The organism is Aeromonas sp. R5-3 (assembly GCF_040908225.1).
Lineage (GTDB): Bacteria > Pseudomonadota > Gammaproteobacteria > Enterobacterales > Aeromonadaceae > Aeromonas > Aeromonas dhakensis.
Map to the genome: position 1 here is coordinate 327,146 of NZ_JBFODH010000023.1, position 110,213 is coordinate 437,358.

At 61.6% G+C, this 110,213-nt stretch carries 112 protein-coding genes (1 of these 112 cut by a window edge); 77 read left to right on the forward strand and 35 right to left on the reverse strand.

What is annotated here, in order from left to right; genetic code table 11:
- Positions 1–30: 30 nt before the first annotated feature.
- The 3 genes from AB5Y95_RS16135 to AB5Y95_RS16145 all read right to left on the reverse strand — a co-directional run bounded on the left by AB5Y95_RS16135 (position 31) and on the right by AB5Y95_RS16145 (position 1,753).
- A complete protein-coding gene (locus tag AB5Y95_RS16135; RefSeq protein ID WP_042051435.1) occupies positions 31–861 on the reverse strand; it encodes a CPBP family intramembrane glutamic endopeptidase in 831 nt (276 codons plus the stop codon).
- Between the two features lie 161 nt (positions 862–1,022).
- Positions 1,023–1,316, reverse strand: a complete 294-nt coding sequence (locus AB5Y95_RS16140) for a hypothetical protein (RefSeq protein ID WP_005308637.1) — start codon at positions 1,314–1,316, stop codon at positions 1,023–1,025.
- A 62-nt stretch (positions 1,317–1,378) separates the two neighbouring features.
- Complete coding sequence (locus AB5Y95_RS16145; RefSeq protein ID WP_005308639.1) at positions 1,379–1,753, reverse strand: YacL family protein; 375 nt, start codon at positions 1,751–1,753, stop codon at positions 1,379–1,381.
- A gap of 322 nt (positions 1,754–2,075) precedes the next feature.
- On the opposite strand from AB5Y95_RS16145, the gene AB5Y95_RS16150 reads away from it, so the two are divergent.
- The 7 genes from AB5Y95_RS16150 to AB5Y95_RS16180 all read left to right on the forward strand — a co-directional run bounded on the left by AB5Y95_RS16150 (position 2,076) and on the right by AB5Y95_RS16180 (position 9,486).
- The gene (locus AB5Y95_RS16150) at positions 2,076–3,191 is read left to right on the forward strand and encodes a sugar diacid recognition domain-containing protein (protein WP_010635163.1); all 1,116 of its coding nucleotides are present in this window, start codon (positions 2,076–2,078) and stop codon (positions 3,189–3,191) included.
- Positions 3,192–3,310: 119 nt separating this feature from the next.
- Positions 3,311–4,573, forward strand: a complete 1,263-nt coding sequence (locus AB5Y95_RS16155; protein ID WP_017765278.1) for a GntP family permease — start codon at positions 3,311–3,313, stop codon at positions 4,571–4,573.
- A gap of 9 nt (positions 4,574–4,582) precedes the next feature.
- Entirely contained in the window at positions 4,583–5,716 is a 1,134-nt protein-coding gene (locus tag AB5Y95_RS16160; protein WP_208200140.1) for a glycerate kinase, read from the forward strand.
- Positions 5,717–5,926: 210 nt separating this feature from the next.
- Positions 5,927–6,490 (forward strand): NnrU family protein, encoded by a 564-nt coding sequence (locus AB5Y95_RS16165; RefSeq protein WP_208200138.1) that lies wholly within the window; start codon positions 5,927–5,929, stop codon positions 6,488–6,490.
- 62 nt (positions 6,491–6,552) lie between these two features.
- Positions 6,553–7,089: a glutathione peroxidase gene (locus AB5Y95_RS16170; protein ID WP_017782231.1), complete on the forward strand. Its 537-nt coding sequence runs from the start codon at positions 6,553–6,555 to the stop codon at positions 7,087–7,089.
- An 82-nt stretch (positions 7,090–7,171) separates the two neighbouring features.
- Positions 7,172–8,107: a LysR family transcriptional regulator gene (locus tag AB5Y95_RS16175; protein ID WP_026141420.1), complete on the forward strand. Its 936-nt coding sequence runs from the start codon at positions 7,172–7,174 to the stop codon at positions 8,105–8,107.
- 182 nt (positions 8,108–8,289) lie between these two features.
- Positions 8,290–9,486, forward strand: coding sequence for a NupC/NupG family nucleoside CNT transporter (locus tag AB5Y95_RS16180; RefSeq protein ID WP_005308649.1), 1,197 nt, complete (start codon positions 8,290–8,292; stop codon positions 9,484–9,486).
- Between the two features lie 347 nt (positions 9,487–9,833).
- Here AB5Y95_RS16180 and AB5Y95_RS16185 read toward each other — a convergent pair whose 3' ends face one another.
- Both AB5Y95_RS16185 and arfB read right to left on the reverse strand, forming a co-directional pair.
- Positions 9,834–10,328 (reverse strand): methylated-DNA--[protein]-cysteine S-methyltransferase, encoded by a 495-nt coding sequence (locus AB5Y95_RS16185; RefSeq protein ID WP_368161584.1) that lies wholly within the window; start codon positions 10,326–10,328, stop codon positions 9,834–9,836.
- A gap of 23 nt (positions 10,329–10,351) precedes the next feature.
- Positions 10,352–10,768: an alternative ribosome rescue aminoacyl-tRNA hydrolase ArfB gene (arfB, locus tag AB5Y95_RS16190; protein WP_368161585.1), complete on the reverse strand. Its 417-nt coding sequence runs from the start codon at positions 10,766–10,768 to the stop codon at positions 10,352–10,354.
- 201 nt (positions 10,769–10,969) lie between these two features.
- Here arfB and glnK point away from each other — a divergent pair, with 201 nt between their 5' ends.
- From glnK to AB5Y95_RS16215, 5 genes are all read left to right on the forward strand, one after another.
- Positions 10,970–11,308 carry a P-II family nitrogen regulator gene (glnK, locus tag AB5Y95_RS16195; RefSeq protein WP_005308655.1) on the forward strand — a complete coding sequence of 113 codons (339 nt, stop codon included), beginning with the start codon at positions 10,970–10,972 and terminating at the stop codon, positions 11,306–11,308.
- Between the two features lie 197 nt (positions 11,309–11,505).
- Positions 11,506–12,513 carry a Fe(3+) ABC transporter substrate-binding protein gene (locus AB5Y95_RS16200; protein WP_065018312.1) on the forward strand — a complete coding sequence of 336 codons (1,008 nt, stop codon included), beginning with the start codon at positions 11,506–11,508 and terminating at the stop codon, positions 12,511–12,513.
- 39 nt (positions 12,514–12,552) lie between these two features.
- Entirely contained in the window at positions 12,553–14,178 is a 1,626-nt protein-coding gene (locus AB5Y95_RS16205; RefSeq protein WP_368161586.1) for an ABC transporter permease, read from the forward strand.
- 83 nt (positions 14,179–14,261) lie between these two features.
- Positions 14,262–15,296 (forward strand): ABC transporter ATP-binding protein, encoded by a 1,035-nt coding sequence (locus AB5Y95_RS16210; RefSeq protein ID WP_368161587.1) that lies wholly within the window; start codon positions 14,262–14,264, stop codon positions 15,294–15,296.
- Positions 15,297–15,399: 103 nt separating this feature from the next.
- Complete coding sequence (locus tag AB5Y95_RS16215) at positions 15,400–16,305, forward strand: Dyp-type peroxidase (protein ID WP_368161588.1); 906 nt, start codon at positions 15,400–15,402, stop codon at positions 16,303–16,305.
- Positions 16,306–16,387: 82 nt separating this feature from the next.
- Here the strand turns inward: AB5Y95_RS16215 and argR are convergent, their stop codons facing one another.
- The gene (gene argR, locus AB5Y95_RS16220) at positions 16,388–16,858 is read right to left on the reverse strand and encodes a transcriptional regulator ArgR (protein ID WP_005308670.1); all 471 of its coding nucleotides are present in this window, start codon (positions 16,856–16,858) and stop codon (positions 16,388–16,390) included.
- A 201-nt stretch (positions 16,859–17,059) separates the two neighbouring features.
- Between argR and AB5Y95_RS16225 the strand changes: the two genes are divergently transcribed.
- The 6 genes from AB5Y95_RS16225 (at position 17,060) to AB5Y95_RS16250 (ending at position 22,100) form a co-directional block, all read left to right on the forward strand.
- Positions 17,060–17,800, forward strand: a complete 741-nt coding sequence (locus AB5Y95_RS16225; RefSeq protein WP_005308671.1) for an ATP-binding cassette domain-containing protein — start codon at positions 17,060–17,062, stop codon at positions 17,798–17,800.
- Positions 17,801–17,825: 25 nt separating this feature from the next.
- Positions 17,826–18,563 carry a transporter substrate-binding domain-containing protein gene (locus AB5Y95_RS16230; RefSeq protein ID WP_005308673.1) on the forward strand — a complete coding sequence of 246 codons (738 nt, stop codon included), beginning with the start codon at positions 17,826–17,828 and terminating at the stop codon, positions 18,561–18,563.
- A 3-nt stretch (positions 18,564–18,566) separates the two neighbouring features.
- Entirely contained in the window at positions 18,567–19,217 is a 651-nt protein-coding gene (artQ, locus tag AB5Y95_RS16235; protein WP_017787497.1) for an arginine ABC transporter permease ArtQ, read from the forward strand.
- A 2-nt stretch (positions 19,218–19,219) separates the two neighbouring features.
- Positions 19,220–19,882, forward strand: a complete 663-nt coding sequence (artM, locus tag AB5Y95_RS16240; RefSeq protein WP_017782222.1) for an arginine ABC transporter permease ArtM — start codon at positions 19,220–19,222, stop codon at positions 19,880–19,882.
- Positions 19,883–20,103: 221 nt separating this feature from the next.
- Positions 20,104–21,039, forward strand: coding sequence for a malate dehydrogenase (gene mdh, locus AB5Y95_RS16245; protein ID WP_017780273.1), 936 nt, complete (start codon positions 20,104–20,106; stop codon positions 21,037–21,039).
- 467 nt (positions 21,040–21,506) lie between these two features.
- On the forward strand, positions 21,507–22,100 hold the full coding sequence (locus AB5Y95_RS16250) for a tetratricopeptide repeat protein (protein WP_005308682.1): 594 nt from the start codon (positions 21,507–21,509) through the stop codon (positions 22,098–22,100).
- 102 nt (positions 22,101–22,202) lie between these two features.
- Here AB5Y95_RS16250 and hmpA read toward each other — a convergent pair whose 3' ends face one another.
- Positions 22,203–23,396 carry an NO-inducible flavohemoprotein gene (gene hmpA, locus AB5Y95_RS16255; RefSeq protein WP_206866380.1) on the reverse strand — a complete coding sequence of 398 codons (1,194 nt, stop codon included), beginning with the start codon at positions 23,394–23,396 and terminating at the stop codon, positions 22,203–22,205.
- A gap of 110 nt (positions 23,397–23,506) precedes the next feature.
- Between hmpA and AB5Y95_RS16260 the strand changes: the two genes are divergently transcribed.
- Positions 23,507–23,974 (forward strand): Rrf2 family transcriptional regulator, encoded by a 468-nt coding sequence (locus tag AB5Y95_RS16260; protein ID WP_005308686.1) that lies wholly within the window; start codon positions 23,507–23,509, stop codon positions 23,972–23,974.
- Between the two features lie 54 nt (positions 23,975–24,028).
- Here the strand turns inward: AB5Y95_RS16260 and AB5Y95_RS16265 are convergent, their stop codons facing one another.
- Positions 24,029–25,309, reverse strand: coding sequence for an HlyC/CorC family transporter (locus AB5Y95_RS16265; protein ID WP_005308688.1), 1,281 nt, complete (start codon positions 25,307–25,309; stop codon positions 24,029–24,031).
- A gap of 43 nt (positions 25,310–25,352) precedes the next feature.
- Positions 25,353–26,144 carry an inner membrane protein YpjD gene (gene ccsA / locus AB5Y95_RS16270; protein WP_290037525.1) on the reverse strand — a complete coding sequence of 264 codons (792 nt, stop codon included), beginning with the start codon at positions 26,142–26,144 and terminating at the stop codon, positions 25,353–25,355.
- A 221-nt stretch (positions 26,145–26,365) separates the two neighbouring features.
- Here ccsA and ffh point away from each other — a divergent pair, with 221 nt between their 5' ends.
- From ffh to rplS, 5 genes are all read left to right on the forward strand, one after another.
- Positions 26,366–27,742: a signal recognition particle protein gene (gene ffh, locus AB5Y95_RS16275; RefSeq protein ID WP_329267948.1), complete on the forward strand. Its 1,377-nt coding sequence runs from the start codon at positions 26,366–26,368 to the stop codon at positions 27,740–27,742.
- Between the two features lie 182 nt (positions 27,743–27,924).
- Positions 27,925–28,173 (forward strand): 30S ribosomal protein S16, encoded by a 249-nt coding sequence (gene rpsP, locus AB5Y95_RS16280; RefSeq protein ID WP_005308695.1) that lies wholly within the window; start codon positions 27,925–27,927, stop codon positions 28,171–28,173.
- Positions 28,174–28,197: 24 nt separating this feature from the next.
- The gene (rimM, locus tag AB5Y95_RS16285; RefSeq protein WP_005308697.1) at positions 28,198–28,719 is read left to right on the forward strand and encodes a ribosome maturation factor RimM; all 522 of its coding nucleotides are present in this window, start codon (positions 28,198–28,200) and stop codon (positions 28,717–28,719) included.
- A 34-nt stretch (positions 28,720–28,753) separates the two neighbouring features.
- Positions 28,754–29,503, forward strand: coding sequence for a tRNA (guanosine(37)-N1)-methyltransferase TrmD (gene trmD / locus AB5Y95_RS16290; protein WP_005308699.1), 750 nt, complete (start codon positions 28,754–28,756; stop codon positions 29,501–29,503).
- A 32-nt stretch (positions 29,504–29,535) separates the two neighbouring features.
- Positions 29,536–29,883 (forward strand): 50S ribosomal protein L19, encoded by a 348-nt coding sequence (gene rplS, locus AB5Y95_RS16295; protein ID WP_005308701.1) that lies wholly within the window; start codon positions 29,536–29,538, stop codon positions 29,881–29,883.
- Positions 29,884–29,986: 103 nt separating this feature from the next.
- On the opposite strand, the gene AB5Y95_RS16300 is transcribed toward rplS, so the two are convergent.
- Together AB5Y95_RS16300 and mutH are read right to left on the reverse strand one after the other, a co-directional pair.
- Positions 29,987–30,316: an isoamylase early set domain-containing protein gene (locus AB5Y95_RS16300; protein WP_005308703.1), complete on the reverse strand. Its 330-nt coding sequence runs from the start codon at positions 30,314–30,316 to the stop codon at positions 29,987–29,989.
- An 81-nt stretch (positions 30,317–30,397) separates the two neighbouring features.
- A complete protein-coding gene (gene mutH / locus AB5Y95_RS16305; protein ID WP_017787501.1) occupies positions 30,398–31,072 on the reverse strand; it encodes a DNA mismatch repair endonuclease MutH in 675 nt (224 codons plus the stop codon).
- Positions 31,073–31,805: 733 nt separating this feature from the next.
- Between mutH and rppH the strand changes: the two genes are divergently transcribed.
- The 8 genes from rppH to AB5Y95_RS16345 all read left to right on the forward strand — a co-directional run bounded on the left by rppH (position 31,806) and on the right by AB5Y95_RS16345 (position 39,405).
- Positions 31,806–32,333: an RNA pyrophosphohydrolase gene (rppH, locus tag AB5Y95_RS16310; RefSeq protein WP_244365469.1), complete on the forward strand. Its 528-nt coding sequence runs from the start codon at positions 31,806–31,808 to the stop codon at positions 32,331–32,333.
- 14 nt (positions 32,334–32,347) lie between these two features.
- Complete coding sequence (gene ptsP / locus AB5Y95_RS16315; protein ID WP_017780269.1) at positions 32,348–34,627, forward strand: phosphoenolpyruvate--protein phosphotransferase; 2,280 nt, start codon at positions 32,348–32,350, stop codon at positions 34,625–34,627.
- A 67-nt stretch (positions 34,628–34,694) separates the two neighbouring features.
- Entirely contained in the window at positions 34,695–35,522 is an 828-nt protein-coding gene (gene lgt, locus AB5Y95_RS16320) for a prolipoprotein diacylglyceryl transferase (RefSeq protein ID WP_017765294.1), read from the forward strand.
- A complete protein-coding gene (thyA, locus tag AB5Y95_RS16325; RefSeq protein ID WP_042008720.1) occupies positions 35,519–36,313 on the forward strand; it encodes a thymidylate synthase in 795 nt (264 codons plus the stop codon). The genes lgt and thyA overlap by 4 nt, the downstream gene beginning before the upstream one ends.
- Positions 36,314–36,539: 226 nt before the next feature.
- On the forward strand, positions 36,540–37,730 hold the full coding sequence (gene nhaA, locus AB5Y95_RS16330; protein WP_005308714.1) for a Na+/H+ antiporter NhaA: 1,191 nt from the start codon (positions 36,540–36,542) through the stop codon (positions 37,728–37,730).
- Between the two features lie 20 nt (positions 37,731–37,750).
- Positions 37,751–38,134 (forward strand): hypothetical protein, encoded by a 384-nt coding sequence (locus AB5Y95_RS16335; protein ID WP_005308716.1) that lies wholly within the window; start codon positions 37,751–37,753, stop codon positions 38,132–38,134.
- Positions 38,121–39,053, forward strand: a complete 933-nt coding sequence (nhaR, locus tag AB5Y95_RS16340; protein WP_024942022.1) for a transcriptional activator NhaR — start codon at positions 38,121–38,123, stop codon at positions 39,051–39,053. Before AB5Y95_RS16335 ends, nhaR begins: the two co-directional genes overlap by 14 nt.
- A 49-nt stretch (positions 39,054–39,102) precedes the next feature.
- The gene (locus AB5Y95_RS16345) at positions 39,103–39,405 is read left to right on the forward strand and encodes a metalloregulator ArsR/SmtB family transcription factor (RefSeq protein ID WP_005308804.1); all 303 of its coding nucleotides are present in this window, start codon (positions 39,103–39,105) and stop codon (positions 39,403–39,405) included.
- Between the two features lie 48 nt (positions 39,406–39,453).
- On the opposite strand, the gene rpsT is transcribed toward AB5Y95_RS16345, so the two are convergent.
- Entirely contained in the window at positions 39,454–39,717 is a 264-nt protein-coding gene (gene rpsT, locus AB5Y95_RS16350) for a 30S ribosomal protein S20 (RefSeq protein WP_005308808.1), read from the reverse strand.
- Between the two features lie 191 nt (positions 39,718–39,908).
- Here rpsT and murJ point away from each other — a divergent pair, with 191 nt between their 5' ends.
- From murJ to tppA, 12 genes are all read left to right on the forward strand, one after another.
- Complete coding sequence (murJ, locus tag AB5Y95_RS16355; protein ID WP_017780266.1) at positions 39,909–41,474, forward strand: murein biosynthesis integral membrane protein MurJ; 1,566 nt, start codon at positions 39,909–39,911, stop codon at positions 41,472–41,474.
- A gap of 142 nt (positions 41,475–41,616) precedes the next feature.
- Positions 41,617–42,591: a bifunctional riboflavin kinase/FAD synthetase gene (gene ribF / locus AB5Y95_RS16360; RefSeq protein ID WP_368161589.1), complete on the forward strand. Its 975-nt coding sequence runs from the start codon at positions 41,617–41,619 to the stop codon at positions 42,589–42,591.
- Positions 42,591–45,452, forward strand: coding sequence for an isoleucine--tRNA ligase (ileS, locus tag AB5Y95_RS16365; RefSeq protein ID WP_368161590.1), 2,862 nt, complete (start codon positions 42,591–42,593; stop codon positions 45,450–45,452). Before ribF ends, ileS begins: the two co-directional genes overlap by 1 nt.
- Positions 45,452–45,955 carry a signal peptidase II gene (lspA, locus tag AB5Y95_RS16370; protein WP_017763995.1) on the forward strand — a complete coding sequence of 168 codons (504 nt, stop codon included), beginning with the start codon at positions 45,452–45,454 and terminating at the stop codon, positions 45,953–45,955. The genes ileS and lspA overlap by 1 nt, the downstream gene beginning before the upstream one ends.
- Positions 45,952–46,404, forward strand: a complete 453-nt coding sequence (gene fkpB, locus AB5Y95_RS16375) for an FKBP-type peptidyl-prolyl cis-trans isomerase (RefSeq protein ID WP_279484874.1) — start codon at positions 45,952–45,954, stop codon at positions 46,402–46,404. Before lspA ends, fkpB begins: the two co-directional genes overlap by 4 nt.
- Positions 46,404–47,339: a 4-hydroxy-3-methylbut-2-enyl diphosphate reductase gene (gene ispH, locus AB5Y95_RS16380; RefSeq protein ID WP_005308820.1), complete on the forward strand. Its 936-nt coding sequence runs from the start codon at positions 46,404–46,406 to the stop codon at positions 47,337–47,339. The genes fkpB and ispH overlap by 1 nt, the downstream gene beginning before the upstream one ends.
- A gap of 258 nt (positions 47,340–47,597) precedes the next feature.
- Entirely contained in the window at positions 47,598–48,101 is a 504-nt protein-coding gene (gene tppE, locus AB5Y95_RS16385) for a type IVa pilus pseudopilin TppE (RefSeq protein ID WP_005308824.1), read from the forward strand.
- Positions 48,098–48,511, forward strand: a complete 414-nt coding sequence (gene tppB / locus AB5Y95_RS16390; protein ID WP_005308826.1) for a type IVa pilus pseudopilin TppB — start codon at positions 48,098–48,100, stop codon at positions 48,509–48,511. Before tppE ends, tppB begins: the two co-directional genes overlap by 4 nt.
- A complete protein-coding gene (locus AB5Y95_RS16395; RefSeq protein ID WP_368161591.1) occupies positions 48,508–49,602 on the forward strand; it encodes a PilW family protein in 1,095 nt (364 codons plus the stop codon). Before tppB ends, AB5Y95_RS16395 begins: the two co-directional genes overlap by 4 nt.
- Before the next feature lie 10 nt (positions 49,603–49,612).
- Entirely contained in the window at positions 49,613–50,089 is a 477-nt protein-coding gene (locus AB5Y95_RS16400; RefSeq protein ID WP_005308830.1) for a PilX N-terminal domain-containing pilus assembly protein, read from the forward strand.
- Between the two features lie 9 nt (positions 50,090–50,098).
- Positions 50,099–53,452, forward strand: coding sequence for a pilus assembly protein (locus tag AB5Y95_RS16405; RefSeq protein ID WP_368161592.1), 3,354 nt, complete (start codon positions 50,099–50,101; stop codon positions 53,450–53,452).
- A gap of 8 nt (positions 53,453–53,460) precedes the next feature.
- A complete protein-coding gene (tppA, locus tag AB5Y95_RS16410; protein ID WP_017763999.1) occupies positions 53,461–53,862 on the forward strand; it encodes a type IVa pilus pseudopilin TppA in 402 nt (133 codons plus the stop codon).
- 4 nt (positions 53,863–53,866) lie between these two features.
- On the opposite strand, the gene AB5Y95_RS16415 is transcribed toward tppA, so the two are convergent.
- Complete coding sequence (locus AB5Y95_RS16415; RefSeq protein ID WP_005308836.1) at positions 53,867–54,253, reverse strand: type IV pilin protein; 387 nt, start codon at positions 54,251–54,253, stop codon at positions 53,867–53,869.
- 93 nt (positions 54,254–54,346) lie between these two features.
- On the opposite strand from AB5Y95_RS16415, the gene AB5Y95_RS16420 reads away from it, so the two are divergent.
- From AB5Y95_RS16420 to luxS, 8 genes are all read left to right on the forward strand, one after another.
- Positions 54,347–54,880 carry a GspH/FimT family pseudopilin gene (locus AB5Y95_RS16420; RefSeq protein WP_005308838.1) on the forward strand — a complete coding sequence of 178 codons (534 nt, stop codon included), beginning with the start codon at positions 54,347–54,349 and terminating at the stop codon, positions 54,878–54,880.
- Between the two features lie 20 nt (positions 54,881–54,900).
- Positions 54,901–55,488: a PilW family protein gene (locus tag AB5Y95_RS16425; protein ID WP_017764000.1), complete on the forward strand. Its 588-nt coding sequence runs from the start codon at positions 54,901–54,903 to the stop codon at positions 55,486–55,488.
- Between the two features lie 4 nt (positions 55,489–55,492).
- Positions 55,493–56,599 carry a hypothetical protein gene (locus AB5Y95_RS16430; RefSeq protein ID WP_017764001.1) on the forward strand — a complete coding sequence of 369 codons (1,107 nt, stop codon included), beginning with the start codon at positions 55,493–55,495 and terminating at the stop codon, positions 56,597–56,599.
- Between the two features lie 8 nt (positions 56,600–56,607).
- On the forward strand, positions 56,608–58,716 hold the full coding sequence (locus AB5Y95_RS16435; protein WP_368161593.1) for a prepilin-type N-terminal cleavage/methylation domain-containing protein: 2,109 nt from the start codon (positions 56,608–56,610) through the stop codon (positions 58,714–58,716).
- A gap of 73 nt (positions 58,717–58,789) precedes the next feature.
- Positions 58,790–60,412, forward strand: coding sequence for an NAD+ synthase (locus AB5Y95_RS16440; RefSeq protein ID WP_010635128.1), 1,623 nt, complete (start codon positions 58,790–58,792; stop codon positions 60,410–60,412).
- 9 nt (positions 60,413–60,421) lie between these two features.
- Positions 60,422–60,760, forward strand: coding sequence for a nitrogen regulatory protein P-II (gene glnB / locus AB5Y95_RS16445; protein ID WP_005308848.1), 339 nt, complete (start codon positions 60,422–60,424; stop codon positions 60,758–60,760).
- Positions 60,761–60,820: 60 nt separating this feature from the next.
- Entirely contained in the window at positions 60,821–61,414 is a 594-nt protein-coding gene (locus tag AB5Y95_RS16450; protein ID WP_272943021.1) for a transglycosylase SLT domain-containing protein, read from the forward strand.
- Positions 61,415–61,432: 18 nt separating this feature from the next.
- Entirely contained in the window at positions 61,433–61,942 is a 510-nt protein-coding gene (gene luxS / locus AB5Y95_RS16455) for an S-ribosylhomocysteine lyase (protein ID WP_011704660.1), read from the forward strand.
- Positions 61,943–62,003: 61 nt separating this feature from the next.
- Here the strand turns inward: luxS and AB5Y95_RS16460 are convergent, their stop codons facing one another.
- The gene (locus AB5Y95_RS16460; protein ID WP_026139011.1) at positions 62,004–63,026 is read right to left on the reverse strand and encodes a GGDEF domain-containing protein; all 1,023 of its coding nucleotides are present in this window, start codon (positions 63,024–63,026) and stop codon (positions 62,004–62,006) included.
- A gap of 134 nt (positions 63,027–63,160) precedes the next feature.
- On the opposite strand from AB5Y95_RS16460, the gene rnr reads away from it, so the two are divergent.
- Positions 63,161–65,554: a ribonuclease R gene (gene rnr, locus AB5Y95_RS16465; RefSeq protein ID WP_201881988.1), complete on the forward strand. Its 2,394-nt coding sequence runs from the start codon at positions 63,161–63,163 to the stop codon at positions 65,552–65,554.
- A gap of 373 nt (positions 65,555–65,927) precedes the next feature.
- Here rnr and AB5Y95_RS16470 read toward each other — a convergent pair whose 3' ends face one another.
- The 4 genes from AB5Y95_RS16470 to AB5Y95_RS16485 all read right to left on the reverse strand — a co-directional run bounded on the left by AB5Y95_RS16470 (position 65,928) and on the right by AB5Y95_RS16485 (position 68,747).
- Entirely contained in the window at positions 65,928–66,749 is an 822-nt protein-coding gene (locus AB5Y95_RS16470; protein ID WP_368161594.1) for a hypothetical protein, read from the reverse strand.
- A 109-nt stretch (positions 66,750–66,858) separates the two neighbouring features.
- Positions 66,859–67,533 (reverse strand): hypothetical protein, encoded by a 675-nt coding sequence (locus tag AB5Y95_RS16475; protein WP_368161595.1) that lies wholly within the window; start codon positions 67,531–67,533, stop codon positions 66,859–66,861.
- A gap of 105 nt (positions 67,534–67,638) precedes the next feature.
- A complete protein-coding gene (locus AB5Y95_RS16480) occupies positions 67,639–68,358 on the reverse strand; it encodes a hypothetical protein (protein WP_268031672.1) in 720 nt (239 codons plus the stop codon).
- Positions 68,359–68,486: 128 nt separating this feature from the next.
- Positions 68,487–68,747: a hypothetical protein gene (locus tag AB5Y95_RS16485; protein ID WP_368161596.1), complete on the reverse strand. Its 261-nt coding sequence runs from the start codon at positions 68,745–68,747 to the stop codon at positions 68,487–68,489.
- A 610-nt stretch (positions 68,748–69,357) separates the two neighbouring features.
- Between AB5Y95_RS16485 and rlmB the strand changes: the two genes are divergently transcribed.
- From rlmB to AB5Y95_RS16510, 5 genes are all read left to right on the forward strand, one after another.
- Positions 69,358–70,107, forward strand: a complete 750-nt coding sequence (gene rlmB / locus AB5Y95_RS16490; RefSeq protein WP_017780253.1) for a 23S rRNA (guanosine(2251)-2'-O)-methyltransferase RlmB — start codon at positions 69,358–69,360, stop codon at positions 70,105–70,107.
- A 10-nt stretch (positions 70,108–70,117) separates the two neighbouring features.
- Entirely contained in the window at positions 70,118–70,684 is a 567-nt protein-coding gene (locus AB5Y95_RS16495; RefSeq protein WP_368161597.1) for a Crp/Fnr family transcriptional regulator, read from the forward strand.
- Positions 70,685–70,741: 57 nt separating this feature from the next.
- The gene (locus tag AB5Y95_RS16500; protein ID WP_005308863.1) at positions 70,742–71,191 is read left to right on the forward strand and encodes a GNAT family N-acetyltransferase; all 450 of its coding nucleotides are present in this window, start codon (positions 70,742–70,744) and stop codon (positions 71,189–71,191) included.
- A gap of 218 nt (positions 71,192–71,409) precedes the next feature.
- Positions 71,410–72,270: a DMT family transporter gene (locus tag AB5Y95_RS16505; RefSeq protein ID WP_010635120.1), complete on the forward strand. Its 861-nt coding sequence runs from the start codon at positions 71,410–71,412 to the stop codon at positions 72,268–72,270.
- 116 nt (positions 72,271–72,386) lie between these two features.
- Positions 72,387–73,223, forward strand: a complete 837-nt coding sequence (locus AB5Y95_RS16510) for an EamA family transporter (protein ID WP_368161598.1) — start codon at positions 72,387–72,389, stop codon at positions 73,221–73,223.
- 58 nt (positions 73,224–73,281) lie between these two features.
- Here AB5Y95_RS16510 and AB5Y95_RS16515 read toward each other — a convergent pair whose 3' ends face one another.
- From AB5Y95_RS16515 to AB5Y95_RS16530, 4 genes are read right to left on the reverse strand one after another with little or no spacing between them, the layout of a single operon-like run.
- Complete coding sequence (locus tag AB5Y95_RS16515; protein ID WP_368161626.1) at positions 73,282–74,133, reverse strand: glycine betaine ABC transporter substrate-binding protein; 852 nt, start codon at positions 74,131–74,133, stop codon at positions 73,282–73,284.
- A gap of 31 nt (positions 74,134–74,164) precedes the next feature.
- Positions 74,165–74,614 carry a VOC family protein gene (locus tag AB5Y95_RS16520; protein ID WP_042008750.1) on the reverse strand — a complete coding sequence of 150 codons (450 nt, stop codon included), beginning with the start codon at positions 74,612–74,614 and terminating at the stop codon, positions 74,165–74,167.
- Positions 74,615–74,657: 43 nt separating this feature from the next.
- Complete coding sequence (locus tag AB5Y95_RS16525) at positions 74,658–75,833, reverse strand: MFS transporter (protein WP_368161599.1); 1,176 nt, start codon at positions 75,831–75,833, stop codon at positions 74,658–74,660.
- Between the two features lie 10 nt (positions 75,834–75,843).
- Positions 75,844–76,515, reverse strand: coding sequence for an SDR family oxidoreductase (locus AB5Y95_RS16530; RefSeq protein ID WP_368161600.1), 672 nt, complete (start codon positions 76,513–76,515; stop codon positions 75,844–75,846).
- Between the two features lie 124 nt (positions 76,516–76,639).
- On the opposite strand from AB5Y95_RS16530, the gene AB5Y95_RS16535 reads away from it, so the two are divergent.
- Entirely contained in the window at positions 76,640–77,530 is an 891-nt protein-coding gene (locus AB5Y95_RS16535) for a LysR family transcriptional regulator (RefSeq protein ID WP_019839919.1), read from the forward strand.
- Here the strand turns inward: AB5Y95_RS16535 and AB5Y95_RS16540 are convergent.
- Positions 77,521–78,411 (reverse strand): hypothetical protein, encoded by an 891-nt coding sequence (locus tag AB5Y95_RS16540; RefSeq protein ID WP_368161601.1) that lies wholly within the window; start codon positions 78,409–78,411, stop codon positions 77,521–77,523. The two genes, AB5Y95_RS16535 and AB5Y95_RS16540, sit on opposite strands and share 10 nt — an antisense overlap.
- A 67-nt stretch (positions 78,412–78,478) precedes the next feature.
- Positions 78,479–79,702, reverse strand: a complete 1,224-nt coding sequence (locus AB5Y95_RS16545; protein ID WP_368161602.1) for an Nramp family divalent metal transporter — start codon at positions 79,700–79,702, stop codon at positions 78,479–78,481.
- A gap of 237 nt (positions 79,703–79,939) precedes the next feature.
- Between AB5Y95_RS16545 and rpsF the strand changes: the two genes are divergently transcribed.
- From rpsF to AB5Y95_RS16565, 4 genes are all read left to right on the forward strand, one after another.
- Positions 79,940–80,326, forward strand: coding sequence for a 30S ribosomal protein S6 (gene rpsF, locus AB5Y95_RS16550; protein ID WP_005308887.1), 387 nt, complete (start codon positions 79,940–79,942; stop codon positions 80,324–80,326).
- 30 nt (positions 80,327–80,356) lie between these two features.
- Positions 80,357–80,587 carry a 30S ribosomal protein S18 gene (rpsR, locus tag AB5Y95_RS16555; protein ID WP_005308890.1) on the forward strand — a complete coding sequence of 77 codons (231 nt, stop codon included), beginning with the start codon at positions 80,357–80,359 and terminating at the stop codon, positions 80,585–80,587.
- Positions 80,588–80,639: 52 nt separating this feature from the next.
- Positions 80,640–81,086 carry a 50S ribosomal protein L9 gene (rplI, locus tag AB5Y95_RS16560; protein WP_005308892.1) on the forward strand — a complete coding sequence of 149 codons (447 nt, stop codon included), beginning with the start codon at positions 80,640–80,642 and terminating at the stop codon, positions 81,084–81,086.
- A 101-nt stretch (positions 81,087–81,187) separates the two neighbouring features.
- Entirely contained in the window at positions 81,188–81,928 is a 741-nt protein-coding gene (locus AB5Y95_RS16565; protein WP_368161603.1) for a ferredoxin--NADP reductase, read from the forward strand.
- 53 nt (positions 81,929–81,981) lie between these two features.
- Here AB5Y95_RS16565 and AB5Y95_RS16570 read toward each other — a convergent pair whose 3' ends face one another.
- Together AB5Y95_RS16570 and AB5Y95_RS16575 are read right to left on the reverse strand one after the other, a co-directional pair.
- A complete protein-coding gene (locus tag AB5Y95_RS16570; RefSeq protein ID WP_005308897.1) occupies positions 81,982–82,329 on the reverse strand; it encodes a hypothetical protein in 348 nt (115 codons plus the stop codon).
- A gap of 18 nt (positions 82,330–82,347) precedes the next feature.
- Positions 82,348–82,626 carry a hypothetical protein gene (locus AB5Y95_RS16575; RefSeq protein WP_017780241.1) on the reverse strand — a complete coding sequence of 93 codons (279 nt, stop codon included), beginning with the start codon at positions 82,624–82,626 and terminating at the stop codon, positions 82,348–82,350.
- A gap of 274 nt (positions 82,627–82,900) precedes the next feature.
- Between AB5Y95_RS16575 and AB5Y95_RS16580 the strand changes: the two genes are divergently transcribed.
- Complete coding sequence (locus AB5Y95_RS16580; protein WP_162518947.1) at positions 82,901–83,905, forward strand: Preprotein translocase subunit SecY; 1,005 nt, start codon at positions 82,901–82,903, stop codon at positions 83,903–83,905.
- 48 nt (positions 83,906–83,953) lie between these two features.
- Here AB5Y95_RS16580 and AB5Y95_RS16585 read toward each other — a convergent pair whose 3' ends face one another.
- A complete protein-coding gene (locus tag AB5Y95_RS16585) occupies positions 83,954–84,121 on the reverse strand; it encodes a hypothetical protein (RefSeq protein ID WP_005308905.1) in 168 nt (55 codons plus the stop codon).
- Between the two features lie 56 nt (positions 84,122–84,177).
- On the opposite strand from AB5Y95_RS16585, the gene AB5Y95_RS16590 reads away from it, so the two are divergent.
- From AB5Y95_RS16590 to gshA, 4 genes are read left to right on the forward strand one after another with little or no spacing between them, the layout of a single operon-like run.
- On the forward strand, positions 84,178–85,152 hold the full coding sequence (locus AB5Y95_RS16590) for an NADP-dependent oxidoreductase (RefSeq protein ID WP_368161604.1): 975 nt from the start codon (positions 84,178–84,180) through the stop codon (positions 85,150–85,152).
- The gene (locus AB5Y95_RS16595) at positions 85,149–85,586 is read left to right on the forward strand and encodes a YqaA family protein (RefSeq protein ID WP_017785611.1); all 438 of its coding nucleotides are present in this window, start codon (positions 85,149–85,151) and stop codon (positions 85,584–85,586) included. The genes AB5Y95_RS16590 and AB5Y95_RS16595 overlap by 4 nt, the downstream gene beginning before the upstream one ends.
- 19 nt (positions 85,587–85,605) lie before the next feature.
- Positions 85,606–88,419, forward strand: a complete 2,814-nt coding sequence (locus AB5Y95_RS16600; RefSeq protein WP_368161605.1) for a M16 family metallopeptidase — start codon at positions 85,606–85,608, stop codon at positions 88,417–88,419.
- A 59-nt stretch (positions 88,420–88,478) separates the two neighbouring features.
- Complete coding sequence (gene gshA, locus AB5Y95_RS16605; RefSeq protein WP_368161606.1) at positions 88,479–90,077, forward strand: glutamate--cysteine ligase; 1,599 nt, start codon at positions 88,479–88,481, stop codon at positions 90,075–90,077.
- Between the two features lie 79 nt (positions 90,078–90,156).
- Here gshA and AB5Y95_RS16610 read toward each other — a convergent pair whose 3' ends face one another.
- Positions 90,157–91,947 (reverse strand): long-chain fatty acid--CoA ligase, encoded by a 1,791-nt coding sequence (locus AB5Y95_RS16610; RefSeq protein ID WP_368161607.1) that lies wholly within the window; start codon positions 91,945–91,947, stop codon positions 90,157–90,159.
- A gap of 186 nt (positions 91,948–92,133) precedes the next feature.
- Between AB5Y95_RS16610 and AB5Y95_RS16615 the strand changes: the two genes are divergently transcribed.
- On the forward strand, positions 92,134–92,679 hold the full coding sequence (locus tag AB5Y95_RS16615; RefSeq protein ID WP_010635100.1) for a hypothetical protein: 546 nt from the start codon (positions 92,134–92,136) through the stop codon (positions 92,677–92,679).
- A 37-nt stretch (positions 92,680–92,716) separates the two neighbouring features.
- On the opposite strand, the gene rimI is transcribed toward AB5Y95_RS16615, so the two are convergent.
- Together rimI and AB5Y95_RS16625 are read right to left on the reverse strand one after the other, a co-directional pair.
- On the reverse strand, positions 92,717–93,166 hold the full coding sequence (rimI, locus tag AB5Y95_RS16620) for a ribosomal protein S18-alanine N-acetyltransferase (protein WP_252602108.1): 450 nt from the start codon (positions 93,164–93,166) through the stop codon (positions 92,717–92,719).
- Between the two features lie 50 nt (positions 93,167–93,216).
- Positions 93,217–93,696, reverse strand: coding sequence for a DNA polymerase III subunit psi (locus AB5Y95_RS16625; protein ID WP_216988696.1), 480 nt, complete (start codon positions 93,694–93,696; stop codon positions 93,217–93,219).
- A 238-nt stretch (positions 93,697–93,934) separates the two neighbouring features.
- On the opposite strand from AB5Y95_RS16625, the gene AB5Y95_RS16630 reads away from it, so the two are divergent.
- Positions 93,935–95,542 carry an ATPase RavA domain-containing protein gene (locus AB5Y95_RS16630; protein WP_026140972.1) on the forward strand — a complete coding sequence of 536 codons (1,608 nt, stop codon included), beginning with the start codon at positions 93,935–93,937 and terminating at the stop codon, positions 95,540–95,542.
- A 52-nt stretch (positions 95,543–95,594) separates the two neighbouring features.
- Entirely contained in the window at positions 95,595–97,049 is a 1,455-nt protein-coding gene (gene viaA / locus AB5Y95_RS16635) for an ATPase RavA stimulator ViaA (protein ID WP_099360193.1), read from the forward strand.
- 319 nt (positions 97,050–97,368) lie between these two features.
- On the opposite strand, the gene AB5Y95_RS16640 is transcribed toward viaA, so the two are convergent.
- Positions 97,369–97,569, reverse strand: a complete 201-nt coding sequence (locus AB5Y95_RS16640; RefSeq protein ID WP_139396672.1) for a hypothetical protein — start codon at positions 97,567–97,569, stop codon at positions 97,369–97,371.
- Between the two features lie 1,178 nt (positions 97,570–98,747).
- Between AB5Y95_RS16640 and AB5Y95_RS16645 the strand changes: the two genes are divergently transcribed.
- The 3 genes from AB5Y95_RS16645 to AB5Y95_RS16655 all read left to right on the forward strand — a co-directional run bounded on the left by AB5Y95_RS16645 (position 98,748) and on the right by AB5Y95_RS16655 (position 102,947).
- The gene (locus tag AB5Y95_RS16645) at positions 98,748–100,610 is read left to right on the forward strand and encodes a diguanylate cyclase (protein WP_368161627.1); all 1,863 of its coding nucleotides are present in this window, start codon (positions 98,748–98,750) and stop codon (positions 100,608–100,610) included.
- Positions 100,611–100,851: 241 nt separating this feature from the next.
- Positions 100,852–102,441 (forward strand): peptide chain release factor 3, encoded by a 1,590-nt coding sequence (gene prfC, locus AB5Y95_RS16650; RefSeq protein ID WP_025202215.1) that lies wholly within the window; start codon positions 100,852–100,854, stop codon positions 102,439–102,441.
- A gap of 167 nt (positions 102,442–102,608) precedes the next feature.
- Positions 102,609–102,947 carry a nuclear transport factor 2 family protein gene (locus AB5Y95_RS16655; RefSeq protein WP_010635091.1) on the forward strand — a complete coding sequence of 113 codons (339 nt, stop codon included), beginning with the start codon at positions 102,609–102,611 and terminating at the stop codon, positions 102,945–102,947.
- A 168-nt stretch (positions 102,948–103,115) separates the two neighbouring features.
- Here the strand turns inward: AB5Y95_RS16655 and AB5Y95_RS16660 are convergent, their stop codons facing one another.
- Positions 103,116–104,054, reverse strand: a complete 939-nt coding sequence (locus AB5Y95_RS16660; protein ID WP_368161608.1) for a GNAT family N-acetyltransferase — start codon at positions 104,052–104,054, stop codon at positions 103,116–103,118.
- A gap of 204 nt (positions 104,055–104,258) precedes the next feature.
- The gene (locus tag AB5Y95_RS16665; protein WP_337079640.1) at positions 104,259–105,296 is read right to left on the reverse strand and encodes an alkene reductase; all 1,038 of its coding nucleotides are present in this window, start codon (positions 105,294–105,296) and stop codon (positions 104,259–104,261) included.
- Positions 105,297–105,484: 188 nt separating this feature from the next.
- On the opposite strand from AB5Y95_RS16665, the gene AB5Y95_RS16670 reads away from it, so the two are divergent.
- Entirely contained in the window at positions 105,485–106,051 is a 567-nt protein-coding gene (locus tag AB5Y95_RS16670; RefSeq protein WP_368161609.1) for a TetR/AcrR family transcriptional regulator, read from the forward strand.
- Between the two features lie 391 nt (positions 106,052–106,442).
- Here the strand turns inward: AB5Y95_RS16670 and AB5Y95_RS16675 are convergent, their stop codons facing one another.
- Both AB5Y95_RS16675 and AB5Y95_RS16680 read right to left on the reverse strand, forming a co-directional pair.
- On the reverse strand, positions 106,443–106,778 hold the full coding sequence (locus tag AB5Y95_RS16675) for an endonuclease domain-containing protein (protein ID WP_368161610.1): 336 nt from the start codon (positions 106,776–106,778) through the stop codon (positions 106,443–106,445).
- Positions 106,779–107,139: 361 nt separating this feature from the next.
- Complete coding sequence (locus AB5Y95_RS16680; RefSeq protein WP_215269923.1) at positions 107,140–108,093, reverse strand: LysR family transcriptional regulator; 954 nt, start codon at positions 108,091–108,093, stop codon at positions 107,140–107,142.
- 153 nt (positions 108,094–108,246) lie between these two features.
- Between AB5Y95_RS16680 and aguA the strand changes: the two genes are divergently transcribed.
- Positions 108,247–109,344: an agmatine deiminase gene (aguA, locus tag AB5Y95_RS16685; RefSeq protein WP_215269904.1), complete on the forward strand. Its 1,098-nt coding sequence runs from the start codon at positions 108,247–108,249 to the stop codon at positions 109,342–109,344.
- A gap of 256 nt (positions 109,345–109,600) precedes the next feature.
- A protein-coding gene (locus AB5Y95_RS16690; RefSeq protein WP_368161611.1) for an amidase crosses the window boundary here: on the forward strand, positions 109,601–110,213 show its 5' portion. Its footprint extends 1,091 nt past the window's final position; only the first 613 of its 1,704 coding nucleotides appear in the window; it begins with the start codon at positions 109,601–109,603; the stop codon falls past the right edge of the window.

Below are 110,213 nucleotides of genomic sequence, written 5' to 3' on the forward strand. Positions count from 1 at the left end.
GGGCGTGCCGGTTGGCACGCCCCGAGGGGATCAGCGGCTGGCCAGCGGGTAGGTGAAGAGGGCCAGGTGGGCGAAGTTGAACAGGAAGTGGATCGCGATGGCGACGCTGAGGCGCCCGCTCAGCAGGAAGGCCAGACCATAGCAGGCCCCCGCCAGCGCGGCGAACAGCACCAGCAGCGGGCCACCGGCCAGGTGGGCGGCGCCGAACAGCAGGCTGGCTACCAGCACCCCAAGCCAGCGCCGGCTGTGTGCGGCGATCCCCTGCTGCAGGAAGCCGCGAAACAGCGCCTCTTCCGCCACGCAGGTAAACAGCAGGTTGTTGATGGCAAACAGCCACCACCAGCCGGGCAGGCCCACTTCGGGCTTGAGGGCTCCCAGCTGCCAGGCGGCGATCAGCAGGGCCGCCAGCGGCACCAGCAGCAGCGCCAGCCTGCGCCACTGAATGGCGCCGCCCGGGCCCAGCAAGGCGGGCCAGGCCAGCAGCAGGCCGAAGAAGACCAGCGGCTTGTCGAGGTTGAGGTACATGTTGAAGGGCACGCTGGCGGGGCCGGCCTGCACCTGATCCAGCACCTTCAGGTTGGTGAAGCCGGGGATGAGGTGCAGCATCAGCGCCACCGCCCACAGCAGTACGGCGCCCAGGGCGACGGCGCGCCAGGGCTGGGGAAGGGAGGGGGTACGCCAGGCCAGCAGCAGACCCGCTGCGCTGGCCAGCAGGGCGACAGGGCTCAGGTGGCCGAGGCCGAGAGCCGCCAGCAGGGCGACCGCCAGCATGATGAAGCCGGGCAGACGCTGCCGGGCCAGACAGAGCAAGACGGCCAGCGCCAGTGCTCCCCAGATGAGTGAATCAGGTAGAGGTAACATTGAGTCTCCATGGCCGATGAAAGTGCCGCACCTTAACAATGGGACATCCCATGAGACAAGGCTCAATAAGCTGGTCGGATCCCCGCGCGGCAGGAGGGAGCAGGCGAGCGACCATAAAAAAACCGGAGCTGGGCTCCGGTTTTGGCAAGGATGCGACGCTATCAGCGGCCGGATTCGGCGATCACCCGGGCGATGATGTCGGCCCGCAGGTTGGCGTCCAGCTCGCCCAGGGCGATCAGGCCGGCCTTGAAGATCACGTTCTTCGGCAGGCTGACGTCGTCCAGGGTGGTGATGGCCTCCACGTGCAGGCCGTTCAGGCGGCTGGCATCGCGCGGGCTCAGGTTGACCTGGGTGTTCAGCACCTGCTTGCCCTTCTTCTTGGGCTGGGCGGGTTTCTTCGGCTGCTCTTCCAGCTCGTCTTCCGGCAGTTCGTCATCAAAATCGTAAATAGACATAGTCAATCCTGTTGGTTGGGCGAGGGGTCTTGAGCCCGACGCGGGTGTTCCGATGGGGTCAATCAGCCCATATCCTCGTTGCGGATAAAGGCGCGCCAGGAGACGAGCACCTGAGCAAAATCTTCCAGCCCGCACATGGCCAGCTGTTCATCATCGTAGTAGGCGAGATCGTCGAGATCTTCATCCTGCTCGATATTGAGGACGTTGGCCTTCACCTCGGCCTCCTCGTGGGTCAGCAGCAGGGAGTAGTCGCCGCCAAGCAGCCGGTATTCGGTGCGGGCCCGGCTGGAGAGCTGATCGATGATGGCGAACAGCTCGTCGAGTTTCTCCTCGTCCTTGCCCACTTCATCGATCAGCCACTGACCGATGGCCTCGTGGCCCATGGAGAACCGGGCGCGATAACCGCCGAACGGATCGCGGCGAAATTCATAATCCATAGTTCAGTCCATAGCGGAAGGGTGAGTCGTCATGGGCAGGGGAAAATCCTGCTCCATGGCGGGGCGCATATAGCGTAAAGTGGCCTATTCTAGCGAGCCCCCCCTCGCTTGTCTTGAAGATGTGGCATCTTTGCCCCGGTGCAGGCGCTTTGTGGCCGGTTCGGCCCTCGCTTTGGAGATGTGATGCAGCTAAACGATACCCTCGCACGCCAGATAGTCTGTCTGGCGATACAGATCCTCTCTTCTTCGCTCAACGTGATGGATGAACGACTGAGGCCCGTCGTAGCTCCTCGTGCTCTTGTCTCGGTAACTGGTGGCGCATATGCAGCTCAATGACACCCTCGCACGGCAGATTGTCAGCCGGGCCATGAAGATCCTCTCTTTCTCGGTCAACGTGATGGACGAGCACGGCCTTATCATCGCATCCGGCAACCCGGAGCGGCTCCATCAGCGCCACGAGGGGGCCGTGCTGGCATTGACCGAGAACCGGGTGGTGGAGATCAGCGAAGCGACCGCCCGCGAGCTCAAGGGGGTGCGCCCCGGCATCAACCTGCCCATCGCCTATCAGGGGGAGCTGCTCGGGGTCATTGGCATCTCGGGCGATCCGGACGAAGTGCGTGCTTACGCCGAGCTGGTGCGGATGACCGCCGAGCTGATCCTGGAGCAGGCGGCGCTCACCGAGCAACTGCAGTGGGACAAGCGTCACAAGGAGGAGCTGGTGCTGCAGCTCATCCGTGGTGAAGGGCGCGAGGATCAGTTGCAGCAGGCGGCCCGCTTTCTCGGGCTGGATCTGGCCCAGCCGCGGGTGGTGGCGGTGCTGGCGCTGGAGGAGGCCGACCCGGCCCGGCTGCGGGAGCTGGTGCACCTGCTGGAAAACCCGGAGCGGGACAATCTGGTGGCCATCAACGGCCTGGACGAGATAGTGGTGCTCAAGCCCGCCCAGCTCAGTGACGGCATCTGGCAGTCAGAGCAGGAGCGCAGTCGCATCAAGCAGTTGCTGGCCCGTATCCCCCACTTTCGGGTGCGCATCGGGGTGGGTGATTACTTCGCCGGCACCGGCGGGCTGGCACGCTCCTACCAGACGGCGCGGGACACCTTGCGTCGCGGCATGCGGCAGGCGCCGCGCAAGCAGGTCTATTTCTTCGAGGATTACCGGTTGCCGGTGCTGCTCGGCAGTCTGGCGGACTCCTGGCAGGCGGATCAGCTGCGGGCCCCGCTGCACAAGCTGGCACAGGAGGATACAAAGGGAACACTGCAGAAGACGCTGCGCCAATATTTCTTGCAGGATTGTGATCTGCATCCCTGTGCCGAAGCCCTGTTCATCCACCCCAATACCCTGCGCTATCGGCTGACCCGGATCGAGCAGATAACCGGGTTGAATTTCAACAAGTTAGATGACAAGTTCCTGCTCTATCTCGGGCTCAATCTCGATAGCTGATTTGTTCATTCATACATAAAATTACGTTTTAAAAAGCTGATATTTGGTTTTTTGACCAAAGCATTCCGATCCCGGATCACCATAATGGCCACCATTCACTCACTAGAAAGGTGCCCGTCATGACCCCGGTTACAGCCCTTGGCGCCCTCGCGGCGCTCTCCATCGCCATCTTCCTGATCCTGAAGAAGGTGCCACCCGCTTACGGCATGATCGTCGGCGCCCTGGCCGGCGGCCTGATCGGCGGCGCCGATCTGACCCAGACCGTCGCCCTGATGATCGGCGGCGCCCAGGGGATCACCACGGCGGTGATGCGGATCCTGGCGGCGGGCGTTCTGGCCGGCGTGCTGATCGAATCGGGCGCCGCCACCACCATCGCCGAGACCATCGTCAAAAAGCTGGGTGAAACCCGCGCCCTGCTGGCGCTGGCGCTGGCCACCCTGATCCTGACCGCGGTCGGCGTGTTCGTGGACGTGGCCGTCATCACGGTCGCCCCCATTGCGCTGGCCATCGCCCGCCGTGCCGATCTCTCCAAGGCGGCCATCCTGCTGGCGATGATCGGCGGCGGCAAGGCGGGCAACGTCATGTCGCCCAACCCCAACGCCATCGCGGCGGCGGACGCCTTCCATCTGCCCCTCACCTCGGTGATGGCGGCCGGCATCATCCCGGGCCTGTTCGGGCTGGTGATGGCCTACTGGCTCGCCAAGCGTTTGAACAACAAGGGCAGCAAGGTCGCCGCCGACGAGGTGGTGAGCTTCGATGGCAGCAAGCTGCCGGGCTTTGCCGCCGCCATCAGTGCGCCGCTGGTGGCCATCCTGCTGCTGGCCCTGCGTCCCATCGCCGGCATAGTGGTGGATCCGCTTATAGCACTGCCTCTCGGTGGCCTGGTCGGTGCCCTGATGATGGGCAAGTTCGGCAAGGTGAACCAGTTTGCCGTCTCGGGTCTGGCCCGCATGGCGCCGGTGGCCATCATGCTGCTGGGTACCGGTACCCTGGCGGGCATCATCGCCAACTCCGGTCTCAAGGATGTGCTGATCAGCGGCCTGACCGCCTCCGGCCTGCCCTCCTACCTGCTGGCCCCCATTTCCGGTGCCCTGATGTCGCTGGCGACCGCCTCGACCACCGCCGGTACCGTGGTAGCCTCCAACGTGTTCAGCGCCACCCTGCTCGAGCTTGGCATCAGCAGCCTGGCGGGGGCCGCCATGATCCACGCCGGTGCCACCGTGTTCGACCACATGCCCCACGGCTCCTTCTTCCATGCCACCGGCGGCAGCGTCCACATGGGCGTGGGTGAGCGGCTCAAGCTCATCCCCTACGAAACCGCGGTCGGTCTGACCATCGCCGTTGTCTCCACCCTGATGTTTGGCGTGTTTGGCCTCGCCTAAGGAATTGATATGAAAATTGTTATCGCCCCCGATTCATTCAAGGAGAGCCTCAGCGCCATGGCGGTGGCCGATGCCATCGAGGCCGGTTTCAAGCAGGTGCTGCCGGATGCCACCTACGTCAAATTGCCGATGGCAGATGGCGGCGAGGGGACTGTGCAGTCCCTGGTGGATGCCACCGGCGGCCGCATTCTGCCCTTCCATGTGACCGCTCCCCTTGGCAACAAGGTAGAGGGCTTCGTCGGTCTGCTGGGGGATGGCGAGCGCGCCGTCATCGAGATGGCGGCGGCCTCCGGCCTGCATCTGGTGGCGCCTGAGCTGCGCAATCCGCTGCACACCTCGAGCAGTGGCACCGGCGAGCTGATCCTGGCGGCCCTCGACATGGGGGTGAAGCATCTGATCCTCGGCATCGGCGGCAGCGCCACCAATGACGGGGGTGCCGGCATGATCCAGGCGCTCGGCGGCAAGCTGCTCAAACGCGACGGCACTCCCATCGCGCCGGGCGGCGCCGGTCTGGCCGAACTGGCCACCATCGATCTGAGCGGGCTCGATTCACGCCTCGCCAAGATCACCATCGAGGTGGCCTGCGACGTGGACAACCCGCTGTGCGGGCCGAAAGGGGCCTCCGCCGTGTTTGGTCCGCAGAAGGGGGCGACCCCCGCGATGGTGGCGCAGCTGGACGCCAACCTGGCTCACTACGCCGACTGCATCGAGCAGGCCCTCGGCAAGCAGGTGAAGGAGATCCCGGGGGCGGGCGCCGCCGGCGGCATGGGGGCGGCCCTGGTGGGCCTGCTCGGCGCCGAGCTCAAGCCCGGCATCCAGATCGTCATCGAGGCGTTGAAACTGGCCGAGGCGGTAGCCGACGCGGATCTGGTCATCACCGGTGAGGGACGCATCGACAGCCAGACCATTCACGGCAAGACGCCAATCGGTGTCGCACGCTGTGCCAAGCGGTTCGGCAAGCCGGTGATCGGTATCGCGGGTTGTCTGACCGACGACTGCGGCGTGGTGCACGAGCACGGGCTGGATGCGGTGTTTGCCGTGGTCAACCGCGCCATGTCCCTGCCGGAGGCGCTGGCCACCGCCACCACCAACCTGCAGCTCACGGCCCGCAACGTGGCGGCGCTCTACCTGCTGCGACCCTGACCCTCTTCTGGCCGGTGCCTGGCGCCGGCCAACCCCGCCCCGTGTCGCGGTGACGACCCGCTTAACTGCGGGTCAGCCCGAAACACCTTGCCGATCAGATGATCGGCTTTTTTCATTATCCTGCTGTATCCCCAGTGCTTTTCTGCGGTTTCTGTATTCTGGCCGCCGACTTTGCGGCATAGTGATCCCCCATAGTACAAGGAGCGACCCATGATCTTGCTGACCCTGGGGGTACTGCTGTTTACCCTGACTCACCTCTACCCCTGCTTCGCGCCCGACCACAGGATCCGGCTGCGCGAGCGGTTGGGGGAGCATCGCTACAAGGGACTCTTCTCGCTGGTGCTGTTTATCGGCATCGCCTGCATCATCGCCGGCTGGCGCACCTCCAGCCCCTTGCCGCTCTATTTTCTGCCCGCCTGGGGACCGACCCTGATGATGGCGGTGATGCCCATCGCCCTGATCCTGTTCTGCTCCGGTCAGGGCCCCAACCACCTGCGGCGCTGGCTGGTGCATCCCCAGCTGCTCGGCGCCCTGCTCTGGGCCGGTGCCCATCTGGCGGTCAACAGCGAGGCCCGCTCCCTGGTGCTGTTTGGCGGCATCGGCCTGTGGGCGCTGGTGAGCATCGTCTGGATTTCGGTGCGGGACTGGCAGCGTCATCCCCGTCCGGCGGCCAACTGGTATGGCACCGGGCTCAGCGTGGGGGCCGGGCTGGCGCTCACCGCCCTGCTGATCTTCTGGGGACATGGCATGCTCACCGGCATCCCGCTCTATTGAGCCGGTGAACCGGCCGGCGTGTTCGCGCGTATGTCACTCATCTGCCTGACAGGAGTCACTCGATGAAAAGGATTGTCTTGTTGCTGACGCTGGCATCCGGCATGGCCGGCGCCGCCTGCCCCGACTACTTCAACGTGGAGATGCGGGAGCTCAACAGCACCCAGCGCCACAACCTCTGCCAGCTGACCGAGGGCAAGGTGGTGCTGGTGGTCAACACTGCCTCTTATTGTGGCTACAGCGGCCAGTTTCGGGATCTGGAGCGGCTCTATCAGGGCTACAAGGAGCAGGGGCTGGTGGTGCTGGGCTTCCCCTCCAACGACTTCAGACAGGAGGCGGGCAACGAGAACAAGACCGCCGAGGTGTGCCGGCGCGACTATGGGGTCACCTTCCCCATGTTCAACCGGGTGGCGGTGCGGGGCTCGGATGCGGTACCCCTGTTCAAGGGGCTGGCGGCGGCAGCCGATGGCGATGCCCCCAACTGGAACTTCCACAAATACCTGGTGGGGCGCGACGGCAAACTAATCGGCAGCTACGGTGCCAACCAGAATCCGGCGGACGATCCCCTGCAACAAGAGGTCAAACGGGCGCTCGGCCTTTAGCGCTACCCCGCGGCGGGCCGCTCTGGAATAATGGGGGCCCGCTCTTCTCTCTGGTAATCCCGTGCTGCAACGTCTGCCCCAAATGGTGATCTTCGATGCCCTGGTCCGTGAACAGGGGATCTCTGCCGCCGCCCGGCGGCTCGGCGTCTCCAAATCCCACATCAGCAAGCAACTGGCCCAGCTGGAGGCAGAACTCGGTGCCCAGCTGGTGCAGCGCACCACCCGCCGCTTCTCCCTCACCGAGCTCGGTCAGGAGTATGCCCGCCACTGCCGCGCCCTGGTGGCGGTGGCGCTGGAGGCGGACTCCATGGTGGCGGAGCGGCGCGGCAAGGTGAGCGGCGTGCTCCATCTGGGGGTCGGTCAATCCTTCGGCCGGCTGCACGTGATCCCGCGGCTCAAGGCGTTTCAGGATCGCTACCCCGAGCTGGAGCTGGAAGTCTCATTGTTCGATCACCGCACCAATCTGGTGGATGAGGGGCTGGATCTCTGGATCACCACCTACGAGGACAAACCCGAGGCCCTGGTGGGGCAGCGGCTGGCGGACATCGGCTTCGTGCTGGTGGCCTCGCCGGACTATCTCTTGAGCCACGGCACCCCGCTCCATCCCAAGGATCTGGCCCAGCACAACTGCATCACCTACCAGAGCCGGGAGCGGCGCTACCACGAGTGGTCGTTTCGCCAGGGCAAGGAGCGCCAGACAGTGCAGGTGGCCGGCAACTACCGGGTGGATCTGGCGGAGGCGGTGCGCGACGCCGCCCTGGCCGGGCTCGGCATCGCCTACGTAGCCAACTACCTGCTGGACAAGGAGCTGCAGTCCGGCCAACTGATCCCGCTGTTGCCTCAGTGGCGACCAAACCAGAAGATGGCGGTACACGCCGTCTATGCCAGGCGCGAGCACCTGGATCCCAAGATCCGGCTGTTCATCGATTTCCTCAAGGAGGGTTTCGGCCCCCATCCCTACTGGGAACAGCGGCTGGCCCCCTGGCTCGGCGGCAAATTGTCCGGTACAGAGGAATAATCGTTTCCATATAAGAACACTGGCTTTCGCTTGATACCAAAATCGAGCCAAATCAGCCAGTTGCCGCAACCGGTATCGTGAAAACGTTTTTGCTAACAGGGCTGTAACCAACTGGACTTGCAGTGGCGAGGCTGGGAGAGCAGAATCCGCGCCCATCTTTTGCCCCACCTGATGGAGTCCCTATGATTGCCCTGCTCGGCATCTTGAGTATCCTGGCCCTGGCCACGCTCTGCTCTGATAATCGTCGTCGTATCCCGTTGCGAACAGTGGGTCTCGCCCTCTGCCTGCAGATCCTCTTCGCCGGCCTGGTGCTCTGGCTGCCCGCCGGTCAGCACGTGCTGAACGGGGTGAGCGAGAGCGTGAGCAGCGTGATCGGTTACGGTCAGGAGGGGATCGCCTTCCTGTTCGGCGATCTGGCCAAGTTCAAGCTGGGCTTCATTTTTGCTTTCAACGTGTTGCCGGTCATCATCTTCTTCTCCGCGGTGATCGCCATCCTCTACCACATCGGCCTGATGCCGAAAGTGATCGCCCTGCTTGGCGGCGGCCTGCAGAAGCTGCTGGGCACCGGCCGCGCCGAGAGTCTCTCCGCCACCGCCAACATCTTCGTCGGCATGGTGGAGGCGCCGCTGGTGGTCAAACCCTATCTCTCCAAGATGTCCGATTCCCAGTTCTTCGCGGTGATGAGCTGCGGCCTAGCCTCCGTGGCTGGCGGTACCCTGGTGGGTTACGCCAGCATCGGGGTCGAGCTGAAATACCTGATCGCGGCGGCCTTCATGTCGGCGCCGGCCGGTCTGGCCATGGCCAAGATCCTGGTGCCGCCTGCTGCCGAAGAAGAGGACCATCATCAGGACGTGGTGATCCCGCGTGCCACCAACGTGATTGAAGCGGCCGCCGATGGTGCCATGTCCGGTCTCAACATCGCGGTTGCCGTGGGGGCCACCCTGCTGGCCTTCGTCGGCGTGATCGCCATGCTCAACGGCCTGCTGGGCTGGGCCGGCGACCTGGTGGGGCTGGAGCTGAGCTTCCAGATCATCCTGGGCTGGCTGTTCGCTCCCGTCTCCTGGCTGATCGGCATCCCCTGGGAGCAGGCTCAGGCCGCCGGCGCCCTGATCGGCACCAAGATAGTGGTGAACGAGTTCGTTGCCTTCATCGCCCTGGTGCAGGACCAGACCCTGAGCGAGTCGAGCAAGGCCATCGTCACCTTCGCCCTGTGCGGTTTCGCCAATATATCCTCCATGGCGATCCTGATTGGCGGCCTGGGTGCCATGGTGCCTGAGCGCAAATCCTTCATCGCCCGTTACGGCATGCGCGCCATCCTGGCGGGGGTGCTGGCGAACCTGATGAGCGCCTCGCTGGCCGGCCTGTTCCTCGCCCTTTGATTGACCCCAGAAGTTAGCACCTTCCGGTCAGAGCCCGCTTCGGCGGGCTTTTTTGCGCCCGCCTGCCGGCAAAAAAAAGCGCCTCAGGGAGGCGCGGGGGAAAAAGACAGATTGGAAGCGTCACATGGGTGCCACTTGAATGAGGGATGAGCCATGCCATCCAAGTGTGAAGCCATGATGCCTGAGGCTGTCTGAAGCCCTTCTGAGGCGATTCTTCATACTATGTTCATTTTGCTAAACGCAGTGGAGGCTGGCTGGTCAGTGGCTCAGGGAGGCAGTGCGACGTCGTCTGCGGTCTGCTGTTCCAGTGCCGGCAACCAGATTGCTAACGGGATGCCGGCCGCGGCTCAGGGGGTCAGCACAAAGTGATCGGCACTCTGCTGTTCCAGTGCCAGCAGCCAGCGTTTGATGGGGATGCCGCCGGCATAACCGGTCAGCTCGCCGCTGCGGCCGATCACCCGGTGGCAGGGCACTATGATGCTGAGCGGGTTGCGGCCGTTGGCGGCACCGACCGCCCGTACCGCCTTGGGATTGCCGATGGCCTGGGCTATCTCGAGGTAGCTGACGGTCTCACCGTAGGGAATGTCGCCCAGGGCGCGCCATACCGATTGCTGAAAAGGGGTGCCCCGGGCGGCGAGCGGCAGATCGAAGCGGCGCAGGCGACCGGCGAAGTAGGCAGCGAACTGCTCGACGAAAGGGGCGAGCGCCAGGTCGTCCCACTGCCACTGGTCGGTCGGGGTCACCGGTTGCTCGCCTCGCACGAACTCCACGTAGCGCAGCCCGTCCCGGTCGATGGCGATGAGCAGGGGGCCATGGGCGCTGTCGCAAAAACTGTATTGCATGTTGTCATCCTCGGGTGTCGGGCCTAGTCCACGACCGGCTTGCCGCGGGTCGATTTGATCTCCCCCTTGCGCTTCTTGGCATCGACCCGCTTGCGCTGGGAGCTGCGGGTCGGCTTGGTGGTGTGGCGCGCCTTGGGGCGCCATGCTGCTTTTTTCAGCAGCTCCACCAGGCGGTTCATCGCCTCCTTGCGGTTCATGTCCTGACTGCGATGGGTCTCGACCCGGATCAGGATGAAGCCGTCGTGAACCCGGCTGTCGCTCAGCTTGTCTAGCCCCTCCTTGTAGAGCGGGGTGAGGCTGGGGGAGCTGCGGTAATCGAAGCGCAACCAGACGGCGGAGTCGGTCTTGTTGACGTGCTGGCCGCCGTTGCCCTGTGCCCGCATGGTCTGGAATTGCAGCTCATGCCAGGGCAGGGTGACGCTGTTGGAGATGACTAACATACTGCTGTGCTCTTGTTTGGTGCAGCGGCGCTGGCTGGTTCAGCTTGGTGCCTCATAATGGGGCGAGCTGCGCTCCCTTGGTGATGTCGGGAGAGTCCTGCTCCAGACGTAAATGCTATCTTTTTGAAATTAAACAATAAAAAGACTTGGCACAAGAATTGATTCCCCATTCATGACATACCATGGATTGGGAGCAACCAGATGAAGCTGATTACTGCGATTATCAAACCCTTCAAGTTGGATGACGTGCGCGAGGCCGTCGCCATCCTGGGGGTCGAGGGTCTGACCGTGTCCGAGGTCAAAGGGTTTGGCCGCCAGAAGGGGCACACCGAATTATACCGGGGAGCCGAGTATCAGGTCGACTTCCTGCCCAAGGTCAAGCTGGAGATCGCCACCGCCGATGACAACGTCGAAGGGGTGATCGAGGCGATCTGCAAGGCCGCTTACACCGGCAAGATAGGTGACGGCAAGATCTTCGTCTACGACCTGCTGCAGGCTGTGCGCATTCGGACCGGCGAGAACGACGACGAGGCGCTCTGACAGGGCTGGTGATCGATGGGGTGTCGCTGATTGACTCCATGGTGGGGCTGGATAGGATTCTATTCGGCCCCTTTGTTTGAACGGCGTTTAAATATGTGATCCCGCAACGTCAGGATTTCTTGATCCCGCTGTCGAGCTCAATGCAAAATGCAAACAGCAATGGTTCTCACTCGATATAGCAACTCAAGGAATGGATGATGAAAATGAAGATGTTGGCACTGGCTTTCTCTGCGTTGGCGGCTCAGTCGGCGTTTGCCGCAGGGGAAGTGAATGTCTACTCCAACCGCCAGGATGAGCTGATCAAGCCCATCATCCAGCAGTTCGAGAAAGAGTCTGGCATCAAGGTCAACGTGGTGTTCGCCAAAGAGGGTCTGAACGAGCGTCTGGAGCGGGAAGGCAAGCTCTCCCCGGCGGATCTGATGCTGACCGTCGACATCAGCCGGTTGACCGATCTGGTGGACAAGGGGCTGGTGCAGCCGGTGGACAGCAAGATCCTGCAGGAGAACATCCCCGCCATCTATCGCGATCCGGACAACCGCTGGTTCGCCCTGACCACCCGGGTGCGCGCCATCTATTCCAGCAAGGATCGCCTCGGCAAGCTGGACACAATCAGCTACGAAGATCTGGCCAAGCCTGAATTCAAAGGAAAAATCTGCACCCGCAGCGGCAAGCATGAGTACAATGTGGCGCTGGTCTCCTCCATGATCGCTCATCACGGCATGGCGGATGCAAAAACCTGGCTGGAAGGGGTCAAGGCCAACCTGGCGCGCAAGCCGCAGGGCAACGACCGGGATCAGGTCAAGGCGATCAAGGATGGTATCTGTGACGTGTCGCTCGGCAACAGCTACTACCTGGGTGCCATGCTGAAGGATCCTGCGCAGAAATCCTGGGCCGATGCCGTCTACATTAACTTCCCGAACCAGGGGGATCGCGGTGCCCACGTCAACGTGAGCGGCGTGGCCATGACCAAATATGCCAAGAACAAGGCCGAGGCCCAGAAGCTGATGGAGTTTCTGGCCGGCGACACCGCCCAGCACATGTATGCGGACGTGAATGCCGAGTATCCGGTCAAGGCCGGGGTCGAGCCTTCCGCCATGGTCAAGTCCTGGGGCAGCTTCAAGTCTGACGCCCTGCCGGTCAGCGATTACGCCAAGCACCGCAAGGACGCCTTGCAGCTGCTGGATGAAGTGAAATTCGACTTGTAATCAGATGGGGCCAACGGCCCCATCAACCTCTGTGGTCTCATGAAAAATTTTGGATGGATTACCGGCAGCTGGGCCAGCGCCCTGCTGCTGGCCTTGCCGGTGCTTGCCCTGGTCTTCTCCGCCTTCTCGGCCGACGGAGATCTGTTTAGCCACCTCGCCGATACCGTACTGTTCGACTATCTGACCAATACCCTGGGGCTGGTGGTTGGTGTTGTGCTGCTCAGCCTGCTGTTCGGCGTGCCGACCGCCTGGCTGGTGGCCATGTGTCAGGTGCCGGGGCGGCGGGCCCTGCAGTGGGCGCTGATGCTGCCCATGGCCATGCCCTCCTACATAGTGGCTTACGTCTACACGGATCTGCTCGACTACTCGGGTCCGCTGCAGGCGGGGCTGCGCCAGCTGTTTGGCTGGAGCAGTCCGGCCGATTACTGGTTTCCGGCCATCCGCTCCCTTGGCGGCGCCGCCTGGGTGCTGGCGCTGGTACTGTTTCCCTACGTCTATCTGCTGACCCGCGCCTCCTTTCTGGAGCAGTCGGTCAGCCTCATTCACTCCAGCCGTCTGCTGGGTTGCAGCCCCTGGCAGAGTTTTCGCCGCCTCAGCCTGCCGCTGGCGCGCCCGGCCATCATGGTGGCGGTATCACTGGTAGCGATGGAGACATTGGCCGACTTTGCCACTGTCCACTTCTTTGCCATCAACACCCTGACCACGGCGGTCTACGATACCTGGCTTGGCTACGGCAGTCTGGCCACCGCCGCCAAGCTCTCCTGCCTGATGTTGCTGGCGGTAGTGCTGCTGATCGCGCTGGAGCGCCGCTCCCGCAGTCGGCAGCAGGTGTTCCAGAAGTCCATGGGCCACGAACAGCCGCTGCGCTACCCGCTCAAGGGCGCGCGGCGCTGGCTGGCCGGGCTCTGGTGCTGGGGGCTGGTGCTGGCCGGCTTCGGCCTGCCGTTCATCATCCTGCTGGATTACGGCGTGCGCTACTTCGAATTGTCGTGGACGCCGGAGTTTGTCCGCTTCGCTGGCAACAGTCTGCTCATCTCGGCGCTGACCGCCCTGCTGGCCATGGGCATCGCCCTGTTGCTCGGCTTCTGCCGTCGCCTCGATGGCGGGCCCAAGAGCCTGTTGCCCCTGCGCATCGCTGCCATGGGTTACGCCATGCCGGGTACCGTGCTCGCCATCGGGGTGCTGGTGCCGCTCACCGCCCTCGACTTTGCCATCAACGATCTGGCCGAGTGGCTGGGGCGTCAGGGGCCTGGGTTGCTGCTGACCGGCACCCTCACCGCCATCGTGTTCGGCTATCTGGTGCGCTTCGTGGCCATCGCCATCGGCTCGGTGGAGAGCAGCATGGGCAAGATCTCCCCCAGCCTCGACATGGCGGCCCGCTCCCTGGGGCAGGGGGATGGCGCCATGCTGCGGCGGGTGCACCTGCCACTGGTGCGGCGCGGCCTGTTTGCCGGTGCCATGCTGGTGTTCATCGAATCCATGAAGGAGCTGCCCGCGGCCCTGCTGCTGCGGCCGTTCAACTTCGATACCCTGGCGACCCACGTCTACCAGTTCGTGTCGGACGAGATGCTGGAGCGCGGCGCGCTTGGCGCCATCGTCATTGTGCTGGTGGGGTTGTTGCCGCTCATCTGGGTCAACCGCAACCTGGATGGGGCGGGGCACTGAGTTCGCCACGTCGGCCAATGAAATTGCATGCGGTGTGCTGAGCCGAAAGGCAGCACACCGCCAGAAATGAGAGGAAGTCAGCCTTGTCCTGTTTGCAGGTTGAAAATGTCAGTTGCCGTTACAACGGCCGCAATGTGCTGGAACAGCTCTCCCTGATGGTGGCTGACAACGAGATCGTCTGCCTGCTGGGGGCGAGTGGCTGCGGCAAGACCACGCTGCTCAAGGCCATCGCCGGCCTGTTGCCGCTGGCGGAGGGCACGATTCGCCTCGGCGATACCCTGCTCGACGGGCCGGGTGCCAGCGTGCCGCCCGAGGAGCGCAACATCGGCATGATCTTTCAGGATTACGCCCTCTTCCCCCACCTGACGGTGGCGGACAACGTCGGTTTCGGTCTGACCCGGCTCGATCGCCGTGTCCGCCAGCAGCAGGTGGACGAGGCGCTGGCGCTGGTCAATCTGCAGGGGCTGGGGGATCGCTATCCGCACCAGCTCTCCGGCGGCCAGCAGCAGCGGGTGGCCATCGCCCGCGCCCTGGTGTGCAAGCCGCGGCTGATGCTGCTGGACGAGCCCTTCTCCAATATCGACACCCAGGTGCGGATGAAGCTGATCCTCGAGATCCGCGCCCTGCTCAAGCAGCAGGGGATCGGCGCCATCTTCGTCAGCCACAGCAAGGAGGAGGCCTTTGCTTTTGCCGATCGGCTGGCGCTGTTTCGCGCGGGTCACATCGAGCAGGTGGGCCAGCCTGAGCAGCTCTATCGTCGCCCCCAGAATCGCTTCGTGGCGGAGTTTCTCGGCGGGGTCAACTACCTGGCGGCCGAGGTGGTGGACAGCCACTGCGTGCGTACGGCGCTCGGGGTCATCTGCGGCAGCGAGCCTCACGGCCGGGAAGCGGGTGAGCTGCTGCAACTGATGCTCAGGCCCCAGCAGCTGCTGCTGGAGAGCGCCGCGGATGGCGAGCTCAAGGTGGTGGAGCAGCAGTTTTTAGGCCACCACTGCCGGGTGCTGTTCGAGAGTGGCGAGCTGCGGCTGGAGGCGAGCATCGGCGAGCCGCTGGAGGGCGCGCGGGCGCGGGTCAGGGTGACCCCTCACGCCCTGGTGTTGTTTGACCTTTTACCCTGAACGCGTGATATCGTTGTGAAATCAATGAACTGGAACCGCGCTGGTTTATAATCGCGCAACGCTAATCGCCCATATCGCCAATGTCTGTTCAGGGGAGAGATATATGAAAGCCCAAGCCGGGATCTGCGCAGAGCCCAATCTGCACGCCCTCTATCTGATGTTCAACCGCACCGGTGACGCCGCCGAGCTGGTGGCCCGTCTGGCCAGGCTGCCGGCCCTGTGGGAGGCGGTGGCCGCCGATTTCCCCGCTGCCGGCTTCAGCGGTTTGGTGGCCGTCGGCGCCGACGCTTGGGATGGCCTCTATCCTGCCGCCCGTCCTCCCCAGTTCCGCAGCTTTATGGCGCAATCCGCCAACGGTCAGGAGGCCCCCAATACCCCGTTCGATCTGTTCGTGCAGTTGCGCGCCGATCGGGTGGATGTGCTGCATCACGCCGGTCAGCGCGTGATGGCCCTGCTGGCCGGGCTGGTAGAACTGGCGGAAGAGGTGCGCGGTTTTCGCAACCTCGACTGCCGCGATCTGACCGGTTTCGTCGACGGCACCGAGAACCCGCAGGATGAGCACCGCGCCGAAGTGGCGCTGCTGGCCGATGGCGAGTTTGCCGGTGGCTCCTACATCCACGTGCAGCGCTGGGTCCACGCCATGAGCGACTGGGAGAAGCTGGCGCTGAAGGAGCAGGAAGACATCATAGGTCGCACCAAGGTCGACAACATCGAGTACGAGTCGGCCGACAAGCCGCTGACTGCCCACATCAAGCGGGTCAACCTCAAGACGCCGAAGGGGGAGTCCATGGAGATCCTGCGCCAGAGCATGCCCTGGGGCACCATGACCGAGCAGGGGCTCTACTTCATCTCCTGCTGTCGCACCCCGCAGCACTTCAACGCCATGCTGGCCAGCATGTACAAGGGGGAAGGCAGTCACTTCGATCACCTGCTGCGCTTCACCAGGGCGGTGACCGGCTCGGCCTTTTTCGCCCCTTCAGAAGATTTTCTGGTGGGGCAGGGCAAATAAGCTCGACCCGCAGATATCAAAAATCCCGGCCTTGGCCGGGATTTTGCGTTCTGGTGCAACCGCTACAGGGCGGTTGCCACCCTTACGGCGTCTGTTCGAACAGCTCGAGGGCGGAGAGGTAGAGCTCCTCGATGTCGGTGTCGCTGGTCGGGGTGATGAAGATGGTGTCGTCACCGGCGATGGTGCCGAGGATCCCTTCGGCCTTGCCGAGGGAGTCGAGCAGGCGGGCGATCAGCTGGGCCGCACCCGGGCTGGTATGGATCACCACCAGGGCACCGTTGTGGTCGACATCCAGCACCAGATTCTTGAGCGGGCTGGAGGTGGTGGGCACGCCCAGTTCCACCGGCAGGCAGTAGACCATCTCCATCTTGGCATTGCGGGTGCGAACGGCGCCGAAGCGGCTCAGCATGCGCGATACCTTGGACTGGTTGATGTTTTCGAAGCCCATCTCTTGCAGGGCAGTTACTATCTCTGCCTGGGAGCCAAATCGTTCTTCTTTCAGCAAGGCTTTAAAGGCCTTGGCCAGTTTTTCTTGCTTGTCGTTATGCTTCATCTTGGACTCACGAATGAGGAGGTTTGGCTGCCTGTCACGCTCAGGCGGCAGATATGAACAGCGTGCCCATTTTGCATTCATATGCCTATTTTTGCAAGGAAGCGGCGCTTGTTCTGCATATTGATTCAGATATAGCTTGCATCCACCCATGCCAGCGTTAGAATCAGGACGAAATTTTGAAAACTTATTCAATTGGGCTGTATGGGTATTGAATTAATCGGTATCGAAAAATCCTGGCACAAGGTGCCGGTACTGCAACAGGTCAGCTTTCGGACCGCGCCCGGTGAAACCCTGGTGCTGCTGGGTCCGAGCGGTGCCGGCAAGAGCTCTCTGCTGCGCATGATGAACCTGTTGGACACCCCGGATGCCGGTGTCCTGCGCATCGGTGAAAGTGAATTTTCTTTCCCCTCCAGCCTCTCCACCGCCGAGTTCAACCGCCAGACCCAGGCGCTGCGGCGCAAGGTTGGCATGGTGTTCCAGCAGTACAATCTGTGGCCCCATCTCACCGTGATGGAGAACCTCATCGAGGCGCCGGTCAAGCTGCTCGGCATGAGCAAGGCGGCGGCCATGGAGAAGGGGGGTTATCTGCTGGCCCAGCTGCAACTGGCCGACAAGCGCGACGCCTGGCCGGCTCGCCTCTCCGGTGGCCAGCAGCAGCGGGTGGCCATCGCCCGTACCCTGATGATGGACCCCCAGGTGCTGCTGTTTGACGAGCCGACCGCGGCCCTCGACCCCGAGATCACCAAGGAAGTGGCGGAGATCATCCGCAACCTTGGCCAGACCGGCATCACCCAGGTGGTGGTGACTCACGAGGTGGAGTTCGCCCGCAAGGTGGCCAGCCAGGTGATCTATCTGGAGAAGGGGCGGATCATCGAAGCGGGCTCCGCCGCCATTTTCCAAGCCCCGCAAACCAGCCGGTTTGCCGAATTCTTGATGCATTGATATTCAAATCGATAAGGAAGCTGTCATGAAAAAGAGTCTGTTGCTGATCGCGGCCATGGGCCTGCTGAGCACCCAGGTGCTGGCGAAAGAGATCAAGTTCGCCACCGAGGCCACCTACGCACCGTTCGAATACCTGGACGACAAGAACGAGTTCCAGGGTTTTGACATCGATCTGGCCCGCGCCATCTGTGAACAGGCCAAGCTGGAGTGCAGCTTCCACAACCAGGCTTTTGACAGCCTGATCCCCAGCCTGAAATTCCGTCGCTACGACGCCGCCATCGCCGCCATGGACGTGACCCCGGAGCGGGCTGCCCAGGTCGACTTCTCCGACATCTATTACCAGAACTCCGCCGTGTTCGTGACCAAGAAGGACGCCTTCAAGGGGCCGGAAGATCTGGTGGACAAGACTGTCGGCGTGCAGAACGGCAGCTCCCACCAGTCCTATCTGGTGGACAACTGGGTGAGCAAGGGGCTGCTGACCGTGCCCTACGCCAGCTACCAGAGTGCCTTCCTCGACATGATGAACGGCCGCACCGACGGCGTGTTTGCCGATACCGCGGTCGCCGCCGACTGGCTCAAGCAACACAAGGAGTATGCCGTGATCGGCACGCCGGTGACTGACGCCAAGTACTTCGGCACCGGCTTTGGCATCGCGGTGGCCAAGGGCAATCAGGAACTGCTGACCCAGCTGAACAAGGGGCTGGCCGACATCAAGGCCAACGGCACCTATCAGAAGATCTACGACAAATATTTCGCGCACTAAGCCATGTTGAGCCTGTTGTTGGATGCAGCCTGGATGACCCTCGGGCTGGCCCTGGCCTCCCTGGTAGGGGGCATGGTGCTGGCGCTGGCGTTCAGCGCCGCCGAGCTGAGCAAGCAGCGGTGGCTGGTGTGGCCGGTGGCCACCCTCACCACGCTTATTCGCGGGTTGCCCGAGCTGCTGGTGGTGCTGTTCATCTACTTCGGCTCGACCCAGGTGCTGTTCCTCATCACCGGCGAGTACGTGGAGTTCAGTCCGTTCGCCTGCGGCGTGCTGGCGCTCTCCCTGCTGTTTGCCAGCTACGCCACTCAGACCCTGCGGGCCGCCCTCAATGCGGTGCCCGCCGGGCAGCGGTTGGCGGCGCTGGCGCTCGGCCTTGGCAAGCGTCACATCTTCTTTCGCATCGTGCTGCCCCAGGCCTGGCGTCACGCCCTGCCAGGGCTCGGCAACCAGTGGCTGGTGCTGCTCAAAGACACCGCACTGGTGTCGCTTATCGGGGTGAACGAGATGATGCGCCAGGCCCAGATGGCCTCGGCCAGTACCTATCAACCCTTCACCTGGTATGCCGCAGCGGCCCTCATCTACCTGGCCATCAGCCTGGTGAGTGAGTTCGGCTTGAAGCAGGCGTCCCGTTATACCCGCCGTTACGGAGGCTGATCATGCAGGATTACCTGATGACCCTGCTGGGTGGCCTGGCGATTACCCTACAACTGACCGCCGGCAGTCTGCTGCTGGGCGTGCTGATGGCGGCGGCCATGACCTGGGTGCTGGAGCGCCGCATCCCGGTGGCGACCCAGCTGGTGCAGCTGTGGGTGCTGGTCTTTACCGGCACGCCTCTTCTGATCCAGATCTTCCTCATCTACTACGGGCCGGGCCAGTTTGCCTGGCTCAAAGAGGGGCCGCTCTGGCCGCTGCTCAAGCAGCCCTGGTTCTGCGCCGTGCTGGCGCTCGGTTTCAATACCGCCGCCTACTCTACCCGGCTGTTCAAGGGGGCGCTCGACGCCATCCCGGCCGGTGAGGTAGAGGCCTGCCGCGCGCTCGGCTTCTCCGCCAGCCAGACCCTGTGGATGAAGGTACGCCACGCCGCCCGGCGACTGGTACCCGCCTATTCCAACGAGGTGATCCTGGTGCTCAAGGGGAGTTCGCTCGCCAGTACCATCACCATCATGGATGTGATGGGGCTGGCCCAGCGCCTCAATGCCCAGACCTATGACACCCTGGCGGTGTTCACCGTGGCCGGTGCCCTCTACCTGACCATGAACGGATTGTTAACAATTGGTTTTCGTTGGTGTGAACGCAGGGCGTTGGCCTTCCAGGGCTGAAGTCGGCAGATCTACCTATTAATGGTGAGGGGAAGTGCAGGAAATCTGTGCTTCCCCTCCAATTTTTTGCATTTTCCCCCATTTTTATTCGCCGCCTGTTTATTGGCTCACAGAACCTGTGATTACAACTGTTATCAGATTGTTTTTTAGGGGGGGATCCTTTAAGGTTGGGCGCACAACAAGAAACAACCTTAAACCTACGCTTAAACATGGAGTTGATCATGAAAGTTGCCGTTCTGGGTGCCGCCGGTGGCATCGGCCAAGCCCTCGCTCTGCTGTTGAAAAACCGTCTGCCTGCTGGTTCCGAATTGAGCCTGTATGACATCGCTCCGGTGACCCCGGGCGTGGCGGTCGATCTGAGCCATATCCCGACTGACGTGAAAGTAAAAGGTTTCTGCGGTGAAGACCCGAGCCCGGCTCTGGTCGGCGCCGATGTCGTGCTGATCTCCGCCGGCGTGGCGCGCAAGCCCGGCATGGATCGTTCCGACCTGTTCAACATCAACGCCGGCATCGTCAAGAATCTGGTGGAAAAGTGCGCCGCCTCCTGCCCGAAAGCGCTGATCGGCATCATCACCAACCCGGTCAACACCACGGTCGCCATCGCTGCCGAAGTGCTGAAGAAAGCCGGTGTCTATGACAAGCGTCGCCTGTTCGGCGTCACCACCCTGGACGTGATCCGTGCCGAGACCTTCGTGGCCGACGCCAAGGGTCTGAACGTCGACAAGGTGCGCGTCAACGTGATCGGTGGCCACAGTGGCGTGACCATTCTGCCGCTGCTCTCCCAGATCGAAGGTGCCAGCTTCACCGCCGACGAAGTGGCCGCCATGACCAAGCGTATCCAGAACGCCGGTACCGAAGTGGTGGAAGCCAAGGCCGGTGGCGGTTCCGCCACTCTCTCCATGGGCCAGGCTGCCTGCCGTTTTGGTCTGTCGCTCATCAAGGGCCTGCAGGGTGAAGCCAACGTCATTGAGTGCGCCTACGTGGAAGGCGACGGCAAGCACGCCACCTTCTTCGCGCAGCCCATTCTGCTTGGCAAGAACGGCGTCGAAACCGTGCTGGACTACGGCAAGCTGAGCGCCTTTGAACAAGAGGCGATGGATGGCATGCTGGCCACCCTGAAAGCCGATATCCAGCTGGGTGTCGACTTCGTCAAGTAAGGCGTCCGGATGGACAGCAAGGGGAGCTTCGGCTCCCCTTTGTCGTTATGGGCAGGCGGTGCCGGACTAAGGGGATGCCGCCGGCTGCCGATAACAGGGTGCTGCAGGAGATCCTTATGATGAAACCCATTACCCTTGTCGGCCTGCTCTGTTTGCTGACGCCCCCATTGCTGACGGGCCAGGCGCAGGGTGCCGAGCCTTCCACCTCTGCTGCCGCCGCGACGAGCGGGGCCACGCCGTCGGCCAGTGTGCCGGCGCAGCCGGAGGTTGCCGCCCAGTCCTCTGCGGCTGCCCTGTCCTCTGCTGCGGCTCCCGCACCGGCTGCCGTGCAAACTACGGCAACGCCATCCGCCAACCCCTCTGCACCGGTTGCGGCAACGAGTACAACACCCGCCGCTGTGCCAGCGGCAGCCCCCATTCCCGCGCCTGTCGCTGCAGAGGGTGACCGTTCGCCGAACAATCGTCCCATGACCAGCACCCCGGCCAGCGGCCTGACCGTGGACAGCGGCGCGCTGCAGGCGGTGCCGCTCTATCGTCAGGACGAACTGCTCAACTGGATTGAACAGGGCCGTCACCTGCAGCAGGTCAAGCAGGACAGGTGCCAGCTCACCCAGGATATCGAGGTGCGGGCCGAGGTGATGAAGATCCCCTCCTATCAGTTTCTGTGGGGGGACATGCTGGCCTGGGGGGTCTGCATCAAGCCCAATGCGGAGCTGGGGGTGAAATTTATGTGGGATGCGGCCAACCAAGGGCTGGCGCCGGCGCTGGAACAGCTGGGTCGCTACTACTGGAAGGGCACCCTGGTGCAAAAGGACCTGCTCAAGGCCGAGACCCTGATGCGGGAGGCCGCCAGCCTGGGCTTCCAGCGGGCGCAGATCGAGTGGGTGGAGATGTTGTTGCAGGGGATGGGCAGCCCGCTCGACTATGAAGAGGCCTACCACTGGCTGCACAGCACGGTGATCGGCGACAAGGCGCTGCACCAGAAGGCGACCGGTCTGTTGAGCCGGCTCGGCAACCGGATGCCGGCCAACGCCATCGCCCGTGCCAAGGCGATGCACTGATCCCAAAAAATGACCCACGGATCTGCATCCGTGGGCCGGGAGGGGCCAGCCGCCGTGCCGTGACAGGCTGGCCCCTCATCAGGTTATAGTGATCCGCCCGCCTTACAGATCTTGGTGGGGACCAAAAACTTCGTAATGGAGCTGCCCGGCCGGAATACCCGCCGCGATCAGCTGCTGCTTGACCGCCTGCATGAAGCCAAGAGGGCCACAGAAGTAGTAGTGGGCCTGCGGCGTGATGCGCTCCTGCACGGCACTCAGATCCATGGTGCCGGCAAAGTCGTAATCTTTGCCTTGCACGTCACTGGCCTGTGGCTCCCGATACCAGACCCGGCTCAGCAGGTTGGCGTGCTGGCGGGATTTTTGCTGAATATCCTCCCTGAAGGCATGCACGGCACCCTGTTCGCAGGCGTGCAGCCAGGTGATGTCGGCCTGATGGCTGTTCGCCAGCAGCTGGTTGAGCATGCTCATCATCGGCGTGACACCCACACCGGCCGAGAGCAGCACCACCGGGGTATGGCCATCGGCTTTCAGGTAGAAATCGCCGGTGGGCGGCATCAGTTCCACTTGATCGCCCTTCTGCAGATGATCGTGCAGCAGGTTGGAGACCTGGCCCTGCGGCTCGCGTTTTACGCTGATGCGGTAGTGCTGGCCGTTGGGAGCATCGGAGAGGGAGTACTGGCGGATCTCCTGATACTCGAGCTCGGGATGGACCAGCTTGATGCTGAGGTACTGGCCCGGCTTGAAGTCCAGCACCGGCTTGCCATCCACCGGCGCCAGCAGGAAGGAGGTGATGAGCTCGCTCTCGACCCGCTTCTCCTTGATCAGGAAGGGGCGGGGGCCTTGCCAGCCACCGATCTCGTTCGCCTTCTCCTGATAAATCTCGCTCTCGCGGCCGATGAAGATGCTGGCGAGCACGCCGTAAGCCTTGCCCCAGGCATCCAGTACTTCGTCGGTGACCGCACTTCCACCCAATTCTTTGAGCGTGGCCAAGAGATGACTACCTACAATGTGATATTGTTCTGGCTGGATCAGGAAACCCGTGTGTTTGTGGGCGATGCGTTCCACGGCACCGGCCAGTGCCCCCAGATTGTCGATGTTCTTGGCGTAGGCAGCCACCGCATTGAACAGCGCCAACGGCTGACCGCCGCTGCGCTGGTGCGCCAGGTTGAAAATGTCCTTCAGCTCCGGGTTATGGCTGAACATGCGCTGGTAGAAATGCTGGGTGAGCGCGGGGCCCGCTGATTCGAGCAAAGGGATGGTGCTTTTGATGACGGCGATGGTGGCTTGGTCTAACATAGGGGTTCCTTGCTAATTGAACATCTAGAATGTCACTTAATAAGCTGCATCCTAGATGTTTATTTGATCTGAATCAATAATCAATTTCCGCGTGATGCGACACAGGCACTATGAGACTAACTAGCTATACCGATTTTGGATTGAGAGCCCTGCTCTATCTGGCGACCCTGCCGGAGGGCGAATTGTCTAGCGTGGCCAAGGTCTCCGCCTTGTATGACGTCTCCCGCAACCACATGGTGAAGGTGGTGAACCAGCTGGTGAAACTGGGTTACCTGCAGTCCCAGCGCGGCAAGAATGGCGGCATTCGCATGGCCTGCGCGCCGGAGAGCATCAACATCGGCCAGGTGATCCGGGCGCTGGAAGGGAACCTGGACGGCATCGACTGCAACTCGCCGGCCTGCCACATCGTCTCTGTCTGTTTGCTGAAGAGTGCCCTGAAAGAGGCGATGAATGCGTTTCTGGCGGTGATGGACAGCTACACGCTGCAGGATCTGCTGGCCAATCGCGACGAGCTGCAGCAGGTATTCGGCGAGTTGATCCCGACTCTGGTGCTGGAGCCTGGCGACGAAGATGAGTGAGCCGATCGCCGGCCAATGACGCAATAGAAAAAGGCTGCCATCGGCAGCCTTTTTTCAATCTTCCAGTCCCGACTCGTTTCGGTACAACGCCGGCATGATCCGCGCCATCTTCACCATGTTGTTCTCCACCTCCAGGATCTCGATGGGGTAGCCGGCCAGCCGCAGGCTGATGTTGGGCTGGGGGATCTCCTCCAGATATTCGAGGATGACGCCGTTGAGGGTACGGGGCCCGTCGATGGGCAGTTGCCAGTTCATCTCCTTGTTGAGCTCGCGGATGCTGGCCGAGCCCTCCACCAGGAAGGAGCCATCCGGCTGGGGATGGATCTCGTCGCTGGGCGCCGGGGTCATGGAGGTGGTGAAGTCGCCCACTATCTCTTCCAGGATGTCGTCCAGGGTGATCAACCCCTGAATGTCGCCATACTCGTCGACGATGAGACCGATCCGCTCCTTGTTGCGCTGGAACTTGGCCAGTTGCACGTTGAGGGGCGTCCCTTCCGGAATGAAGTAAATCTCGTCCACTTCCCGCAGCAGGCTCGACTTGTTGAACTGATCCTTGGCCATCAGGCGCAGCGCGTCGCGGGCGTGCAGAAAACCCACCACGTCGTCGATGTTGTCGCGATAGAGCAGGATCTTGGTGTGGGCGCAGTGGGCCAGCTGACGCAGTATGGTCTTCCAGTCATCGTTGATGTCGATGGCGTAGATCTCGCTGCGCGGCACCATGATGTGCTCCACCGTCATCTTGTCCAGATCCAGGATGCTGAGCAGCATCTCCTGATGGCGCTGGGGGATCAGACTGCCCGCCTCGTTGACGATGGTGCGCAGCTCCTCGGTATTGAGGGAGTCATCCTTGTTCGGATTGATCTTCAGCAGCTTGAGCAGGCCGCTGGTGATGCCATTGATCATCCAGACGAAGGGGGCAAGCGGCACCATCAACCCCTTGAGCACCCAGGAGGCGGGATAGGCGACTTTCTCCGGGAACATGGCCGCCAGGGTCTTGGGAGTCACTTCGCCAAACACCAGCACGATCAGGGTCAGGCCGAAGGTGGCGATGGCCACCCCCAGATCCCCGAACAGACGAATACAGACAATGGTGGCGATAGCTGACGCCAGGATGTTGACCAGGTTGTTGCCGATCAGGATCAGCCCCAGCAGGCGGTCGGGCCGGGAGAGCAGTTTCTCCACCCGACGGGCAGCCTTGTGCTTGGTCTGGGCCAGATGCCGCAGCTTGTAACGGTTGAGCGACATCATGCCGGTTTCAGAACTTGAGAAGAAGGCAGACATGAGGATCAAGATAACGAGAACAATCAGCAATGTACTCGTTGAGATACTGTCCAAGAAGGGCTCCTGTGGGACTGGGTGATGAAGAAGTAGTGGGCGTTTAGCTCAGCAGCACTTCTTTGACGAAGCGACTGCCGAAGTAGGCCAGGGTCAGAATGACGCTGCCGATCAGGCTCAGGGTGATCACCTTGCGACCGCGCCAGCCACGGGTATGGTGGCCCCACAGCAGCAGCACGTAGACGCACCAGGCCAGGATCGAGAGGATGGCCTTGTGGGATTTGCCCTGGGCGAACATGTCTTCGAGGAAGAAGAGGCCGGAGGCAATGGAGAGGGTCAGCAACAGGACGCCGGCCGAGATGAGCTGGAACAGCCGCTTCTCGACCGTCATCAGGGGCGGCATGGCCGGCAGCTGGCTGATCTTGCGCGTCTTCAGTTGCCGGTCCAGACAGGCGAGCTGCAGCGCAAACAGGCAGGCGATCATCAATACCGAGTAGGCCATCAGCGCAAGACCGATATGCAGCAGCAGCTGGGGATGGGCCTCCAGGTGGGTGATGTAGCGACCGGGAATGAGGGCGCTGGCGGCCAGCAACAGGGCCGAGAAGCTGTAGACCACCGGCAGCAGGATCCAGCCGTTGAAGCGGCGGGTGACGCAGGTCATGAAGCAGCTGATGATGAGACTGACCAGCGATGCCACGTTGAGCATGCTCAGATTCTGCCCGGAGTGGGTAACCAGCACCTCGCCGGAGAGGGCGGCGCCATGGGCGATCAGGGCCAGTCCGATGCAGGCAAACAAGGGGGCTTGTCCCACTGGTTTGGCACTGAGCAGCAGGTGCAGAGAGGCGATGATGGCCAGCAGATAGAACGCCAGGGCCAGAACAGAGATCACGATCATAACCGGGTCGTTGTCGAGCAAGCGATTGGGAATAGGAAGGGCAGTATACCTTGCACAAGATGTGCTCGCCAGTTGTGCTGCCGCCGATCTGCCCATATATAGGCAGCATGTTGGGTCAGCCGCACAGGGCTGGCCGCAGCCGAGTGCGGCGAATAATCGTCCTCATCGTGCGAGTGAGGTATAATGCCTCCCATTTGTTACGCCAAGAACCGGAATGCGTCATGTTTGAGAATTTGACTGAACGACTCTCGCGCACCCTGCGCAACGTCAGCGGCCGTGGCCGCCTGACCGAAGAGAACATCAAGGATACCTTGCGCGAAGTTCGCATGGCGCTGCTCGAGGCGGACGTCGCCCTGCCGGTGGTGCGTGACTTCGTCGCTCGTGTCAAGGAGCGGGCGGTGGGCCAGGAAGTGGCCAAGTCCCTGAGCCCGGGCCAGGCCTTCATCAAGATTGTGCACGGCGAACTGGTCTCCGTGATGGGGGAGGCCAACGAGCAGCTCAATCTGGCGGCCCAGCCGCCGGCCATCATCCTGATGGCGGGTCTGCAGGGTGCCGGTAAGACCACCACGGTCGGCAAGCTGGCCAAGCTGCTCAAGGAGCGCAACAAGAAGAAGGTGCTGGTGGTCAGTGCGGACGTCTACCGCCCGGCGGCCATCAAGCAGCTGGAGACCCTGGCCGGCGACATCGGCGTTGACTTCTTCCCGAGCGATGCCAGCCAGAAGCCGGTGGACATCGCCAACGCGGCCATCAATCAGGCACGCAAGAAGTTCTATGACGTGGTGATCGTCGATACCGCCGGTCGTCTGCACGTCGATGGCGAGATGATGGAGGAGATCAAACACCTTCACGCCACCATCAAGCCGGTGGAGACCCTGTTCGTGGTGGATGCCATGACCGGTCAGGATGCCGCCAATACGGCCAAGGCGTTCAACGAGGCGCTGCCGCTCACCGGCGTGATCCTCACCAAGGCGGACGGCGATGCCCGCGGCGGCGCCGCCCTGTCGGTGCGCCATATCACCGGCAAGCCGGTCAAGTTCATCGGTATGGGCGAGAAGACTGACGCGCTTGAGCCTTTCCACCCGGATCGTCTCGCCTCTCGCATCCTCGGCATGGGCGATGTGCTCTCTCTCATCGAGGAGGTGGAGCGCACCGTCGATAAAGAGAAGGCAGCCAAGCTGGCCAGCAAGGTCAAGAGTGGCAAGGGCTTCGATCTGGAAGACTTCCGCGAGCAGCTGGCCCAGATGCGCAACATGGGCGGCATGATGGGGATGCTCGACAAGCTGCCCGGCATGTCCGGCCTGCCGGACAACGTCAAGGATCAGATGGATGACAAGCTCACCGTGCGGATGGAGGCCATCATCAGCTCCATGACTCCCAAGGAGCGTGCCCATCCCGATCTGATCAAGGGCTCTCGCAAGCGCCGTATCGCCGCGGGTTCCGGCATGCAGGTGCAGGACGTCAACAAGCTGCTCAAACAGTTCACCGAGATGCAGCGCATGATGAAGAAAATGTCCGGCAAGGGTGGCATGCGCAAGATGATGAGCCAGATGAAGAACATGCTGCCTCCCGGCTTCGGTGGCGGCCGCGGTCCGTTCTGATTATTCGGGCTGACGTAGCGAGTGAGGGTCTGCCAGCGGCAGGCCCTTTTCATTGCGGCTCTGCGCAAAAAATGGCTGGCTTGGTTGCAATTATTACGAATCCAAGTAGAATTATGCGGCTTATTTTAAGCTAGGGTCCGCGTGTTTGCGGGCCTTGTTCATTAGATGTTAATGAGGACGATATGGTAACCATTCGTTTACAACGTGGTGGCGCGAAAAAGCGTCCGTTCTACCAGGTAGTAGTTGCTGACAGCCGTAACGCCCGCGACGGTCGTTTCATCGAGCGCGTTGGTTTCTTCAACCCGGTTGCTTCTGGTAACGCTGAAAAGCTGAACCTGGACCTGGCTCGTATCGAGCATTGGGTTGCTACTGGTGCCGCTGTTTCTGACCGCGTTGCCAAGCTGATCAAAGACGCTGCCAAAGCTGCTTAATCAGCCAAACGGTAAGGAGTTAAGGTGGAAAAACCTGTAGTTCTGGGCACCCTAGGTACCGTTTACGGCATCAAGGGCTGGCTTAAAGTGAACTCCTTCACCGATGTTGCCGAAGCGATTTTCGATTACAACCCCTGGCTGATCAATCAGAACGGGGTGTGGCGTGAAATTCAGGTTTCATCCTGGAAGCGTCACAACAAGGGTCTGATCTGCAAACTCGATGGTATCGACGTGCGCGAGGATGCCCTGGCATTGACCAATGTCGAGATTGGCGTAGCCGCCGATCTGTTGCCTGCGTTGCCTGAGGGCGAGTTCTACTGGCGTGACCTGATTGGTTGCTCGGTAGTGACCACCAAGGGATACGACATGGGCAAGGTGACCGAATTGATGGAAACCGGCTCCAACGATGTGTTGGTGGTTGAGGCCAATGTAAAAGATGCCTTTGGTGCGAAGGAGCGGTTGATTCCGTTCCTGGAAGAGCAGGTGATCAAGAATATTGATCTGACTGCTCGAACAATCGAAGTTGATTGGGATCCTGGTTTCTAGTTTCCCGCGCTAACACGGGTGCCGGAGGTTTCTTATGTGGATTGGGGTGATTAGCCTCTTCCCTGAAATGTTCCGAGCCATTACCGAGCACGGGGTAACGGGTCGGGCCGTCAAGAGTGGCCTGCTGCAGATTGAGTGCTGGAACCCCCGGGACTTTACCCACGACAAACACCGTACGGTCGATGATCGTCCTTATGGTGGTGGGCCCGGCATGCTAATGATGGTTCAGCCGCTGCGTGACGCGATTCATGCAGCCAAGCAAGCGGCGGGAGACGGGGCGAAAGTCATCTATCTCTCTCCTCAGGGACGCAAGCTGACTCAAGCGGGCGTGACCGAGTTGGCGACGAATCAGAAACTGATTCTGGTAGCCGGTCGATACGAAGGTATCGATGAACGCGTGATACAAACCGAAGTCGACGAAGAGTGGTCTATCGGGGATTACGTGTTAAGTGGTGGCGAGTTGCCTGCCATGACCCTGATCGATGCGGTTTCGCGTCTGGTCCCAGGGGTTTTGGGCGATCAGGCCAGTGCCGAGCAGGACTCCTTTACGGATGGCTTGCTGGATCATCCCCACTATACTCGGCCGGAGGTGTTGGATGGGTTGGCGGTGCCCGAGGCGCTGACAAGCGGCAATCACGAAGTGATTCGGCGCTGGCGTCTCAAGCAGTCGCTCGGACGAACCTGGCAAAGAAGGCCGGAACTTATTAACAACCTAGCTCTGACTGACGAGCAAGAATCACTTCTTGCCGAGTATGTCCGCGAAGTGCGTGACAGCGTTAAGTAGAGTTTTCAGTTTATCCTAGGTAAGGAAAGACAATGAGCAAGATTATTCAGCAGCTTGAACAAGAGCAAATGCGTACCGACATCCCGGCTTTTGCCCAGGGCGACACCGTACGTGTTCAAGTTCGTGTTAAAGAAGGTGGTAAAGAGCGTCTGCAGGCTTTCGAAGGCATCGTGATTGCCAAGCGTAACCGCGGTCTGCACTCTGCTTTCACCGTTCGCAAGATCTCCAACGGCGAAGGTGTTGAGCGTGTATTCCAGACTCACTCTCCGCTGATCCACAGTGTAGAACTGAAGCGTCGTGGTGATGTTCGCCGCGCCAAACTGTACTACCTGCGCAACCTGTCCGGTAAAGCTGCTCGTATCAAAGAGAAGCTCAACTAATTCGATTCGAATTGGTGTCGATATGTCGGCGAAATGCTCGACAGGTAGTGAAAAGGCTCGCCAATGGCGAGCCTTTTTTGTATCCACTTTCGGGTGTGCCGGCTCAACCTGGCTGGCTGACCCGCACCACTGAGTTGTCTCGCCCGAAGGGGCCGGGTACGTAGTCATCCGCCGCCCAGTCGTTGTCGTAGCGGGTCTCCCCGTTCGGCTGAACCAGCTGATAGCAGTATTCGAAATGGCTGGGGCCATCGGTCGGCAGGTTGAGGGTGGTCTTGAACTCACCGCTCTTCATCCGCTTGAGCTCGATGGGTTGCCACTGGCTGAACTCTCCCAGCAACAACACCTGCTCGGCCTCTCCTGCGGCCTCCCTTTCCACGGCAAAGGTCACCTTGACCTCGGGGCGGGACTTGAGAAATTGCTTGTTGATCGGCATGACGCCTCCTTGTCCTGATTGCGAAAAATAGCGACTGTCTATTTTTATATCACTTTATGACAAGGATGTTGATAACAGAGATCAAGCGGGCAGGGCAAAGTGGCGCTGCAGCAGGCCGTGGGTGAAACCTATCTTGAGGTAAAAACCGCGGGGCAGGGTCAGGATCGGCTGGCCATTGCGACCGATGGCCCGGGTCAGCGCCTTGTTGTTGGCCGCCTTGGGACGCAGTTGCAGCACCTGGCCGTGGCGGGCGCTGATCTGCTCCACCTCTCCCAGCACTATCATGTCCATCAGCTCTTCCCAGTCCTGGCGCAGCAGCATCTCCTCCTCTTCATTCGGGCTCCACAGCAGCGGCATGCCGATCCGGCGCTCGCCGATGGGAATGTCGCGGCTGCCCTCGACCGGGATCCAGAGCACGCGGGAGAGCTTGTTGCGCACGTTGGACTCCTCCCAGCGCTGGCCGCTGACACCGATCAGCGGTGCCACGCAGACGAAGGTGGTTTCCAGCGGCTTGCCCTGAGGATCGATGGGGATCGTCTTGAGCTCGATGCCGAGATCCGGGAAGTCCTGCTCCGGCTTGCTGCCGGCGCTCGCTCCCAGCTGCCACTCGATTAGCTGGCCGACCCAGCCCTTGTCCCGACGCAGATCCGCCGGCACGGCGATGTTGGCGTCGGCGGCCAGCTGGGCCAGGGTGAAGCCGGCCATGGCGTAGGCGCGGGCCAGCAGTTCCTGTTCGGAGCGGGGATTGGCGGGCATGAGTGACTCCTGCAAAGAGGGATTATTCTAGCAACTCTGATCCTCCCTGAGGATCGCTGTTTTTATAACCGATCCTGGCAGGGGTATGCACAGGGGGGGCTGTTTTGTGTGTAAGTGTTTATCGTAATGATTTAAAAGGAATTTGTCTCCAATTTATCGATGGGCGTTGCGCTGGATCCTGCCTTGAAATAGTTGTCCAAGGGTTTGCTCGCGCTGTTTCACACAGTTATCCACAGAAATCTTGGATAACTGCTTAAAAGTAGGAATAGTCACCCTGTTGTTACAAAAAAATGTGAAACGGCACCGATTTTTGCGGCGATATCGGGGCAGATAGTGTGTCACTCCTGTGGATAAAATAGCCGTGGTGGATCTTTGAACAGTCGAACTTGTTCACAATCCGGATCCCGGATCGCCGGCGGTAAAAGACATGGATCTTGATCCAGCATTCTTTGTTTAACACCATGTATTTAAATACATATTTTGTTTTCTATCACATCCTGTATGCTGTGGGGCAGTTTGGAGAAGATAAATAAAACTACTGTATATACCCGCTTGCTCACAGGCTTATGCACAGTCTGGGTGGGCAACTTGCGGGATCTGATCCTTTAATTTGTTTATAAGTTTGCTTGAAATCGAAAGTTATTCATGAATGGGGGATTGCAGTCCTTGTTTGCTGCCACGAGGTGAATGTGGAACAATCCCCTTATAGATTCAGCCTTTATAAGGTGATCACGTGATAGATGGCGACGGGTTTCGTCCCAATGTCGGAATCGTGATCTGTAACCGTGACGGACAAGTATTGTGGGCCAAGCGTTATGGGCAGCACTCCTGGCAGTTTCCGCAGGGAGGAGTTGATGACGGTGAGACGCCAGAGCAGGCCATGTATCGTGAGCTGTATGAGGAGATAGGCCTCAAGCCCGAGGATGTGACCATCATGGCGACCAGTCGCAACTGGTTGAAGTATCGCTTGCCAAAACGCCTCGTTCGTTGGGACAGTTCACCGGTCTGTATTGGCCAAAAACAAAAATGGTTCCTGCTGCAGCTGGATCCGGGCAGGGAGTCCAGGATCCAGTTCGGTTGTCATGGTCATCCGGAGTTTGATGACTGGCGTTGGGTCAGCTTCTGGTACCCGGTGCGTCAGGTGGTTTCCTTCAAGCGGGAAGTCTATCGCCGGGTGATGAAGGAGTTTGCCCCGCTGGCGATGCCGGTGCTGGCAGTGCAGGTCAACAAGAAGGATGGGCGGCGTAATCGCGCCCGCTAAGGAGCACAGATTAGTTGTTAACGGAACTCAGACGCATCGTCGAAAGCATGGCCGAAGCCAATACCCTCGAGCTGGCCTTGCAGGCACTGGTCAGCCAGACCCGGCTGGCCATGTCGGTGGACTGCTGTTCCGTTTACGTCTCCGAACCTGAAATGCGCCGCTACCGGCTGGCTGCGACCGACGGTCTGGCCGAGTCGGCGGTGGGCAAGGCCACCCTGCCATTCGAGCAGGGTATCGTCGGCCTAGTGGGTCAGCGTGAAGAGCTGATCAACCTGGCCGATGCCCCCTCCCACCCCAGTTTCAAATTCCTGCCCGATGTGGCCGAAGAGGCGTTTCGCTCCTTCCTCGGCGCCCCCATCATGCATCAGCGCCAGGTGGTGGGCATTCTGGTGGTGCAGCAGAAGGAGAGCCGCCTCTTCGATGAGGGGGAGGAGTCCTTCATGGTCACCCTGGCGGCCCAGCTGGCGGCGCGCATCGCCCAGGCTCAGGCCAAGGGGTGGCTGCAGAAGACCGACTGGAGCAAGCCGCTGCGCGGCATTGCCGGGGCCAGCGGCATCGCCATGGCCAAGGCCTGGGTGTGGCGGCCGCGCAAGGAGCTGCGCTCCATCACCCCGCGCAAGGATGAGGATCACGCCAGCCAGCTGGCGCGGCTGAACGTGGCGGTGGAAGAGGTGCGCCACGATCTGGAGAGCCTGGCCCTGCGTTTTCGCGAGAGCTACAGCCAGGACTCGGTGGCCATCTTCGACATCTACCTGCATCTGCTGGACGATCCCGGCTACATCAAGCCGATCCGCAACAAGGTGAGCAAGGAGCACTGGACGGCGGTCTCGGCGGTCAAGCTCATCAGCGATCGTCTCATCGAGCAGTTCAAGGGGATGAAGGATCCCTATCTGCAGGAGCGCTCCACCGATGTGAAGGACATCGCTCAGCGGCTCATCAGCCGGCTGGTGCAAAACGAGCCCGAGCACATCGCCATCGGCGAGCCTGTGGTGCTGGTCGCCGACGAGGTGACGGCCACCATCCTCGCCGAGGTGCCCCGCGAGTTCCTGACCGGGGTGGTGTCCCTCAAGGGGGGAACCAACTCCCACGCTGCCATCCTGGCCCGCGCCATGGGGGTGGCGGCCATCATGGGGGTGGATCTGCCGCTCGGCGACATCGGTGGTCGCATGCTGGTGGTCGACGGTTACAGCGGCGATCTCTTCATCGAGCCCAATCAGGTGATCCTGACCGAGTATCGTCAGCTGCTGAGCGAGGAGCGGGCGCTCGATACCCTGGTGCGCAGCGTCGACAACCAGCCCTCCGAGACCGCCGATGGCGTGCCTGTCTCCCTGCTGCTCAACGCCGGCCTCAGCGCCGACACCGAGATCTCTCTCAATCAGCTGGCGGACGGGGTCGGCCTCTATCGCACCGAGATCCCCTTCATGCTGCAGGACAGCTTCCCCTCCGAGTGGGAGCAGACCGCCCGCTATCGCGGCATTCTGGAAACCTATCGCAACCGGCCGGTCTGCATGCGGACCCTGGATGTGGGCGGTGACAAGCAACTGCCCTATTTCCCCATCGTCGAGGAAAATCCCTTCCTTGGCTGGCGGGGGATCCGGCTCACCCTGGATCACCCCGAACTGTTCCTGGTGCAGCTCAAGGCAATGCTGCGGGCCAGCGAAGGGCTGGACAATCTGGCCATCATGCTGCCGATGATCAGCAGCGTCAGCGAAATCAAGGCCTCCCGCCGCCTGCTGGATCAGGCGTGGCGCGAAGTGTCGGAAGAGGCGGCCAGCCGTGAGGCGGTGATCCGCTACCCGAGCCTCGGGGTGATGATCGAGGTGCCTTCCGCCCTCTACATCCTGCCCGAGATGGCCCCGCTCATCGACTTCTGGTCGGTGGGCAGCAACGACCTGACCCAGTACCTGCTGGCGGTGGATCGCAACAACGCCCGGGTCGCCAACATCTACGACGCCTTCCATCCGGCGGTGATCCGCGCCCTGCAGCTGCTGGTTGACGCCTCCCATCGCTACCACAAACCGGTCTCGGTCTGTGGCGAGCTGGCCGGTGATCCGGTGGGGGTGTTGCTGCTGCTGGCCATGGGCTATCGCCGCTTCAGCATGAACACCCACAACATCGCCCGCATCAAGTACGTACTGCGCCAGGCCAACCTGAGCGAGCTGACTGTGCTGCTGACCGATGGCCTCAAGCACGACAACCCGCACGTGCTGCGTGGCCTGTTTGCCCGCTATCTGGAAGAGCACGGTCTGGGCGGTTTGCTGCGCGCCGGTCACAAAGCGAAACAGATTGATTGATAATCATGCCTTGTCCCTGCTGACGAATGATCGGAAAATGCGGCTTTTCTTATGACTGGGGCCGCTTATGCAGCACGATGGATATTGGGTTTTCTCGCAGATTGATCCCGTAGCATTCAGTTTGGGACCACTATCGGTACGCTGGTATGGTCTCATGTACCTGTTTGGCTTCGCTTTTGCCATGTGGCTGGCGGGGCGTCGCGCCGATGCGCCAAACAGCGGCTGGACCCGCAACGAGGTGTCCGACCTGCTGTTTTACGGCTTCCTCGGGGTGATCCTGGGTGGTCGGGTCGGTTACGTGCTGTTCTACAACTTCGACATGTTCCTGGCCGATCCCCTCTACCTGTTCAAGATCTGGACCGGTGGCATGTCGTTCCACGGTGGCCTGATCGGGGTCATCACCGCCATGGTCTGGTTTGCCCACAAGACCAAGCGCCACTTCTTTACCGTGGCAGATTTCGTGGCACCGCTCATTCCGTTTGGCCTCGGCGTCGGCCGTATCGGCAACTTCCTCAACGGCGAGCTGTGGGGTCGGGTCACCGATGTGCCCTGGGCCATCATCTTCCCGGAGGCGGGCCCCGAGCCGCGCCACCCCTCCCAGCTCTACCAGTTCGCACTGGAAGGGGTGGTACTGTTCATCATCCTCAACCTGTTCTGGCGCAAGAACCCGCCGCGCGGCGCCATCTCCGGCATGTTCCTGCTGTTCTACGGCCTGTTCCGCTTCCTGGTGGAATTCGTGCGCCAGCCTGACAGCCAGCTGGGGCTCTACTTCAACGAGATCAGCATGGGCCAGATCCTCTCTACTCCGATGATCCTCATCGGTGCCCTGATGATCTGGGCCGCTTACAAGCGCCCGCAGCTGTTTGGCAACGCCGTGAAGGAGGCAAAACAATGAGAGCCTATCTCGACCTGATGCAGAAGATCCTGGATGAGGGGACCGTCAAGTCCGACCGTACCGGCACCGGTACCGTCTCCCTGTTCGGCCATCAGATGCGCTTCAACCTGGCCGAAGGCTTCCCGCTGGTGACCACCAAGAAGTGCCACCTGCGCTCCATCATTCACGAGCTGCTCTGGTTCCTCAACGGCGACACCAATACCGCCTATCTGAAAGAAAATGGTGTCAGTATCTGGGACGAGTGGGCCGACGAAAACGGCGATCTGGGCCCAGTCTACGGTGCCCAGTGGCGCTCCTGGCCAGCGGCTGACGGGTCTGTCATCGACCAGATCCAGAAGGCGGTGGACGACATCAAGCACAACCCGGATTCCCGTCGCATCATCGTCTCTGCCTGGAACGTGGGCGAGCTGGACAAGATGGCGCTGGCCCCCTGCCACGCCTTTTTCCAGTTCTACGTGGCGGACGGCAAACTCTCCTGCCAGCTCTATCAGCGCAGCTGTGACGTCTTCCTCGGCCTGCCGTTCAACATCGCCAGCTATGCTTTGCTGACCCACATGATGGCCCAGCAGTGCGACCTGGAGGTGGGGGACTTCGTCTGGACCGGTGGTGACGTGCACCTCTACTCCAACCACATGGAGCAGACCGCGCTGCAGCTCTCCCGCGAGCCGCGCCCGCTGCCGACCCTGCTGATCAAACGCAAGCCGGACTCCATCTTCGACTACCGGTTTGAGGATTTCGAGATCGAGGGTTATGACCCCCATCCCGGCATCAAGGCGCCCGTCGCCATCTGATATGAAAGGCGTCCATGAGGCGCCTTTTTTATGCATAAAAACCACAGAATATTCATTCTTATGGGGGAGTTTCGAGTGATATCTGCCCGAGAGAAAACCTGCTTATAGCAGGCATGTTTGATTTTGCCTTCGGTTTTTTCGTTGTATTTCGCAGTAAGAAACGATTTTTCACGGATTGTTATCGGATATAGACTCAAATCAAAGTAAGACTGTGGATATTTTAACCATGAGCGACGTAATCAAGAAGTTCCTCAAGCTGGAGGCCGCCTCCGGAATAATTCTGATCATGGCAGCCATGCTGGCCATGATCCTGGCCAACAGCGGCCTGGCCGGCAGCTATCAGGCTTTCCTCGATACCCAGGTGCAGGTGCGCATTGCCGCCCTCGACATCAACAAGCCGCTGCTGCTCTGGATCAACGACGGCTTCATGGCTGTCTTCTTCCTGCTGGTCGGCCTCGAGGTGAAGCGCGAGATGCTGGAGGGGGCCCTCTCTTCCCGGGTGCAGGCCACCTTCCCGGCCATCGCGGCGGTGGGCGGCATGCTGGCGCCGGCCCTGATCTATGCCTTCTTCAACTACTCGGACGAAGTGGCGCGTGCCGGCTGGGCCATTCCCGCCGCTACCGACATCGCCTTCGCCCTCGGGGTGATGGCGCTGCTGGGCAAGCGGGTGCCGGTGAGCCTCAAGGTGTTTCTGCTAGCGCTGGCCATCATGGATGACCTAGGGGTCATCATCATCATCGCCCTGTTCTACACCCAGCAGTTGTCGCTGACGGCGCTGGCGATCGGCATCCTGGCGACCCTGACCCTGCTGTGGATGAATCGCCGCGGCGAGGATCGGATCAGCCTCTACATGCTGGTCGGGCTGGTGCTCTGGGTGGCGGTGCTGAAGTCGGGCGTCCATGCGACCCTGGCCGGTGTGGTGGTGGGTTTCATGATCCCGCTCAACGGCAAGCGTTATGAGTCGCCGCTCAAGCATCTGGAGCATGCCCTGCACCCCTGGAGTGCCTACCTGATCCTGCCGCTGTTCGCCTTTGCCAACGCAGGGGTGTCGCTGGAAGGGATAGGTCTCTCCTCCCTGCTGAGCCCGGTGCCCATGGGCATCATGCTGGGGCTGTTCATCGGCAAGCCGCTCGGGGTGTTCACCATCAGCTGGCTGTCGGTCAAGCTGGGCATTGCCCAACTGCCACCTGGGGTCAACTTCAGACAGATCTTTGCGGTCAGCATTCTGTGCGGCATCGGCTTTACCATGTCGATGTTCATCGCCTCGCTGGCCTTCGAGCACGGCGGATTGGATTACGGCAGCTACTCTCGCCTCGGGATCCTGGTGGGATCCACCCTGGCGGCGATCGTCGGTTATCTCGCCCTGCGCATGGCGCTCCCGAACCGGGAGGCCGATCAAAGCACGGAGGGGTTATGAAAAGAGTAGGATGGTTGGCCATGCTGGCGCTGAGCCAGGCGGCCTGGGCCGGCAGTCTGCAGGATTGCCAGCAGGATGCAGCCTCGGCCAGCTGCTCGGCCTATCTCAGCGGCGTGGTCGACAGCGCCCTGCTGCTGGGGGACAAGCAGGCCAAGGCTCAGTTTGGCGAGACCTTCGCCGAGCGGGCGCTGAGCAGCCGGGCCGGCGAGCGGGTCAAGCAGTCCAACAAGCGCTACTGCGGGGAACGGATGCCGGATCCGGTCAGCCTCAAGGCCCACCTGCAGGAGCAGTTCGGCGCGAACAAGGTTGACTCGATCAGCGACATGTATGACATTCTGGCGGCTGAACTCAGTTGCTACCGGAGCCCGCGCCAGGCGGGAACCCCATCGGATGTCACACCTTAACTACAACCATCTCTATTATTTTTGGATGACCCAGAAGAAGGGCTCCGTCACGCAAGCGGCGGAAGCCCTCTTCTTGACTCCACAAACCGTCACCGGCCAGATCAAGCTGCTGGAGCAGCGCCTCGGCGGCAAATTGCTGATAAGAAAGGGGCGCTCCCTGGAGGCGACCGAGCTGGGCCAGCTGGTGTTTCGCTATGCCGACAAGATGTTCAGCCTCTCCTACGAGATGCTGGATATCGTCAACTACCGCAAGGAGAGCCAGATCCTGTTCGACGTCGGCATCGCCGACGCTCTCTCCAAACGCCTCGCCAGCCGGGTGCTGCTCTCCGTCATCCCCAATGATGGCTCCATCCACCTGCGCTGCTTCGAATCGACCCACGAGCTGTTGCTGGAGCAGCTGAGCGAACACAAGCTCGACATGATCCTCTCCGACTGCCCGGTGGACTCCAGTCAGCACGCCGGCCTGCTCTCCAAGCGACTCGGTGGTTGCGGGGTCAGCTTCTTCTGCAAGGCGCCGCTGCCATTGCTGCCGTTTCCCGCCTGTCTGGAGGAGCGCAAGCTGCTGATCCCCGGTCGGCGTACCGCCATGGGTCGCCAGCTGACCCAGTGGTTCGAGCAGCAGGGGGTCTCCCCCAGCATTCTCGGCGAGTTTGACGATGCGGCCCTGATGAAGGCGTTCGGCTTCTTCAACCAGGGCATCTTCATGGCGCCCACCATCTACCGGGAGGAGATCCTGGAAGGGGAGGGAGTGATGCTGCTGGGCGAGACCCAGGATCTGATGGAGGAGTACTACGTCATCTTCGCCGAGCGGATGATCCAGCACCCGGCGGTAAAACGGGTGTGCGAGAGTGACTTCTCCTTCCTGTTTGCCGGCCAGGAGGACTTTGCCATGATTCAACCGGCAACCCTGTCATTTTAAATTGACGGGCCACAGAGTATGATTCTTGCCTCGAACGAGAGGGAATGAGATGCAACTGGAAGAGATGGAGGCCAATGCGAGCCGGGCGGTGGCACTGCTCAAGGCGCTGGCCAATGAACGGCGGCTGTTTATCCTGTGTCAGCTGCTGGAGCGGGAGCTGTCGGTGGGGGAACTCAACGAGCGGCTTGGTCTGAGTCAGTCGGCGTTGTCACAACACCTGGCCGTGCTGCGGCGGGATGAACTGGTGGAGACGCGCAAGGAGGCCCAGACGGTCTACTATTCGCTGCGCAGCTACGAGGTGCGCGAGATGATAGGGTTGCTGCACAAGTTGTACTGCAGCGAACAGAAATAAAAAACCGGCACAAAGGCCGGTTTTTTCAGCTTTATCAGCAGACGCTGATTAAGCCATAGCTTTGATCTGGGCAGACAGGCGGCTCTTGTGACGAGCAGCTTTGTTCTTGTGGATCAGGCCTTTGGTCGCCATACGATCCATGATCGGCTGAGCAACAGCGAAAGCGGCAGTCGCAGCAGCCTTGTCGCCGGAGGCGATGGCAGCGATGACTTTCTTCAGGTAGGTACGGGTCATGGAACGACGGCTGGCGTTGTGCTGACGACGTTTCTCTGACTGAAGAGCGCGCTTCTTAGCAGATTTGATGTTAGCCAAGGTAAAACTCCTAAAACTGTCTTAGCGAGTGTATTGAAAAGGCCCGGAAATATGCCTTCTCAACCACATATTGTCAAATGATTTGTGCAAATAAACACCGCCCCCCGGTGGTGTGTCAGGTGGGAGACGGTTAAACTGTCGGCCGATTCTATCAGCATTCTTTTCATTCCGACAGTTCCAGAGGCCTCGTCTTGAGTAAGAAATTGATCAAATCCGGCATGATAGTGTCCGGAATGACGTTGGCGTCCCGCGTGATGGGCTTGGTTCGCGATGTGGTCATCGCCAATCTGCTTGGCGCCGGGGTGGCCGCAGACGTCTTCTTCTTTGCCAACCGCATTCCCAACTTTCTGCGCCGGCTGTTCGCCGAAGGTGCCTTCAACCAGGCCTTTGTTCCCGTGATGACGGAGTACAAGAAAAAGGGTGACGAGAGCGAAGTGCGCGAGCTGCTGGCTGCGGTGGCGGGCACCCTGGGGGGGATCGTTACCGTGGTCACCCTGCTCGGGGTGCTGGGGTCAGGCGTGCTGACCGCCCTGTTTGGCTGGGGCTGGTTCTGGGACTGGCTGCACGGCGGGCCGGCGGCCGAGAAGTTCGAGATGGCGAGCCTGATGCTCAAGATCACCTTCCCCTACCTCTGGTTCATCACCTTCACCGCCATGGCGGGGGCCATTCTCAACACCTTCGGCCGCTTCGGGGTTTCCTCCTTTACCCCCATCTTCCTCAACATCACCATGATTGCCGCCGCCTGGTGGATTTCCCCCTGGCTCGACAATCCCGAGCTGGCGCTGGCCATCGGTGTCTTCCTCGGTGGTCTGGTGCAGTTCCTGTTCCAGTTCCCCTTCCTGCGCCAGCTCAACATGCTGGTGTGGCCCAAGTGGGGTTGGCACCACCCGGGTGTGGTGAAGATCCGCACCCTGATGATCCCGGCCCTGTTCGGGGTCTCGGTCAGCCAGATCAACCTGCTGGTCAACACCATGCTCGCCTCCTTCCTGGCGACCGGTGCCATCAGCTACCTCTATTACTCGGATCGGCTGCTGGAGTTCCCGCTCGGCATGTTCGGCGTCGCCATCAGCACCGTCATTCTGCCGGCGCTGGCCAAGAAGCACGTGGATGCCGACCCGGCCGACTTCTCCCGTACCATGGACTGGGGGGTGCGGATGGTGATGCTGCTCGGCCTGCCGGCCATGGTGGGCATCGCCGTGCTGCGCGAGCCCATCTTGCGGGTGCTGTTCATGCGCGGCGAGTTCGGTCTGCACGAGGTGAGCATGTCGAGCGCCAGTTTGCTGGCATCGACCACAGGTTTGCTGTCGCTGATGCTGATCAAGGTGCTGGCACCGGGCTACTACGCCCGCCAGGATACCCGCACGCCGGTGCGGATCGGGATGATCTCGATGGCGGCCAACATGGTCTGCAACCTGCTCTTCATCTATCCGCTCGGGTACGTGGGGCTGGCCCTCTCGACCGCCTGCTCGGGCACACTGAACGCGGCTTTGCTGTTCAGGGGGCTTCATCAGCAGAGCGTCTACCGCCCGTCCCGTCACACCGGGATGTTCTGTCTCAAGCTGCTGACCGCCAGCCTGCTGATGGGGGGCGTGCTCTTGTACCTCTCTCCGGATCTGGCCCAGTGGGGCGCCTGGCACATGAGCAAGGCGACCATGCAGCTGGCCATGCTGCTGGTCGTGGGGGGCGCCATCTATGCCGGTGTCCTGCTGGCGCTTGGGATCCGGCCAAGAGATCTGAGAGCGGGGCGGGACGACTGAGTCAGCCCCTGCGGCGAGATAGCCCCACCTGAACCTGTTGTCGGGGCGGAGCGGCTGAAATCGGGTCAGCAACAGGGCTGACCCGGCGTGCCGCCTGATATATAATCCGGCGATTTTCATAGCAGCAAAGCACAAGGCACTGATGGAGCTTATCCGCGGTATTCACAATATCAAGCCCCGTCACCGGGGGTGTGTATTGACCATTGGCAACTTTGATGGGGTCCATCAGGGTCATCATGCCGTGCTGGCTCGCTTGCAGGAAAAGGCCGCCCAGCTCGGCCTGCCGGCCTGCGTCATGCTGTTCGAGCCGCAGCCACTGGAGCTGTTTGCCGGGGCCGCGGCGCCGGCCCGCCTCAGCCGCCTGCGGGAAAAGTACGAGGCGCTCAAGGGGATGCAGATCGATCGCATGCTCTGCGTGCGCTTCAACCACCGCTTTGCCGAGCAGTCCGCGGACACCTTCATCGAGCAACTGCTGGTGGAGAAACTCGGCGTGCACTATCTGGTGGTCGGCGACGATTTTCGCTTCGGCAAGGGGCGGGAAGGGGACTTCCACCTGCTGGAGGAGGCCGGCCGGCGCTTCGGCTTCGAGGTGATCAGCACCCAGAGCTTCCAGTTGTCCCGTCAGCGGGTCAGCAGCACGCTGGTGCGCGAGGCCCTCGCGGCTGGCCGGATGGCGGAGGTGGAGCTGATGCTCGGCCGTCCCTACACCATCAGCGGTCGAGTGGCCCACGGTGAAAAGCTGGGCCGCACCATAGGTTTTCCCACCGCCAATCTGGCCCTCAAGCGTCAGGTGATCCCGGTCGGTGGCGTGTTCGCGGTGGAAGTGATATGTTCCGGCAAGACCTTCCCCGGTGTCGCCAATGTGGGTGTACGGCCGACCTTGAACGGTACACAAGCCAGATTGGAAGTACATCTATTTGATTTTTCTGGCGACCTTTATGGTCAACAGGTCAAGGTGCTGCTTCGCCACAAGCTGCGCGAAGAGCAGAAGTTTGCCTCTTTCACCGCCTTGAAAGAGCAGATCGAACGAGATGCCCTGGCGGCCCGAGCCTGGTTCGGGCTGCCACAATTTCATTTACCCAGCACTCTTTTAGAAAAGAAGGGAACCCAGGACTGATGAGCGACTATAAACACACCCTGAATCTTCCGGAAACCGAGTTTCCGATGCGTGGCGATCTGGCCAAGCGCGAACCCAACATGCTGAAACGTTGGTACGATCAGGATCTTTACGGCGCCATTCGCCGCGCCAAAGCGGGCAAGCCTTCGTTCATTCTGCACGATGGCCCCCCCTATGCGAACGGCAGCATTCACATCGGTCACTCGGTCAACAAGATCCTCAAAGACATCATCATCAAGTCCAAGGGCCTCTCCGGCTTCGACTCCCCCTATGTGCCAGGCTGGGACTGCCACGGTCTGCCCATCGAGCTGAAAGTGGAAGGCATGGTCGGCAAGCCGGGCGAGAAGGTTTCCGCCGCCGAGTTCCGCGCCGAGTGCCGCAAATATGCCAAGACCCAGATCGAAGCGCAGAAGACCGACTTCATCCGTCTGGGCGTGCTGGGTGACTGGGAACACCCCTACCTGACCATGGACTTTGGCACCGAAGCCAACATCATCCGCTCCATGGCCAAGATCGTTGAAAACGGCCACCTGCACAAAGGCTCCAAACCGGTGCACTGGTGTACCGATTGCGGCTCCGCGCTGGCTGAAGCCGAAGTGGAGTACTACGACAAGAACTCCCCCTCCATCGACGTGCGCTTCAAGGCCGTCGACGAGGCTGCCGTGGCCGCCAAGTTTGACTGCGCCGAAGGCCACACTGGCAAGGGGCCCCTCTCTGCCGTGATCTGGACCACCACCCCGTGGACCCTGCCGGCCAACCGCGCCATCGCCATGCACGCCGATCTCGACTATGCACTGGTGCAGGTAGAGGGTGACAATCCCGAGCGTCTGATCCTGGCCGCCGAGCTGGTGAAGGACGTGATGGATCGTGCCGGCATCGAGCACTTCCACAACCTGGGCTACGCCAAGGGGGCCGCACTCGAGCTGCTGCGCTTCAACCACCCCTTCTACAGCTTCGACGTGCCTGTGGTACTGGGTGATCACGTCACCCTGGACGCCGGTACCGGCGCCGTACACACCGCCCCTGGCCACGGTCAGGAAGACTTCGTGGTCGGTCAGAAGTACGGTCTGGAAGTGGCCAACCCGGTTGGCAGCAACGGCGTCTATCTGCCGGATACCGAACTGTTTGCCGGCCAGCATGTGTTCAAGGCCAATGCGGCCGTGGTCGAGGTGCTGACCGAGCGTGGCGCCCTGCTGCACCACAAGGTGTTCAACCACTCCTATCCGCACTGCTGGCGTCACAAGACCCCGATCATCTTCCGTGCCACCCCGCAGTGGTTCATCAGCATGGAGCAGAAGGGTCTGCGCAAGCGTGCGCTGGAAGAGATCGAGCGCATCGAGAAAGAGGGCATTGCCCAGCACGGCCAGAGCGGCTGGGTCCCGGCCTGGGGTAAAAACCGCATCCAGGCGATGGTCGAGAACCGTCCTGACTGGTGTATTTCCCGTCAGCGTACCTGGGGCGTGCCCATCTCCCTGTTCGTCCACAAGGATACCCAGGCACTGCACCCGGATTCCGTGCGCCTGATGGAAGAGGTGGCCAAGCGGGTCGAACAGTCCGGCATCCAGGCCTGGTGGGATCTGGACAAGGCCGAGCTGCTGGGCGCGGATGCCGACAACTACGAGAAGGTGCCCGATACCCTGGACGTCTGGTTTGACTCCGGTTCTACCCACGCCTCCGTGGTCGACGCCCGTCCCGAGTTCAACGGCAAGCCGGCCGACATGTATCTGGAAGGCTCTGACCAGCACCGTGGCTGGTTCATGTCCTCCCTGATGATCGGCGTCGCCATGAAGGACAAGGCCCCCTACAATCAGGTGCTGACTCACGGCTTCACCGTGGACGGTCAGGGCCGCAAGATGTCCAAGTCCATCGGCAATGTGGTGAGCCCGCAGGACGTGATGAACAAGCTGGGTGCCGACATCCTGCGTCTGTGGGTCGCCAGCACCGACTACACCGGCGAGATGACCGTCTCCGACGAGATCCTCAAGCGCTCCGCCGACGCCTATCGCCGTATCCGCAACACCGCCCGCTTCCTGCTGGCCAACCTGAACGGCTTCAATCCGGCGACCGACATGGTGGCACCGGCCGACATGGTAGTGGTGGATCGCTGGGCCGTGGGCCGTGCCAAGGCGGTACAGGCCGAGATCGTGGCGGCGTTCGACGAGTACAACTTCCACGGTGTGACCCAGAAGCTGATGCAGTTCTGCTCCATCGAGATGGGTTCCTTCTATCTGGACGTCATCAAGGATCGTCAGTACACCGCCAAGGCTGACAGCCTGGCCCGTCGCTCCTGCCAGACCGCTCTCTATCACATCGCCGAGGCCATGGTGCGCTGGATGGCGCCCATCATGAGCTTCACTGCCGACGAGATCTGGGCTCTGCTGCCGGGCGAGCGCGGCGAGTTCGTGTTCACCGAGGAGTGGTACGACGGCCTGTTCGGGCTGGAAGCGGGCGAAGTGCTGAACGACGAGTTCTGGGCCGAGATCCTCACCGTGCGCGGTGAAGTGAACAAGGCGCTGGAAGTGGCCCGTGGCGAGAAGCGCATCGGTGGTTCTCTGCAGGCCGAACTGACCCTGTTCGCCAAGCCTGAGCTGGCTGCGCGTCTGAACGCCCTGGCCGATGAGCTGCGCTTCGTGCTGCTCATCTCCAAGGCCAAGGTGGTCAGCGTCGATGCCGCACCGGCTGAGGCCGTGGCAACCGAGCGTGATGACCTGTGGCTGAGCGTGGCCCAGTCTGCCGCCGCCAAGTGCGACCGCTGCTGGCACCATGTGGAAGACGTGGGCACCATCGCGGGCCATGAAGAGATCTGTGGCCGCTGCGTCACCAACGTCGAGGGTGACGGCGAAACTCGTCAATTTGCCTGATGAACATGACTCAACATAAAAGCGGCCTGCGTTGGCTGTGGCTGGCGGTGCTGGCCTTCGTACTGGACCAGGCGAGCAAGCTCGCCGTGGTCAAGCTGCTGCCGTTTGGCTACCCGGGGGTGGAGATCACCCCCTTCTTCAACCTGGTCCACGTCTACAACAAGGGGGCGGCTTTCAGCTTCCTGGCGGATCAGGGGGGTTGGCAGCGCTGGTTCTTCGCCGTACTGGCGTTCGCCATCTGCGGCCTGCTGATCCACTGGCTGCGCAAGCAGTCGGTCACCCAGCGCTGGAGCGGCATCGCCTACAGCCTGATCATCGGCGGGGCGCTCGGCAACGTGTTTGACCGGCTGGTGCTGGGCCATGTGGTCGACTTCCTCGACTTCTACTGGCAGCGCGCCCACTGGCCGGCGTTCAATCTGGCTGACAGCTTCATCTTCATCGGTGCCGCCATGATCGTGCTGGACGGCTTGCGTGGCGAGAAAAAACAGGACGCGAACTCATGAGCCAGCTGATTGCTGCGGACAGCAGTGTACTGTTCCATTTCTCCATCAAGCTGGAAGACGGCTCGGTGGCCGACAGCACGGCGCTGCACGGCAAGCCGGCCCGTCTGCGGATGGGCGACGGCAGCCTGACGCCAAGCTTCGAGCAGTGCCTGCTGGGGCTGCGCGAAGGGGAGAGCAAGAGCTTCACCCTGGCGCCGGAAGAGGCCTTTGGCCTCTCCAACCCCGACAACATCTACCATCTGGACCGCGCCAAGTTCGGCGCCGATGTGGAGCCGAAAGTCGGCACCATCATACTGTTCGACCAGCCCAACGGCAGCGAGCTGCCGGGTATCGTCCGGGCGGTGGCAGGGATGTCGGTGACGGTCGATTTCAACCACCCCCTGGCCGGTCACACCGTCACCTTCGAGGTGGAGATCCTGAGGGTTGATGACGAGGAAAAGGTGCACTGATGGATATCCTGCTCGCAAATCCCCGCGGCTTCTGTGCCGGTGTCGACCGCGCCATCAGCATCGTCGAGAGCGCGCTGGAGAAGTTCGGTGCCCCCATCTATGTCCGCCATGAAGTGGTGCACAACCGCTACGTGGTGAACAAGCTCAAGGAGGCGGGCGCCGTCTTCGTCGAGGAGCTGGATGAGGTGCCGGACGACAGCATCGTCATCTTCTCCGCCCACGGCGTCTCCAAGGCGGTGCGCGAGATGGCCAAGTCCCGCGCCCTCAAGGTGTTCGATGCAACCTGTCCGCTGGTGACCAAGGTGCACATGGAGGTCCATCGCGCCAGTCGCAAGGGCTCCGAAGCCGTGCTCATCGGCCACGCCGGCCACCCCGAGGTGATCGGCACCATGGGGCAGTACGAGAATCGCGAGGGCGGCATGTATCTGGTGGAGACGCCGGCAGACGTGGCCAGGCTCAAGGTGAAGAACCCGGACGATCTCTGCTTCGTCACCCAGACCACCCTCAGCGTGGACGAGACCTCGGACGTGATCGATGCCTTGCGGGCCCACTTCCCCAAGATCCAGGGGCCGCGCAAGGATGACATCTGCTACGCCACCCAGAACCGCCAGGATGCGGTGCGGGAGATGGCCGGGCTGGTGGACGCCATGCTGGTGGTGGGATCGCGCAACTCCTCCAACTCCAACCGCCTGCGGGAGCTGGCCGAGAAGGTGGGCGCCAAGGCCTACCTCATCGACGACGCCTCCATGATCGAGGCCGGTTGGCTGGCGGGAGTCAAGGCGATCGGTGTCACCGCCGGTGCCTCCGCCCCCGAGGTGCTGGTGCAGTCCGTCATCACCCGTCTGCGCGAGCTGGGCGGCAAGGTGGTGGCCGAACACCCCGGTCGTGAAGAGAACGTGGTGTTTGAAGTGCCGCCGGAACTGCGCATCCTGTGAGTGATGCGTCCCCTGCGGGACTACACCGTCTCAGATTGAGCCACCTCCAGCGAGGTGGCTTTTTCATGGGTGATTCTTATGGCTCTTGTTGGCCGCTTTGCCGTGAGATCGCAGCGAAATTTGATGATGTATGTCCAAGATTTGAGTAGATTGAATTGCAAGCGAAGGTTCGCGGCCTAGACTGCTGATGAACTTATCACCGGCTTGATGGCAGATGGATGTGCAGCCGGCCCCCCGACAAAATCAGAGCGAAACAGGATGTTTTTGCGTTCAGGTTTTAGCCTCATCGAGCTGATGGTCACCATTGCGCTCGTCTCTATCCTGCTGACGCTGGGAGTCCCCTCCTTCAGCGCGATAATGCGCAACATGACGTTGACCAGCCAGGCCAACAACTTCGTGGCCGCCATCAACCTTGCCCGCTCCGAAGCCATTCGCCGCAATACGGCGGTCACTCTCTCCGCCTCCACCAGCAATCTGACCCAGAACCACTGGGAATCGGGCTGGCAGATCTGGGTCGACAGCAACGGCAACGGCACCCTGGACAACGGCGAGTTGCTGCGACTCTTTCCCGACATGGGGGCCGGCACCCTGGTCAGCAATACGTCGCTGGTACGTTTCAGTGGCAATGGCTTTCTCGATGGTCGCGCCCAGGCGGCGCTGGTATTTTCCCTGCAGCCGCCTGACTGCGCGCAGGAGGCATCGCGCGACATCACGATCACCCCGGCCGGCCGCCCTTCAATCACGGAGACCAGCTGCATATGAAGCACCAGCAAGGCGTCTCGCTGCTTGAAATCATGATCGCCGTGCTGGTGCTGTCGATCGGCATCCTCGGCATGGCGACCCTGCAGTTGCAGGCACTCAAGAGCAATCAGTCGGCCCTGACCCGGACCGAGGCGACCCAGTTTGCCTACATGATCACCGACATGATGCGGGCCAACCGCAGCGCGGCTCTGCTCGGCCAGTACAACGTCGGCCTGGGGGAGGCGGTCTCCGGCAGCTCGATGGCGATACAGGATGTGCAGTACTGGAAACAGGCGCTCGGCGGCCTGCCCGGCGGTGATGGGGCCATTGCCGTGAGTGCCGGACAGGCGACCATCACCATCCAGTGGGATGCCAGCCGGCTGGCCACCGAGCCTGCGCTGCGCAGCATGACCCTGAGGACGGATCTGTGAACGGGCGGCGCACCTTGCCGCGCCAGGCCGGTGTCGGTCTGGTGGAGGTGATGATCGCCCTGCTGCTGTCGCTGCTGACGGTCGGGGTCATCATCCAGGTGCTGCTTGGCAACCACAAAACCTACCTGACCGGCGAAGCCATCGCCCGGGTGCAGGAGGACAGCCGGTTTGCCGTCAACCTGCTGCAACAAGAGCTGCGGATGGTGGGCTACCAGGGCTGCCTCAGCAAGCAGGGGGTCAACATCACCAATACCCTCAACGGGGCGACGGCGCTGCCCTACAACTTCACCGTCTATCTGCGCGGCTATGACAATGTCACGGCGACGCTGCCTGCGCCGCTGTCGGCCCTGTTTACCGCGGCCGAGCCCAAACCCAAGCCGGGAACCGACGTGCTGCTGGTACAGGGGCCGACTGGCAGCGGTGTGCCGGTGACCCGCAACAACAGTGCGGCCCAGCTGTTCGTGCAGCAACTCTCCAGCAAGGCCAACTACTGCGGCACCGGCAAGCAGGGCTACAGCGACCTGTGCGAGGGGGACATCGTCATGGTCTCCGACTGCCAGAAGGCGCGGATCTTCCAGATCACCCAGACCCAGGTGGTGGGGGGCGGCAGCGAGGTCAACATCGGCCACTCCAACGACAACAAATACACCCCGGGCAATGCCGTCAGCTCCTGGGGCGGGGCCAGCAGCCCGGTCGAGGAGCGCTTCGGCGCCGGTTCGGTATTGAGCCGGATGGAAACCCGGGTCTATTACATCGCCCGTCCCTCGGCCGGCGCGCCCTATGCCCTCTATCGCAAGAGCGGGCTGGGGGCGGGCATGCCGCTGGTGGACGGGGTCACCGACATCCAGCTGACCTTCGGTGAGGATCAGAACCGGGATCGGGCGGCGGATCGTTACGTGAGTGCCGCCAGCAACCCGAACTGGGACAACGTGCTGGGGATCGGCGTTCAGCTGTTGATGCGCAGCAACCAGGGCAATGTGGTGTCGGATCCGCAGGCCATCAGCTTCGCCGGGGCTACCTTCCAGGCAACCGACAGCCACTGGTACTGGGTGGCCGAAACCACGGTCGCCTTGCGCAACCGGCTGCCATGAGGAGGGAGGCATGATGGGGCGACAAGGGGGAATGGCACTGGTGATCAGCCTGATTTTTCTCGCGGTAGTGAGCTTGCTGGCGATGGCCAGCATGCAGAGCGCCCTGCTGCAGGAGAAGATGGCGGGCAACCAGAAGGAGTCGCAACAGGCGCTGCAGGCGGCGGAGGCGGCACTGCGCGCAGCCGAGCGCTATCTGGAGGCAGGCAACTCAGGCCCCTACGATAACAGCGCCGGTCTCTATGAGTTCGTCAGCGTGGCGGTGGATCCCGCTTCTCCCTCCACGGCCTGGCGGACCTATGCCAATAGCGGGCTGGCGGGACGGGCCCCAGAGTACTTCATCGAGCGGCTGCCCTACACCCAGAGCAGCAACGAGAGTCTGGCGGTGGACGAGCCCATCAGCGAGCGTCGTCTTTATCGCATCACGGCTCGGGGATTCGGCCTCTCGGACGAGAGCCGGGTGCTGTTGCAATCGACCTACAGCCGCTAGGAGGGAACCATGCGTGCATCTGGCTACGGATTTTGTGCCCTGTTGCTCTGCACCCAGGTGCAGGCGGCGCTCGACATCGCCCAGGTTCCCCTCTATCTCGGCACCCGGGCCGAACCCAACATCATGTTCAGTCTGGATGACTCCGGCTCGATGCACTTCGAGCTGATGCCGGAGGATTTGATCGAAAACAGCGCTCGCTACGTCTATCCCCGTGCCGACAACGTCTATGGCAGCGAAGACTACGACAACCGGACCGTTACCTTCACCAGCAACAACGATCGCAACGCCTACACCCGCTCGAGCAACAACAACAAGCTCTACTACAACCCCTTGTTGAGTTACCGCCCCTGGGCCAAGGCGGACGGTACCCTGATGGCAAATGCCAGCATCAGCTGCGCGCCGCACAACCCCTTCAACACCGCCGCCGGCTGTCGCGACCTGACCAAGAACAATCGCTCGAAGTCGTTGCGCTACTACACCGGGTTTTCCTCCAGCGACTACAACGATGACGAGACCTTCTGGCCCGCCGTCTATTTCGCCTACAAGGGCAGCGGTGATGTGAAGAGGGCGAGCAGTTATACCCGGGTCGAGATAAAGTCCGGCAGCACCTATGGCGGGCGCCCCAATCGCAGTGACTGCAAGAGCGCACCGGTATGTACCTACGAGGAGGAGATCCAGAACTTCGCCAACTGGTACACCTACTATCGCTCCCGGATCCTGGCGGCCCGGGCCGGGGTCGGTCGTGCCTTCGCCAGTCAGGGACAGGCCCTGCGGGTGGGGTTTGCCACCATCAATGCCAGCGGCAGCGTGATCCGCGGGGTGGCGCCCTTCTCCGGCACCGATCGCAGCGCCTTTTTCAGCGACCTCTACAGCCGCGACATTCCGGCCGCCGGCACGCCGCTGCGCACCAGCCTGAAGGATGTGGGGGAGTATTTCTCCCGCACCGACAACAATGGCCCCTGGGCGGCCAGCGCCGGCAGCACCTTGCCCCACCTCACCTGCCGGCAGAGCTACAACATCCTGATGACCGATGGCTACTGGAACGGGGATACCCCCTCGGTGGGGGATCTGGACAAGGATGGCTACAGCAATACCCTGGCCGACGTGGCCTACAAGTACTGGAAAACAGACCTGCGTGCCGATCTGGCCGACAAGGTGCCGACCAGCACGGCAGATCCCGCCAACTGGCAGCATCTGGTCAACTTTACCGTGGGGCTCGGGGTCAACGGGTCGCTCAATCCGGCCAACGGCATCCCGAACAGCTGGCCCAATCCCCATGATCCGGATGACAAGGAGTACAAGAACGCGACCTACATTCCGGAGTACAAGATCGATGACCTGTGGCACGCGGCGCTCAACAGCAAGGGCAGCTTCTTCAGCGCGGGTGACCCCGACGTCTTTGCCGCGGCCCTGAGCAGCACTCTGGCCCAGATTGCGGCACGCAACAGCTCCGCCAGTTCGGTGACCGCCAACGCCACCCGGCTGGACAGCAATACCCACATCTATCAGGCCCGCTACAACAGTGGCGACTGGTCCGGGCAGCTCATCTCCATTCCGCTCAACAGCGACGGCTCGCTGGGCAACATGGCCTGGGATGCCGCAACCCAGATCCCTGCCCATACCGCCCGCAGCCTCTTCACTCGCCAGAACGGGGTCGGCATTCCCTTCACCTGGGCCGATCTCAACGCCACCAATCGCGCCCTGTTCAACCTCGCCGGTGACAACCAGGGGGAAAACCGGGTCGCCTACTTGCGCGGTGATCGCAGCCGTGAGCAGAGCAATGGCGGCCTGTTCCGCAGTCGCAGCGACCTGCTGGGGGACATCATCAACTCGGATCCCGTCTATGTCGGCAACCGGGACTACGGCTATGGCAGCGCCACCGGCCTGACCCAGGCCGAGCGGGAGGGCTACCAGAGTTTCCTTGGCTCGACGGCCATCAGTCGCCGTACTCCCATGCTCTACGTGGGGGCCAACGACGGCATGCTGCACGGTTTTCGGGTCGCCAACGGGGTGGAGACGCTGGGCTACATCCCGGCCAGCCTGCTGGGGGATCTGAGCCTGCTGACCAAGCCGGATTACAGCCACCGCTACTATGTGGACGGTACGCCCAAGGTGGGGGATGCCTATCTTGGCAGCAGCTGGAAAACCGTGCTGCTGGGGTCGACCGGCGCCGGTGGCAAGGCGGTCTTTGCCATCGACGTGACGGCCCCCGACAACTTCACTGCCGACAAGATGTTGTGGGAGTTTACCAACGCCGAGATGGGGGTAGCGCTGGCTGCGCCGACCCTGGTCCGGGTGAAGTCCGGCAACAAATGGGTGGCGCTGGTGGCCAACGGCTACAACAGTACCAGCCAGACCGCCCGGCTGTTTGTGCTGGATCTGGCGACCGGCGCCGTGATCAAGGAGATAGATACCCAGGCGGGCTCGGCCAGCGAACCCAATGGCCTCTCATCCCCCCTGCCGGTAGACGAGGACGGCGATCGGGTGGCGGACTATGTCTATGCCGGCGATCTGCAGGGCAATCTGTGGAAATTCGACCTGACCGACAACAACAGCGCCCAGTGGGGGAGCGCCTTCAAGACCGGCAACAAGCCAAAACCGCTGTTTCAGGCGTGCAACGGGACCTGCTCTGCCAGCACGCGCCAACCCATCACCATGCGTCCGTTGGCCATTCGCCATCCCAAGGGGGGCATCATGGTGCTGATGGGGACCGGCAGCTATTTCACCAATGACGACAAGCTGTTGCCGGCAACCCCCAGGCTGGAGGCCGTCTACGGCATCTGGGATGCGGGGGCGACCGTGCTCGCCAGCCAGTTGCAGCAGCAGAGCATCACTCACGAATACTCCGCCAATGGCACCACCATCAAGTTCAATGTGAGGGTGGTCTCCAACACGGCGGTCAACTACACCAGCCAGAAAGGGTGGTATCTGGTGCTCAAATCCCCTGCGTTGAGCAAGGGGGTAGGGGAGCGAGCCGTTTCGGAGATGCTCTACCGCAACAAACGGCTGATCTTCAATACCCTGATCCCCTCGGCGGATGCCTGTGACTTTGGTGGACGCTCCTGGCTGATGGAGCTGGATCCTGTCTCGGGGGCGCGTCTGAGCTACTCGGTGTTCGACGTCAATGGCGATGGGGCCGTCAATGATGACGACTATGTGGGGATCAAGGACGGCAGCGGCAACGACATCAAGGTGCCGGTCAGTGGCAAGCAGTTTGACGAGCTCACCACGACGCCGAGCGTGGTGGAGGATGCCGACATGGAGCGCAAGTACATCAGTGGTTCCAGCGGCAATATCTCGGTCACCCTGGAAGAGGGGGCGGGTGACCTTGGGGGTCGCCAGTCCTGGTTGCAACTGGAGTAGAGGTGGAGATGGAGCGTGGATTTTCCCTGCTGGAGCTGATGATTGCGGTAGCCGTGATGGCGATTCTGACCCTGATTGCCTACCCCAGCTACAACAGCTACATGGCGTCTGCCAAGCGGGCCGAGGCCAAGGCGGCGCTGCTCGAGGCGGCGCAATACATGGAGCGGCAGTTTACCGCCGATGGCAACTATGATGGCGGCAATCTGGCCTCAGCCGGACTGGCCACCTTGCCCAGGGATGGCGGGGCTGCCTATTACAATCTGGCGCTCAATGCCAGCGGCGCCCGCTATACCCTGACGGCGATCCCGACCGGAGTGATGAACGGCGACCCCTGCGGCTTGCTGACCCTGGATCAGGGGGGGCAGCAGGGGGTGTCGATGGCCAGCATGACGGCCGCCGAGTGCTGGTAATGCGTTACCAGCAGGCTGCTGGGGTCTTGATGTCAGCCTTGTTGAGGGTGAGGGTATCGCAGGCGGTGCTGCCGCTCTTGTCGCCCACCTGCGCTCCCTTGCTGGTGGCGATCAGGGTGTAGGTGGTTGCGGTAGCCCCGGAGATGGTGAAGTCGTAGTAGCTGCTGGTGGGATTGCCCACCTGGGACGGGGTCGTGCCGTAGCTGGTGTTGGAGACTCTGAACTCTTCCTGTTTCAACTGCATGCTGAGCAAGCCTTTGAACGCCTCGGCTCGACGGGATTTGCGCAAACCGTCGCTGAAACTGGGGTAGGCGATGGATGCAATGATGGCGACGATGGCGACTGCAACGAGCAGTTCCAGCAGCGTGATTCCGGACTGTTTGGCTTTCATGGGGCGGCATGCTTCGTGAAACAGGTTGATACTATAGGATAGTACTGACGGTGTGCTCTACTGGCATGTGCAAAAAGAAAGGAGTCTTGAACGATGGAAGGCAGAAAGGGCAGATCCGCCGGTTTTACCCTGATAGAGCTGATGGTCGCCCTGTCTCTGGTCGCTCTGCTGCTGACCGTTGCGATTCCCAGTTATCAATCACTGCGCCAGGAGCAGATGGTCAAGGCCGCCACCCAGGCGGTGTATACGGATGTGATGTTGCTGAAGTCCGAGGCCATCAAGCGTAATCGCACCCTGCAATTCATCATCTTCAACAGCGGCACCAGCAATTGGTGTTACCGCATTTTTATTGATGGCAGCTGTAACAGTTGCAGCGATCACTGTTCCAGCATTGAGGGGCGCAAGGGGGGCGATGCCAGTGAATATCCCGGTATCAGCCTGGTTGCCAGCTACAGTGAATCGTCAAGCAACATCAGGCCCCTGAGTATCTCTCCCAGAAGGTCCTCCCTGACGGCGGGGAATATTGCCATCTCATCCGGTACCTACTCCATGCAGGTCAAGACCAACAATGTCGGGCGTGTGCGTACCTGCGGTGTCAGCAATGTCAGTGGGGTGCCTGCATGTTGAGAGCACCAAGGGGATTCAACGTGGTGGAGCTGATGGTTGCCATGGTCGCAGGCCTGCTGCTGGTCGCCGCGGTGACATCCTTGTTCGCCACCATCCTCAGGGTCAATCAAACCTCCATGCAGGTGAGCCGCCTCAATCAGGAGCTGCAGAGCGTCACCGACATGATCGCCCGTGACGTGCAGCGCACCGGTTATGATCAGGGGGCGACAGCCTTTCTCGGCGCGGCATCGGGAGCCAGATCTCCTTTCTATTTCGATACCAGCAGTGATCTGATGAATGAGACGGTCACAGGCTCCAAGATTTATCGCTGCATTAGGCTGAAATACGATGATGATAACAACGGCTCTCTTGGGACTGATGAAACTTATATCTACAGCTACGACAGTGCCGACAAAGGGGTGCAGCTTGGCACCAGTTGTAGCACCGGCAGCCTGCTGAGTACCGACAATACCATCGAAATTACGGATCTCACCTTCTCGCTGTTGAGTGGCAGCGTCTCGTCAGGTGCACGGACGGTGCGGCTGAACATATCGGGCCAGTTCAAGGCCAACACCGCGCTCAAACTCACCCTGCAGCGTGATATCAAGCTGCGCAACGACGGGTATTGATGTCATGCAACGTCATCTTGGTTTTACCACCTTCACCGTTACCTTGCTGCTTACTGTGATGTTGCTGAGCATCTCGCTGCTGGTGGGCAAGCTGATGGTGTCTGACCGCCGTGTCAGCCTCAACGAAGTGCAGTATCGACAGGCACTGGCCCTGGCAGAACTGGGTTTGTCCGACGGGGTCGGCCGCTTGGCGCAGGACGCAAGTTGGCGTAGCGCCAGCAGTGGCGTGTCGGTCACTGTGTCGGCCGGTACCTATACCCTGTTTGCGCTGGACGACACAGCCGTGACCGTGGGCGGGGCGAGCGTGACGCCGGTCAGGGTGCGAGCCCAGGCTACCCTGGTTGACAGTACTGCCAATGCTGATGTGGAGATCAAGACCATCAAGGTCAGCGTATTGGCTGGCACCCCGGCTGCCCCCCTGACGGTTGCCGGTGGCATGGCCGTTTCCGGCAACTTTACCGTGGTGGCCAATCCCAACGGGGGCGGGCCTGGCGTACCGCTCTCTATCTGGACCAACGGTAATGTGGATCTGACCAATGGTTCCGGTCAGACCTGCCATCAGGGGGATTACAGCGGAGGGTGCAGTGCCTACATCAGCCAGAAGGGGGACAAACAGTCGGACATCAAGGACAACGATACCGCCTTCCCAAGCGACCTGGTCTGGTATCTGTTCAACGAGAATGACGATGCAACAGGATGGGCCAATCTGGAGTCGCGGGCAGTGCAGATGCTGACCAATTGCGATTCGTTGTCGACCGCCTCCCGTGGACTCATCATCGTCGATGGGGACTGCAAGCCGGGCGGTTCGATCGGTTCGGTTGCCGCACCTGTGGTACTTATCGTGCGCAACGGGGATCTGATGGTCAACGGCAACGCCACCCTCTATGGGCTGGTGTTCGCCTACTCCTCCACTCCCGCCACGGCTACCAACGATATCAGCCTGAAGGGGGGCGCTATCGTCAATGGCGCTGTGGTTGCCAACTACCAACTGGGCAAGACCGCCAACGGGACCTTCGACGCCAAGTACGACCAGGCGGTGCTGAGCAATATCGAGAATGGAGCCGCATTTCAGATCATTAACCTAGTGCCCGGTAGCTGGCGGGACTGGTAGGAGCGAACATGAAACCGCACAAGGGATTCGGGCTGTTGGAGATCTTGATCACCCTGGTTCTGCTCGGGGTGGGGGTGGCCGGGTTGGTGGCCATGTCGCGCGGGATCCTCGGGGCCTCCCAGGATGGTCGGCGCTATGAGGTGGCGATGCGGCTGGCCGAGTCGAAACTCGATGATTTTCGTACCTTCAACGGCGTGGTGAGTGCCGTCTCTCCGCTCACGGCCTATAACAGCATTGCGGCGGGCACCAGTACGGTCACCCCCGCCGACGGCGGCGGGACCTATACCCTGAGCTGGACCGTGAACAACCAGTACTGGAATGGTACGGCCTGGCAGACCACGGCCCCGGCGGGATACCTGCAGTCCTACCCGGGTCGCAAGGTCGTCAACGTGACCGTCAGCTGGAGCGACAATGACGGGAATCCAATCTCGCTGTTATTGGCCGGCGCAGTGTCGCCGGCAGAGTCACTGGCCCAGAACCAGTTGAATGGCGGGCTCGATACCAGTCGCGAACCTCCCAAGGTGGTCTATACCCCGGGGGTGGCGCCGGACGTCATCTCCATCCAGATCGATCAGGAAGGGCGCAAGCAGGAGACCAGCAAACCGCTGCCGACGGTGACCTCCAAGGATGGCACCGTCGGCAAACTGGTGCAGTTCGAGACGGTCACCTACAAGCCCGACAACGGCGGCAACACCCAGCAGGTATTGCAGGATCTGGCCTCGGTCTCCTGCTCTTGCAGTTACGGCTCGAGCGTCAATGCCTACCTGCCGGGCCAGGCGATCCTGACCGACAGCAATCTGCTCTATTGGAGCGTGGGCTCCCAGGTCACCAAGCAGACCGGCATCCTCAACAGCAGCGTCAAGGATCAACCCACCCTCTGCACCAGTTGCTGCAAGAACCACTTCGATGGCAGTGGCAGCAGCTTTGATCAGTTCTACTCCCCGCTGCACACCAACAGGCAGCGCTATAACAGCTCGCTCACCTCGGTCAACAGTGGCGACTATGTGGATGCCTGCCGCTTCGTCCGGCTCGATGGCTATTATCGCCCTCTGCCCGAGTGGAACCTGATCAAGGTGGTGGTGGCCAGCGCCGACTTCCTCGCCAAGACGGCCAATCAGACCAGCTACCAGAATTACATCAAGTACGTGGTCACCACCTACATCACCTGGCAGAAGAACACCCTCAACTGGACCGCGAACCCCACCGCCACGCCACCGACCATCACCGAGTTTGCCGACTGGTTGCCTGCCAACGCGGCGGCGGGGGGAGACACCACGACCAAGGTCACCATGAGCACGGGCACGGCCCAGCTGATCGCGCGCGGCATCTATGTGGATGTGCTCTCGCCCACCTATCTGGCCGCACTCGACCTGACCTCGCAGGATCTGCTGGCCAGGGTGCCATTCCAGGATATCAACCTGACCATGCTGGCCGAGTGGAGTCTGGTGCCCTTGAGTGGCCAGCTGACCGGCAGTGTTTCCGACTATGTGGGGGTGACCAACGAGACGGTCAAGACGGTGGTCGATCTCAACAACTACTACTTCGGCAGCTACAGTCGCGGCTACCTGTCTGCCAAGAAGAGCACCAAGGATGCCTCCAACGTGTTGCAGAGCGCGTCGATCAAGGTGACCGCCTATCAAGGCAACTCGGGGATCACCGCCTCGCTCATCTCTCCCGTGGATCAGAGTGAAGCCAAGAGCGCCAGCATGCCGGTGGCGATCGATACCAGCGCTCAAACCGTACCGACCCTGACCGTGTCGGGGCGGATCGAGTGTCTGGAGAAGGTCAGCAACAAGGACCCATCCCCTACGGCGTGCAACAAGAACACCTTCAACGGGTTGAGCGTGACCACCACCACCACGGGGGCCACCTGCCGTATCGACAAGCCCCAGGCCAACAACCAGCCGGCCACCTATGTCTGCACGGCGGCACAAAACAGCAGCCTGGTGGTGAGTTTCTCTTACAGTGCCCAGGGCAACACCACCTATCTGCTGAAGCCGGCGTCGTTGAGTATCGCCATGACACCGCCCGCCAGCGGTCAGGTGATCACCGGGCCCTGTGGCCTGCTGGTGGACAACGGCGTGACCAACGCGAGCAGTCTGACTTGTACCCCCTGAGTCTTGGGCGCTGGCACAGCCAGCGCCTTTTCTTTATCATTCCCCATCATTTTCGAATTCAAGATGCATCGCCATGGCAAAAGCCCTCTCTCTGATGCTTGCCCAGTTGAATCTGACGGTAGGCGCCATCGAAGATAACTGTGACAAGGTGCTGGCGGCAGCCGCCGAAGCCGATCGGCAAGGCGCCGATCTGCTGGTCTGCTCCGAACTGGCCCTGACCGGCTACCCGCCGGAAGATCTGCTGCTGCGCGCCGATCTGATGATCCGGGTGGAGGCCGCGCTGACCCGCATCGCGGCATGGCAGGGGGCTTGCGCCATTCTGGTGGGTCACCCCTGGCGTGAAGGGGAGGCGCTCTACAACGCCGCCTCCCTCTATGAGCAGGGGCAGCTGGTCGCACGCTACTTCAAGCAGGATCTGCCCAACTACGGGGTCTTCGACGAGAAGCGCTACTTCACCGCGGCAACCGAGACCTGCGTGGTCCCCTTCCGTGGTCATCAGCTGGGCTTGCTCATCTGCGAAGACCTCTGGCAGCCGGGGCCGGCGCTGGCCGCCAAGGCCGCGGGGGCCGAGCTGCTGCTCACCATCAATGCCTCGCCCTACGATCAGGAAAAACCCTGGATCCGCCGCGAGCTGATGGCCGAGCGCTGCGATCAGACTGGTCTGCCGCTCATCTACCTCAACCAGGTATGCGGTCAGGACGAGCTGATCTTCGACGGCTGCTCCAAGGTGTTCAACAGCCAGGGCGAGCTGACCCACAAGCTGGCCCCCTTTGCCGAAGAGCTGGCGCTGGTGCGCTTTGCCGATGGCCAGCCGGTGAAGGAGCGGGAACCCGCCGCGCCGCTGGAACCCTTGGCCGAGACCTATCAGGCACTGGTACTGGCGGTGCGCGACTACGTCACCAAGAACGGCTTCCACGGTGCCGTGCTGGGCCTCTCCGGCGGCATCGACTCGGCGCTGACCCTGGCCATCGCAGCCGATGCCATCGGCGCCGACAAGGTGCAGGCGGTGATGATGCCATTCCGCTACACCGCCCAGATGAGCGTGGAAGATGCCAAGGAGCAGGCCGAACGGATGGGGGTGGAGTTCAACATCATCTCCATCGAGCCCATGTTCGAAGGCTTTATGGCCCAGCTGGCGCCGCTGTTTGAAGGGACCGCTCGCGACACCACCGAAGAGAACCTGCAGGCTCGCTGCCGTGGTGTGCTGTTGATGGCGCTCTCCAACAAGCGTCGCCGCATCGTGCTGACCACCGGCAACAAGAGCGAGATGGCGGTGGGCTATGCCACCCTGTACGGCGACATGGCCGGCGGTTTCGACGTGCTCAAGGACGTTCCCAAGACGCTGGTCTTCAAGCTGTGCGAATACCGCAATTCCGTCGATTATGTGATCCCGCAGCGGGTCATCGACCGTCCTCCTTCGGCAGAATTGGCACCGGACCAGGTGGATCAGGACAGCCTGCCCCCCTATGACATCCTGGATGCCATCCTCAAGCGCTATGTGGAAGAAGATGCCTCCGTGGCTGACATGGTGGCGGAAGGCTTCGAGGAGGCGGTGGTGCGCAAGGTGATCCGCCTCGTGGATCTCAACGAATACAAGCGCCGTCAGGCTGCGGTCGGGCCCCGCATCACGGCCCGCAACTTTGGTAAGGATCGCCGTTACCCCATCACGTCCGGGTTTGGCAAACAAAACTGGTAAGGAGTCACCATGAAGAAGATTGAAGCCATCATCAAACCGTTCAAGCTGGACGATGTGCGCGAGGCCCTGGCCGAGATCGGCATCAACGGCATGACGGTATCCGAGGTCAAGGGCTTCGGCCGCCAGAAGGGCCACACCGAGCTCTATCGCGGCGCCGAGTACATGGTCGACTTCCTGCCCAAGGTGAAGGTGGAGCTGGTGGTGCAGGACGAGGATCTCGATGCCTGCCTGGAAGCGATCCAGAACACCGCCCGCACCGGCAAGATTGGTGACGGCAAGATCTTCGTCTGCGAGGTGGAGCGGGTCATCCGCATCCGTACCGGCGAAGAGAACGAAGACGCCATCTGACGGATGGCTGAGCCTTGTGATGAGCCAACGAATGGAGACTCGAGCCCGCTGATGTCCTGGATGCGCCTCGTTGCGGTGGCCGGCCTGCTGGCCGGTCTGACCGCCTGCAGTACCCGGCCGCCGGCCCAGCCGGAAAACCTGTGCCAGATCTTTCGCGAGAAGCCGGACTGGCACAAGGCTGCGCTCAAGATGAACGAGAAGTGGGGAACGCCTGTGCAGGTGGTGATGGCCATGATGTATCAGGAGTCCTCCTTCGTGCACGATGCCCAGCCGCCGATGCAGTATTTCCTCTTCATCCCGACCGGGCGGGCCAGCTCCGCCTACGGCTATGCCCAGGTCAAAGATGAAACCTGGGCCGACTACCAGCGGGAGACCGGCAACAGCTGGAGCGATCGCGATGACTTTGCCGACGCCATCGACTTCATGGGCTGGTACACTCACAAGGCCCAGCGGCTGAACGGCACCTCCAAGTGGGATGCGTATGGCCAGTATCTCAACTATCACGAAGGGTGGGGTGGCTATCGGCGTGGCAGCTACCGCAGCAAGGGATGGCTGATGAAGACATCCCGCAAGGTGGAGGCTCGCGCCCAGCGCTACGGCGCCCAGTATCGACAATGCAAGGATCAGCTCTCCAGCGGGGGCTGGTTCTGGTAACCAAATCAGGAGTCAGAAATGCCGTTATTGGACAGTTTTACCGTTGACCACACCCGCATGGCCGCGCCGGCGGTGCGTGTGGCCAAGACCATGCAGACCCCGAACAAGGACACCATTACCGTGTTCGATCTGCGTTTCTGCGTGCCGAACCAGGAGATCCTCTCCGAGCGCGGCATCCACACCCTCGAGCACCTGTTTGCCGGCTTTATGCGTGATCACCTGAACGGCAACGGGGTGGAGATCATCGACATCTCCCCCATGGGCTGCCGCACCGGCTTCTACATGAGCCTGATCGGTGCACCGGACGAAGCCCGGGTTGGCGCTGCCTGGCAGGCCGCCATGAGCGACGTGCTGACCGTGCAGGAACAGGGCAAGATCCCTGAGCTGAACGAATACCAGTGCGGCACCTACAGCATGCACTCGCTGGAAGAGGCCCATGCCATCGCCCGCCACGTGCTGGAGCGCGGCATCGGCGTCAACCGCAATGACGAACTGGCCCTGCCGGAAGAGAAGCTGAAAAGCCTCTGATCCCGGGATGGCAAACATGAAAAAGGCCGGTCAATGACCGGCCTTTTTGCGTTTGGCGAGTTCAGGATGGCAGCGGCATCACCCGGTTGCGGCCCAGCTCCTTGGCCTTGTAGAGCAGCTTGTCGGTGCGCTCGACCAGGCTGTCGCCCGTCTCCTGACCGTTGTGCTCGCCAACGCCAAACGAGGCGGTGATGTGGTCGATGCGTCGGCCCGACTTGCGATCCAGGATCGACATCTTCTCGATGGCCCGGCGCAGGCTCTCCGCCATCTGGCGGCTCAGCGCCAGGTTGCGCATGGGGAGCAGTAGTGCAAACTCCTCGCCGCCGAGGCGGTAGGCGGTGACGCCCTCCTTGCAGGTCTCCCGCAGTCGCTTGCTGAAGGCACGCAGTACCTGATCTCCCAGCAGGTGGCCATATTCGTCGTTGAAACTTTTGAAGCGGTCGATATCGGCGAGGATCAGCGAGAAGGGCTGCTTGCTGCGCAGCAGGCTGTCTATCTCCAGATCGAAGGCGCGCCGGTTGAGCAGGCTGGTGAGGGCATCCTCGTTGGCCAGCTTGCGGGTCTCGTTGAGCGCCTCGCGCAGCTCCTTGATCTCCTTCTCGGCGCTGCTGAGCTGGTTGCGAAAGTGCATGGTCGACATGCGTACGTCCCGCGACTCGCGCACCAGATCTCGCAGGATCCCCATGGTGTCCTCCAGGCTCAGCCCCTCGTCATCGATAAGGCTCAGCCGGTCGAAACTCTTGTCGAGCATCTCCTGGAACATGCCGGTATCCGAGATGGCATCCTGCATGGTGTGGCCGAGCTCGTTGGCCATGGCGGCCAGGTTGAGCTTCATCGCCTCCATCTGCTGCTCATCCTGGGCGGCGAGGTGCTGGTGATAGAGACGTTCGCAGGTGGTGAGCGAGCAGGTGCCCTGCAGCTTGATGGCCTGATCGATGGCCTGATTGAGCTCGGGCATGCTGGCCGCCACATAGTTATACCAAAGGGTGTAATTATCCGGCGTGGTGGGGATTTGATACTTGATCATCAGGGGAACCGCCTGCTTGAGATAGGCGGCGGATTGGGCGAACGAATCCTTGCTCATGAGTTCCATGTCTCATCATGACTGCAAACTGTGCATAGTATGACAGAGAGATTGGCCAAAAGGCAGTCGATGGATGCCATTCGCCCCCCCCTCCGATATAATGTCGCCGTTACCACCTACCCTAAGGCCTGCTTATGTCTCAAAAAGATCCTTTCCTCGAACGCGAGGCCGAAAAATACGAGAATCCGATCGCCAGTCGCGAGCTGATCCTCGACCTCATCAAGGGCCATGAAAAGCCCATGTCCCGTGAAGAGTTGGCCAAGGTCCTCAAGCTGACCGAAGAAGAGCCGCTGGAAGCCTTGCGTCGTCGTCTGCGCGCCATGGAGCGCGACGGTCAACTGGTCTTCACCCGCAACCAGTGTTACGCCCTGCCGGATCGCCTGAATCTGGTCAAAGGCTATGTGCTCGGCCACAAGGATGGCTTCGGTTTCCTGCGTCCCGAGGGTGGTGGCCCGGATCTGTTCCTGAACAACCGCGAGATGCAGCGCCTGATGCACGGCGACTATGCCCTGGTGCAGCCCACCGAGATCGACCGCAAGGGTCGCCAGGAGGCGCGTCTGGTGCGCCTGCTCAAGGCCCGCGAGGCGGACATCGTCGGTCGCTATTTCGTCGAGAACGGCGTCGGTTTCGTGGTACCCGACGACAGCCGCATCGGCCAGGACATCATCATCCCGGAAGGGGAGAACAAGGGTGCTCGCCAGAGCCAGGTGGTGGTCGTGCGCATCAACCAGCGCGCCACTGCCCGCTTCAACGCGGTCGGCACCGTACTGGAAGTGCTGGGTGAAAACATGGCACCCGGCATGGAGATCGAGATAGCCCTGCGTACCCACGGCATTCCGCACACCTGGCCCGAGGAGGTGACCAAAGAGGTTGCTGGTCTCGGCGAACAGGTGCCGGAGAAGGCCAAAGAGGGTCGCATCGACCTGCGTGCCCTGCCGCTGGTCACCATCGACGGGGAAGATGCCCGCGACTTCGATGACGCCGTCTTCTGTGAAGCCAAGCGCGGTGGCGGCTGGCGCCTGTGGGTCGCCATTGCCGACGTCTCAGCCTATGTGAAGCCGGGCACCGCCCTCGACACCGAGGCCTACCAGCGTGGCAACTCCGTCTACTTCCCCGAATTCGTGGTGCCCATGCTGCCAGAGGTGCTCTCCAACGGCCTCTGCTCGCTCAACCCACAGGTTGACCGACTCTGCATGGTGTGCGAGATGACCATCTCCGCCGCCGGCCGCATGTCCGGCTACAAGTTCTACGAAGCGGTGATGAACTCCCACGCCCGCATGACCTACACCAAGGTGGCGGCGATCCTGGATGGCGATCCCAAGCTGCGTCAGCAGTACGAGCCGCTGGTGGGTCACATCGAAGAGCTCAACAACCTCTACAAGGCGCTCAAGCATGCCCGCCATCAGCGCGGTGCGGTGGAGTTCGAGAGCGAAGAGACCCGCTTCATCTTCAACGCCCAGCGCAAGATCGACCGCATCGTGCCGCTCGTGCGCAACGACGCCCACAAGATCATCGAAGAGTGCATGATCCAGGCGAACGTGGCTGCCGCCCGCTACATCGAGAAGAACGAGGCCGCTGCCCTGTTCCGGGTGCACGACCGCCCGGGCGAAGAGCGCCTCACCGGCTTCCGTGACTTCCTGGCCGAACTGGGCCTGGAGCTCAAGGGGGGCCTGGAGCCCGAGCCGAAAGACTTTGCCGACCTGGCCGCCAAGTTTGAAGGGCGCCCGGATGCGGAGCTGCTCTCCACCATGCTGCTGCGCTCCATGCGTCAGGCCATCTATCAGGCCGACAACATCGGCCACTTCGGTCTTGCGCTGAAGTCCTACGCTCACTTCACCTCGCCGATCCGTCGCTATCCCGACCTCATCCTGCACCGGGCGATCAAGTATCAGACCGCCAAGGAGCAGCAGGGCAACCTGCGCCACAAGTGGACTCCGAGCGGTGGCTACCACTACCAGCTGGAAGAAGTGGATCCGATGGGCGAGCACTGCTCCATGACCGAGCGCCGCGCCGATGACGCCACTCGCGACGTGGCCGACTGGCTCAAGTGCGAGTACATGCTGGATCACGTGGGTGACGAGTTTGATGGCGTCATCGCCAGCGTCACCGGCTTTGGCTTCTTCGTGCGTCTGGCCGAGATCCACATCGACGGTCTGGTGCACGTCAGCACCCTCACCAACGACTACTACCAGTTCGACCCGCTGCACCAGCAGCTGATCGGCGAGAACTTCCGCCGCCGCTACCGTCTTGGTGACAAGGTGCGGGTCAAGGTGATGGGCGTGAACCTGGACGATCGCAAGATTGACTTCGTGATGGTGGAAGAGCCCCTCAAGATCACCGGCAAGAACGCCAAGCAGGCGGTTCGCAAGATGGCCGAGATCAAGAAGGAGAAGGCCAAGAGCGCCGAGCGCCACGACAAACGCAAAGAGAAAGAGGGCAAGGACCACGGCAAATCCGCCAAGGGCGGCCGTGCCAAAACCAGCAACAGACGACCGGGCAAAAAAGCGCGCGACAAGGCCAAGGGGTAAGCTCTCGGCCATGGCCTGGGTCCGGCGACCCGGGCTGAGGTCGTAAGGGGCTGATGGCCCCGGGGTATCTTAGCCCGGGTTATCACTGCAAAAGCCTGAGAGTCTTGAGATGAAAAAAATCCGAACCCTGTTACCGGGGTTCGGATTTTTTATGGTCAGCGAAGTGGGGGAGGGGCTCAGCCCTGCGGCGGAGATCGGCCAAGATCCATGCCTATGGTTAGGGGCATACTCCCTGCGGGATTACCACTCTGAATTGGCCGCTACGCGGCGCTCAGCAGGAGTGGACATGATGTGATGATTTTTACGTTAACGGGGCGGGTATTGTACTGAATTCCATCAGTTCAAGACGACAGCCCCTAAACAGTTTATTAAATTACTGCTCACGACTAAGGTAAGTAGCTAAAGATAGCACTACTAAAGCCAAAGTCGTCACCACCTGTAGGTTAACTAGCGCACTTTCGAAATAACAGCCTGATTGATGAACTCTAGAGATGGTAGCAGTGCCTATAGATTCCAAAACGGAAGTTCCAACATTAGCCTCTAGGTTTGAGTTAACACTTGAAAAAATGTAGTAAACTGCCCCGAAGTTCAACACGTTTTCAATGTAACTACAGAGTGCGAGTCTAACTCTGTCGTATTTATCAAGATCTGAGTTAGTTTCTTTATTCTTTGATAATACATCCTTAGTAAAGGCATATGTTATCTCAAAACTTCTTGAGATAACCCTAAATATTACAGCCGCAATAATTACTCCACCGTAGGGTACTTGCTTAAGCTCAAACCCACAAAATTCCATAACTGTGAGTAACACAAGTATCAAGACAGAAAGGAATAAGTTCCCCTGATTAGATCTATAGATGAACATACCTTTTAAGTACTTCACACAACTACACCGATCATCAACAGTACAGGTTTGCTGTTCTCTAAACGGTACTATCATTGCTTTGATAATTTTCGCAAAGGTATAACCACTCGATAGCCAAACTGAGAAAAGGAATCGAATTGCGAAACTATCTATAGAAACGTTTAAGTACTTACGTGGAATAGAATACATTCCGTAAATTTTAACGAATAAATCGAGAAAGACTGATAATAGAAAGCCGATGGCAACTTCTGCGTACGGAATTGGTAACTGCTGTATTTGTGAACCCGAAACCATCAGTACAACAGCTAATGAAATCATTACGACTATCATAGATACCTTAATAGTAATTTAATGCTTTGCTAATTGGCTGCCACAGCCTAGCGTAGGCAGTCTAGTGCAGGCCACGCTTTTTTTGGCCGGAACGAAATTAAGCAATTTCTTATGTGCATACTCGTACGTTGACGAGCTTTGATGTATTGACAACCACCTCAAACTCGCAAGTTTGGTTTGAGAAATACACATGCTGTTTGGATATGTCAGCACAAAGTATTAACCGCTTGGCTCCTTCAAACCACTGCTGCCCTTGATAGTGCAAAAAGGCAAAGCTATGAGCTATTTGTTTGTTGGTCGTCCATGACTGCCCATATTTTTGCGACTCAAGCTCTTGGCTATCAGTGCCTCTATATAGGCTTACAATATCTGGGAGTGCATCTATATCATTCGGCTCAAGCACTTCATCAAGAATTACTTTGGGATACCAATTTTCATTTTCTTGTCGTGTAAATAATTGATGTAAACCACCATAAGAGTATGAGCAGAAGGCGTGACGTAATGAGTCCAGAACAACTTTTGCTTCCTCGTTATAAAATTTATCCATTAAGTCCGTTGCGTACTGGTTTATTGTATTTTCAGCAGGACTAGCATCGAGTAAGAGGCTCTCATGCTGCCATATCGATGAACTTTGGCCGATTATGGCATAAATAAATTCTTCTATAGCCCCTTCAATCTCACTCCTATGAGTAGCGACTCCCTCTTCATCAAGCTTTTCGATTATTGATTGCAGGTCGATCTTCATGGATTGCAAAATGAAACTTTCTGCCTTTTCGGATAGCATAGACTTTCCTCACGTAACTAGCACATAACGTTTGGTTAATGGGCCGGCTTTAGCCGTTCCCAGTGAGCGAAGCGAACGGTTTGAACTACTAGTTAGATGTACTTCTTATTCATCGGTAATCATGCCGATACTTCTAAGTAGCAACCGGCCAAGTGGACTTGCTTCACGGTAGCTCACAGCAGGTTTTCCAGTGAACTTGTCGTATTCTGGCGTTCCTTCACGATTCTTCTTTATTCGTTCTGATACTAGCCCAAGACGAACTAGGTGATCTTTGTAACTTTGCTGCAGCGCATGATCATCCCGTTCCTCTTGGCTTGAACCAATAACTGCTGTTACAGGCTCGAACACTCCAGCATGAAGTTTGCGAAACTCTTTATCACCATCTATTACGGGTACGTGATAGAAACGAAGCCAGAGAACCTCGGTGTCATTGAGCTCACCGAGAATACGCATCAAATGCTTAGATTCGGCGTGTTTAACGGCGTCCGATGTCAAACTACTTGTTACTAGTGAGGCAAGATACTCTCGACGTCCCTCGCTGATGGCGCGAGAAGCCTGCCGCAAAGACTCTTCAAGCAGATCCGTGAATTCCTCATCATCTAGCTCAGAGCGCACTCTAGTCTCTTCCAACTGCTCAATTCTGACTTGCAGCTTGAATGCGAAGTCAGCTATGCGATCAATTCTCTGGTTCGGAATTATTGCACCAGCAACCTCAGCAAGTAGAGAACCAGCAAAGGGGACAACGCCTAGGGCCGCCTTAGCACCAGAGGTGACGTAGTCGATTGCTTGGGTTTTGAGCTCATCTGGGAGACTGTCGCCTGACATTGGGACTCCTCGTGGTGCATCTAACAGTGATTAGATGGAAGGCGGTACTAATCCGTTAGCAGAGAATTCCATATAACTCCGTAACATTTTTATCGCCGCCAAGTGAAAATGATCATTAAATCATAATGTTACCAGCTTGCTTCTCGTACTGAGAGTATTCGCTTGATTTCCTCTTTTTTCGCCATCATTACGACTGTATAAAAAACAGTGCGTGGATTGCTTAAGGATGGCGCAACCAAACCACGGTTGCGTGAACAGCTCAGAAATGAATATAAGGCCGTCATCATGCTCAGTGATCGCGCCACTCGCTTATCCATTCCGTCAGGTAAGGCTACCGCCCCTGAATTCCAGCCTCCAGTCTGCTGCGTGGTTTCGCTGGTCTGGTTCATGGGTGACTCCGACAAGACGGTTGCCAAACGGCTATGGTAGCGAGTGCTACCGGGGAGAGAAGAGGGGAGTGATGATTTCCTGAGCAGGATCAACAAATTAATTGGCATGGGGGGGGGCGTAGTGCGCCAATACGGTGAGTTTCAGGTAACAGCAAGTGCATCAGAGGGGCGGGGTATAGGCTCCCCCTGTGATCCGCCGAGAGGAGGGCGCAAGGTCAGGATCGCCCTCAGGATGATGGCGCAGCCGCAGCGTGGCATGGATGCCCCATCTGCGGCGGTCCGTCCGACCTTGTGCTTGACCCGAGGGAAACCGCGCAGCGGTCGGATTGGCGGGGGAAGGCCTTCTTGGTGACTTCCTGGGCCAGCAAGAAGTCACTCGCCGCAGCCCGCAGGGAGGGCGAAACCCCGCATAGTGGCAATCCCGCAGGGATTGGGATGCTTGGCATAGGCGAAGGAATTTGGCTGAACTCCCTAGGGAGCGGAGTCTCTGGTATGATGCGCCATCATTTAGCGACCGGTGCCGACGCCAGCATCATGGTGGTCAGGCTGCCGGTAGGGCCATTTTTCTTTGGGGCGCACTGGGTGCGACCCGACACCACGGATCTTGAACATGAGCAGTGAACTGATTTACGGCATCCACGCCGTGGCCGCCCTTCTTGAGCGCGAGCCGGAGCGTTTCATCGAAGTGTGGGCCCTCAAGGGCCGCGACGATGAGCGGCTGCAGCCCCTGCTGGCGGAGCTGGATGCGCTCGGCCTCAAGGTGCAGAGCGTGAACCGCAAGACGCTCGACGACAAGGCGGAGGGCAACAATCACCAGGGCATCATGGCCCGGCTGAAAGAGGCGCCAAAGCTGGCCGAGCACGATCTGGCCAGCCTGCTGGACAAGCTGGCCGAGCAACAGACTCAGCCCTTCCTACTGGTGCTGGACGGGGTGACCGATCCGCACAACTTGGGTGCCTGCCTGCGCAGCGCCGATGCGGCCGGGGTGCATGCGGTGATCGTGCCGCGCGACAAGGCCACCGGGCTGACCCCTATCGTGCGCAAGGTCGCCTGTGGCGCCGCCGAAGTGGTGCCGCTTATTCAGGTCACCAACCTGGCTCGCAGCCTGCGCGAGCTGCAGGAGCGTGGCGTCTGGCTGGTCGGCACCGCCGGTGAGGCGGATCACGACCTCTATCAGGCGAAACTCACCGGCCCGATGGCGCTGGTGATGGGTGCCGAAGGCAAGGGCATGCGTCGCCTCACCCGCGAGCACTGCGACGAGCTGGTGAGCATCCCAATGGCGGGGGCGGTATCCAGCCTCAACGTCTCGGTGGCGACCGGCGTCTGCCTGTTCGAAGCCGTGCGCCAGCGCCGCGCCTGAGGCGAGCTGAATGGACAGACCCCCGTTTTGCCGGGATCGGGTCACGGATGAGCAGGAGGTCACGCGCCTCCTCTCTTTTGCCCGGCCGCTGACCCTGAGCCCCCGTGCCTGCCTCTGGCATGCCGGCGATCGACCCGATCTGCTGGTGATGGTGGAGCAGGGGCTGCTGCGGGCCAAGGTGGTGCTGGCAGACGGCCGCGAGTACATCAAGGAGTTCTACTGGGAGGGGGACGAGTTCCTCGACTTCCACCACCTGCTCAGCGGCGAGCCGGCTCGCTACAGCGTGGAGGTGCTGGAGCCCTGTCGGCTCTTGCTGTTCAATCTGGCCGACCTGCGCACGCTCTCCTGCTGGCCCGCCTGGTATCAGCATCTGCTGGCGGTGCAGCTGCGCATCAAGGAGGAGAAGGAGCTGCTGCTCTTGACCGAGAGCCCGCAGGCCCGCTATCAGCACTTCTTGCGCAGTTTTCCCGCGCTGGAGGCCAGGGTGCCCGATCACCAGATCGCCGCCTATCTCGGCATCACCCCCATCAGCCTGAGCCGTATTCGCAAACGGCTGAAAGATCTTAACAAAGGTTAATGCCGGCCCGCGTGCGGCTGGCTATGCTGCCCTTCTCATCATGAGCAAGGAATCCCCATGAACTGGTCTCTCAAATCTTTCGAACAACTCGACGTCAACGAACTCTATGAACTGCTCACCCTGAGATCCCGGGTCTTCGTGGTGGAACAGACCTGCGTCTTTCTCGATCTGGACGGTGTCGACAAGCGCCCCGACGTACTGCACCTGCTCGGCTGGCAGGATGGGGCACTGGTGGCCTATGCCAGGCTGATGGCGCCCGGGGTGGCCAAGAGTGAGCAGGTGGTGATCGGCCGGGTGGTGACCGCCCCCGAGGCGAGAGGCGATGGCCTGGGCCACCGTCTGATGCAGCAGGCACTGCAGGAGTGTGCCCGGCTGTGGCCCGGGGTCAGCATCTATCTCGGGGCTCAGGCGCACCTGCAGGGCTTCTACGGCCGTCACGGCTTCACCGCCGTGGGGGAACCCTATCTGGAAGATGACATTCCCCACATCGGCATGAGCTCCTCTTAATGCCTTTTAGGCATAACAATGAAATTATTATGTCTTGAGGTAGTAAAGAAAACGGGTGCCTGGCGCCATGTTAGTGGGTACCCTCTGAGTGATTAATCGGCAACAGTTGATGGATAGGTTTTAAAAATGGTCTTTTACCCCATTAATGCAGAACAAGATTCAGCGATTGAGCCGTTGAGCCATTTTATTTGCGTTCGTCACACGAGCGGTTGTCGCTGATGGAGTTGTTGCGCAAGCGGTTCGCACTGGACCTGCAAACCTTCGCCATCATCACCCTGGTGCTGGGCAATCTGGCCCAGGCCTTCTCCGACGTGCTGGTCAAGCTGATCGGCCCCGGTTTCAGCCCCTTCCAATACATGTTCCTGCGCCAGCTGCTGACCCTGCTGGTGCTGCTGCCCTTCATGCTGCGTGTGCCGCGCTCGGCCTGGGGGCTGGGTGCCTGGAAGTGGCACCTGCTGCGCGGCCACCTCTGCCTGCTCGGCGGCGGTGGCATGATGCTGGCTCTGACCCAGCTGCCGCTGGCCACGGCCAACGCCATCTTCTATGTCTCCCCGCTGCTGACGCTGCCGCTGGCGGCCTGGCTGCTCAAGGAGAAGATCCACCCCAGAGTCTGGCTGCTGAGCGGCATGGGGCTGCTCGGGGTAGTGTTCGTGCTGCGGCCGGGGGATTTCCATCTGGCCGGGCTGGGCGCCCTGGTGACCGCCTTCACCCTGGCGCTGTTCAACATCACGGGACGCAAGTTGCCGGCCGGGATCTCGGTGGTGGCGACCCTGTTCTGGGCCAACCTGCTGGCCATGCCGCTGACCGCGGGTCTGGCGGTAGGTCAGTGGCAGCCGGTGGACTGGCGGCTGCTGGTGCTGATCGGCGGCAGCGGCGTCATGCAGTTGCTCTATCACGCCAGCTGCTTCTATTCCTATCGTCAGGTGGAGGCCAACCGCATTGCGGCGACCGAGTACTCAGGCCTGATGTTCGTGGTGCTGCTGGGGGTCTGGCTGTTTGGCGAGATCCCGGCGTGGAACCTCTGGGTCGGGGTGAGCTTCATCCTGCTGGCCATTCACTGGCAGCGCCGGTTGCGCTGAGGCCAGACCGGCAGCAGGCTGCCGGATGAGAAAAACAGGCATCTTATGAGGCCGCTCTCTGTCATGGCCGGGCAAACCGGGTATGCTGGGCGGCCTGTTGCTATCGGAACCCTGTCGTGACCCCAACCATCTTTGCCGCCATCCTGCTGGCTGCCTTGCTGCACGCGCTCTGGAATGCGCTGGCCAAGCGCCAGGCCGAGGGGCGCGTCAGCGTCCTGCTGGTCTCCCTCTGCTCCGGTCTGTTTGCCGCCCCCTTTCTCCCCTTGGTGGGCTGGCCGGTGGCGGCCGAATATCCCTGGCTGGCACTCTCCATCCTGCTGCACTGCGGCTACTGCCTGTTTCTCGGCCGGGCCTACCGGCTGGGTGAGTTCGGCCAGATCTATCCTCTGGCCCGGGGCAGTGCCCCGCTGGTGACCCTGCTGTTTGGTGCCCTGCTGCTGGGTGAAGTACCGGGAATGGTGGCGGTGACGGGAGCCGTGGTGCTGGTGAGCGGCGTGCTGCTGATGGCGTGGCGCGGTGGCCTGCGGTTGGCACCGGCCGCGCTGCAGGCGGTGCTTGTCACGGCGCTGTTTACCGCCTCGTACACCCTGTCCGATGGGGCGGGGGCCCGCTCGGCCGGCGAGCCGGTGCGTTACACCCTCTGGCTGTTCACCCTCACCGCGCTGATGATGCCGCTGCTGATGCGCTGGCAGAACCGCACCGCCTGGCGCGAGCTGGGGCCTGCGGCGTGGCGCAGCGGCGCCATCGGTGGCGCCCTGTCGCTGTTGGCCTACGGTATCGTCATCTGGGCCATGACCAAGGCACCCATCGGCCTGGTGGCGGTCCTGCGCGAGAGCAGCGTGTTGTTTGCGGTGCTGCTCTCCTGGGGCTGGCTGGGGGAGACGCTGGGGCGGGTCAGGCTGCTGGCCGCCCTGATTATCCTGGGCGGGATCCTGCTGATCCGCCTCGGCTAGGGGCCTGCCCCCTCGGTGCTGACGGCCGCCCCCGACCTGGATGCCGGCGGCGGCGACATCAGGCTGGTTGCTGCAAGGCGGCAATGGCTTCCCGGGCGACCCGGTCGAGGGGCTCGCCGAGCCGGCTGACCCGATAGTCGAGGCGCTCTATCAGCTCGTTGCCAAAGCGCAGCTTGTCCAGCGCTGTGAGGGTGGCGCCGTCCAGTTTGTCCAGGCGATCCTCCCGTATCAGCAGCACGGCCCTGTCGACCCCGCCCAGCAGCCCTCCGGGTTCTTTCAACTCACGGATGGGATGGATGGCGTGCAGGAACTGGGGGCGCCACAGGGGCACGATGGCCCAGCGTTGCTCGGCCACGGCTTGCTCAAAGGCGGCCAGACACTGCTCCTGTGTCCCGTTCAGGAAGCGGTAACCCGCCTGCTCGAGCCCGTACACCTTCATGATCTCCCGCGAGAAGCGGCTGATGCCAGCCCCCGGCCCGATCCCCTGGATCTGCGGGGTCATGCGCCGTTTCACCTCGGGGCGCAGCAGGTCGGCGACCTCGGCCACCTGATCGACGGGAACATACTCAGGGACGCCCCACAGGGCATAGGGCTGGTAGTGCAGCCCCAGCTCACGCACGGCCACCCGCTTCTCGACCTCGGCTTTGTAGATGCCGTGGCTGGCAGGCAGCCAGGCGGAGGCCAGCAGATCGATCTCGCCGCTGGCGAGCCGTTCAAAATTGGCCTCATGGGGGGCGTGGCTGCGGGTGACCCGGTAGCCCCGCTGCTCCAGAACGGCAGTCACCAGGGCCCCGGTCATGCGGTGGAATGAGAGATCCGTGATGCCGAGCCTGAGCTGGGGGCCAGCGCCCTGGCCCGAGGGGGTGCGAGGGCTTGCCAAGGCCCGCCCCGCCACTGCCAGGGTGCCCATGGCAATCGCGCTTTTGATGAAGTGTCGTCTGTTACTCATCCCTATCTCCCCCGGTCGGCGGGTTGTCGTGCTGGTCGATGTCCGTCTGGGTAAAGAGCAACTCGACCGGCACCCCGTTGTTATCCCTCAGAAAGAGCTGCAGCTCGTTGCGCTCCGGGATGACCCGGCTGACGAAGGGTACCTCCAGTCGCAGCAGGCGAGCCTGCGTCTCTACAGGATCCGAGGCGCTCAGCGAGATGTGATCGATGCAGCCGCTGCCTTGCTCCGTCTCCCGTTTCCCCAGATAGTCGGTCAGTCCCTCGCCCTGGGTGTTGGCAACGATGTGCAGCAGGGGGCGCCCTCCTGCGTAGAGCCAGCAACCCGGAAAAGGAAAGGGGGGCCGCCCCCCTTCCTGCAGGCCGATGGCATCGCGATAAAACGCTATGGTCTGCTCCAGCTGATCCGTGCGAAGCGTGACGTGGTCGATGGCATGTATGGTCATATGGCCTCCTGTCGGCTCGGAATGCGGGTGAAGGGGTCGTCGCCTAGCAGGCCAGGGCCTTTGGCCGGCCTCTTCGCTCCTGGGTCAGAATGAACAGCAGCCCCAGGGCCGGTACCAGCGCCGCGAAGAAGGGGAGGGCAGCCGGTCCCAGCTGACTGTCGACGACGGCACCACCGATCACTCCGCCCAAGGCGTTGGCGATGTTGAATGCCGAGATGTTGGCGGTGGCCGCCAGCTCCGGGGCCTGCCGGCCATATTTCATCACCCGCATCTGCATGGCGGGCAGATTGGCGAAGGTGGCCACACCAAACAGGAAGGTGGCGATCAGGAAAGGCCATGTGTAGTGCTCCACCACGCCGACCAGCAGCAGGGCCAGAATGGTCAGCAGTGGCCACACCAGCAGGGAACGCCGCAGATTGCGGTCGGCGCTGTGCCCGCCGATGTTGTTGCCCAGCACCAGGCCCAGCCCGACGACCACCAGCACGCCTGTGATGGCGGAACGTTCGAAGCCAGCCACCTCTTCTGCCAGCGGCGCTATGTAGCCATAGAGGGTCATGAAGCCGGCCCAGCCCAGTACGGTAAAGAGCAGGCTGGCCAGTAGGTTCCAACTGCGGAAGGCGGCGAGCTGCTGGCTGATGGAGGTGGCGTTCTCCCTGGGTTGGCGCTCGATGACGAGGGCGATGGCTAGCATGGAGAGCAGACCCAGCCCGGCGACCACCAGGAAGGTGGTATGCCAGTCGAAGGCGTTGCCTATCCAGGCACCCGCCGGCACGCCCAGCACGTTGGCCAGGGTCAGGCCCGCAAACATCTGGCCGACGGCGCGGCCCGCCATCTTGTCGCTCACCATGCGGGTGGCGACCACGGCACCTATGCCATAGAAGGGGCCCTGGGTCAGGCCGGCCAGGATGCGGCTCACGATCAGGGTGACGTAGTCGGTGCTGAAGGCCGCGATCAGGTTGGCGACCACAAACAGCACCATCAGTGCCAGCAGGACGCGACGTTTCTCGAAGCGGGCCAGCCAGAGGGTGAGCAGCGGGCCGCCAAAGACGATGGCCAGGGCATAGGCGGTGATGAGGTTGCCCGCCTGACCCGTGGTGACCCCCAGCGATTCAGCCACCTGAGGCAGGATGCCGGCGATCAGGAACTCCGCGGTGCCGATGGCAAAGGCACTCAGGGTCAGGATCCAGATCCGGGCCGGGAGCGTGTTGGGCTCTTTCATGCTCATCTCCTCAGTTGATCAGGGCGCCGCCATCGATATCTATGATGGCGCCGGTCATGAAGGGGTTGTCGATGGCCAGCAGATAGCCGGCGGCAAGATCTTCGGCGCGGCCGTACCGACCGGCCGGCAGGCTGGCGGCCGCCCGGCCCAGCATGGCCTCTCGCGCCTCGGGTGCCATGGCGGCGTAGGCCTCGGTATCGGTCAGCCCCGGACTGACCACGTTGACCCTGATGGGGGCCAGCTCACGGGCTAGCAGCCTGGCGGCGGCTTCGAGCGCGGCATTCATGGTGGTCTTGACCAGGGTACCGGGCACCGTTTTGCGGGCCAGGAACCCTGTGGTGAGGGTAATGGTGCCGCCGGGGGCCATATACGGGGCAAGGCTGCGAATGACCGCCAGAGTGCCCCAGAACTTGGTGTCGAAGGCCGCCTTGGCCGCCGTGAGATCCAGCTCGAGCAGCGACCCACCAGGCGCCTGGGAACCGGCGGTGATGACCAGGTGATCCAGCTGGCCCAGATCGGTCAAGAGGTTATCGATTGAGGTCTGGTCCGTGATATCCAGGCCGCTTTTGCGACTGGCGACGATGACCTGACCGGGGCGCTGGCGCAGGGCATCGGCGACGGCGCGGCCGATACCTGTGTGGCCACCGATGACAAGGGACAGGGTATGTTGATGAAATGCCATGGCAATGTTCCTCTCTGAGACTGCGGGGGATCCGCGCCTGTGTCTGCTGGAGAAGATAGATGTGACGGTGTATTTTGATAATTGCCGCAAAATCTAAAACATAATTCGGATTATCAATACAATCATGCTCGAGAACCTCAATCTGTTCCTGGTCATAGTGGAAAAAGGGGGGCTGGCCGCCGCTGGGCGTGAGCTGGGCTTCTCCCCGGCAACCGTCTCGGAGCGGCTGGCCTCCCTGGAACGCTACTACGGTACGACCCTGCTCAGCAGAACCACTCGCTCCATCAGCCTCACCGAAGAGGGGCGCCTGTTGCTGGAGGAGGGGCGCCATCTGCTGGCCCAGGCCGAGGGGCTCAAGCGCCGTCTGCGCGATGGCGGGGACGAAATGAACGGGTTGCTGCGCATCAGCGCCCCTCATGATCTGGGGATCAGCCGGCTGGTGCCGCTGCTCGATCGCTTCATGGCGCAACACCCGGGGATCACGCTGGATCTCAACCTGACCGACGGCTATCTGGATCTGGTGGGGCAGGGGATCGATCTGGCCTTGCGCTACGGAGAGCTGGCCGACAGCACACTGCGCACCCTTTCGCTGGGGGAGAACCGCCGGATCGTCTGCGCCTCACCCGCCTACCTGGCGCGCAAGGGAGTGCCCCGCCATCCGGAAGAGCTTGCCGATCATGACTGCCTGCTGATGCGTTTCGGAGAACATCCGGAGCGCTGGTGGTCTTTTCAGGTCGAGGGCGTGGTGAAGCGGGTGATGGTGCAGGGGCGGCGCATCAGTAACAACGGTTATCTGGTGCGCCAGTGGTGCCTGCAGGGGGAGGGGATCTGCCTCAAGTCCCGCTGGGATGTGGGGGAGGATCTGACCCGTGGTCGCCTGGTGGAGATCCTGCCCGAGTTCGCCGCCCCGGCGTCACGGCTGCAGATCGTCTACCCCTCCGGGCGGCATCAGCCGCGCCGGGTACGCGCCCTGATCGACGCGCTGGTCGCCGAGTTCGGACGCCCTCAGGGGTAGACCCGGGTCATCATGACAAACCCCTCTGCCTCGGCGGTGAGGACTGTCTCGATCCGTCCCAGCTCGGCCAGCGTGGCCACATGGGTGCCGCCGCAGGGGATGGTGACCTCCTGCCCTTCCAGCGGGCAGTGCCAGTAACGGGAGTCGATGATCGATTCGCCGGCCCGGCTGCGGCGGATCTCGCCTCCGGTTGCCAGCCAGTCGGCCAGCTGGCGATTGATGTGCGCTTCAATCTGAGCCAGATCCGCCAGCAGGGCCTCACTGTTGACCCCCTTCTTGCGCAGGCTCTTGCCGATCCGGTACTGCTCGCGCGAGCCATTGGGCTCGACCCGCGAGGTCTGGATGGCGAGGCGGTCGAAATCGGGCTGATCCAGCGCATCCCGCTCGCTCACCTCCTTGCGCCAGTAAGGCATCAGCACCCGGTTGAGCGCGAGGGCTGCCAGATGACAGCCGCTGTGGCCCAGGCTCAGGGCGTGACGGGCCTCGGCATCCACTTGCAGCGTCACCTGACTGCCCACCGGCAGCGCACAGTGGCCAGCCAGCGGGTGCACCACCACGAAACGCCACCCTTCCGCGCCCCGCTTGACCGGGATCGCCTGGTCGACGAACAGCTCCCCATCCGGACTGATGGCCCCCATGCGGCAGGGGCCGACGGCCGCTTCGCCACCCTCCCAGCGCACTGTGCCCACGTCACCCGGCTGATCGGGCCAGAGGTGGCTCTGGGGATGAAAGGGGGTGAGGTCGGTGACCAGCAGGCTGGTATCGCCGCTCTGGCAGCAGATGACGTTGGCCTGCTCCTGGTGGTGGCCCAGCACGAAGCTGGCTCGGGTATGTGACATGGATGGCTCCCGCAGATCGAAGAGGAAGAGAGCCGCCAGCATACGTCAAAGCGCAGACCGGCTCATTAACCTCGGTTAATGAGCCGGTCCGGAGGCAGGATGATGAGTGCTAGATCATGGCGACCAGCAGGTAGGCGTTGAGCCCGATCACCAGGGCGACGATGAGGCGGCCGAGCGCCTGAGTCACCGGGTGGTTGCGATATTGCCCCATCAGGGCGCGATCGCCGGTCAGCATCAGCAGCGGGATCAGGGCCAGCGCGATACCGAAGCTCAGCACCACCTGGCTCAGCACCAGAATTTCGGTGGTGTTGAGACCCATGGCGATCACCACGAAGGCGGGGGCCATGGTGATGGCGCGGCGCAGCCAGAGCGGGATGGTGAAGCGCACGAAGCCCTGCATCACCACTTGCCCGGCCAGCGTGCCCACCACGGTAGAGCTGATGCCGGAGGCGATCAGCGAGAGGCCGAACAGGGTGGCGGCCGCCTGGCCCAGCAGCGGAGTCAGGGTCTGGTAGGCAGACTCCAGTTCGGCCACCTGCTGGTTGCCGGAGCTGTGGAAGGCGGCCGCGGCCATGGCCATCATGGCCAGGTTGACGAAGCCGGCGATGGTCATGGCGATGGCCACGTCAACCCGGGTGGTGTGCAGCCGCTGGGGAACCGAGCCCTGATCCTGGGTGTGCTGGGTCAGCGCCGAGTGTAGATAGATGACGTGAGGCATCACGGTGGCGCCGAGCACCCCGGCCGCCAGATAGACGGCGTCGCTGTTGGGCAGGCCGGGGAAGAGGGCCCCTTCCAGCAGGCTGGGCAGATGGGGGCGGGAGAACACCAGCTCGACGATGTAGGCCGCCGCCACGAACAGCAGCAGGCCGCCCACCACGAACTCCAGCGGTTTCTGGCCGCGGGACTGCAGCATCAGGATCCCCCAGGTGACCACGGCGGTGATGCCGGCCCCTTCCAGCAGGGTGACGCCGAGCAGCAGCTTGAAGCCGACCGCGGCCCCGATGAATTCGGCCAGATCGGTGGCCATGGCGATGATCTCCGCCTGCACCCAGTAGGCCCAGACCGCCGGCTTGGGCAGTCGGTCTCGAATATGTTCCGCCAGGTTCTTGCCGGTGACGATGCCGAGCTTGGCCGAGAGAGTCTGCACCAGCATGGCCATCAGGTTGGCCCACACCACGACCCACAGCAGCTGGTAGCCAAAGGTGGAGCCGGCCTGAATGTTGGTGGCGAAGTTGCCCGGATCTATGTAGCCGATGGCGGCGATAAAGGCCGGCCCGAGCAGGGTCAGTTTGAATTTGCGGGCCGGGATGGCCGTGGTCAGCGCGGGTTGCATGGTATCAGCCTCCATAAGTGCATGGAGATAGAATAGATCTAAATGATAATTATTATCAATTGAAGTTTTGTATTGTTCCCATAGATAAAAACATCGGCGGTGGCTGGTTGCAGTGAGGGATGGGATTTCGTACAATACGCCGCCCTAGAAAAGCAGCGTCTAAACACCATTATGTTCCTTGCCTCCGAGGTCTGGCTGCACCTGGGCGGAGGCTGAATTAATCCGTAAGGAGCTAAAATGCGTCATTACGAAATCGTCTTCATGGTTCATCCGGACCAGAGCGAGCAAGTACCTGGCATGATCGAGCGTTACACCGGCGCCATCACCACCTCCGGTGGTACCATTCATCGCCTGGAAGATTGGGGCCGTCGTCAGCTGGCTTACCCGATCGACAAACTGCACAAAGCCCACTACGTTCTGATGAACGTAGAAGCAGAGCAAGCCGTTATCGATGAGCTGGAAACCAACTTCCGCTTCAACGATGCCGTTATCCGCAACATGATCATGCGCACCAAGCACGCCGTGACTGAAGTTTCTCCGATGGCCAAGGCCAAGGAAGAGCGCTTCACCCGTCGTGACGACGAGCGCCGCGAAGAAGCTACTGAAGCTGCTTCCGAAGAGTAATTCTGGATCACTGACTAGAGGATAAAGGCCATGGCACGTTATTTCCGTCGTCGTAAGTTCTGCCGCTTCACCGCCGAGAACGTTACCGAGATCGACTACAAAGATATCGTTACTCTGAAAAACTACATCACTGAATCTGGCAAGATCGTACCGAGCCGTATCACCGGTACCCGCGCCAAGTATCAGCGTCAGCTGGCACGCGCCATCAAGCGTGCTCGTTACCTGGCTCTGCTGCCGTACACCGATCTGCACAACAAGTAAGAATCGGTCCGGCACTTAAGCCTAACTCAACGAAATTTATAGAGGAAAGGTAATGCAAGTTATCCTGCTCGACAAAATCGCCAAACTGGGCGGTCTGGGTGACCAAGTTTCCGTGAAAGCTGGTTACGCCCGTAACTTCCTGATCCCGCAAGGCAAAGCTGTTATGGCCACCAAGGCCAACATCGAAGCTTTCGGTGCTCGTCGCGCTGAGCTGGAAGCCAAACTGGCTGCCAACAAAGCTGCTGCTGAAGAGCGTGCTGCCAAGCTGGCCGAACTGGCTACCGTGGTTATCGCTTCCAAGTCTGGCGACGAAGGCAAGCTGTTCGGTTCCATCGGTACCCGTGACGTGGCTGAAGCCATCACTGCTGCCGGCGTAGCCGTTGCCAAGAGCGAAGTCCGCATGGGCAACGTTCTGCGTAACACCGGTGACTACGAAGTTGCTGTTCAGCTGCACGCTGACGTTAAAGCAACCGTACAGATCCAGGTTGTTGCCCTGTAATAGCGATTCGCTTTTGCAGAAAAAACCCGCGCACTTGCGCGGGTTTTTTATTTTCAGGCCCGGGGGTAGAGTAAAGACCTGTTCCTCTGGAGGAGATCCCTATGGCCTGGGTCGAAGGTCGCGTCCTTGAACGCATCGAGTGGACACCCACCCTGTTCTCCCTGCGCGTGGCGGCCGAGCTGGCCCCCTACAAGGCGGGGCAATTCACCAAACTGGCCCTCGAGCAGGGCGAACGCCGCGTCCAGCGGGCCTACTCCTTCGTCAATCCGCCTTCGACTCCCTACCACGAGTTCTATTTCGTCGAGATCCCCGATGGGGAGCTGACTCCGACCCTGGGTTCCCTGCGGACGGGCGACAGCCTGCTGGTGCAATCCCTGGCGACCGGTTTTCTCACCCTGGACGAGGTGCCGGCCGGGCGCGATCTCTGGCTGCTCTCCACCGGGACCGCCATCGGCCCCTTCCTCTCCATGCTGGCCGACGGGGAAGCCTTTGCCCGTTTCGAGAATCTGGTGCTGGTGCACGGGGTGCGCAAGGGGGAGGAGCTGAGCTATCGGGATCTGATAGCGAGCTTTGCCGAGCGTCATGGCGAGCGTTTTCGCTACGTCCCCTTCGTCAGCCGTGAAAGCTGGCCCGGAGCGATGGAGGGGCGGATCCCGGCGGCCATCGCCGATGGTCGCCTGCAGGCGCGAGTGGGGCTGGAATTTGCTCCCGAGCTGAGCCAGGTGCTGATCTGCGGCAACCCGGCCATGGTGAAGGAGACCCAGCAGACCCTGTTGTCATTGGGGTTGGCCAAGAACCTGCGGCGGGCGCCCGGCAACATCAGTGCGGAGAATTACTGGTAGGAAAAGCGAACAAGGGGCCATGGGCCCCCTGTTCATGCACGCCGGCAGTCAGATCAGTGCTTCTTGTTGCCGTGGCCCTTGTCCTTATCTTTGAACTTGTCATGTCCCTGCCCCGGGTTGTTGCCGCTATGGATGCTGCGGTTGTAGTGATCCCGGTACTTGCCGTCGATCTTGTCGCAGTTGAGCTTGATGCGGCTGTCACCGATGCCGAGATCCAGGCAGTTGTGCTGCCACCAGTCGTACTCCTTGTCATCCCAGTCGACGTTCAGCTTGATGTTGTCGGTGGAGAGCCGGATGCCATCGCCATCCTTGGAGTGGGGTGGGGCGGCAAAGGCAACCCCGTTGGCCAACAGCAGGGAGAGCAGCAGGGCGCCTTTGTTGAACATGGTTGAATGAGTCATGACGAAAGTTCTCCTTGGTTACTGGCCGGTGCCCTGGGTGGCGGGCATCTGGTTGCTGCCGGGGGGATCATTGCGGTGCTCTTCATCGTCGAAGCTGACCCTGCTTTCCCGGCATGGCGTCTGGGTGCCATCGTTCACTCCCGGCTCGAAGCAGTTGGTCGATGACCAGCCAAATTGCTTGTCATCCCAGTCCAGGTTGAAGGTTAGTGCATCGACGGAAAATGCCGTACCACCTTCCTCCTCATACTGCGGTGCTGCCAGCGCGGCGCCGGCAACCAGAAGCAGGGGCAGTAACAAGCTAGTCGTTCGGTTCATTGTGGCCTCGGTGGTTGGTTGTTGCGGGTCAGTGTATGCCAGTCTTGCTGAATCCGGGCAGAATCAGGCTCAATCTCCCATGCTACGAGAGTCGGCAGTGAGTGTATCGACTTTTTGCGGTCGATTTGTCCGTTTTGGTCGCACTCTGGGCAACTGACCAAGGATCTGGTGCAATTATGGTGATTGTCCTTCTCTCGAGGAGTCTGCTGACTATAATCGGCAGCCAACTTTTCCTGCATATCGCGCCCGCTTTCTCATGACCACACAGGCTTCTGCCGTGCTGCGCTACCCCAAGGGGTGGTTCGCACTGACCACGGTGTACAGTTTTACCGGCTTGGCCATTCTGGCCTCCATTGTCTTCTCCCTGCTGCTGTTTCTCTCCATCGACGAGAATCCCCTGATGAAGTGGCTGTTCGGTGGCCTGGCCATCATCTTCGAACTGGGCAAGTTCTACGTCTGGTATGAATACGGGGAGTGCAAGGCGCGTCGCGATCTGAGCGGGGCCTTCTGGTCGCTGCTGTTCTACAGCGTGCTGGCCGCCATCTCCATCGGCGGCAGCATAGGCGGCATCAACAGCGCCACCAACACCATCCTCAACCAGCAGGCGCGCCATGAGCGGGAGATCGCCCGCTTCGACGAGCAGATCGCCAGCATCGAGCGGCAGATCCAGCTCAACGAGGAGGCGGCCCGCAAGTATATCGAGATGGCGCGCATCTCCAGCGGCGTCAGCGGCCTGCAACAGGCCAACACCAAGCTCAGGCTGCGCCAGGACGAGCTGCGCCAGGAGCGCGACGCCAAGCCCGTCAACGAACAATCCTCCATGCTGGGGCTGATGAGCAGCCTGGCGGACGGGGTGGGCATGAGCATCAGCCAGGTGCAGTTTCTGCTGGTCTGCTTCCTCTCGGTGCTGCTCGACGTGTTCGGCGCCTTCTTCGTCAGTCTGATCGGCGAGGAGAACCGCTTTCGCCGCAGCTGGCTGTGGCAGCGGGATCGCGAGAGGGAACAGATCGTGCTGCAGCAGGCGGAGGCCGCTGCCATGGCACAGCAGTTGCCCGGCCGGCCGGAGCCCGAGCCAGAGGTGGTGGAGCAGGTGCGCAGCGCGCTGGAGAGTGGCGAGCTCAAGTGCAGCAAGCGCAGCGTCGCACAGGCGCTGTCGCTGTCGCTGGAGGAGGTGGACCGGGTGTTCCAGCATCTGCTGGCCCAGGGCGTGCTGGGGCAGGGCAGCAACCGCCACTACCATCTCAGTTCGCAAGGAAGTTGATCATCAGGCCACCTCGGGGTGGCCTTTTTATTGCGCGCGGGCGCTGTGCTAGTGGGTCAGCACCATCATCAGGCTGAGGAAGGCGGCCAGTCCGCCACCGATGCCGATGATCCAGTAAAACCCCTTGGCCCCCTGCTTGAGCGGGATGCGGAAGTAGAGCAGAAACGCCCACCACCCCAGGGCCAGCAATAGAGGAATAAGAAACATTCGAGCCATGGTGTCCTCGCTGTTATTCTGTTGACCCTTGATCAATCAACAGGATGGATTGTGCAATGACGCAGCTACAGATTACCGCATTCGGCGCCCCCTCGGTACTCAGGCTCAACCCTTCCCAGGACAAGGTGCCTGCCGAGGGCGAAGTGCGGGTGCGCATCTGCTTTGCGGGGGTCAACCCCATCGATGCCAAGACCCGGGCCGGCCTCGGCTGGGCGGCGGCGCAAAACAAGGAGAAGCTGCCCTGGACGCCGGGCTATGACGTGGCCGGCGTGGTGGAGAAGGTCGGCCCTGGTGTCAGTTCGCTGGCCGAGGGGGACAGGGTGTGCGGCATGGTCGGCTTTCCCCTCACCGCCGGCGGCTACGGCGAGTCCGTAGTGGCCCGCGAGGAGGAGCTGGTCAAGCTGGAGGAGCTTGCTCTGAGGCAGGGGGCGGCGCTGCCGCTGGCCGGTCTCACCGCCTGGCAGGGGCTGTTCGAACACGGCGCCCTCAAGGCGGGACAACGGGTGTTGATCCTGGCCGGCGCCGGCGGCGTCGGCCATCTGGCGGTGCAGTTTGCCAGCGCCTATGGCGCCGAGGTGGTGGCGACGGCGAGCGGTGACAACCACAGCTTCCTGCACGCGCTGGGGGCCAGCAAGATGGTGGATTACCACCATGCAGACTGGGCCGCCCAGGTGGTGGCCGACGGTTTGGTCGATCTGGTGCTGGATCTGGTGGGTGGCGAGAGCGGCAAGGCGGCGCTGGCCTGCGTCAAGCCGGGTGGCCGGCTGGTGACGGTACCCACCATCACCGCGCAGCAGATCAAGGATGCCGCGGCCGGCAGCGCCATCGAAGTGCTCGGCATGCTGGTACATCCTGACCGCCAGCAGTTGAGCCAGATGCTGATCCTGCTGCGTCAGGGGGAGGTACAGATCACCGTCTCCGGCGAATTCCCGTTGGCGGAAGGGGCCCTGGCCCATCAGGCCATCGAGCAGGGCCACGTGCGCGGCAAGCTGCTGCTGCGGATGCCCGCCGCGGATGAGCTGGCCGGATGAATGGCATCACCGAGCTGGGGCTTGGCTGGCTGTTTCTGAGCGCTTTCACCTCCGCCACCCTGCTGCCCGGCAGTTCGGAAGTGCTGCTGGGGGCCATGGCGACCAAGGGGGAGTGGAGCATGGCCAGCCTGCTGCTGTGGGCGACGCTGGGCAACACCCTCGGCTCCATGACCACCTGGTGGCTCGGCTGGCTCGCCACCTTCAAGAAAAAACCGGAAGATTTTCAAGGCCGTGGGGAACAAAAGGCCCTCGGCTGGCTCAAACAACATGGCCACTGGTGTCTGCTGCTGGCCTGGACACCTGTGGTCGGCGATGGTCTCTGTCTGCTGGCCGGCTGGCTGCGCCTCTCCTTCTGGCGCTCTCTCATTCTCATCGGGCTCGGCAAATTGTTGCGTTATGCCCTGGTCTTTCTGCTGGCCAGGCAGATCTTCTAGCTTCACTCACGAGGTAACCGTGAACAAACTCATTCCATTAAGCATGCTTCTGGGCCTCTCTCTGCCCGTGCTGGCGGCACCCACCCTGGTGTCGGAACAGGTCAAGGAAGAGGGCAAGCTCGGCATTCCCTATCAGATGTACAAGCTGGACAACGGCCTGACCGTCATTCTGGCGCCCGACCGATCCGATCCCCTGGTGCACCTGGACGTCACCTATCACGTGGGCTCGGCCCGCGAGCAGGTGGGCAAGTCCGGATTCGCCCACTTCTTCGAGCACATGATGTTCCAGGGCTCCAAGCACGTGGGGGATCAGGAGCACATGCGGATCATCAACGAGGCCGGTGGCGACATGAACGGCACCACCAACAAGGACCGCACCAACTACTACGAGACCGTGCCGGCCAACCAGCTGGAGAAGGTACTGTGGCTGGAGGCCGACCGCATGGGCTTCTTGCTCGACGCGGTGAGCCAGAAGAAGTTCGAGATCCAGCGCGCCACCGTCAAGAACGAGCGGGCCCAGCGCATCGACAACCAGCCTTACGGCCTGGTGAGCGAGAAGGTGGGCGAGGCGCTCTACCCGCGCACCCATCCCTACTCCTGGCAGCCCATCGGCTATGTGGAGGATCTCGACCGGGTCGACGTCAACGATCTCAAGCAGTTCTTCCTGCGCTGGTACGGCCCCAACAACGCCACCCTCACCCTGGGCGGCGACTTCGACACCAAGCAGGCGCTGGCCTGGATTGAGAAGTACTTCGGCCCGATCCCGCGTGGACCCGAGGTGGCCGAGCCGACCCCCGAGCCGGTGACCCTGCCCGAGACCCGTTACGTGACGCTCGAGGACAAGGTGCACCTGCCGCTGCTCTACATCAGCTACCCGACCGTGTCGCTTGGCGATCCGCAGGAGCCGGCGCTCGACATGTTTGCCGATGTGCTGGGCGGCTCCGCCAGCTCCATGCTCTACCAGTCGCTGGTCAAGAGCGGCAAGGCGATCGATGTGGGGGCTTCCCACTACTGCGAGGAGCTGGCCTGCACCCTCACCGTCTACGCCTATCCCAACCCGGCGGTGGATGGCAGCCTGAAGACCCTCAAGAGCGAGGTGGACAAGGTGATCGGCGAGTTCGCCGGTCGCGGCCTCAAGCCGGAGGATCTGGAGAAGGCGATCAACAGCTATCGTGCCTCGGCCATCTGGGGTCTGGACAGCGTCTCCGGCAAGGTGAGCCAGCTCGCCATGGGCCAGGTGTTCGCCCAGGATCCCAACTATGTGTTCAAGAGCCTGGACGCCATCGGCAAGGTGACGCCGGAGCAGGTCAAGGCCGCCTACGACAAGTTCATCCTGAACAAGCCGGCGGTGGTGCTGAGCGTGGTGCCCAAGGGCAAGAGCGACTGGCAGGCCGCCAAGCCCAACTTTACCCCGGCCAAGCGCGAGCTGCCGGATTACGCCAAGCATGACAAGGTGCTGGCCGAGCGGCCGGTGAAAGACGACTTCGATCGCAGCGTGCAGCCCAAGGCGGCCGATGCGGTGAGCGTCAAGGTGCCCGCCATCTGGCACGGCAAGCTCGACAAGGGGATCGAGATCATCGGCACCCAGAGCGACGAGATCCCTGCGGTTTCCATCATGGTCGCCCTGCCGGGCGGCATGCGGGCCGAAGGCAAGGGCGAGCTGGGGCTGGCCAGCCTCACCGCCAGCATGATGGGGCAGGGCTCGGTGCGTCTGACCGAGGCCCAGCTCAGCGACGAGCTGCAAAAGCTCGGCTCCAGCGTCAGCGTCTCCAGCGCCCAGTACAACAACCTGGTCACCATCAGCAGCCTGGCCGACAAGCTGCCACAGACCCTGGCGCTGGTGCGCGAGGTGTATGAGCGGCCCGGCATGCGCGAGGCCGACTTCGAGCGGGTCAAGGCGCAGATGCTGCAGGGGATGAAACAGAGCGAGCAGCAGCCCGAGTGGCTGGCCGGTCAGGCCTTCCGCGAGCTGATCTACGGCAAGCAGAACCGTCTCGGTCAGCCGGGTGACGGCGTGCTGGCCGATGTGGAGAAGCTGACCCTGGCGGACGTGAAGCGCTTCTACCAGAACTACTACAACCCGACCAACGCCAAGGTGGTAGTGGTGGGTGACGTGACCCAGTCCCAGGTGGAGGATCAACTCGGCTTCCTGACCCAGTGGAAGGGGGCTGCGCCCTCCCTTGGCAGCCTCAAGCCCGAAGGCGAGCAGGCCAAGCCGGGTATCTATCTGGTGGACAAGCCGGGGGCGCCCCAGTCGGTGATCCGCATCGGCCGCCGCGCCATGCCGTTCGATACCACGGGTGACTACTTCACCGCCGGGCTGATGAACTTCAACCTGGGCGGCAACTTCAACAGCCGCATCAACCTCAACCTGCGGGAAGACAAGGGCTATACCTATGGGGCCAGCTCGGGCTTCTCCGCCAACCGGGAGGTGGGTACCTTCGCCACCGGTGCCAACGTGCGGGCCGATGCGACCGTGGATGCCATCCGCCAGTTCCTCAAGGAGATGGACAACTACCGCAAGAGCGGCCCGACCCCGGTCGAGCTCGCCTATATGCGCAGCGCCGTCTCCCAGCAGGATGCGCTCTCTTACGAGACGCTTGGCCAGAAAGCGGGCTTCCTGCTGCAGATGATCATGTATGACCTGAAGCCGGACTATGTGCAGGCCCAGAACAGCCTGATCAAGACGGTGTCGGCCGAGACGCTCAAGGCCAGTGCGGCACGCTGGCTTGACCCGGCCGAGATGGTGATTGTGGTGGTGGGGGACAAGCAAAAGCTTGAAAAACCCCTGCAGGAGCTTCATCTTCCCATCTATCCGCTGCAGCTGCCCTGAGGGCGCTACATAAAAATAGTGCCGCCCCCCTGTGGGGCGGCCACACATGAGCCGTGAATATGACTACGACAAGCTTGTCACTCACCGAGTTGTTGACCGCCCTGGGTTCGCCGGAACGGCTGACCGCCCTCAAGGGGATCCGGCGCGGGATCGAACGTGAATGTCTGCGCATCACCCCACAGGGGACCCTGGCCCAGACCGATCACCCCAGAAGTCTGGGCTCGGCACTGACCCATGCCAACATCACCACCGACTACTCGGAGAGCCTGCTGGAGTTCATCACGCCGGCCACCGATTCCATCGACAGCCTGCTGGAACAGCTTGGCGACATCCACCGTCACACCATTCATCACCTGGGTGATGAGCGGATCTGGCCGCTCTCCATGCCCTGCTTCGTCGGCGACGAGGAGAACATCCGGCTGGCCCAGTACGGCAGCTCCAACATCGGCCGGATGAAGACCCTCTACCGGCAGGGGCTGAAGAACCGCTACGGCAGCCTGATGCAGGTGATCGCCGGGGTGCACTTCAACTTCTCCATGCCGGACAGCTTCTGGTGCGAGTGGCAGGAGCTGGTGTGCGAGGGGTGCTGCAGCCAGCGCTTCATCTCCGACAAGTACATGGGGCTTATTCGCAACGTCTACCGCTTTGGCTGGCTGGTGCCCTACCTGTTCGGTGCCTCGCCGGCCATCTGCGAATCCTTCCTCAAGGGGCGCAAGAGCAACCTGCCGTTCCAGAAGACCGGCAAGGGCACCCTCTACCTGCCCTACGCCACCGCCCTGCGGCTGTCGGATCTGGGTTACACCAACAGCGCCCAGGCTGGGCTCAAGATCAGCCACGACAACCTGCCGGCCTATGTGAGCAGCCTGCGCCGCGCCATCAACACCCATGATCCCGACTTCGCCAGGATCGGCGTCAAGGTGAATGGCGAGTACCGTCAGCTCAACGACAACGTGCTGCAGCTGGAGAACGAGCTGTACGCCCCGATCCGCCCCAAGCGCACCCCGCGCAGCGGCGAGAAGCCGTCCGACGCGCTGGAGCAGCGTGGCATCGAATACATCGAGCTGCGCACCGTGGACGTCAACCCCTTCACCCCGTACGGCATCGAGGTGGATCAGATCCGCTTCTTCGACCTGTTCCTGGTCTGGTGCCTGCTGCGCCCGTCCCCTGTGCTGGATGACGAGGAGATCGCCCGCAATCGCCGCAACCAGACCAAGGTGGTGCTGGAGGGGCGCCGTCCCGGCCTCGAGCTGGAGGACGAACAGGGCAACCTCATCGGCCTCAAGGAGTTCGGCCTCAAGCTGTTTGACGAGCTGGCCGAGGTCGCCGCGCTGCTGGATCGCTGCTGCGGCCGCAACCGCTATCGCGAGACCCTGGCGATGCACCGCGAGAAGCTGCTCAACCCCGAGCTCACCTACTCCGCCCGCCTGCTCAAGCAGCTGCTGGAGAGCGGCAAGGACAACGGCGCCTTCGCCGACGAGCTGGCGAGCCGCTACCGGGAAGAGATGCTGGCTGGCGAGCTGCAGTACTGGGACGAAGCCTATTTTGCCGGCGAGGCACGGGAGTCCCTGGCCAAGCAGCGGGAGCGGGAGCGCAGCGACAGCTTGTCGTTCGACGACTTCCTGGCCGACTACTTCGGGACCAGCAAGACCCCGGCCTGATGACAGGCAACAAAAAAAGCCGCTCTTGAAGCGGCTTTTTTATTTCCGGAAATCCGAGCGGTCTCAGACGTTGTTGTACTCAGACATGGTTATACATGGCCTCGATCTCGCTCTGGTACTTGGACTCGATGATCTTGCGGCGCAGTTTCATGGTGGGAGTCAGCTCACCCAGCTCCATGGAGAAGGCGCTCGGCAGCAGAGTGAACTTCTTCACCTGCTCGAACTTGGCCAGCTCCTTTTGCAGATCCTGAATGCGCGCCTCGAAGAACTCCACCACCTTGGAGTGGCGCAGCAGTTCGGTCTTGCACTGGTACTGCAGGTTGATGGAGCGGGCGTACTCCTCCAGCGACTCGAAGCAGGGCACGATCAGCGCGGAGACGAAGTGGCGGGCATCGGCGACGATGGCGATCTGTTCGATGAAGCGATCCTTGCCGAGGGTCCCCTCCACCAGTTGCGGTGCCACGTACTTGCCGTTGGAGGTCTTCATCAGCTCCTTGAGGCGCTCGGTGAAGTAGATGTTGCCTTCGCCGTCGAGCTCGCCGGCATCGCCGGTGCGCAGGAAGCCATCCTCGGTCATCACCTCGGCGGTGGCCTCGGGCTTGTTGTAGTAGCCGCGCATCACGGTGGGGGAGCGCACCAGCAGCTCGTTGTTCTCACCCAGCTTCACTTCGATGCCGCTGAGCGCCGTGCCGATGGAGCCCAGCTTGAACTGGCTGTCTTCGTAGCAGCAGACGGTGGCGGTGGTCTCGGTCATGCCGTAACCGTACTTGAGGTTGAGCCCCATGGCCTGGAAGAAGAAGTTCACCTCGTCGGCGAGGCGGGCGCCGGCCACCGGCAGGAAGCGGGTGCGGCCGCCGAAACGGGCGCGCAGCTTGCGAAACACCAGCCGCTCGGCGAGCCAGAGCTGGCCGTAGAGCAGGGGAGAGGCGGCTTTACCCGCCTGGCGGGTGGCGACCATCTGCTTGCCGACCCGGGTGGCCCAGCCGAACAGGGCCTGGCGCAGGCGCGGCGCCTGGGCGACGCGAGCCTGGATCATGGCGTAGGCCTTCTCGTAGAGGCGCGGTACGGCGCACATCACGGTCGGCTGCACTTCGCCGATGACATCCATTACCTTCTGCGGATCGCGGATGTAGACGTTCTCGGCGCCGCAATAGAGCACGTAGTAGGTCCAGGCGCGCTCGAACACATGGCTGAGCGGCAGCATGCAGAGCGACACGTCCTGCTCGTTCAGATCGAGGCGGCTGTTGTGCATCTCGAAGCAGGCGGCGATGTTGGCGAAATCGAGCATGACCCCCTTGGGCTCACCCGTGGTGCCCGAGGTGTAGATCAGGGTCAGCAGGTCGTCCATCCGGTACTGGCCCTCGCGCTCGCGCAGTGCCTGTTCGCTGGGCTGGTGATTGCCGGAGACCAGAAACGTCTGGAAGTGGCTCGCCTGTTGGCAGCCGCGCAGGTTGACGCTGCCGTCGAGGGCGATGAGCTGCTGGATCTCGCCGCTTTCAATGAGTTGCAGCGCCTGGTCGAACTGGGGCTGTTCGCCGACGAACAGCACCTTGATGCCGGCATCTTTGACGATGTAGCGCAGCTGATCCAGAGTGCTGGTGGGGTAGATGGGGACGCTGACGCCGCGGGCGGCCAAGATGCCGAGATCGGCCTGGGTCCACTCCGGCATGTTGCGGGCATAGATGCCGACCATCTCGGTAGGCTGGTGGCCGGCGCGGATCAGCGCCTGGGCGCAGTAGTCCATGGCCTGCCCCAGGGTACGCCAGCCGATGGCACGCCACTGGCCATCCTGTTGTACGCGCAGGGCGGCCTTGTTGCCAAGCCGGGCGATACGTTCCCGCATCAGTCGAACCAGGTGGTGTTTCGGCATCAGTCAGACATCCTCAAGTAACAGTTGTACGCCCTAAGGGGCACTGAAAAATCGCGCTGGAGTTTAAACTCTAAGATTACAGCTTACAAGTGTTCGCCATTTGTCTTGGATCACAAAGTCGTCAATTAGGGGGCGCTTGAGGCATGATGGTGGCTGACGTGTGGAGCCATTCAGGGAGGGAGCATAATGAGTGTCGGTATCAAGGGGGTGGTGACCGGGGTATTGCTGTTGCTGGCGGGGGCCGGCGGGCTCTGGTTTACGCTGGGAGGCACGGGTGGCGAGGAGGACAATCCCTGGCTGAGCGGCGCCGAAGGCTACGCCCAGGCGCAGCAGCTGGCCCTGCAGAAGGGCTATCCGCTGCTCTACGTGATTGAACGCGCCAAATGCCGGCGCTGCAAGCTGCTGGATACCACCCTGTGGCAGACAGAGGAGATGGCGCCTGTGCTGGCCCGGCTGGTGAAGGTACGCCTCAACCCGAATGCCGGGGATGGCAGCGAGCAGATACTGCGCCGCTTCCCGCAGGTGGCGACGCCGCCCGGCATCTATGTGCAGCAGCCGGGCGAGCCGCTCAAGCCCATCAAGATAGTGGTGGATATCCAGCAGATCTGGATGCCCGGGGTGACCTGGCAGCGCGGCTTCTTCATGCCGCTCTCCGCCGCCGGCTTCGAGGCAGTGCTGCACACTACCCAGAGCCTGCAGGATCCGGCCCTCGACAACGCGCCGCTGCTCTAGTGCTGCAGATGTAGTGCCGCAGATGTAGCGCGGCGGCTTAGCCGAAGTCGAACAGGCGGGACATCAGCACGGCATCTTCCCGATCCTGGCCGGTGCCATAGTAGTCGGCGCGTCGGCAGTACTCGGCAAACCCCTCGCTCTCGTAGAGGCTGATGGCGGTGCTGTTGCCGGCCCGCACCTCGAGGAACCAGGCCTCGGCCTGGTTGGCCTTGCTGCGGCTCAGGTACTCCCTGAGCAGCGCCCGCCCCAGCCCCTTGCCCTGAAAGTCAGGGTGCACGCAGATGTTCATCAGCGAGCTGTCGCCTGCCACCAGATCCGAGATGTAGAAGCCGGCCGGCTGGCCGTCGACCAGCAGCAGGCCGTTGAGATAGCGCGGCCCGAAGCAGGAGAGCAGGTTGGCCTGGCTCCAGGGCTCCTTGTGGGCAGCCTGTTCTATGGGGTAGACGAGCTCGAAATCGGTCTCGAGCAGGGGACGAAATTGCACCATGGTGGCTCCTGGTCGGGGCGGCTGAACGAAGAGAGGGTGGGGCTCGGCACTCAGCCGAGGCGCCCCTTGAGCTGCTGCCACAGGACCCGTTTCTGGGCCGGGCTGGGGGTGAGCGGGCAGATCAGAGCCTCTGGCCAGGCGGGATCGGCCGCCTCCAGCCAGAGCAGGGGCGGGGTGTGGCCGGCGGGCAGGCTGCTCAGCAGGCTGACCTCGTCGCTGCCGATGCCGAGCAACTGGCAGAGATCCGCCAGCAGACTGGGGGCCGGCAGCCGGCTCGCCAGGATCCAGAGCTTGCCGCTCGGCGGCTCGCTCGGCACGGCCGGGGCGGGGACCGCCTCCTGCTGACTTGCCTGAGTCTCATTGGCAGGTGCAGGCGCAGCCTGATGGCCCGCCAGCAGGGCCGGCCGGCGCAGTTGCCAGCTAGGGATGCCCATCCGGGCCAGTAGGTGTTGCCGCAGGCGACCGGATGCCTGGTCTGGTTGCTCGGGGACGGGTTCCCGCGCTGTGGTCAGCTGCACTGGATCTTGCATGGGCGATGACTCAGTCTTGATCTGCATTGATGAAAAAAGCTCTGCGCAGGGTACACTCGAACGCGTTTTGCTGCATCTTTTGCGGTATGTTTTAGCCAGGAGAGGCGCTCCGACGCCCGGCAACCGACCGGTGCGAGCCAGAGGCGACCTCCCGACAATACAACAAGCAGGACAGGGAACCTTCGATCGCGTCGCGGGTGTGCCGGTTCCAGACAACCCCAGTATCGGAAGTGCGCCTATGCCACCTTTAGCATCACAGAATCTTCGTCTCGCCCCCATTCACGAACGGCTGCCACGCCTGCTGTCGGCCCTCGGCGAGGGGCTTTACGAGCGCCAGGATGCCCTGCGGCTTGGTCTGCTGGCGGCCCTGTCCGGTGAGAGCGTGTTTCTGCTGGGCCCGCCCGGCATCGCCAAGAGCCTGATTGCGCGGCGCCTCAAGCTGGCCTTTCATGAGGCGCGTCACTTCGAGTACCTGATGACCCGTTTCAGCACGCCGGAGGAGGTGTTCGGCCCCCTCTCCATCCAGGCGCTGAAGGAGGACGGCAAGTACCTGCGGCTCACCGCCGGCTACCTGCCGGAGGCCGAGGTGGTGTTCCTCGACGAGATCTGGAAGGCGGGCCCCGCCATCCTCAACACGTTGCTCACCGCCATCAACGAGCGGCAGTTTCGCAACGGCGACAGCCAGCACCCCATCCCAATGCGGCTGCTGGTGACCGCCTCCAACGAGCTGCCGGCCCCCGACAGCGGGCTGGAGGCGCTTTACGACCGCATGCTGGTGCGGATCTGGATGGACCGGGTGCAGGAGAAGGCCAACTTCCAGGCCATGCTGGCCAGCGATGGTCAGTCCCATCAGAATCTGCCGCCCTCGGTGCAGATCCACGGCGACGAGTATCTGGAGTGGCAGGAGCAGATCGACCGGGTCCGGCTGCCGGACGACTGCTTCGAGCTCATCTATCAGCTGCGCCAGCAGCTCGACAGCCAGCTGGCCCACAGCTGCTACGTGTCGGATCGGCGCTGGAAGAAGGCCGTGCGGCTCATCAAGGCGAGCGCGTTTTTCAACGGCCGCGACGAGGTGGCCCCGCTCGATCTGCTGCTGTTCAAGGATTGCCTCTGGCATGACGAGGCCTCGCGCACCGCCCTGCTGGAGATGATGACCGAGTTCTCCCGCCTCTACGGCTATCAGCAGCTGACCATGACCCGTCAGCTGATGGGGCTGCGGGACAAGTTCAAGCAGCTCAAACAGAGCGTGGCCCAGCGCCTGTGCTGCAAGGCCAGAAAGCGCCAGCAGTGGTTCGGGCGCCGCGCCCGCGGCATCCAGATCCCGCTGGCCAACGCCCGCCCGTTCGGCAAGCTGGTGCACTTCCATCTGCTCACCCCGGCGGCGCTGGATGGCGACGATCCGGAGCGGCTGGTGGAGACGCTGGTGTTCGACCGCACCCTGCTCTCCCACTGGCACCCCACCGGCGAGTCGCTGGTGGGCTGGCCGCTTGGCAACCCCAAGGAGGGTCACTACGAGCTGGTGCTGGACGACGAGCTGCGGCTGCACGTGCTGGATCTGCAGCGCCAGCAGATCCCGCTGGTGCTGGTGGAGCGCACCCCCATTCCCGAGGTGGTGATCACCCCCTGGCAGGCGGCCCTGACCGAGCTGCTGGCAGAGGCCGGTGTGCTGGCGCAGGAGCTCAAGCGCCAGCGCAACCTGTTCGAGCGCCATCAGCAGCACCTCTTCATCGGTCGTCACTGGTTGCAGCAGGTGGAGGACAGCTTCTTTGTGCTGAACCGGGATCTGGATCAGCTGCGCACCGACATCAGCCAGTGGCACGACCGGCTGCCGCAGCTGGACGCCTGAGTCATGGCGAGCGCGAAGGGGGCGGTCGTGAGCCAGGCCAGCGGAGGTCGCCATGCTTGAGATTGGCATGATGGATCTGGGGCTGCTCATGGGTGAGGGGGAGCTGGCGGGCGAAATGGCGCTCTTGCTGGCCTCCACCCCCAAGATCTCCGAGTTCATCAAACGCTCCCCGCTGCAGGGCAAATTGCTGCAAAAGCGCATCCGCCGCTGGAGCGATCAGCTGGGGGAGGAGATGCGCCACAAGCCGGTGCCGGTGGCGCTGGAGCAGGAGTATCGCCTCTATCAGGCCCACAAGGGGTTGCCGCTGGCCGAGCTGATGGGGCGCCTGCCGGCCCTGCTGGACGGGCTTGAGCAGTACAGCCCCTTCGCCGGCGAGGCGCGCAGCCTGGTGCGCCAGCTGATGGCTCACCCCACCGACAGCCAGCGCCAGCTGCTGATCGAGAAGTGGCGCACCAGCCTGGTGGGCAGCCTGCTGCAGCTGCAGCAGCAGATCGCCGAGGCGGAGCGGGAGAAGCAGCGCCAGGAGATCGAAGATCAGCTGCTGGCGAGCCGTACCCTGGCTGATGCGCTGGACCCCAACCAGATCTCCGCCGGCGGGCTCTGGGATCTGGCGCAGGGCAGCTGGCACAAGCGCAGCCTGGTGCTGGTCAAGCAGTACGCCCGCATGTTGCAGCGCGAGCCGCTGCTGGCTGAGATCGCCAACCTGCTGGGGCGCAGCGAGCAGGACAACCGGGCCAACGACTCGCCGGTGCCACCGGTGCAGGTGCACGAGCTGGAAGAGGTGCAGACCGACGACGTGCCGGACGATCTGGTGGGCATCCACCCGGCCAGCGACCTGATGCGGCTCTTGCCGAGCGAGGCGGTGATGCTGGCGCTGCCGGAGCTGGAGCTGGAGTTCTACCGCCGCTATCTGGAGCGGCGCCTGCTCAGCTACCAGTCGCGCGGCACCCTGCCGCGCCAGCGCATCATGCTGCGCACCCCTGAGCTTGGCGGGCGGCAGCTGCAGCAGCGGGGGCCCTTCATCGTCTGCATCGACACCTCGGGCTCCATGGGGGGCTACCCGGAGGAGTGCGCCAAGGCGCTGTTTCTGGCGCTGCTCAAGGTGGCGATGGACGAGAAGCGGGGCTGCTACCTGATGCTCTTCTCCACCGAGGTGGCGACCCTGGAGATCACCGCCGACACCGGGCTCGACAAGGCGGAGCGCTTCCTCTCCATGAGTTTTCACGGCGGCACCGATCTGGTGCCCTGCCTCGAGAAGGCCCTGATCAAGCTGGATGACCCCGCCTTTGCCAGAGCGGACGTACTGGTGGTCTCCGACTTTATCGCCCAGAGCCTGCCTCACAGCCTACTGGATCGGATGAACCGCCAGCGCAAGCAGCAGACCCGCTTCCACGCGGTGGCCATGTCCCGCCACGCCAAACCGGCGCTGCTGCGGGTGTTCGACAACAGCTGGCTACTCGACTGCGGCCTGCGCGGTCGCCTGCTGCGCCGCTGGCAGCGCAACTAGATGTTATTCCTTTATCTTCTTAGATAGTTATCGCAAATTACCACAGTGTATTTTTCATATGTGATATGAAAAATTTGGGGTGTTAAAAATATATTTTATAATGAGGTGCATGATGGGGGTGACATTGTTTTTATATGTCCAATGAAGTAATATCCCAACCTCTAGATAATTATTTCACCTGCCAAAGGAAAGCTAAATAAATTAGCCTAGGGTCTTTACACTAACTGACATGTGATAGACAGAAGAAGGCATAGCTCCTCCTCTGTCTTTTAGTTTTATAGCATGCGCCAAAGGGTTAAGTTTTTCTTAATTCAAGAGTTTATATTAATGAAATAGAACGTTGTGACTTTCTTGCGACCCCCATGCGTGACGGATTCGCCAATGTTGCATTATCTTTTGAATACCTTGTTCGCATTTCACCGGTAAGAGTAAACAGGCGCGTGATAAATTCACTATCACGAATAGCTCCAGCCTCATGCATTTCCACCAACTCTTTAATTGATTTAATTTGATTTTTCATTTTATTTTTTCGCAAAGTAACTTTAATTAGTGGTTGATTCTGATGTTGATTCCTGAGGGAAACAACCAATTTAAATTACAACAATTAAGATGTATTGGCAATCTTAAATTCTCTAAAGAAATTTCGTGATAGCGTTACATTTGTGTTTTTTCTGAAATAGCCATAAAGTCACCCGTTTATAATCCTAAGTTACCGTTGTATATAGTACTTTCTGATTGATGAACTGTGGGCATTCAGCTTCATTTGCCGAGATCACGTGCGTCATGATTCCTCTCACTACATCGCTATAATTATGCCGATTGATTTTTAGACAGATAACTGTTTAAACCAGGTTGTCTCTTTTCCAATCAATGATAGTGTTACCTCGAAACCAGTTTTCAGCAAGCCAGTCCTTTTTTATCATAAATACAGCCATATTATTCTGGTTTTATTTTTCCATAGACTTGTATTCTTGGAAGATAGAGTCCTAGTTGCTTCATCTTTGTATGATAATTTCCCGCTTTGCGGCAGGAAACAGTGGTAGCGAAGCGGAAATTTGTATCAGTCATTGAAAAAATGGATTTTCGATATGTTATTTGAATTTATTTTAGTCAAGAAGTGATTGAGCTCATTCTGCGAATGAAAACTCTAACTCGACACCGAGATAATTTACGATAAAAAAGGGGGTTATACAGGGGATAGCCTTTGGAAAGGTTGAATCAAAGTCGCTGGAGTGTCTCCATACCTAATTGGCCGCTTTCCTATGTGCCCAAAAACTTAAGGGGCAAGTGTACTCTGGTCTACATTCGACGTGCCATTTTGTCATGTTATGTAGGAGGATAATTAACCGCTGATGGTTGGTTTCGCTGTCATATACTCCATCCAGCTTCTCCCGCGCATCGTCGGCGACCCGCCTGAGCCGTTCGTTCTCCTGCAGCAGCTTGTCGTAGGCCGCCTGCAGCTCCTGATATGTCATCAACCTGCGCTTCCCTGTGTTGGATGGCGCCTATAGTCGATGCTGATTTTCCATCTGTAAAGGGGCGCGTTCGGTCTGCGTGAGAGCCTGCCGGATCTGGCCTATCTCCTCTCTTTTTCCATGGTTGCTGTGTGTTGCTGCAAGGCGAGATATGATGGGGGGAGTGAGCATATTCGTGTACTAGCACCACCTGAGGGGAAACCGAACCGGCATGAAACGCATCATGACCCTGATCCTGTTGACGGGATTGTGTACGCCCCTCGCCTGGGCGGCCCGGGCGCCGCTGACCGAGCCCCAGCTCTCCCGCGAGCTGCAGCTGCTGGAGGAGGGGTTCCAGCCCGATCGCATGTTCCGGCTGCGCATCGCCGCCCTGGTGGCGAGCAAGGAGGCCTATCCCCCCGATGTGCAGGGGCGCATCGTGCGGCTGCAGTGCTGGGCCATGCCTTCCGAGTGGGACGACGAGTACCGTGCCGTGGTGGACTTTGCCGACCAGGAACTGGCCGGTGCCCGGGCCCGCAAGGACAGGATCACCGAGACAGGTCTGCTGGCCTGCCGCGCCTTTCATCAGCAGATGCTCGGCAACATGGAGCAGTCCAAGGAGGACTACCAGCAGGCGCTGGTGCTGGCCCGCCGGCTCGGTGATCGGGTGCAGGAGGCGGACATCCTCAGCTTGCGCGGCGACATGTACGCCTATCAGGGTGAGCTGGCGGAGGGGCTGATGGAGCTCATCGAGGCGCACAAGCGCTTCGAGTCGCTGGGGCTGGATGGCAAGGCACGGGAGGTGCTGGCCCAGATCGCCAACGCCTATAGGCGGATGGGGCTCTATGAGCGGGCCGAGGGGTATTTCGAAGAGCTGGCCCATGACTACAGTGCCCTGCGCGCCCAGGAGCCGCTGGTGAGGATCCGCTCCCAGCAGGGGCTGCTCTACTCCGAGATGGGGGAGTATGACCGGGCGCTGCCGCTGATGAAGATGGCCGAGCAGTTCTATCGCTCGCAGCAGAAAGAGGGGCTGCTGGCCTGGGTCCGGATCGAGATCGCCACCATACTGCTCAATCAGGGCAAGGTGACCGAGGCGGTGAGCAAGCTGCGCCAGGCTGACGCCATTTTGCAGGGGCGCGAGAGCTCCGACAGCGTCACCCTGGGTCACTGGCAACTGGTGATGGGGATGGCGGAGGCGGCGCAGGGCAACCCGACCAAGGCGCTCTACTACCTGGCCCACGCCGAACCCATCTTCGTCAAGGAGAAGAACCAGCGCTTCCTGGCGCGGGTCTACGAGGTGCGGGCGCGGATCCTGGAGCAGCAGGGGCAGATCAGCGCCGCCCTCAGCAACCTCAAGCTGTTTGTCGAGACCAAGCACTCGCTGGAACGGGTGCTCAGGGAGCAGCGCTCGTTGCAGATGCGCTTCGAGTTCGACCTGGCCCGCAAGGAGCTGGAGAACCAGGCCCTCAAGACCAAGCAGCTGCTGCAGGAGGCCAAGCTCAAGCAGCTGCAGGAGCGGCGCCACTGGCAGTACGTGGTGGTGGCCCTGCTGTTGCTGGTGATGGGCATGCTGGCGCTGCACCAGTTCAATCGCTCCCGCCAGATGCGCCGGCTCGCCATGACCGACGATCTGACCGGGCTGCACAACCGCCGCCAGATCCAGAACAAGGGCCAGCACTGGTTCAGACAGGCGCGCGAGCAGGGCAAGCCCTTCTCGGTGCTGCTGCTGGACATCGATCACTTCAAGCTGGTCAATGATCAGCTGGGCCACCACGTGGGGGATCTGGTGCTGGCCGCCGTGGCCAAGTGCATCGCCGCCCAGCTGCGTTCGCTGGACAGAGTGGGGCGCAACGGCGGCGAAGAGTTTCTGGTGCTGCTGCCCGACACCTGTCTGGACGAGGCGATGGAAGTGGCGGAGCGGATCCGTCATCGCGTCTCCCAGCTGCGTATCGAGGGGATGCCGGAGGGGCGTTTTGTCAACGTCAGTATCGGCTGTGCCCAGCAGGGGCCTCTCGACGAGAGCCTGGGGGGGCTGGTGCAGCGGGCTGACGAGGCCATGTACCGGGCCAAGCAGGCCGGCCGCAACCAGGTGATGCGGGCCGAATAGGGTGCACCACCCTGCAAAGCCGGGCTGGGTATTTTTCACTCGCGCGGGTATAATGTCGCGCAATTTTGCTTTGGCTCAGGCGAGAAGACCCATGTAACGCAACCCTCTTCCTCTCTCCACCGGTTGGTCTGATGCCCGCCCGAGTGGCCCGTTGCGTATCCATGCCGGACCGTGAGTCAATGCGGCATCCCGGAATTATTCCCACGGTGGCCAAGGTCGCCGCCCAATAGAAGAACGTTGAATTATGTCAGCTGAATTTCTGAGTGAAGTCTCCAAGAGACGCACTTTTGCGATCATCTCGCACCCGGATGCGGGTAAAACCACCATCACCGAAAAGGTTCTGCTGTTCGGACAGGCCATTCAGCGCGCCGGTACCGTCAAGGGCCGTGGCTCGGGCCAGCACGCCAAATCCGACTGGATGGAGATGGAGAAGCAGCGTGGTATCTCCATCACCACCTCGGTGATGCAGTTCCCCTACGCCGACTGCCTGGTCAACCTGCTCGACACTCCGGGTCACGAGGACTTCTCCGAAGATACCTACCGTACCCTGACGGCGGTCGACTGCTGCCTGATGGTCATCGACGCCGCCAAGGGTGTTGAAGACCGGACCCGCAAGCTGATGGAAGTGACCCGGCTGCGCGACACCCCCATCCTCACCTTCATGAACAAGCTGGACCGCGAAGTGCGCGATCCCATGGAGGTGATGGACGAGGTGGAGCGCGAGCTCAACATCATGTGCGCCCCCATCACCTGGCCCATCGGCTGCGGCAAGTCCTTCAAGGGTGTCTATCACCTCTACAAGGACGAGACCTATCTGTATCAGAGCGGTCAGGGCCACACCATCCAGGAGAAGCGGGTGGTCAAGGGGTTGAACAACCCCGAGCTGGACGCCGCCATCGGCGAGGATCTCGCGGCCCAGCTGCGCGGTGAACTGGAGCTGGTGCAGGGCGCCTCCCCCGAGTTCGATCACGACGCCTTCATCGCCGGCGAGATGACCCCGGTCTTCTTCGGTACCGCACTCGGCAACTTCGGTGTCGACCACATGCTGGACGGCCTGACCGACTGGGCGCCGGCCCCCATGCCGCGCAAGGCCGAGAGCCGCGAAGTGGTGGCGACCGAGGAGAAGTTCTCCGGCTTCGTGTTCAAGATCCAGGCGAACATGGACCCGAAACACCGCGACCGTATCGCCTTTATGCGCATCGTCTCCGGCACCTATTCCAAGGGCATGAAGATGCGCCACGTGCGCATCGGCAAGGACGTGAACATCTCCGACGCCGTGACCTTCATGGCCGGTGACCGGGAGCAGGCGGAAGACGCCTTCGCCGGCGACATCATAGGTCTGCACAACCACGGCACCATCCAGATCGGCGACACCTTCACCCAGGGTGAGGATCTGAAGTTCACCGGCATCCCGAACTTCGCGCCGGAACTGTTCCGCCGCATCCGCCTGCGCGACCCGCTCAAGCAGAAGCAGCTGCTCAAGGGGCTGGTGCAGCTCTCCGAAGAGGGGGCGGTGCAGGTGTTCCGTCCGCTCATCAGCAACGATCTCATCGTCGGTGCGGTCGGTGTGCTGCAGTTCGACGTAGTGGTCTCGCGCCTGAAGAGCGAGTACAACGTCGAGGCCATCTACGAGGCGGTCAACGTCGCCACTGCCCGCTGGGTGGAAGGGACCGACGTCAAGAAGTTCGAGGAGTTCAAGCGCAAGAACGAGGTCAACCTGGCGCTGGATGGCGGTGACAACCTCACCTACATCGCGCCGACCATGGTCAACCTGCGCCTGGCCCAGGAGCGTCACCCTGACGTCCAGTTCCGCCAGACCCGCGAGCACTGACAAGGGCTTGCCGACAGGCAGACAGGATAAAAAGAGACCCCGCTTCGGCGGGGTCTCTTTTTGGATGGCGAACAGGGCGCGGATGGGGGGAGCGCCGCCGTCACCGGTCGACAAGGGGAGCAATGCCCCCTATAAAGGGGGCTCACACATGATTCAGGGAGTGATGCATGTCGGTCGAACTGCCCGTCGAGGCACAATTTAACGCTTACAACGCCCATGATCTCGAGGCCTTCCTGGCCTGCTTCTCCGATGCGTTCAAGGGGTACCGGATGCCGACGGAGAGCCCGGGCACAGTGGGCAAGGAGGCGCTCAGCGCCTTCTATGCCGAACATCGTTTCAACAACCCGGCCCTGCGGGCCGAGCTGCTGGCGCGCACCGTCATCGGCAACAAGGTGTTCGATCACGAGTTGATTTATGGCCTCTCCCCCGAGCCCATCGAGAGCATGGCGGTGTTCGAAGTGGAGGCCGGCCTTATCAAAACGGCTTGGTTCTACTTTCCCACCTGACAGGCACCCAGCTCCCCAGTCTGCCCTGGCCTGATCACAAACGCCGTTCATTGATACAGGATGACGTCAGGCCTCGCTCTTCATGCCCCTTCGCGCCACTCGCCGCCCGGCTCTGAGCGACAGGCAAACAAAAGGGCGGCACCAGGGCCGCCCTTGTTCATCCGGTCTTTATGCCTCACGCAGGGTCTCGTTGGCGGCGAGCGCCAGCACCATGCAGATCTCGCAGGCATCGTGGCCCGTGCTGCCGAGCGGCCCCGGCAGGTGCTCGAAGCCCAGGGATTCGTAGAGCGCGGTGGCCTCGCGCAGCACGGCGGTAGTCTCCAGGTAGCAGCGCTGATACCCGAGCGCGCGTGCCTCGTCCAGCGCCTGCAGTACCAGTCGCCGTCCCAGCCCCAGCCCGCGCAGGGAGGGCATGAAGTACATCTTCTGCAGCTCGCAGACTTGCCCCTCTTCCCCCGCCAGCGGCGCTATGCCGCCCCCGCCCAGAATGGAGCCATCGGGTCCCTCGATCACCCAGTAGCGGCTGCGCTCACCCAGGTAGGTTTCATGGAGAAAGTCGAGATTGGGATCCGCTACGCCGTAGCCCTTGTCGGCGGTGAGGCCGTATTCGGCGGAGACGGCGCGCACCACGGCAGCGATGGCAGGGTTATCGGCCTGGGTGATGGGGCGAATGCGATAGCCCTGCTGGCGACGGGCGCGGGAGAGGGCGCTGCGATAGAGGCGCAGGCCTTCCCACAGCTGCTCGCGCTCGGCGAGGGTGAGCTGGGCCAGGGTCTCCTCCATGGCGCTGTCCATCTCCTGATGCAGATCCAGCAGCTGGGCCTGGCCGGCGATGGTGAGGCGCGCCTCCTTGCTGCGACCATCGGACGGATGGGGATGCCAGCTGATGAGCTCGCGCTCGGCCAGGCGGGCCAGCGGGCGGCTGGCGTTGGACTTGTCGATGCGCAGCCGCTCCGCCAGTTGCTGATTGGTGGCGGGGCCGCTCTCCAGCTCGATCAGCAGATGGGCTTCGAGCGGGCTGAGCGCCAGTTCGCCGCACTGTTGGGAGAGCATGCCGAGTTCGCGAACCAGATCGCGCGACAGGGCGCGCAGGGGGCGGGGATCCATATCAGGGCTTCCTATTTGGTTGTCATCAACAACCAATATAGCCAACTAGTTGTTACTAGCAACTTTTTATTGGGTTCGTGAGGGATCACAAAACCGGCGGGTATGACAAGCGGGCACAAAAAAGGGCCCGAGAGGGGCCCAAACATTGGAAACCCGCGCGAGGGCGCGGATCCCATCCTTGGTCAGGCAAGGTGCCGGCGAGCGTTAGACCAGCTCGGCCAGCATGGTGTCGGCATAGGGCACCAGGGCGTCGCCCTGTTTCACCTTGGCGAGGTAGTCCGGGTTGGCGATGAGCGGGCGACCGATGGCGACCAGGTCGAAGCGGTCGGCCTCGATGGCCTCGGCTGCGGTCTCGGCGCTGTAGTTGCCTACCCCTACCAGATGACCGTCGTAGCGGGCGCGCAGGTAGTCGGAGGCGCGGCCGTCCAGGTAGTCGAAGGTGAGGCTGTCATCGAAGATGCCGAGGTGTACATAGGCCAGGTTGCGCTGGTTCAGCTCGGCCAGCAGGTGGTCGAACACGGCGCGATCCCGGGCATCCCCTTCCAGGTGCACATAGGCGCCGGGGGAGAGGCGCAGGCCCACCCGATCCCCGCCGATGCGGGCATTGATGGCATCCACCACCTCCAGCGCGAAACGGCTCATGTTCTCCGGGCTGCCACCGTAGTTGTCGGTGCGCAGGTTGCTGGCGTGGTGCAGGAACTGATCGATGAGGTAGCCGTTGGCACCGTGGATCTCCACCCCGTCAAAGCCCGCTTCGATGGCGTTGGCGGCGGCCTGGGCGTAATCCTCGACCAGCTGGGCGATTTCGCGCTCGGTCAGGGGGCGCGGCACCTGATAGACCAGCTCGCGCATGCGCGGCACCGTGCCCTCATGGGCGACGGCAGAGGGGGCCAGCACTTCGGCGTGGTGGAAGAAGGGGTGGGAGAGACGACCCACGTGCCATAGCTGGGCGAAGATCTTGCCGCCCTTGGCATGCACGGCGCCGGTCACTTTCTTCCAGCCGGCGATCTGCTCGGCGCTGTAGAGCCCCGGGGTATTGGGGTAGCCCTGGCCGTCCGGCCGGATGATGGTGGCTTCGGAGATGATGAGGCCGATGTCGGCGCGGCGCGCGTAATAGGCGGCCATCTGTTCGGTGGGCACCAGACCCGGGCCAGCCATGCAGCGGGTGAGGGGAGCCATCATGAAACGGTTGGCCAGGGTGAGGGTGTCGTTGAGGCGATAGGGCTGAAACAGGGTATTCATGATCGTCTGTCCTGAGGGAGTGATTCTTGAACGTGCATTCAAGACGTTTTTTGTTTTGTGTGCAAGTCTTTTTTGAACGAGCATTCAACATGGGTTGGTGTTGCCGTCCCGCTGGGGTAAACTTGCCGCCCTCTTATTTCCCCTCACCGGTCCCAGGCCGGTGAATCCGCTTTTTCAACGGAGAAACCATGCGCAGCGCCGAGTTCAACCGGGACGACGTCTTGCGAAATGCCATGGAGGCATTTCGGGCCAAGGGTTACACCAAGACCACCATGCAGGAGCTGGTGGCGGCGACCGGGTTGCATCCGGGCAGCCTCTACGCGGCGTTTGGCAACAAGCGCGGCCTGCTGCTGGCGGCGGTCGACCACTATGTGCAGGAAAAGAGCGCCCTGCGGCGCAGCTTCTTCGCCGCCGCGAGCCCGCTGGCGGGGGTGCAGGCCTACCTCGAGCAGGTGGTGAACGATGCCCTCTGCGGCACCTGTCTGGTGACCCGCACCCTGATGGAGCTGGCGGAGCAGGATGAAGAGCTGCACCTGAAGCTCAAGGCCATCTATGGCGAGCTGGATGCGGATCTGGCCGCGGTGCTGAGCCTGGCCCTCGAGCGCGGCGAGCTGGCGGCCGGGCGCGACATCCCGACCCTGACCGCCTTCCTGCTCATCAACATCCAGGGCCTGGTCACCTTCGCCCAGTGCCGCCCCGACCCCGTCCTGCTGGGGGGCGTGGTCACCCAGTTGATGACGGCCCTGCGGGCGTAATGCGCCACCCAGAAACAACCATGGCTCTCGCGGGAGCCATGGTTGTTTCTGGGGATGTCACGCACAGCTGGGTTGTTTGCTCCCTTCTCCCCTCGCGGGAGCCATGGTTGTTTCTGGGTATGTCACGCACAGCTGGGTTGTTTGCTCCCTTCTCCCCTCGTGGGAGCCATGGCTGTTTCTGGGGATGTCACACGCAGCCGGGTTGTTTGCTCCCTTCTCCCCTCGCGGTAGCCATGGTGGTTTCTGGGGATGCCACACGCAGCCGGGTTGTTTGCTCCCTTCTCCCCTTGTGGGAGCCATGGCTGTTTCTGGGGATGTCACACGCCGCCGGGGTGTTTGCTCCCTTCTCCCCTCGCGGGAGAAGGGTTGGGGATGAGGGGGAGGGCTCTGCTCAGCGCAATGAGAGCAAAAGAAGTTCCAGTACGGCCTCCATCCGACTCAACACATCGTTATTCCACACCCTGATCACCCGAAAGCCCTGCTGATTGAGGTAGGCCGTTCTTGCGCCATCATATTGCCGCCCCGCCGGTTCGTTGTGCTGTGACCCGTCTACCTCGATGATCAACCTCTGTTCAAGAGAGATGAAATCGACAATGTAGGGCCCGATGGGCATCTGGCGACGGAATTTCACCCCTGCCAGACGGCGGTCGCGCAATTGCTGCCACAGCTTCTGTTCGGCAAGGGTGGCTTCTCTCCTCATGCGTTTGGCAAACGGATGGGTCTGCATGGTGCCTATCCAGAGCTATTTGACCCTATTAGATATAGCCATTCCCCGGTCTGGTGACTGAGTGGGTGGCGTCCCCTCACCCTGACCCTCTCCCAGAGGGAGAGGGGACAGATCGAGTGACAGTGATCATCTTGTCGATCATCTCGGGCTTGAGTGGGGTTTTGTGACAATGAACGGATGAACGAATGAACTGATGAACTGATGAGTCGATCGTTGTGGGATGGATATGTTTCGCCCCGGCAGGTAGGTGGGTAGGCAGGCTGGCAGGCTGTCAGCCATGTCGCGAGTGGCACAGAACCAGCCCCCTTCTCCCCTTGCGGGAGAAGGGTTGGGGATGAGGGGGAGGGCACACCCAGCCGTGTTACTCCGGATTCACCAACTCCTTCATCAGCGCCTTCAACCAGATCAACGCCGGTTGCTGCGCGTGAACGGGATGCCAGACGCAGTTGAGGTGATAATCCGGCACATCTTCGGGCAGCGGCAGGCTTTTCAGCGGCCAGTGGCTGGCGAGCAGCTCGGCCACCATGCTGGGCAGAACCAGCAGATGATCGCTCTGGCTGACGATGGCGGCGGCGGACATATAGCTCTGGCTGTTGACTGAGATGGTGCGACTGAACCCCAGCGTTTTCAGATAGCGATCCAGGCTCGCCTCCGAGGTACCGAGGGGCGAGTGGAACACATGGGGCATCTCGATCAGCTGCGACAAGCTGATGCGCTCGGCCGGCAGCGCCGGGTCATCCCCACTCTCTGCGAGCGCCGGGGCTGCCATCGGCAGATCGGCGCGCACCAGCCCGGCCAGCGGCTCGGTGAGCCAGGTCTCCTTGCCCAGATACCCCGGCACCTGCATGTATTCGTCAAAGCCCAGCACGAGATCTATCTCGCCGCTTGCCAGCTCGGCTTCGGGCAGGGTGTCGCGCAGGATGCGGATCTCGATGGTGACCCCGGGCGCCAGCCGTTTGAGGCGCTGGATAAGCGGCGGGATCAGCACGCACTCCACGTAATCCGTGGTGCAGAGCACGAAGCGGCGCTTCGACTGGCTCGGCTCGAACACCTCCTCGTCGCTGAGCTGCTGCTCCAGCAGCCGCAGCGCCTGCTGCACTCCCAGGTGCAGCCGCTGGGCGCGCGGGGTCGGCAGCATCCCCTGCGGGGTGCGCACCAGCAGCGGATCGCCAAAGAAGGTGCGCAGACGATTGAGCGCATGGCTCATGGCGGGCTGACTGATAAAGAGGGTTTCGGCGGCGCGGGTGACGCTGCCTTGCGCCATCAGGGCGTCAAAGGCGAGCAGCAGGTTGAGGTCGAGCTGGTGCAGTTTCATCAAGATTATTTGCCAGGCTTATGGGACAATCCATCCTATTCATTTGATGGATGTGAGCGCAACTTCTTACACTGTGACCACTGTTATTTTTCCAGGATCCCCGCGCGGCGTTTTCACGCCTGCGGGGTCTCAATCCATGCAAGGAGCCTTGCGATGAGCATCAAGACCATGAACACCACGCCGGCCGCTGACGGCTTCACCATGCCCGCCGAGTGGGCACACCAGCAGGCCGTCTGGATGATCTGGCCGTTTCGCCCGGACAACTGGCGTGAGGCCGGTCGCTTCGCGCAAGCCACCTTCGCCAAGGTGGCGGATGCCATTGGGCAAGCCACCCCGGTCTTTATGGGGGTGCCGGCCCGGTTTATGGAGCAGGCTCGCGCCATCATGCCCGCCCACGTCACCCTGGTCGAAATGAACAGCGATGACTGCTGGGCCCGTGACAGCGGCCCCACCGTAGTCACCAACGCGGCCGGCGAGTGCCGTGGGGTGGATTGGGGCTTCAACGCCTGGGGCGGCCACAAGGGCGGTCTCTACTACCCTTGGGATCAAGACGAGCAAGTGGCGGCCCAGATGCTGGCACAGCACGGCATGGCCCGTTACGATGCGCCGCTGATCCTGGAAGGGGGCTCCATCCACGTCGACGGCGAAGGCACCTGCCTGACCACCGCCGAGTGCCTGCTCAACGAAAACCGCAACCCGCACCTGAGCAAAGAGCAGATCGAAGCTCACCTGCGCGACTATCTGGGCGTGAAGAGCTTTATCTGGTTGGACGAAGGCGTCTACATGGACGAAACCGACGGCCACATCGACAACATGTGCTGCTTCGTGCGCCCGGGTGAAGTGGCCCTGCACTGGACTGACGACCAGAACGATCCCCAGTACGAACGCTCCGTGGCCGCCCTCAAGGTGCTGGAAGCGGCGGTCGATGCCAAGGGGCGCAAGCTGAAAGTGTGGAAGCTGCCCCAGCCGGGCCCGCTCTACTGCACCCAGGAAGAGTCTGCCGGTGTCGAGAGCGGTACCGGTGTGCCGCGCGAGGCAGAAGGCCGTCTGGCCGGTTCCTACGTGAACTTCCTTATCACCAACGATCGCATCGTTTACCCGCTGCTGGATGCCGCCACCGACGGCGAAGCCCAGCGCATTCTGGAAGAGATCTTCCCGGAGCACACAGTGGTCGGCGTGCCGGCCCGCGAGATCCTGCTGGGCGGTGGCAATATCCACTGCATTACCCAGCAGATCCCGTCCGGCAAATAAGAACCGGATGACGATCCTGCTGCGAGGCCGTGATCAAGGCTCATGTGCTGCTCGGAATCCTCATGTATTTACATACACTCCGGTTCCTGTGCTGCTCTTCACCTTGCTGACGGCCTCTCGCGACGGGTCGTAAACCGGTTCCGGTGAGTATTCAAAACCCCACGCCGTGGGGTTTTATCTATTGATGACGTGATGGTCGCAGGCGCTGATGCGGCGATCATCATGACAAACAGTCACCCTTTTACAGGAGATCCCCATGATCGAAGTGACCGAGGTTTCCATTGCCGAGCTGCGTGCCGCGCTCGAATCAGGCCGCACCACAGCGGTCGAACTGGTCAAGGCCTATCTGGCCCGTATCGAGGCCTACAACGGCCCCGAGACTGCCACCAAACTCAACGCCGTGGTGGTCGCCAATCCCGATGCGCTGAAAGAGGCGCAAGCGTCTGATGAGCGCCGCGCCCGTGGCGAAACCCTGGGGCCGCTCGACGGCATCCCCTACACCGCCAAAGACAGCTATCTAGTCAAGGGGCTGACCGCCGCCTCCGGCAGCCCGGCCTTCAAGGATCTGGTGGCCCAGCGCGATGCCTTTACCGTTGAGCGGCTGCGCGCCGCCGGTGCCATCTGCCTTGGCAAAACCAATATGCCGCCGATGGCCAATGGCGGCATGCAGCGCGGTGTCTATGGCCGTGCCGAGAGCCCCTACAACGCCGACTACCTGACCGCGCCGTTTGCCTCCGGCTCCTCCAACGGTGCCGGTACTGCCACCGCCGCCAGCTTCTCCGCCTTTGGTCTGGCGGAAGAGACCTGGTCGAGCGGCCGTGGCCCGGCCTCCAACAACGGTCTGTGCGCCTACACCCCGTCCCGTGGCG

Excerpts from the sequence above, each read along its gene's own strand:
- tppE (WP_005308824.1), top strand. The coding sequence starts at position 47,598 with ATGTTTTTGCGTTCAGGTTTTAGCCTCATCGAGCTGATGGTCACCATT.
- AB5Y95_RS16400 (WP_005308830.1), top strand. The coding sequence starts at position 49,613 with ATGATGGGGCGACAAGGGGGAATGGCACTGGTGATCAGCCTGATTTTT.
- AB5Y95_RS16670 (WP_368161609.1), top strand. The coding sequence starts at position 105,485 with ATGCGCAGCGCCGAGTTCAACCGGGACGACGTCTTGCGAAATGCCATG.
- ffh (WP_329267948.1), top strand. The coding sequence starts at position 26,366 with ATGTTTGAGAATTTGACTGAACGACTCTCGCGCACCCTGCGCAACGTC.
- hmpA (WP_206866380.1), bottom strand. The coding sequence starts at position 23,396 with ATGTTAGACCAAGCCACCATCGCCGTCATCAAAAGCACCATCCCTTTG.
- AB5Y95_RS16140 (WP_005308637.1), bottom strand. The coding sequence starts at position 1,316 with ATGTCTATTTACGATTTTGATGACGAACTGCCGGAAGACGAGCTGGAA.
- tppB (WP_005308826.1), top strand. The coding sequence starts at position 48,098 with ATGAAGCACCAGCAAGGCGTCTCGCTGCTTGAAATCATGATCGCCGTG.
- fkpB (WP_279484874.1), top strand. The coding sequence starts at position 45,952 with ATGAGCCAGCTGATTGCTGCGGACAGCAGTGTACTGTTCCATTTCTCC.
- rplI (WP_005308892.1), top strand. The coding sequence starts at position 80,640 with ATGCAAGTTATCCTGCTCGACAAAATCGCCAAACTGGGCGGTCTGGGT.
- artQ (WP_017787497.1), top strand. The coding sequence starts at position 18,567 with ATGTTGAGCCTGTTGTTGGATGCAGCCTGGATGACCCTCGGGCTGGCC.
- AB5Y95_RS16625 (WP_216988696.1), bottom strand. The coding sequence starts at position 93,696 with ATGCAAGATCCAGTGCAGCTGACCACAGCGCGGGAACCCGTCCCCGAG.
- ribF (WP_368161589.1), top strand. The coding sequence starts at position 41,617 with ATGGAGCTTATCCGCGGTATTCACAATATCAAGCCCCGTCACCGGGGG.
- AB5Y95_RS16450 (WP_272943021.1), top strand. The coding sequence starts at position 60,821 with ATGCGCCTCGTTGCGGTGGCCGGCCTGCTGGCCGGTCTGACCGCCTGC.
- glnB (WP_005308848.1), top strand. The coding sequence starts at position 60,422 with ATGAAGAAGATTGAAGCCATCATCAAACCGTTCAAGCTGGACGATGTG.
- rpsR (WP_005308890.1), top strand. The coding sequence starts at position 80,357 with ATGGCACGTTATTTCCGTCGTCGTAAGTTCTGCCGCTTCACCGCCGAG.
- AB5Y95_RS16345 (WP_005308804.1), top strand. The coding sequence starts at position 39,103 with ATGCAACTGGAAGAGATGGAGGCCAATGCGAGCCGGGCGGTGGCACTG.
- thyA (WP_042008720.1), top strand. The coding sequence starts at position 35,519 with ATGAGAGCCTATCTCGACCTGATGCAGAAGATCCTGGATGAGGGGACC.
- ccsA (WP_290037525.1), bottom strand. The coding sequence starts at position 26,144 with ATGATCGTGATCTCTGTTCTGGCCCTGGCGTTCTATCTGCTGGCCATC.
- AB5Y95_RS16250 (WP_005308682.1), top strand. The coding sequence starts at position 21,507 with ATGACCAGCACCCCGGCCAGCGGCCTGACCGTGGACAGCGGCGCGCTG.
- ispH (WP_005308820.1), top strand. The coding sequence starts at position 46,404 with ATGGATATCCTGCTCGCAAATCCCCGCGGCTTCTGTGCCGGTGTCGAC.
- nhaA (WP_005308714.1), top strand. The coding sequence starts at position 36,540 with ATGAGCGACGTAATCAAGAAGTTCCTCAAGCTGGAGGCCGCCTCCGGA.
- AB5Y95_RS16475 (WP_368161595.1), bottom strand. The coding sequence starts at position 67,533 with ATGCTATCCGAAAAGGCAGAAAGTTTCATTTTGCAATCCATGAAGATC.
- AB5Y95_RS16500 (WP_005308863.1), top strand. The coding sequence starts at position 70,742 with ATGAACTGGTCTCTCAAATCTTTCGAACAACTCGACGTCAACGAACTC.
- AB5Y95_RS16515 (WP_368161626.1), bottom strand. The coding sequence starts at position 74,133 with ATGGGCACCCTGGCAGTGGCGGGGCGGGCCTTGGCAAGCCCTCGCACC.
- rimI (WP_252602108.1), bottom strand. The coding sequence starts at position 93,166 with ATGGTGCAATTTCGTCCCCTGCTCGAGACCGATTTCGAGCTCGTCTAC.
- lspA (WP_017763995.1), top strand. The coding sequence starts at position 45,452 with ATGAACATGACTCAACATAAAAGCGGCCTGCGTTGGCTGTGGCTGGCG.
- AB5Y95_RS16260 (WP_005308686.1), top strand. The coding sequence starts at position 23,507 with ATGAGACTAACTAGCTATACCGATTTTGGATTGAGAGCCCTGCTCTAT.
- AB5Y95_RS16565 (WP_368161603.1), top strand. The coding sequence starts at position 81,188 with ATGGCCTGGGTCGAAGGTCGCGTCCTTGAACGCATCGAGTGGACACCC.
- AB5Y95_RS16485 (WP_368161596.1), bottom strand. The coding sequence starts at position 68,747 with ATGAACCAGACCAGCGAAACCACGCAGCAGACTGGAGGCTGGAATTCA.
- AB5Y95_RS16680 (WP_215269923.1), bottom strand. The coding sequence starts at position 108,093 with ATGAAACTGCACCAGCTCGACCTCAACCTGCTGCTCGCCTTTGACGCC.
- AB5Y95_RS16480 (WP_268031672.1), bottom strand. The coding sequence starts at position 68,358 with ATGTCAGGCGACAGTCTCCCAGATGAGCTCAAAACCCAAGCAATCGAC.
- AB5Y95_RS16135 (WP_042051435.1), bottom strand. The coding sequence starts at position 861 with ATGTTACCTCTACCTGATTCACTCATCTGGGGAGCACTGGCGCTGGCC.
- AB5Y95_RS16595 (WP_017785611.1), top strand. The coding sequence starts at position 85,149 with ATGAATGGCATCACCGAGCTGGGGCTTGGCTGGCTGTTTCTGAGCGCT.
- AB5Y95_RS16165 (WP_208200138.1), top strand. The coding sequence starts at position 5,927 with ATGATCTTGCTGACCCTGGGGGTACTGCTGTTTACCCTGACTCACCTC.
- AB5Y95_RS16470 (WP_368161594.1), bottom strand. The coding sequence starts at position 66,749 with ATGATAGTCGTAATGATTTCATTAGCTGTTGTACTGATGGTTTCGGGT.
- glnK (WP_005308655.1), top strand. The coding sequence starts at position 10,970 with ATGAAGCTGATTACTGCGATTATCAAACCCTTCAAGTTGGATGACGTG.
- AB5Y95_RS16420 (WP_005308838.1), top strand. The coding sequence starts at position 54,347 with ATGGAAGGCAGAAAGGGCAGATCCGCCGGTTTTACCCTGATAGAGCTG.
- AB5Y95_RS16145 (WP_005308639.1), bottom strand. The coding sequence starts at position 1,753 with ATGGATTATGAATTTCGCCGCGATCCGTTCGGCGGTTATCGCGCCCGG.
- AB5Y95_RS16230 (WP_005308673.1), top strand. The coding sequence starts at position 17,826 with ATGAAAAAGAGTCTGTTGCTGATCGCGGCCATGGGCCTGCTGAGCACC.
- artM (WP_017782222.1), top strand. The coding sequence starts at position 19,220 with ATGCAGGATTACCTGATGACCCTGCTGGGTGGCCTGGCGATTACCCTA.
- AB5Y95_RS16615 (WP_010635100.1), top strand. The coding sequence starts at position 92,134 with ATGAGTGTCGGTATCAAGGGGGTGGTGACCGGGGTATTGCTGTTGCTG.
- AB5Y95_RS16665 (WP_337079640.1), bottom strand. The coding sequence starts at position 105,296 with ATGAATACCCTGTTTCAGCCCTATCGCCTCAACGACACCCTCACCCTG.
- AB5Y95_RS16430 (WP_017764001.1), top strand. The coding sequence starts at position 55,493 with ATGCAACGTCATCTTGGTTTTACCACCTTCACCGTTACCTTGCTGCTT.
- rlmB (WP_017780253.1), top strand. The coding sequence starts at position 69,358 with ATGAGCAGTGAACTGATTTACGGCATCCACGCCGTGGCCGCCCTTCTT.
- AB5Y95_RS16435 (WP_368161593.1), top strand. The coding sequence starts at position 56,608 with ATGAAACCGCACAAGGGATTCGGGCTGTTGGAGATCTTGATCACCCTG.
- AB5Y95_RS16170 (WP_017782231.1), top strand. The coding sequence starts at position 6,553 with ATGAAAAGGATTGTCTTGTTGCTGACGCTGGCATCCGGCATGGCCGGC.
- AB5Y95_RS16675 (WP_368161610.1), bottom strand. The coding sequence starts at position 106,778 with ATGCAGACCCATCCGTTTGCCAAACGCATGAGGAGAGAAGCCACCCTT.
- AB5Y95_RS16155 (WP_017765278.1), top strand. The coding sequence starts at position 3,311 with ATGACCCCGGTTACAGCCCTTGGCGCCCTCGCGGCGCTCTCCATCGCC.
- AB5Y95_RS16655 (WP_010635091.1), top strand. The coding sequence starts at position 102,609 with ATGTCGGTCGAACTGCCCGTCGAGGCACAATTTAACGCTTACAACGCC.
- AB5Y95_RS16660 (WP_368161608.1), bottom strand. The coding sequence starts at position 104,054 with ATGGATCCCCGCCCCCTGCGCGCCCTGTCGCGCGATCTGGTTCGCGAA.
- argR (WP_005308670.1), bottom strand. The coding sequence starts at position 16,858 with ATGAAGCATAACGACAAGCAAGAAAAACTGGCCAAGGCCTTTAAAGCC.
- lgt (WP_017765294.1), top strand. The coding sequence starts at position 34,695 with ATGCAGCACGATGGATATTGGGTTTTCTCGCAGATTGATCCCGTAGCA.
- mdh (WP_017780273.1), top strand. The coding sequence starts at position 20,104 with ATGAAAGTTGCCGTTCTGGGTGCCGCCGGTGGCATCGGCCAAGCCCTC.
- AB5Y95_RS16640 (WP_139396672.1), bottom strand. The coding sequence starts at position 97,569 with ATGAAAAATCAAATTAAATCAATTAAAGAGTTGGTGGAAATGCATGAG.
- rpsP (WP_005308695.1), top strand. The coding sequence starts at position 27,925 with ATGGTAACCATTCGTTTACAACGTGGTGGCGCGAAAAAGCGTCCGTTC.
- trmD (WP_005308699.1), top strand. The coding sequence starts at position 28,754 with ATGTGGATTGGGGTGATTAGCCTCTTCCCTGAAATGTTCCGAGCCATT.
- AB5Y95_RS16610 (WP_368161607.1), bottom strand. The coding sequence starts at position 91,947 with ATGCCGAAACACCACCTGGTTCGACTGATGCGGGAACGTATCGCCCGG.
- mutH (WP_017787501.1), bottom strand. The coding sequence starts at position 31,072 with ATGCCCGCCAATCCCCGCTCCGAACAGGAACTGCTGGCCCGCGCCTAC.
- AB5Y95_RS16645 (WP_368161627.1), top strand. The coding sequence starts at position 98,748 with ATGACCCTGATCCTGTTGACGGGATTGTGTACGCCCCTCGCCTGGGCG.
- AB5Y95_RS16630 (WP_026140972.1), top strand. The coding sequence starts at position 93,935 with ATGCCACCTTTAGCATCACAGAATCTTCGTCTCGCCCCCATTCACGAA.
- AB5Y95_RS16520 (WP_042008750.1), bottom strand. The coding sequence starts at position 74,614 with ATGACCATACATGCCATCGACCACGTCACGCTTCGCACGGATCAGCTG.
- AB5Y95_RS16415 (WP_005308836.1), bottom strand. The coding sequence starts at position 54,253 with ATGAAAGCCAAACAGTCCGGAATCACGCTGCTGGAACTGCTCGTTGCA.
- AB5Y95_RS16335 (WP_005308716.1), top strand. The coding sequence starts at position 37,751 with ATGCTGGCGCTGAGCCAGGCGGCCTGGGCCGGCAGTCTGCAGGATTGC.
- AB5Y95_RS16215 (WP_368161588.1), top strand. The coding sequence starts at position 15,400 with ATGAAAGCCCAAGCCGGGATCTGCGCAGAGCCCAATCTGCACGCCCTC.
- gshA (WP_368161606.1), top strand. The coding sequence starts at position 88,479 with ATGACTACGACAAGCTTGTCACTCACCGAGTTGTTGACCGCCCTGGGT.
- AB5Y95_RS16225 (WP_005308671.1), top strand. The coding sequence starts at position 17,060 with ATGGGTATTGAATTAATCGGTATCGAAAAATCCTGGCACAAGGTGCCG.
- AB5Y95_RS16545 (WP_368161602.1), bottom strand. The coding sequence starts at position 79,702 with ATGCAACCCGCGCTGACCACGGCCATCCCGGCCCGCAAATTCAAACTG.
- AB5Y95_RS16205 (WP_368161586.1), top strand. The coding sequence starts at position 12,553 with ATGAAAAATTTTGGATGGATTACCGGCAGCTGGGCCAGCGCCCTGCTG.
- AB5Y95_RS16200 (WP_065018312.1), top strand. The coding sequence starts at position 11,506 with ATGAAAATGAAGATGTTGGCACTGGCTTTCTCTGCGTTGGCGGCTCAG.
- AB5Y95_RS16535 (WP_019839919.1), top strand. The coding sequence starts at position 76,640 with ATGCTCGAGAACCTCAATCTGTTCCTGGTCATAGTGGAAAAAGGGGGG.
- AB5Y95_RS16530 (WP_368161600.1), bottom strand. The coding sequence starts at position 76,515 with ATGGCATTTCATCAACATACCCTGTCCCTTGTCATCGGTGGCCACACA.
- nhaR (WP_024942022.1), top strand. The coding sequence starts at position 38,121 with ATGTCACACCTTAACTACAACCATCTCTATTATTTTTGGATGACCCAG.
- AB5Y95_RS16525 (WP_368161599.1), bottom strand. The coding sequence starts at position 75,833 with ATGAAAGAGCCCAACACGCTCCCGGCCCGGATCTGGATCCTGACCCTG.
- AB5Y95_RS16300 (WP_005308703.1), bottom strand. The coding sequence starts at position 30,316 with ATGCCGATCAACAAGCAATTTCTCAAGTCCCGCCCCGAGGTCAAGGTG.
- AB5Y95_RS16440 (WP_010635128.1), top strand. The coding sequence starts at position 58,790 with ATGGCAAAAGCCCTCTCTCTGATGCTTGCCCAGTTGAATCTGACGGTA.
- AB5Y95_RS16570 (WP_005308897.1), bottom strand. The coding sequence starts at position 82,329 with ATGACTCATTCAACCATGTTCAACAAAGGCGCCCTGCTGCTCTCCCTG.
- rplS (WP_005308701.1), top strand. The coding sequence starts at position 29,536 with ATGAGCAAGATTATTCAGCAGCTTGAACAAGAGCAAATGCGTACCGAC.
- tppA (WP_017763999.1), top strand. The coding sequence starts at position 53,461 with ATGGAGCGTGGATTTTCCCTGCTGGAGCTGATGATTGCGGTAGCCGTG.
- AB5Y95_RS16185 (WP_368161584.1), bottom strand. The coding sequence starts at position 10,328 with ATGCAATACAGTTTTTGCGACAGCGCCCATGGCCCCCTGCTCATCGCC.
- AB5Y95_RS16160 (WP_208200140.1), top strand. The coding sequence starts at position 4,583 with ATGAAAATTGTTATCGCCCCCGATTCATTCAAGGAGAGCCTCAGCGCC.
- ileS (WP_368161590.1), top strand. The coding sequence starts at position 42,591 with ATGAGCGACTATAAACACACCCTGAATCTTCCGGAAACCGAGTTTCCG.
- AB5Y95_RS16590 (WP_368161604.1), top strand. The coding sequence starts at position 84,178 with ATGACGCAGCTACAGATTACCGCATTCGGCGCCCCCTCGGTACTCAGG.
- rpsF (WP_005308887.1), top strand. The coding sequence starts at position 79,940 with ATGCGTCATTACGAAATCGTCTTCATGGTTCATCCGGACCAGAGCGAG.
- AB5Y95_RS16460 (WP_026139011.1), bottom strand. The coding sequence starts at position 63,026 with ATGAGCAAGGATTCGTTCGCCCAATCCGCCGCCTATCTCAAGCAGGCG.
- viaA (WP_099360193.1), top strand. The coding sequence starts at position 95,595 with ATGCTTGAGATTGGCATGATGGATCTGGGGCTGCTCATGGGTGAGGGG.
- AB5Y95_RS16495 (WP_368161597.1), top strand. The coding sequence starts at position 70,118 with ATGGACAGACCCCCGTTTTGCCGGGATCGGGTCACGGATGAGCAGGAG.
- AB5Y95_RS16540 (WP_368161601.1), bottom strand. The coding sequence starts at position 78,411 with ATGCTGGCGGCTCTCTTCCTCTTCGATCTGCGGGAGCCATCCATGTCA.
- aguA (WP_215269904.1), top strand. The coding sequence starts at position 108,247 with ATGAGCATCAAGACCATGAACACCACGCCGGCCGCTGACGGCTTCACC.
- AB5Y95_RS16405 (WP_368161592.1), top strand. The coding sequence starts at position 50,099 with ATGCGTGCATCTGGCTACGGATTTTGTGCCCTGTTGCTCTGCACCCAG.
- rnr (WP_201881988.1), top strand. The coding sequence starts at position 63,161 with ATGTCTCAAAAAGATCCTTTCCTCGAACGCGAGGCCGAAAAATACGAG.
- arfB (WP_368161585.1), bottom strand. The coding sequence starts at position 10,768 with ATGTTAGTCATCTCCAACAGCGTCACCCTGCCCTGGCATGAGCTGCAA.
- AB5Y95_RS16180 (WP_005308649.1), top strand. The coding sequence starts at position 8,290 with ATGATTGCCCTGCTCGGCATCTTGAGTATCCTGGCCCTGGCCACGCTC.
- AB5Y95_RS16585 (WP_005308905.1), bottom strand. The coding sequence starts at position 84,121 with ATGGCTCGAATGTTTCTTATTCCTCTATTGCTGGCCCTGGGGTGGTGG.
- AB5Y95_RS16150 (WP_010635163.1), top strand. The coding sequence starts at position 2,076 with ATGCAGCTCAATGACACCCTCGCACGGCAGATTGTCAGCCGGGCCATG.
- AB5Y95_RS16175 (WP_026141420.1), top strand. The coding sequence starts at position 7,172 with ATGGTGATCTTCGATGCCCTGGTCCGTGAACAGGGGATCTCTGCCGCC.
- luxS (WP_011704660.1), top strand. The coding sequence starts at position 61,433 with ATGCCGTTATTGGACAGTTTTACCGTTGACCACACCCGCATGGCCGCG.
- AB5Y95_RS16580 (WP_162518947.1), top strand. The coding sequence starts at position 82,901 with ATGACCACACAGGCTTCTGCCGTGCTGCGCTACCCCAAGGGGTGGTTC.
- AB5Y95_RS16505 (WP_010635120.1), top strand. The coding sequence starts at position 71,410 with ATGGAGTTGTTGCGCAAGCGGTTCGCACTGGACCTGCAAACCTTCGCC.